This window comes from Planococcus sp. TJ-307 (assembly GCF_058268435.1).
In genome coordinates this window covers 285220-400562 of the sequence record NZ_JBZDOJ010000002.1, presented here as the reverse complement: position 1 = coordinate 400562, position 115343 = coordinate 285220, and the positions used below count along the sequence as shown (strand labels likewise).

The window sequence follows — 115343 nt, the reverse complement described above, 5'->3', positions numbered from 1 at the left end:
CACAGAAACGGCAATATCGTCTTCGACTTTGATGTCTGAAAAAAGATGAACAAACTTCGCGCCTACCAGCTCTTCCATACCTTCCGGAGCTGCTGTTGCATAAACACTTTGAATCATCCGCGTACGGGCAGCGTGGACCATCTCTCTGCCTTCTGGTGTTCTGGCTATAAACTGCTCAGACGGACTCAGGTTCCCATACAAAGTCGCAATGGCCATGTCATTGACAAAGACCGTCTGGATTCGTTCCGGGCCCTTACCGAAAAGATTCTTCCGCAATTTGCGGATGATGTCATTAAACTCATGAATTTGTCTGGACATGTGACTCTTCGCCTCTTTCGGACTGTTTATTTTTTGCTTCCAACGAGACAGGTTCATCCTACAGTTTGGTATTCAAAATGGAATTCCCTTGATTTGACTTATTTTTTAAAATTCTGTTGTATATCACATTTTTACTGTTTATAATAATAGCATATGTTGGTCTTGCCGTACGTTGTTGCGGCAACGCTTTCACTCTTCCCATAATAAATGGATTGGTCCTTTAACAAGTCCTGTTAAGACACTATTCCACTATGAAACAGATGCACTTGTCAAGGTGTGTTTTTCATAGTGGATTTTTTTATCCCGTTTTAACGGATACTAAAAACCTGTATTCCCCTATTGGCACAAGTTCCAACAAGCAAATTTTTCTCACCCTAAAAGGAGGTTTTGGCATGTCCATTAAAATCAACGGTTCACCCATCGAATTCGAACAGGGAAAAACCATACTGCAAGTCATCAACCAAGAAAAGATTTTGCATCCGCAAATTTGTTATATGCCCGAAGTGGATCCGATCGAAACCTGTGACACGTGCATCGTCGAAGTTGATGGCAAGTTAGTCCGTGCCTGTTCAACTCCTGCAGCTGCTGGCATGGATGTTCAGCTTGCATCGCCCCGTGCAAAAGAAGCACAAACGGAAGCAATGGACCGGATCCTCGAAAACCACTTGCTTTACTGTACTGTTTGCGACAACAACAACGGCAACTGCAAAATCCACAACACCGTCGATTTGATGGAAGTGGAACACCAAAAATATCCGTTCGAGCCGAAATGCTCAGTTGACGAAGTTGATTTAACCAATCCTTTTTACCGCTATGACCCAAACCAATGCATTGCTTGCGGCCAATGCGTAGAAGTTTGCCAGAACTTGCAAGTCAATGAAACCTTAACCATGGACTGGGCACGCGATCGTCCGATTGTCCTTTGGGACGGCGGCGCTAAAATTAACGATTCTTCCTGTGTCAGCTGCGGCCAGTGCGTCACCGCTTGCCCATGCAACGCCTTGATGGAAACGTCGATGCTTGGCGAAGCTGGCTTTATGACCGCGATTCCAGAAAAAATTCTTTCTCCAATGATCGATTTGGTAAAAGACGTGGAACCGGGTTACAGCGGCATCATGGCTGTATCGGATGCAGAAGCGAAAATGCGTGAAACACGCACAGAAAAAACCAAAACGGTCTGCACATTCTGCGGCGTCGGCTGCTCGTTTGAAATTTGGACAAAAGATCGTGAAATCCTTAAAATTCAGCCAGTCTCAGAAGCTCCTGCCAATGCGATTTCCACATGCGTTAAGGGTAAATTCGGCTGGGATTTCGTCAACAGCGAAGAACGCATCACCACTCCCCTTATCCGTAAAAATGGCGAGTTTGTCGAAGCCAGCTGGGAAGAAGCACTTGATCTTGTGGCTTCGAAATTCAAAGCAATCAAAGAAGAAAACGGCAAAGATTCCATCGGTGTTATTTCTTCTTCAAAAATCACCAATGAAGACAATTACGTCATCCAGAAACTGAGCCGCCAAGTATTTGAAACGAACAACGTTGACAACTGCTCACGCTACTGTCAATCCCCTGCAACTGACGGCCTTTTCCGTACAGTCGGCATGGGTGGAGATGCCGGAACGATTAAAGACATTGCCAGTGCTGGACTTGTTATTATCGTTGGCGCCAATCCTGCAGAAGGCCATCCGGTTTTGGCGACACGTGTCAAACGTGCGCATAAGCTGCACGGCCAGAAATTGATTGTTGCAGACATGCGCAAAAACGAAATGGCCGAGCGCTCAGATATCTTTATTACGCCGAAGCAAGGAACTGACCAAGTATGGCTCATGGCGGTTACCAAATACATGATCGATCAAGGCTGGCACGATCAACAGTTTATCGATGACAATGTAAACTATTTTAACGACTTTAAAGAAGTGTTGGATCAGTACACATTGGAATACGCAGAACAGCAAAGCGGCGTGTCTAAAGAAACCATCATCCAGACGGCTGAAATGATCCGCGACGCGGATGGTACGTGCATCCTTTGGGGCATGGGCGTTACACAAAACACTGGCGGTTCAGATACCTCTGCTGCGATTTCCAACCTGCTATTGGCAACAGGCAACTACCGCCGTCCAGGCGCTGGCGCTTATCCGCTTCGCGGCCACAACAACGTTCAAGGCGCATGCGATATGGGCTCATTGCCAGGTTGGCTTCCGGGCTACCAGCACGTAACTGATGACGCTGCACGCCAAAAATTCGAACGGGCTTACGGTGTGAAAATTGATGACAAGCCGGGCATGGACAATATCCATATGCTGCAGGCTGTTGATGAAGGCATCATGAAAGCCATGTATGTTGTCGGCGAAGATATGGCATTGGTTGATTCAAATGCCAATCACGTAGATGACGTACTATCAAAACTCGAGTTTTTCGTAGTCCAGGACATTTTCTTCTCACGCACTGCACAATACGCGGATGTAATTTTACCGGCAGCCCCGTCGCTTGAAAAAGACGGAACGTTCACCAATACGGAACGCCGCGTTCAGCGTTTGTACAAAGCCCTTCCAGAGCTTGGCCAGTCAAAAGCAGACTGGTGGATCGTTCAGGAAATCGCCAACCGCCTTGGCGCAGGCTGGAACTACAGCCACCCAAGCGAAATATTCGCTGAAATGGCGAGTTTGTCTCCATTGTTTGCTCAAGCAGACTACGCTTCTATGGAAGGCTGGAACAGCTTCCTGTGGGGCAGCTTGGACGGTGAAAGCACACCGTTGCTTTATGTAGATGGCTTTAACTTCCCGGATAAAAAAGCACGTTTTGCCTTATCTGACTGGGTAGAGCCGGTTGTATTCCCTGCTGAATACGATCTTCATATAAACAACGGCCGCCTGTTGGAGCATTTCCACGAAGGCAATATGACCGATAAATCTAAAGGCATCATCTCTAAACTGCCAGAGACCTTTGTCGAAGTATCTCCACAGCTGGCACAGGAACGCGGACTGGAAGACGGCTCGACCGTCCGCCTTGTCTCTCCTTATGGCGCATTGAAATTACCGGTAATTGTAACAAACCGAGTTAAAGGCAATGAATTGTTTTTGCCGATGAACTCGACGAAAAAAGAAACGGCCATCAATTTCCTGACCGGCCCAGCTGGAGACCAGCGCACCAATACACCTGCCTACAAACAGACGAAGGTTCGGATGGAAGTCTTGAAAGACCATGTCAAGAGCCCGCTGCCAAAATCAAATCCGCGCGATAAGAAACGCAATCCGGTATCCGGTATTCAAGTAGAACGCAAATGGGCACGTGAAGGCTATGTGCATTTGACCGATCAACGATAGAAAGGTGATGTGATGTCCTATGGCAAGTCCTATAACGCAAATCAAGAAAAAAGAATGGACGGCAGAAGAAATACGCCAGCAAAAGCTCTATGAGTTGGAAACCCTAATTGCCGAACAAAATGAGGCATTAAATAAACTATTGGCCATCACTGGTGATCTGGACGATGCGGGAGTTTTGGACGCCGTTCTAGCAATGGTCAAAGCCAAAGAAGGAATCGCTGAAGTGGTCATGGGGCAAGCAACCCGTGAGCCGGTAACCAATCTTATCAATAACATGTTGAGTGCAGCAGGTGCATTAACAGCAATTAACCCGGAATCAACGGGCAAGCTGGCATCGAGTGTCGTGAATGGATTGAAAGAAGCCGAAGCACAAAACCAAAACGGCAAGAAAATTGGAATCTTCCAGATGCTCAAAGCAATCAGAGACCCTGACATCAACCGCTCCATCAAGTTCGGACTTAATTTCCTAAAAGGGATGGGCAAAGGACTGGATCGTTAAACAATAGTTGCATTTTAAACAGTCACGGCTTATTGATAGCCGTGGCTGTTTTTTTGCGTGATTTATTTAGTTGGCGGCTCTCCTCAAGTCATTCTCTCTGTGGTTTTCGTCCAGTTACAGAATGGGACTTGTAAAAAGTACTTATTATATAGAAGGAACTGCATTTAACTTGGTTTCATTTTAGTCTGCAGCAATTCCAAAACAGTTTTAAAATATACTCCCTACAGGTTTATTTATTTCTTTCATTATCAAGCCCCTCTACTAATAAGTTAGTTAGATTTTAGAGTAGCTTGTACTGTTACAGAATGGATGATAGGAAAAGCTTGCCGCCCCGTTGTTGGCTTGAGAGGTTTAAGGTTTTGAATTTCATCCTTTCCACAACACTCTCCTCTTTTTCACTTAACAATTCACCATCAAAACGGCAGTCCGGAATTGAACGCTGCTTTTATCGCCGGTTATCTGCTCTTATCCAGAAATAATCGGTTTTATCGGTTTTTTAAGACATGCCCCCATTTCTGTTATATATTAATAAACAAGAAAACAAACTGTATTAATACAGTTTGTTCAAGAAATTCTTTATATCAGAAAGGGATGGATAGCATGGTCACAAACAAACTTCAACAAATCGAGGAACTGAAAAAGAGCTGGGAGCAGGACGAACGCTGGAATGGCATTGAACGCATGTATTCAGCTGAAGAAGTGGTAAAACTTCGCGGCTCAGTACAAATCGAACATACACTGGCGAGAAAAGGTGCTGAACGTTTATTCCGGTCGATTCATGAAGAGGATTTTGTAAACGCTTTAGGTGCGTTAACTGGCAACCAGGCCGTTCAACAAGTGAAAGCAGGCTTAAAGGCAATTTACTTAAGCGGTTGGCAAGTAGCTGCAGATGCCAACTCTGCAGGCCAGATGTACCCAGACCAAAGTTTGTACCCGGTCAACTCGGTCCCTGACGTTGTGAAGAAAATTAACCAAGCATTGATGCGGGCCGATCAGATTGACGGGGTTGAAGGTACGGAAGGTTTTGACTGGTTCGCCCCAATTGTAGCCGATGCCGAAGCCGGCTTTGGCGGACCACTGAATGTTTTTGAACTGATGAAAGCAATGATCGAAGCTGGAGCTTCTGGCGTCCACTTTGAAGACCAGCTCGCTTCGGAGAAAAAATGTGGACACTTAGGCGGCAAAGTACTGCTTCCTACTCAAAACGCAGTGCGCAATCTAGTTTCTGCCCGATTGGCAGCAGATGTGCTTGGCGTTCCAACCATCATTATCGCCCGTACAGATGCAGATGCCGCTGATTTGATCACAAGCGACATTGACCCGCGTGACCATGCTTTTATCACTGGCGAACGCACACCGGAAGGATTTTACCGTACCAACGCAGGCATTGATCAAGCCATTGCACGCGGCTTGGCATACGCACCTTATGCGGATCTTGTCTGGTGTGAAACATCTCACCCGAACTTAGAAGAAGCTCAGCAATTTGCGGATGCCATCCATGCGGAGTTCCCAGGCAAGCTACTCGCTTACAACTGCTCGCCTTCATTTAACTGGAAAGCAAAGCTAGATGAAGAAACAATCGCAAAATACCAGGTTGAACTTGGCAAAATGGGCTACAAATTCCAGTTCGTTACATTGGCTGGTTTCCACTCATTGAACCACAGCATGTTCGAACTTGCTCACGATTACAAAGACAACGGCATGGCGGCATACTCGAAGCTGCAGCAGGCTGAGTTCGCCAACGAATCAAAAGGCTATACAGCTACACGCCACCAACGTGAAGTCGGTACCGGTTACTTTGATGAAATTTCACAAATCGTTTCAGGCGGAACCAGCTCCACTACCGCTATGAAAGGCTCGACGGAAACCGCTCAATTCACAACAACCAAGTAAGCCCTTGCCAAGTTTTGACTAGTATCTATTCCATCGCCACGGCATTCAAAAATAAACTCTTGGAGGAGATCCTTATGAAAACGACTAAAAACTACGAGACACGCACCAAGAAAGAATGCCGCGAGTGCGGATGCGAAATCAAAGAACGTCAGCAGTCCATCATTTACGAATGTGAGCGCTGCATGTGCAATAAAGAAGAATAAAGAGAATCCACTCGAAAATTGTGGCCATTGAAAAACCTGCCCTCGGAATCAGCAGAGACTAAAAAAGAGTCAGAAAACAGGAAATCCTGTCTTCTGACTCTTTTTTCCCTTTAGTGTTCCCCAGTTTGCCTGCACTCATCCAGTGTGGTGTTATAGCCAAAAAACGAAGTGTCTATGCCTTCGATAAATGAGGGCAATTTTTCTGATCTGCCTCACCATTTATCGGTATTCACGTAAACCCAAACTAGGGTATACTTAACAATTAGGTGTTTGATTATTCAAACGCATTTGAAAATACTGACTACACACCTGGAGGCTAATCATGATTAAATTTCCAAAACCAACAGTCGAACAGTTTTTCCGTACATACTCCATTACGAATTTCACCGTCAGCAAAGATGAGCAGAAGCTGGTTTTCAGTTCCAATTTGAACGGCAAAATGAACTTATGGGCAATGGATTTGCCGGACACCTACCCTTATCTATTTGCACACCAAGAAGATTCGAGCAGCTTCATTAAATTTGATCCGGAAAATCGCTTTGTGTTAGCCGGTTTTGACAGTGACGGAGATGAAAATCATCACATTTATTCCTTGCCATTTGAAGGCGGTCTCCCGCAGCCATTAATCCAAGGAGCGGCTGATGAAAAATATTTCTTCGCCCATTTGAGTGAGGATGGCAAACGCCTTTACTATATGACTTCTGAAGGCAATCCATCCTTTCTGAACACCAAAGTGCGCAATTTAGAAGATGGAACGGATCGTTTGCTGAATGAAGGTCAAACTGCGCCGACATACTTGAAGGCTGTTTCAGACAACGAAAAGGCATTTGTGTTTTCTCAATCCTTTGCCAACACATTTGTAACCAATTTTGTTCGCATCGGCGAAGAAACGCATTGCCTAACACCGGATCCGGATAAAGTTCATGTTGTATCAGAAGCAGTATTTACAGATGAGAAAACGATTTATTTTGCCACTGACTTCGACAATGAACACAACTATTTGGCAAAATTTGATTTAACCAGCAAACGATTCAGCAAAGTGCTGGAAATTGAAAATGAAAGCATCGAAGCTGTCAAATGGGATAAAGAAAACGGCCAATTTTATTTGATCACAGAAAAAGGAGTAATGGACAAATTGTACCGCTACGATTTGCAAAATGGAGACTTGGCTGAATTGAGAACGCCAGTTGATGTGTTGGAAAAACTCCATGTCGGACAATCGGGCAACTTATATTTGATGGGCAGAAGCGCCACTGTTCCGCATAATTTATTTCATTCCGAAAATGGAATCAGTTGGAGACAGTTGACCAACAACCGAGTGTTGGGACTCAGTTCAGACAATATGGTCGAACCGGATGTGGTCAGCTACACATCATTCGATGGCATGGAAATCGAAGCGCTGCTGTTTAAGGCGAAACCCGAGAACGACAACGGACACACTATATTTTGGCCGCACGGTGGACCACAGGCATCGGAACGAAAGTTTTTCAGGTCCATGTTCCAGTGTTTCCTGAACCGCGGCTATACGATTTTCGCACCGAATTTCCGAGGCAGCACAGGCTATGGCTCTTCATTTGTCAAACTTGTCGAGCAGGATTGGGGCGAAGGGCCGAGACTTGATTGCATCGCTGGGATCGAGTGGCTTTTTGAGCAAGGCATTACGGACCGGGAGAAACTGTTCCTGGTGGGAGGCAGTTACGGTGGCTACATGGCATTGCTGCTGCATGGTCGCCATTCGGAATACTTCAAAGCAGTGGTCGATATTTTCGGCGTCTCCAACCTGTTTACGTTCGTCAACTCGGTGCCCGAACATTGGAAACCGATCATGGAACGCTGGCTTGGTGACCCAGAACGGGACAAAGAACGCTTTATACGAGATACCCCAGTCACCTATCTGGATGGCATGACCAAACCCATGCTCGTCATTCAAGGCGCCAAAGATCCACGGGTTGTCAAAGAAGAATCCGATCAGATTGTCGCGAAATTGAAAGAACTGGGACGCGATGTAGAATATCTGGTGCTTGACGATGAAGGCCATGGTTTCTCGAAAAAAGAAAACGAAATTGCCGTTTACAGTTCGATGCTTCAATTCCTTGAAAAGCATCAGGCATAACAAGCAATAAACGAAAAAGCTGCAAAAAACCGGCAACCCGATCCAAATGGGTGTTGCCGGTTTTCGGATGTCTAGGCATGTTCCTTTTCTTCAATCAGCTCCGCCAGATTCTTCCGTCTGTTGTTGAGACCATGCACCCCATTCAACTGCAAAGCAGCAATTTCCGGAACTTTGTACAGCGGAAAATCGGGTAGATTTTTAAACGGATTAATTTTTCTGCACTTTTAAGATCAGGAAGTTTGGACTCTTCATTAATCGATCGTATTGATCTGGCGCCAACTCCTTGAATAAAGCAGTCGGTTGGGGTTCAGTGACGCTTTCAATTGTAAAGTGAGCCAATAAGGAAGTGAAGACTTCGCTTAAGGAACGGCGATAAAATGGAACTTCGTAAGTCTTTCCTGCTTTTTCCCACTTGTCGATAATCAGCTCCGTAGAAAAATACTGGGCTCCATTCAACAGCTTCAGATCTGTCAACGGATGATGAATCGACAATAAGAAACTGCCGCCGGGTTTTAAAATCCGGTTAAATTCTGCAAAAACTGACGGCCAGTCCTTCAAATAATGCAGCGTTAATGAACTGACAATCAAATCATACTGTTCATCTTTAAATGGCAGCGGCTGTTCCAGGTCCAAACGCAAAACTTCCACTCTTTCACCAAGTCGCTTTTGGGTGGCACCTACCATTTTCGGGCTCATATCTACCGCTGTCACTCGTGCTCCTTTGTCAGCTAGTTGCTTTGTATACCAACCAGCCGCACATCCAGCATCCAGCACTTGCAAGCCAGCCAGTTCAGTCGGGACTAGCTGCATCATAGCTGGCCTTTCGTATTGAGTATTATAGAGATTATTATTATTTTCCATCTGTTCATACACGCCTGCCAGTTTATTGAATGTCTCCAACACTTGTTTTTTCATCTTCCACCTCCTAGCTTATTCGTTTTCCCCATGCTCCCTGCCAATTTTATAAAGTACATGTTTTTTCAAAGGACTGTCCACATCCAGTTTTGGGTGATCAAAGTCTTCCACCTTGTGCATACCGATTCTTTTCATAACGGTTTGAGAAGGTTTATTGATGGCCGCTGTAAATGAATAAATTTCTGTCATGTTCAATGGTCCGAATGCATAAGCAAGACAAGCCCGTGCACCTTCGACCGCGTAGCCTTTTTTCCAAAACTGCTTGTCCAGGCGCCAACCAATTTCTGCATGCCCTTTCCCAAGAATCGGCATAGTAATTTCCAACATCCCAATAAAGCCAATAAATGTCGCATCATCTTTCTTTTCTACCGCCCACATCGTATAAGCTTTATCGGTCATATGCGTTTCAAAGCGATCAATTAACTGACCTGCTTCATCTTCGTTCAATAGCTTCGGAAAATACTCCATCACGTCTACATCTATTGACATAGCTGCAAACAGACTGCGGTCCCGTTGCTCCCAGCGACGGAAGCCAAGGCGTTCCGATTCGAACAAGTAAGTCGTCCCCATCTTCTTCATCCTTCCCTAGGCGTCAAATTTCCTCTTTGAGATTAGTTTACCAAAGAATGTTATTTTAAACAGCTGTACACTTAATGGTCACTTTCAGAGCGATTCCTTATCGAAAATTTCATTAATAGCAAAATACTGAAAATAAAGATTGCAAAATACGTATTTTTTTTGCATTATTATAGATAGGGATAATTATTAATGCAAAAATATTTTGCGCTATAATTTTATTTCATAGCAGAATTGGCTCGTTCCATTTTTTTACAACTTGTCCAGTATAAAATTCAGAGAAGATTGGGGCAATAAAAATGATCGTTAAAAATTTTTTCATGCATCTTTCAGAAAACCAACTTTTAAATAAAGCAGCTCAAAGTTACGGATTTAAACTTGGTGCGCACAGTGTCGTAGCAGGAACCAACATCGAAGAAGCCATCGGAAGCATCAAAGAATTGAATGCGCAAGGCATCAGCTGCACCATCGACAACCTCGGTGAATTTGTCCATGACAAAGCAGAAGCGTTGGAAGCGAAAAACCAAATTTTAGGGGTAGTGGACGCTATCCACACCCACCAAGTGGACGCTCATATTTCATTAAAGCCTTCACAACTGGGCTTGGACATTGATTACGATTTTTGCCTGGAAAACATTAAGGAAATTGTCGCTAAGGCTTCTGAGCATAATATTTTCATCAATTTTGATATGGAAAATTATGCACGTTTGCAGCCTTCCTTTGATTTGATGGATGAGCTGTCAAAAGACTATGATAATATTGGCACCGTTATTCAATCGTATTTCATTCGAGCAGAAGATGACATTAAAAAATACAGCGATTACCGCCTCCGTATCGTAAAAGGTGCCTACAAAGAGCCGGAAACTGTCGCCTACCAAAGCAAAGAAAAAATCGATGCCAACTTTATTGAATTGATTGAGTATCATTTAGTAAATGGCAAGTTCACATCTATCGCAACACATGACCACAATGTCATTGCACATGTAAAACAATTTGTCGTTGACCACAACATTCCAAAGGAAAAGTTTGAATTTCAGATGCTGTACGGCTTCCGCAAAGAAATGCAAGTAGACCTTGCAGAACAAGGCTATAACTTCTGTACGTACATCCCATTCGGCACCGATTGGTACGGGTACTTTATGCGCAGACTGGCTGAACGCCCGCAAAACCTGAACTTGGTTGTGAAACAAGTATTCACTAAAAAAACCAACACAGCAATCGGCGCCATTGCTGGAGCATTTCTACTCGGACGCCTGACAAGCAAAAAATCATAAATTAAAAATCAGTGAAGGTCAAATACTGACGGACACCGCAAATAAAACCTGGAGCCTTTTAAGGGCTGCCAGGTTTTATTTACATGATATAAAATATGCTATGCCTTCGTTTCGCATTGCTCTTTGCTTATTTTTTATTGCGGTACAGATACATTGTCAACGGGGCAAAAATTGCGGTCATAATGGCAGATACCAGTAGCACATTGGCCACTTGCTGCCATGTACCCATGCCATGCATAAATCCTCGGACCGCAGTCGCCAGTGTAGAAATAGGATTAACATTAACAAAGCCTTGCAGCCAGGTTGGCAGCGTTGCTGGATCTACAAAGACATTGCTAATAAAAGTCAGTGGCATCATTACCAAGAAACTCATCATCATCAACGACTTTTCAGAACGCACAACTAATCCAAGAGTTGTCCAAATCCACGATAAGCTAAACGAAAACACCAACACTAAGGCTATGGCCAGCAATACCCCGACTAAGCCGCCTTCCGGCCGAAAACCAAGCATCAAGCCGAGCAGCACCATTACTCCGGAAGCCATCGTATAGCGAACCACATCAACCAGCAAAGCTCCAATCAATGCTGATGGCAACCAAATTGGCAAAGTTCGAAAACGGTCAAAAATGCCTTTTCGTATGTCGTTGTTCAAATCAATGCCTGTATACATCGTAATTTGTGCAACTGTCATAACCAGAATACCCGGCAACAGAAATTGAAGATAGTCACTGGTTGAACCCGCTATAGCTCCACCAAATAAGTAAGTGAACATCAAAAGGAAAATGATCGGAAACAAGGTAACATCAAACATCTGTTCAGGAACATGTTTAATCCGCAATAGGGCACGTGAAGCAAATGCCATTGACGAAGACCAGCCACTTGGCGGCTCCGGTCGATTGCCTGAAGCAATGGCTTGCAGCAGACGTTCATCGGTACTTTCATCTATGCTGCCCGTTGCAATCGTCGTTTCTCTTGTTCGCTGTTGTACAGTCATAAGATCTCCTCCTCGGAATCTTGTTGCTGTTCGGCTGCGTGTCCGGTCAAGGTCAGGAATACTTCGTCAAGGCTTGGGCGCCCCAGGGCAAAATCACTGACTTTGATATCACGTCGTGCAAATTCTCTCAAAGCTTCCGCCACACGCGCAGAATCGTCTGCCTGTGCGGTCAGCGATGTGGAATCAGACCCAAGGTGAACTGTTCCATCCAAATAATCTTCAAGTATATCAATGGCTCGTTGTTGGTCTTCCGCATGCACGAGCTGGACACTTAAGGTACCGCGTCCAACCGATGCTTTCAATTCACTGCTAGTACCTTCTGCAATAATTTTGCCGCGCTGGATAACCCCTATACGGTCCGCCAGCTGATCTGCTTCTTCCAAGTATTGGGTAGTCAGCAATACTGTCGTCCCGGTCCGAACCAATGCACGAATAATGTCCCAAACCTGGTTGCGGCTGCGCGGATCAAGACCGCTTGTCGGCTCATCCAAAAACAACAGGTCTGGCGTGACCACGATGCTTGCAGCAATATCGATGCGACGGCGCATGCCGCCTGAATATTTTTTAACTTGCCGTTTAGCTGCATGATCAAGCCCAAATGCCACAAGTAATTCTTCTGCTCTCGCCTTTGCCTGCTTGCGTGTATATCCCATCAATCTCGCAATCAACATCAAGTTTTCGATGCCAGTCAGATCTTCATCAATCGACGCATATTGCCCCGTAAGGCTGATGCGCTTCCTGATCGCAGCGCCGTCGGAAGCCAAGTCATGGCCAAAAATTTGGGCACTGCCCGCATCCGCTGGAAGAAGTGTCGCAAGAATTCGGATCGTTGTCGTTTTCCCTGCTCCATTGGGACCTAAAAAGCCATAGACTGTGCCTTTTGGAATGGCCAGATCGACGCCATCCACTGCATGTTCTTTTCCGAAAACCTTTACCAATCCCTTCGCTTCAATCGCCAATCCTTCACTTGTAGAGAACTGTTTGTCTTGTCTCAATATCCTCACCTTTTTCTATGGGTTTATGGATAAATAAAAACAGATTTTCCCCGCATCGATTAAACAAACCCGTTTTGACAGCAGTAACTTAAAGACATTTTTCAACTAGCAGGACTTTTTCACCCTGACCCAGGATCGAAAAGATAAAAGCATTGCCGCAGACGACAAGTTACAAAACAATTTTGCATCAACAACTAATTTTACTTGTCTGTCGAGTCACCGACACATTCCTGCGCTTCTGATTTTTCATATGACCTATTATACCAAACATTTGTTCTAATTAAAAGAAAGAATATTCAGTTTTTTTAAAATTGTATTGTTTAATCCGAAATGCAATTGCCTTTTTCTGCAATCAGCTCAAAGCACTGTTTGTTATACCTTTCGTTTAATTGCAAAAAAAAAAAAAGCATCCCTCCCCACACTTTGGCGGAAAAAGATGCTCTATCATCTTCTCAAATCATGACTTGAACTTAGTTGACTGCTTCTTTTTTTTCATTTAATTGGGCAGACAGTTCTTGGAACCATTCTTTGTCATCTGTCGCAAGCGCCAGATCAATCAAAAAGCCTAATTGAGCTGCATCTTTTGTATGTGATTCTGGAATGCTTTCTACTTGGTTCACTAGCATCGGAATAGTCATGCCGATCATTTCTTCGTTATCGCTTTCCACCACAGTCACATTCACAGCTTCCTTAAGGACATTCATGGAATCAATGAAACCGATGATCAGTTCGTCGTGGCGGGATTTGCCTTTAACCCAATCACTTGTTTTCAAAATCGCTTTATTTGTAACCATATCTATGCACCTTCTTTGTATTATTTATCGTTCATTCATGTGAAATAAAATCAGCTTTTAACTTCATAACTCACTTTTCCCTAAAAAGCCGTTGACAAACGTCATCTCCCAAAATATAAGTGAATTTTTACAACAAGATCCTCCCTTTTAATCAGGGCATATTGCTGAGCTTAAGCGTCGAGAACTTGTTGATGAGTCTAATTCTACGGCTGTCTGGCCCCAAATACAAACTATTTGCCTCAGCTTCGAGATATCTAAAAATCGGGTAAATTGAGAAAATGAATCTGTTTGCTTGTTTCCGTCCAGTTTGTAAATGGAACTGAAAACACCTCTACTTCATGCGGCTAACAGAGCCGCCAGTAGAGGTGTTATGTGGTCTAATTTAATAGTTCAAAATCTCAATGAAAATTAAATCGACCAGTTGATGAGCATTCCTGCGTGCGTTAGGCCCCCGCCGAAACCGTATAACAGCAGCTTGTCATCCGGTTTGATTTTGCCCTCTCTTACTCCTTGGTCCAAGGATAAAGGAATAGAGGCCGCAGATGTATTTCCGTAATACTCTAAGCTGTAGATCGTCCGTTCAAGCGGAAGTTCGTTTCTGTTGCAAATTGATTCAATGATGCGCAGATTGGCACTATGTGGAACAAACCAATCTACATCATCTTTTTCGAATCCTGCTTTTTTCATGAGAGCTTTCATTCCTTTGGGAACGGTATTGACTGCCCATTTGTACACCTCGCGCCCATTTTGAGTAACGAATCCGTTAACGGCCAATTCGTTGCCAAACAGTTGAGTGGAAAGATCGGTACAGTAGAGATTGTGCGCCAGTTCTCCATTTGTTCCCATGTGCGATTCAATAAAACTAGGCTTTTCTTCGTCGTATTCTACCAAAACTGCTCCTCCACCGTCACCAAACAGAATGCAAGTTGAACGGTCGCTATAGTCAAGAATTTTGGAAAATGTTTCTGCGCCGATGACCAGTATTTTCTTGTTTAAACCGGAAGTGATCAAGCCATTTGCCATGTGCAGACCATACGCAAATCCAGAACACGCTGCGTTTAAATCAATCGCACCGGTATTAGTTATCCCCAACTTTGCTTGAACCAGAGCCGAGACACTTGGCGTTTTAAAATCAGGTGTCATCGTACAAACAATAATCATGTCAACGTCATCTAATGACTTCTCGTAGCGATCTCTCAAATTTTTAACAGCTTTTATGCTGATATCGCTTGTAAATTCAGTGTCTGAAGCTATCCGCCGTTCTTTTATTCCAGTCCGTTGAATAATCCATTCATCATTTGTATCGACTAATTCTTCTAAATGGTGATTTGTCAGCTTCTTTTCAGGTACATAGGAACCGATAGCTGTGATTCTGGCTTTTGAAGTAGTTATGCGAATCGCCTCCTTTTAAAGTCTACACCTAATTCTAACATCAACTATTAGTATTAGGTACTAATTTATAATTTCAATTGAATTTTCAATTTTACTAAATGCTTTGTTCGTGAAATATGTATTTCTGCAGGATATAAGGATATAATTGATCTGCTCCAATTATTTTGTGAGGTGAGAAAATGAGAAGTGGAAATCCAAGTTTAAAAGCTGAAGCGTTTCAAAATTTCAAAGAGTCTGATGCTGGCCGAAAGATGACCATTCAAGGGACAGTAAACAAAACATTCATTTTACTGTTGCTGCTGTTGGTGACTTTTGTCTATTCCTGGAACCAGTTTGTGACTAGCCCCAATAGCGTATTGCCGCTAATTTTAGTAGGAGCTATCGGCGGTCTTGTAATTGGTCTTGTTACCGTCTTTGTACCCAAAGTTTCACCTTTTACAGCACCTGTTTATGCATTGCTTCAAGGACTGTTTCTCGGGGCTGTATCCGCCCAGTACGAAGCTCAATATGGCGGCATTGTTTTTCAGGCTGTACTGATTACGATCGGCGTTTTGCTGAGTTTGTTGCTGGTTTATAAGTCGGGACTGATCAAAGTAACACAGAATTTCAGAATCGGCATTGCTGCGGCGACAGGCGCTATTTTCCTTGTATACCTAATATCTTTTGTCGGCGGATTTTTCGGCTTTGAAATCCCCCATCTGCATGAATCAACACCTTTGGGTATCGGCATCAGCGTTGTAATCGTCATTATAGCTGCATTGAATTTGGTTTTGGATTTTGACTTTATCGAGAACGCAGCGGCGAAACAAGTCCCTAAATACTTTGAATGGTATGGCGCTTTTGGACTGCTTGTGACATTGGTCTGGCTTTACCTCGAAATTCTTCGCCTGTTGTCTAAAATACGCAGCAGATAAACAGAAACGTCCTGCGGGGCGTTTTTACGTTAATACAAACTGAAAAGCGCCGCATCCTTAAACCATCGTGGTTTTGGGATGCGGCGCTTTTCAGTACCATATCGCTGTTATTTCTTCGTACTTGTATTTTTTTGCATGGTGCGTGGAACTGCTTTAGTGGCTTTGTATTGCTTGTAACCACCCAGATATTCTTGGTACCTTTCCAAATATGTTTTTACAGGGGCGATTCTTTTTTCTTCCTTTATTACTGCAGCCATCTAAATCATCCTCCTTAGTATTGTTCCTTCTAAAACATGCGTTTACTGGAGTTAAAATTCTTTGGTGCTCGAGTACAAGGGAATTGGTGATTTAATCGTTTCATGTGTTGATTTTTGGTGATACGGGATGATATAAAAAAGTTCGCTTGGGCAGCTACCAGACACCTGGCATAGGCTATGGAAAACATCCTCTGTAAGTTCATACCGTTCCACGCAGTTTGGCAATGCCCTCGCCTTATCAGATGTATGTTCAAGCATCTTTTCATCTATATCCACCCATACCGTCTGCACTTTGGTGTAAAGTTTCCCTTTTTCCATGAAAGATATTTCTCTGGTCAGTCGCGCAAAAAATGTGATGAAAACAAATTCATTTTCATGGTGAACATTTTTGGATCTGAGAAAAAAGTAGCTAACCAATTCTGAACGCAATTGCTCTATCTGTTCGATGTTATCTCTCCCTTTTTAGACCCATCATTCGTATGAGTCTTGTTGTTGTTTATTCGAGCACACCAATCGCCTTTGAAAGACGTTCAGCAAAGTTTTCCGGAGATTCTTTTGAAGTCAATTGAAGGCAATACATCCCACGTTCCATAGATAGCTGCTGAGAATAACTTATAGGGAGAAGTATGGGATGTCGGACAAGCGCGTTAGTAAAAACTGAAAGTTCCTCAGGAAGCAGATAAACTACTGCATTATTCACTGTTTTACGCTCATCGTCAATTATTTCAAAAGATACGTTCAGGTTCATGGTCATGCTAACTTGAATATCAGGCCTCCTTCGCACGATGACCGATCGTTTTTTTTGAAGCCGCAAAGCATCTGGAAAAATAGCAACTTCAGCATCAAAGAACTTTCCTATGGCCACTGCCTTATGCGCCAACGAATCTAATGCAATCACTCCAACCACTCCTTTGAGTTTTAAAACTAAAACATGGAACGCAGTTTTGGAAATAGATATTTAAAATTATCTAATATTTCAGAAATAAAAATCAAATTTAACTAGTATAAGAAATTCTAAAAATAATTAATTCTAATTACCCAAATAAGTATTTATACCATTAATAATAATCGCTGATTTAATAATTTAAGACTATAATATCGACCTTAATATGTAAATAGTTTTAAAATATTCTTTTTATTCAGAAAAAAATAAGCTTTTCTTATATACTTAATTTATTTAACACCTTGTCCGTCTGAAACAGTTTGAGATGTTACTACAACAATAACTACTTCATATAATAAGGTTATATAAACTGCAATATTTTTTTAAAATAAAGAAAAGTATAAATTTTTTTACTTATAACTTCTTTTTATAATTACTTGAATAAATTTCGGAATAATCAGACAAAAAATAACTCTAGTTTATTGAATTAAACATTACTGAAGAGTATACTATTTATTAACCACTACTGTTTATAAAATAATAGCAATAAAAGGAGTTGTTCTTTTTGAATATCCAATTTAAAAAAGGTGCACTTAATTTATGCGTTCTTGTACTATTGGATAAACAAGATCGCTATGGGTATGAACTTGTCCAGAAAATTTCCAGCCGTATTAAAATATCAGAAGGTGCAGTCTACCCGCTTCTCCGCCGGTTAACCAAGGATGGCTATTTCACAACTTATTTACAAGAATCGAAGGAAGGGCCGCCTAGAAAGTATTACTCGCTTACAGCTCAAGGCAGAATCTACCTTGAGCTGCAACTTGAAGAATGGACCAGTTTTGTAGAAGGAGTCAATCTACTAATTGAAGAGGGTGTGCAAAATGACTGAAAAGCAATTTTTGCTAGAACTTGAGTCTGCCTTGTCGTCACTGCCACAAGCAGAGCGAATGGATATTTTGCAGGACATTCAGGAGTATTTTGCAAATGGTCAAATTGACGGGAAAACGGATAGTGAAATCGCCGCTGAACTTGGTACTCCAGAAGCGATTGCCAGAGAGCTGAACGAGTCTTTTAATTATCAACAAACAAATGTTGCTCCCACCTCCTTCGAACTGACAGAAGATCAGTTTGATACGATCGATATCCAAATAGAAAATGGCATCTTGCACCTCTCTCCTTCCAAAGATGGAAAAATGCATGCTGATGTCATAAATAGAAGTTATCGCCAGCAGTGGGTTGTGGATATTACGAACCGGACACTGGTCATCTTATTAAAAGAAGAAAGAAAATGGGGCCTCTTCAGCTTCACGGGCAGTTTGAAGTCTCCAACACTCAATGTCGAGCTACCAACAAAACGTTACGACAAGATTTTAATTTCTTCCGATCATGGCCGTATTACAGGCAGTGCCCTCCAATGCGCTGAACTTCAGGTGATGACCGATAATGGCCGTATCGATTTTTCTCAGATAAATGCAGATGATGCAGAATTTCAGTCAGGCAACGGAGAAATTTCGCTAAAGTCGATTTTAGCAAATGAATTAAGAGCCGAGACAGATAACGGACAAGTAAAAATACAAAATGTTCAAACTCAAAAATTAGATGTCCGATCAGACAATGGTGCCATTATCATGAGAAAAGTCGAAGGGAATATCCGTGCAAAAACCGATAACGGCCGTATTCACTTGTTGACAAACACTCTTGATCGAAACATCAAACTGGAAACTGGCAGCGGATCTATTGTGCTCGATGCACAGAATAAACCGAAAAACACGACTATCCAAGCAGAAGTTGATTGGGGAACAATTTCGGTATTTGGCTCTCAAAACACTAATAATGTTTTTGGAAATGGCCGTCACTCGGTTGATTTGAGGTCAGATTATGGGGACATTACGGTTCAACTTATTGAGTAAATAAAAGCGGTCCGAAAGCCCTTTAATCAGGACTTTCGGACCTTTTTTGTCCACTCCATTTTCAGCTATCAACCACTAGTTAACCTGATGCCCTACTTAGTTTAGACATCTCCCTAATTTCTCATTGAAACTTTAGTTCTGGAAGTACGTATATAATACTACCTTACAGAAATGGTGGTGTTCACCAAGTGACTGCTCATGATGCCGCTCCAAGGCACTCTCTCTCACCCAATGCCGTGAAATATTGGCGTATGGATGAACTAATTTCCAATTTAATTGCGTTTGTTGTGCTGGCAGTGTTGTTTTATCTGGATTTGCGCTTCGACTGGTACAGTTGGATTGGCTGGATTCTGATCGGTTTGACAATTTTCTTTCTCATCGGTTTAATTTGGTCAGTACTTAGCCCCCCACTCACATTTAAAAACTGGCGCTATGATTTGGATGAAGAGTTTTTGCATCTGCAATTTGGCATCTGGAGCCGAACAGAACAATTGATTCCGATGACAAAAATCCAGGCAGTTTCATTAACGCAAGGCCCATTGATGCGAAAGTATAACTTAGCTTCCCTGTCAGTGGAAACCATGGGTTCAAGCCATGCAATCCCGGCTTTGCCAAAAGAAAAAGCGACCGAACTCCGGGAGCGCATCGCTCAATTTGCCAAAATCAAGGAAGTGGAACAATGAGTGCTGCCCAACGCCATCACCCAGCGCTCATCCTTTTTAAAATCGGCAGGTTGATCCGAAATTCAATTTTTATTTTTCTGGTGTTGTTCGTTTTTCAAGCTGGCAACCCCTCTTCACTTTTTGTTTACGGCCGTTATGCTTTCATGCTGTATATTCTATGGTCTGTCGTATCTGCTGTTTTGACTTGGTTGACTACCACATATGCGCTAGATGAAGAGCGTTTTTATCTGCGGCGTGGTATTTTCAGCAAAACTGACCAATCGATTCCATTTTCGAAAGTACAAAACATCAACCGGCATACTTCCTTTCCACATCGCCTACTCGGTTTGACATCCATCCGTTTTGAAACCGGAATTGCCGGAGAAGATGCGTCAGTCAAATTCGAAGTGGCATCAAAAAATGAAGCGCTGCGGCTGGAAACGGCTGTGCAGATACAAAAAAGATCTGAGCCAGCAGAAGAACACAACCATACCGATGTGGTCGATGCAGCAGCCGAACCGGCACAAGCCAGATACAGTAATGTCGAAGAACGGACTGTCCATTTTCAACCGACACGCCGAGATTTAGTTAAAGCATCCTTAACATCCTTTAGCTTCTTGCTGCTCATTCCACTGCTTGCTTCACTTTATTACAATATCTCTGAATTCATTGGACTTGAAGAGCGGCTAAGCGGCATCGCGGCTTCTTTAATGGGATCACCTTGGATCATTGCCTCGGCAATTGGACTGATGCTCCTTGCCTCTTTTATTTTTGGTCTGCTCCACTCGTTTATCAAGTACGGGAAATACGAAATCTCTTCCGATCGCCAGCGAATTTATATTAAGAAAGGTGTATTATCGGAAGCGTCTTTTTCAATCGCTAAAGAACGTGTTCAAGCGATTGAAATCAAACAATCGTTTACCAAACGGATTCTTGGGTTGGCTGAAGTGAAACTGATCAGTGCCGGAAGCCTGTCCATGAATTCGGAAGACTTGAATATCAGCTCTCTTTATCCTTTTTTACCAAAGAATAAAGCCTATGCACTGGTCTCTGAACTGCTGCCGGGTTACCGCATCCAAGAACATATGCAGCGGCTGCCACGCCGGGCGCTGTGGGTCCGCCTGCTTAAGCCGAGCTGGGCATGGTTGATTCTTACTGCCATTCTGGCATACTTCAGACCCGATTTTTTAGGAATCGCAGGCACTTGGTGGATCGCCTCCAGTTTCCTGTTAGCATTCATTTTAGCATCTCGCGTACTGGATTTTTTGCACACTCGCTATTGTCTGAACGATGAACTGATTCAGCTGAAAGATGGTGGTTTTACCTCTACGCTATTCGTTACAAAACGCGAGAAAATTGTCGAAGTCGAAATCACGCAAACGCGGCTGCAACGCAGGCTTGGCTTGAATTCTCTCCAAACCGTCACGCGCGCACGACCGGTCCACATGTCTTACCTAAAAGATGTGCCGACTGACTTAGCCGGGACTTTCCGCCATTGGTACCGCGGCCGGACCAAAGAAGTGGAACTGGATTCCCGCAACTAAAATAACTCTTTGCCTACGTCCAGGCAAAGAGTTATTTTCTCTTGCTAAGTTCGATCTGACTGGTGGTGTAAAAATAAAATCAATTTTGTTCCATTGGGCTCACATCAATTAAAGAATTGTGTAAAGAACAGTATTTGCTAACGTAATCAGCGTCATCAAAATCGTGTTCAAAAATGCTCCTACGTAGACATTCCCCGTTTTTCTGAAGAAATAGCGATTGTAAATCGCTGCTACCAAAAGAATTGGAACCAGTCCGATAACAATAATCGATGACAAGGACTCCGCAGGATAGCCGCCTGTTCCTGTCAAGAAAAGCAATCCGTAATGGTAAGTCAGATACAGAACAAGTCCGCCAATAAAGTGAAGAATTGAAATTCCATACCCTTTCCATCCATCGTATGCATTGCTTGCTGTGTTAACATTCACCGAAAGACCAACGATGAAATAGTAGATAAAGAACAATGGTGCATAACGCAGAAGAGCCCAGACGTGCTGATCTTCAAACGTTTTCACTGCCAGCGTCCAAAGGCGGAAATCGACTTTAAATACGGCATCAATTGCATAAAGCAAGCCGTATCCAATGACGACTGCGACTACCGCTGTAGCAAAAGCAGAAACAATGGTTTTCACATTTGCTTTCAATCCGTAATTCGCAAACCTTGCGCCTTCTTCTTTTTTCGCAACAAAGTGGTAGCCAATCAAAATCATCAATGTGACAATCGACACATTAATTGCCCAGAAGACAATCGGGTTAACTGTCGCTGCACCAAACCATTCGGTGGTAGCAAAAACGCGTTCTTGTTCGCGAAGGTAAATGTATTGCACAATGCTCAATCCGAGAATTAGCCCAGATCCCGTTTTCACGGATTTGCTGGAATTTTTCACCAATCCGAAGATGAAGATCAATGCAGACAACCCAATTGTGATCATGCTGATTTGGCGAAGCAATGTCATGCCGGTTGCATCACCGCTGTAAAGTGCTGTAAAGAATAGGGCTGGGTACAGTGCGCCCACAATCAGTAAAATATACCCTGCCAGTTTGGCTCCCTGGGTTTTTGGTGCAGACAAGGCTGCTGGCCGTTCTGTGTATACCCAGTTGAAAAATGGCAATTTTGTCAGTAGGTTGATAACCGGAATGAACAGCAAGAAAAAGCCGATCAATGCTAAGAATGAGAACCATTCTTTCCATACCCATGTTTGGCCATCTTCTCCGATAGCAACCAAATCTCCATAATCTGCAAAAGCAGCATCATAAAAATCGATCGCATACTCAGTTGATTGTTCTGAGAAATGGTTCCATGGATGCGTTTCATTCGGCTGGTAAATTATGCGCTGCGCACCCTCCACTTCGTAAAACTCACCCGCTTGTGCCGATTCCAATCCCCCAAGAAACCCAAGGCCCTCTGGCGTGCTGACATAATCTTTTTTCACGACCGATTGGCCGATCGCTGATGCTTCTGCATCAAAGAAAAACTCGTCATAGACGCCTGCAATTTTTCCGGACATCCGCGGTCCATATGAAGCATTAATATCTTCATCGGCGTAACCCAATGTTTTCAGCCATTGGTAATCGGACCCCATCGTCAATGAACTGTGAATTTTGCGAATGCCTGCACTTTGGAAATCGATTTCATCCAGCATTACTGCATGCGTGGAGGAGAATCCACCCATCGAATGGCCCGACACCGCAATTATTCCGTTGCCTTCTGCATCTTTCAACACGTAATCCTGGTCATACATGTATTCCACCGCATCGTAAATGGCTTGCGGCCAGAACGAGAAGAAAGGAACTGGCTTTTCCATCGTTCCTGTTGAATGCCCGTGGTCGTATTGGTCAAGCGCCAACACCACATAGCCCCGTTTGGACATTTCAATTGCTTGCGCATCCTGCATTTCCGCAGAATTTAAATAGCCGTGTGTTGCAACGATCGTTGGTCTCGCATCAGAGTCTGCACCTTCTGGTTTATAAAGCAGCCCTGACAGTTCGCCACGCTCTGTGTCAAAGTAAATTCTTGTCACATCGACGTCTCCGCCTGCACTATTAAAATGAGCAGCAACTGCACTGCCAACTAACACCAATACCAATGATACAATCAACAACACAAGTATCTTCTTCATATTCTTCATAGTAATCCCCTTTTTCTATAAGTTAAAAGCCTTGGCATTGCTCATTATCCAATCTCCAATTATTTAATTTCTCCTCTCTGTTCAATTCCTTGCAACGAAAAAAGACACACCAAATACCTTTGGAGCAATCCCAAAGTACTTAATGTGTCTCTAAATCTCCCCACAAGTTATTAACTTATGCCTAGTATATTCATATGTGAAAGCGTTGTCAATTAAATATTACCAATTTTTCTAATTACTATAAACAGTTTGAGCAGAAGAAAAGCATGTATGAGTTGAAATCCACAACTCCTCAATCCTCGTCTTCAAACCATCAACTCAAACTAGTTTTATTTCCGGTAATTCATTTGTTTGGAAACAACACGCATGAATTCATCAAACGAAGAAGAATAACGGTTCCAATGATGGTACCACTTGCGGATTGTATCGAGCAGCCAAAAAGGCACTGGCTTTCCGTCGATCAGTGAATAGTATTCCTCATACGCTTTCTTTAAATGCTCCCAACGAAAATCATTGCCTGGCTTGATGTATTCTGACACATCCAATAGTTTTGCGCGTCCACTTTGCAAAATGATGTTTTTTAAATGAATGTCTCTCGGGTTCAAACCAATTTCCCGAATGTAATCCCGCGCGTTTTCAACATCTGCTATCGCTTGCTCTGGCACATCGATCCCTTGCAGCAAGCAATCAAACAAGGTCGGGCCTTCTTCAAACTTTAACACGAGCATCCGCTCATCTTTGCCGAAACAACTTGAAAAATAAGGCGACGATCCAATTTGAGCGTAGACTTCAGCTTCAGCTTCCAACTTGTCCTGCTTGCCATCCGCATACACTTTAAATGCATACTGCGGTGCTGCTTCAGACTGAAATACGGCTGCATCCGTGCCCACCCCAATACAACGAAACCCTTCTGCTGCACCGCGTATGGCCACCGGCTCATTATTAGGGCTTGCTGTTACAGAAACTTGTGCAAGCGCATCTGCTGCTTCTTGCCAATTGTATTGATTCATGCCGATCTCCCCTTTAATCTATGGTCAGCTTTCAACTTTTTTCTATACAAAAACCGCTCTTTTCGAATCAGAGCGGTTTTTGGTACACTGCAACTTATGCTTTTATTATGATACCACAGCTTTTTTGAACTTTGTTCTGCTGAGACTTCAGCTATCCATAAAAAGTGTTAATGAGATATGGTTATGCACCCGGTCGCATATCTTGGCGATTCAGCCATTCACGTACCATCTCTACATATGCTTCGGGCTCTTCTACCCCTGGCATGTGGGAACTGTTTTCAAACACATGAAATTCGGCACCTGAAACCAATCCTGCATAATACTCTGTAGCTTCGGGAGTCGCTTCGTCAAAGCGTCCGCATGAAAAAAGAGCTGGAATTTCAATTTCATGCAAGCGTCCGGTCGCATCGAAGTTTTTTAATGTACCGGTAACGGTAAATTCGGAAGCACCCCACATAAAATTATAAATTTGCGAGTTCATGCCTTCCAAGTCTTCTTCCATTTCTTTAGTCCATGGATTAACACGACACATATGCTTTTTATAATAAGCCATCATTGCTTGTTGATATTCTGCAGAATCCGTCGTTTCTTCTCGCTCGCTTCTTTCAATCGTATTCTGGATTTCCTCGGGGAATTGCTTCAAATAATTCCGCTGGTCCTGCTCCCATCTTTGCGCATCTAAAGCCGGTCCTGAGAAAACAATACTGCGAACACCTTTAGGTTTTTTAAACAAGAACGAAGCAGCCAGCATCGTGCCCCACGAATGCCCGAGAATGTGAACATCTTCCAATCCCAGCGCCTGGATAACTTGTTCCAGTTCTTCCACATAGCGATCTACTGTCCAAAGTTCCGTATTTGTCGGCCGATCCGATTTGCCGCATCCAAGCTGGTCATAGTGGATCACCGGACGTTCCAGTCCCAATTGGCGGAGCGGATCATTGGCGCTGCTTTTTGCTCCTGGCCCCCCGTGCAAAATCAATAGCGGAATGCCGGGGCCGTCACCGCTAATTTGATACCATATGTTTCCCCCTCTTACAGGGATAAATCCTTCTTTCTTGTAATCCATACATATGTACCTCCATCCATTGTTCGTTCTACTCTAGATTAATTCTAGTTAAAATGAAAAATACCTTTTTTCAGAAACAAATACAAAACCACTTTAGTGGAACTATCTCACCTGCTATACGTATACACTAGTATTCACCTAAAGGAGGAATTGGTAATGTCAAAATACTCGATCCATCAATTTGTACAAAAAACAAAACAAGATGAAAGTGCACGTGAATTCTTCGAGCTCGAGACGGATCGATTGTTGGAAGTGAACTTGAATGGCCTTGTTTGGGCAAAAGCCGGCTCAATGATTTCTTATGAAGGAAGCATCAAGTTTGAACGAGAAGGCATGCTTGAGCACGGTTTGGGTAAATTCGTCAAAAAAGCTTTTAGTGGAGAAGGCGCACAATTGATGAAAGCCGATGGCAATGGAAAGCTGTATGTAGCAGACAAAGGCAAGAAAATTACCATTCTGGATTTGGAAGGCGAGAGCATTTTTATTAACGGCAATGACTTGCTCGCTTTTCAGGACGGTCTCGATTGGGACATTAAACTTATGCGCCGTGTCGCTGGGATGATGGCTGGCGGTTTGTTCAATGTCCGCTTGGAAGGACAAGGCCTTGTCGCTTTCACCTCACATTATGAACCGCTTACCTTGCTCGTCACTCCTGAGCGCCCTGTATACACGGACCCAAACGCAACTGTAGCATGGTCCGGCAATTTAGAACCGGATTTCGTGACGGATATTCAACTGAAAAGCTTGTTTGGCAGAGGAAGCGGCGAATCGGTGCAAATGAAGTTTTCAGGCAGCGGTTTTGTCGTTGTGCAGCCTTTTGAAGAAATGTATCATACGCAGCAAGGATAAGTTAACTCTATTTGTCCCGCTAGTTTTCATATGAAAACTAGCGGGGCTTTTGTATTATGTATGGTTGATCTAAAGAGATTTTTGCTTAGTCAAGCATATATACTGAAGTAATCATTCGGATTGCAAGTTGCCATTCGCCAAACGAATCTTTATAGGTGATGGTCCACTGCCGATGGTCCAGTTTGCTAATCGTGCAATGGTGATAGTGAAAATGCCGGTCTTGCCAAGATTGGATAAATACCGGGCACTTGCGCTCGCAGGCTACGATGAGCATATCAATCACTGCACCTTGTTCATTGGCCGTTAGCATTGGTTGGGGATCATGATGGAAATCCCATGCATGCTCAGATACAAACAGACCATCCCATCGCGTTCGCTTTCTACCAGTCTTTCTGACCGTATTGCTTTTTTGTTCCATTCCCTTCACTCCTCTTTATAAGAACACCTGTTCTTATTATACATATTAAACGTTAGGAATGTTCTTTTTTTGAAATCTTTTTTTGGAGAACCACGAGAAAAAAGAGAAAAAGCTTTTTCAGCCCTCTCTCTCTTTTAATATTGCTTGTAAAGATCTCAATTGTTTTTAACCCAGTTTGCAGTTTTTAAAAACTGGTCACATTTCAGCATTGAAGAAAAATAAGAGAGAACGGTTATTTTTTCTCTTTGATCGGCTTTCCTTTTTGAAGAGCCCGTATGTTCTTCTGCAACGAAAAAATTTTGACAAGGGCCACCGCTCCGCTTAACATCACCCCCAGTAGAGCAGACACAAGAATCACCAGGACGAGGGGCCATTCTGCTTCACCAAAAATAAAATTGACTGGTACATCATCCACATTGACAACTGCGAAAATGGTGATCATCACGGCAAACAAAAATGCGAGCAACACGAGCCACTGAAATTTCATATGCGTAATCTCCTTTTCAGAATAGTTTATAAAAACCACCAAATTATAAAGGCTATACCCAATTCCCTTCAACTTATAACCTATGACACCCCATTCACTTTAGCTTTAGTTGCTCATTCTTATTACATTCTGCAATTCAAACATTGTAAAAAACATATGAAAGTTAAATATAATTTAATGATCAACGAGTTACTTTCAGGCTCTTTATTTTATGACTGGGAGATTCGAGTTATTTACCCAGTCTAAAATAAATCTGTCTTGATGAGAATTTAAATGTGGCAAGTTGTCACGCGAGAAGAATTGATGTTCCAGACTTTCCAGTGCATCTTGAATTAGTTTTCCCGCAAAACTTGTTGTGTGAAAAATGACTTGAACACTAAAAACCTTATCGCCGTTTTGGTATTCTGCGTATCCTTCACTTCCGGAGTAGAGCCCAAATAAACTTAGGTTTTCTGCCTTTAATCCAGTCTCTTCCCAAGTTTCACGTAAAGCTGCTTCCATGAAAGTTTCGCCGGGCTCCATAACGCCTCCCGGGATCCCCCATACATCATTATCTTTACGATGTTGAAGTAAAATTTGTCCATCTTTTTCGAGAATAATTCCACAGCCAATGGTCATCAATGTATTTGAACCGATTAATTGCCGCATTTCTTGAATATAATTCATCTTGTCCTCCTAATATTTGGTTTCTTTCCATTAATTTATTTTATGTCTTTTATGATTTTTTCGATTTTTTGATCCCATGACTTAAATGTGACGGTCCAATTATCTTGTTTTGCATTGTAAGAGACTGATCGAATAGCAGGAACGTCGAATTCCTCTTGATTAATTTTTTCCAGCGCCTCTTTCACCACTTCAGCTTCCGTCAAATCAGCTGAATCGGGCTGATATGTAGGCAGAACTTCTACGAGTATGGCCCGCCCTTGTCCGGGATAAGATTCCAAAATTTCCCCAGATGCCTCTACGTTTACTCGCTGCCCGATTCCCAACAGCTGCTTATCATCCTCAAAAGCAAAATCGATGGCTGAATAGAATTCATCTTGCCCTCCAGTTTCACCGAAGTCTTGTGACGCAGCTTCAACTGCAAGGAAGCGGTCATCCTCAAGGCTGACAATATAGTAACCTTCATCGGAAGGCTCAGCCGTGACTATAGATTCAGGGTATTTAACTGTCGGCTCGCTTGGTAAGGGGACCATTGTACCTTCCTGTTCGATAATAACTTCGCGATCTGAAAACGCATTTTTTAGGTCCTTAATTTGACTTTCTGTTAGAAAGTTATGCCCAATTTCGATTGCTCCCGTTATGGTATCTGCTGAAATAGAATAGGAAACAGAATTTGGATTTGGGTGTGCTTCCGCCAACGGCTTTACTTTCTTTGATGCTTGATACATTAAGTTATCCAAATCGGCACGGGTATGGGCAATCTTGTAAATATAAATTGGTTCCGCTAAAATTTCGCCGGCGTCAACTTGCTTTTGCAAGGTTTCTGCGAACTTGTCGATCCGCTCATCGGGATTTTTGATGCCAACCCAGATACCCGAGTGACTTGCACCGAAGGTCTGATTTTCATAAAAAATTTCACCTATTTTCTCAAATTCAGTATGCCCTCCGTATATTTCCTCAACAGCTCGATAGACCGCTTCCGCCTCAATCTGCTGAACAGCCATGTCCTCTGCCAGTTCTTCTGTCGGATCCCCTAAATAACCTTCCTTGAAATCAGGTGTTTCCTTTACTGCTGCAGCTGCTTCTTCCCGCTTTACCGGTTCTGAAGTTTGTTCAAGTGCCACAAGAATTTCACGACCGCTTACCATCGTTCCCTGCTCTTCTCTGCTTGGTGCTGACTTCTCCTGATCACCGGAGGCAGGCTCTTCGAGCGGTTCTTTGGCATTAATCGGTTCTTCTTCTCTTCCACATGCAGCCAATAAAAGCATCATGCAAGCCAATACAAAAGCTTTTTTCATTCTTATTGCCTCCTTGTATACGATAGACGGAATGTTGAAAAAATGGATTTGCATCAATCAAAAAGCGTCAAGGGACTTGAGACAGAAAGTTCATATTCAACTTCCTCTGCTATATCTTTACCAACTCCAAATGCCGCTATCGCTTCTATTTCAAATCTGTCGGGTTCAAGTTCTACTAAGTTACTTTCATCAAAATCTAATACTAATGGTTGGTTTCGTATAAGAGTGGTCTTGCTTCTCATGTCGGATCTTGCCCCTGTGTTCAATATTTCACCGTCTTTGTAATATTTGAAGTAGATGACATGATTTCCTCCATGATAAACATCGATTTCTTTATTCTCTCCAGTGTAAGTAATTGAAGCATTAACATTTTCAACATCATTTTCCGTATTAAAAATTTCGAGACGAAAGTTTTCTTTTTGATTGACTGGTTCGTTGTTTTTCGGCCCTACCACTTCAGAAGATCCAGAACCACATCCACTTACACCAAAAATCAACAAAGAAATAAACAGCAACTTTTTAAAAGAAGCTATCTCCATTACTACTCGCTCCCTCCCGTATTGCAATAATGTACAAGTATTTTTTCGAAGGAACAATCTTTACTTATAACATGTCATGGAAAGAATAAGTGATGACATTGAAGATGTTCAGGAACATAACCTCAACCTTGATTACAGTTCTATAACAAAAGAAGAAGTACAATCGGCGCTTCTTACTTTACTGTTATCTCTATAGGTTTTAGACTTAACTTGCTTCAAAACTATTTTTTACTCTTTGCTCAGGCGCTTTTAAATTTTCATATCCTGCCCTTTGATATATTCGTCATTCACTCTCAGTGTAGTAGTTTCAGTATTTAACGAATAAGTTTCTGGATCAGGTAACGTTAAAGATGCTTCAATTGTAATTACATCTCCCTGTACCATTGGCATTGTTATCGCAGTGTCTTTCGTTCAGCCATCTTGCCTTGCTACTGATAAGAGAATAGGAGGCATAGCGTTTACTAGTTCTATAGATTCGTCTTCCAAGTAAGGAAGGGTTCCGGAAACTTTCAGCGTGTCTCCTTTTTCTAATAAGGCAGAGGGAATTATCACTTTGAGCATAAACAGTTCTGATTCTATGGATTCTACTAGTGGTACAGGAATTTTTTCCTGTTGCGCACAGCCAGCTTAAAAAAGCAAAAGCACGATCAAACAAAACTTCTTCATGCTAGTCCGCCTTAACAATTGAGTAGACGGTTTTTTACCTGATCGGTTACATCCTTAGCTCTAGAGTTCGATTCAGCTGTTTTTGCGAGAAAGGCGTCTTTTTTTGTTCATTTCAATTCGATGAAGTGCAAAGTCGTGTAATGTAATTTTATACTATTCATCTATTGCACCAAGACCAACAAAACTAAAAATATGCCCCCAGCTCCGAACACGATGCCTGAAATTTTGTTTTTCTGTTGGAATTGCTCACCGCCAAGAAGTATAAAAACCATTCCTACCCACGCAAATATAAAACCATTAAAAGGCTCAAAACTAGGGGAAACCAGTTTGAACACTACTAAAAAAATCGTAATTATGCCCATTAAAACTATAATTTTATGCATCAAAAAATCATCTCCTCAAAACAAATTTTAAAATTATTCTATGTACTTTTCGTTTCGTAGAAGTATCGACTTGCTGTTTTATATAAATAAATCAGGGTGCAAATCCATAATAGAAAATGAAATGCGCATAATATCCTAAGACAAAAACCACCAAACAAAGGACGATAAACAAAACCAGCATACCGATTTTAGCGTTTCTCGTAACTTCTAGTGTCTAAATACCCATATAGACATGAATGCACAAAGCAACAATAAAGGGAACGATCAGCAAAAAATAAAAAGTAACTAGATCCATTGCCAATACATCGTAGTAATCTCGATTAAGACTTTCCGTGGTTCTAAAATAATTCATCATCCAAGCGAATGAAATCAAGAAAGCTGAGTGCATAATGACACCATAGATAACTAAAGAAATTCTGTACTTCCCTAAATGGTACAGCTTCCACAAAACGAAACAATAAACTACAGCAACTAGTATTCCTACGTATAGGCTGTATGGATAAAAAATATGAACACCTCTTTTGAAAAGATTTTAATGCAGCTATTTATTCCCACATTATTACCATACCAAAAATATCCAATTTTATATATCGAAAATTAGATACTTAGACATTATTCATACAAGAAGTAACCATAAATTAATTTTTAATAAGTTATAGTCGTATCGGAAAATATTCATCAATTTACTTTGCATTGTCTAATAGATAAGGAAATACAATTTAAGAAAACTCCAATATTTTCTCTCATTCATCAAAATTGCCGGAATTAAAATTAGAAAAAAAAAGAACTTACTTTTGATTGTAAGTCCTCTTATTTCTTTGTATTTGAACGTATGGTTTAAGCAAGGTTTGCCGACAAGAACCAATAAAGTTTTCTGGCCATGCCGTTATAGCAAACACACTTGACCACCATTAAACGTATTCAAGTTTACGCGATTTTCTATAATTGAGAACCCGTACTCGATAGTCCAGATTTAATTATTTTCAAGATCATTTTTTGGACAAGCACCATTTACTTGATTTGCAGTACCGGTAAAGTATAGGTCGGTATCCGGGTTATACCATGCAAAAGAACCTGTTTGTCCCCAAAATCCTAAAACCTCTGTTATAGGTTTGAAAGGAGAAATTATTCTTGGAATAAATAGTTTCTCCAAACCTAAACCGTAGAAAAAAATACTGGGTGGCGGCAATATCAAATTCCACTTTTTTAAGCTTTCTATATTCTCCTTCGGAAAAAGCTGCCCATGAAAAAATGCTTTTAAAAAAATCATTGCCTCTTGAGCTGTAGAAACAATGCCGCCTTCAGGTGTGATTGACGCCATGTACTTCGGAAGCCATAGTTTTTCAGATTTGTAATAGAAAGGAACTGGCCGAATATCAGTTTCGTCTTTAAACACATAAGTATTTGTTAAATCGAGCTTATCAAAAATATACTCACGGAACACTTCCTCAATGTCTTTGCCCGCAACAATTTCAATAATTTTGCCCAGCAGTTGATAGTTGGTATCGGAGTATTTTGCTTTCCCTTTTTTTCCCGGCACAAAATTAGGAGTAAGCTCTTTTACTAGTTTTATTGTTTTTTCCAAATGCCAGGATCCATCTTTTCCTTCCAGAAGTTCAGAGACAGAGGTCTTTCCATCCCTTTGTTTATAAAAAAAATAATCCGGTAATCCTGACGTATTGGATATAAGATGCTTAATAGTGATTTCATTGGAATAGTCGATGCCTTTAAAAATATGCAGCCCTTCCATGAGTTCTGGGGGCAAATATGTTGATATTTTGTCATCCAATTCAATTTCCTCTTTTTCTATCATGCATATGACGAGCGTCGTCACATACAGTTTTGTCACACTGGCAATAAAATATCGGCTATCCCTTTGCATATCGCCAACGGTCCCAGTCCATGAAAATCTGCCATCGCCGCTTTCGACACAAAGCACTGCACTAAAAACACCTTTTTTTTTGCCAATTTCTTCAATTGTTTTATTGAGCAGTTCTTCTTTTACTCCGGCCACCATTGCTGCTCCTCCAATCCCAACTCCGAGTTTTTAAACTACCGAATAAGTTTTATTTCTTTTAAATACATTTGCTTTCCTCTGAAATTACGGTAGCTGCCTCTTAACGTTGTAGTTCCAATTGCCGGAGACAGATTGCCTTCATGATGTCGTCAATATTATCTGAAATTGGTCAGTAATTTTCACTATTCTTTCAAAACACCGCTTTTTCGAAGCCATTCCTGAATCGGTTCCTGAACTTCCTCAAGTGCAATAGGAATATTCGTTTTTGGATCCCATTTGGTCGTGATAGAAATACTATCCACTACCATTCCTCCTTTTTTCTTGATTCTTTTGGTTATTGAATCTATAACCTGTCGAGGAACTTTCTCATCACTCTTTGTGATAAATAACCATACTTTCTTATTTTTAAAAGAAGCTTTTTTTAAATACTTATTAACGGCGGGTGTTGTCTTTCCTGCCCAGACTTGAGCACCAAGATATACATTTTCATATTCTTTTAATGCAAAATCCATTGGTTCTATACTGCTTTTAACACCTAGGACTGCTGCCATTGCTGCACCTGCAACATTACCAAGCTTTCGATTCTTTTTTTCTACAATTCTTTGAATATCAAATTGTGTAAGTCGTTGAATTTCTTTCGCAACTACTTCCGTACTGCCAATCCATGAGTAGTATACAATCAAGCTTTTCTTCTTCATTTTATCATTCCTCTCCAATTAATTAGTATCGTCATCACTCCATGCTTTCTGCCAATACACTTAAAGTCTTTTCCTGCGATTGCTATTGAACATAACCTAGCCTTCGGAACAGTTGCTTTAATAATAAACTGCAGAAACCAAACTTAAAAGATTAATTATCTGAAAAATAGGAATACTTTTAATGATGCAAAGAAAAGTGGATTGGAGTGGATGAGTAGCATGGAAAGTGTCATTATTAGTTATTTTAAAGTGGAAAGTGATGCTTATCAGGTTTTTTCAAATTTAAAAGAACCCAATACTTTCGTTGACCAGTTTACCCTTTCACAAGTCGCTTTATTCAAAAAATCAAAACGTCGTATTATTATTGAGGATGGATTTGATACAGGAAAACGTTCCTTGGATTATACATTAGAAGGCGGTCTTGTTGGGGGTCTTGTCGGGATTTTAAGTGGCCACTTGGCATACTGCTTGGATTTGGAAGCGGTTCAGTGACGAGAGATACAGACCAGGCTTCAAACGAAGTAAACCTTATTTTTTCGATGACTTCGCGTATGAAAGAAGGAGACGTGGCAATTGTTGCAGTCGTCCATGAGTTACCCGAAAAATCTTATGACATTGTTTTGGACCAATTTGACGCAGAGATTGTGCGATACGGCGCCAGTGCTATTCTAGAAGAGATAGAACATGGACGGAATGTGGAAATCAAACTTCAGGAGCTGGCAAGAAAAGAAATGCGGAAGGAACGTTCTGAGCACCGCAAAAGCAAAGTTGAGGAATACCGGACCAAATTTAAAGGCGAATTTATCGAGCTCAAAAAGCGTTTTTCTGCCAAAAACTAGTTTGGTAAGAGCAGCAACCGACTGCCTGATCTGCTCAACCCTCAAAAAACCGCTTCAGTAAAAAATAGTAGGACAAACCCCGGTACTGGTTTGTCCTACTATTTTTAGTAGAGAGCCCACAACGCTCGAATAAATTTTTAAAATAGAAGAAGTAATTACAGCTGCTTACTTTAAAGTTTAAACTGGATGTATTTTTGCCACCTGTCGATTCATTTTTGGAGATAACCTGTTGTAACAAGTCTGGGTGAACAACAGGGTAGCTCATGGAACCACTTAGTTATATGCGCCATTCTCATCCAAATCTCCCTCTTGACAGGATTTTTCCAACTCTTGCCAAGAAAGATAGCTCTCACAACTCATCTTTAAATAATACGGTGTAATACTATAAAGTTCGTGCGGACATTTTTGGGACAACAGCAGCAAATGCTGAAAAACTTTTTCAGACACTTCATACTTCTGCATGCAATTCGGCATATTTATAACTTTTTGACTTGCATGCTCTATCTGTACCTCATCAATTTTTGCCCAAAATGTTTCAACTTGAATTTGTGTCTTTCCAGCTTTGAAAATAGTAGCTTCACGTGCCAACCTAGCAAATAAAGTCACCAGAGCCAATTCGTTTTCCATATGCACATCTTTGGATTTAAGAAAGAAATAAGCAATTGATTTCTGAGAAACCGACTGTTTTTTCGCCATTTTATAACGTCTCCTTTTCCTCTCCGGTGAACCCTCTATGAATACAAATCGACCGGAATAGACAGCTTTTTCGAATAAAGACACACAACTTTAGTTGACATCACTTGTTTTTATCGTTCGAGGCTCACCCTACCATTAGAACTAGAGTGAATCAATAAGTATAGATTATTCTCTCATTTTTATCCTATAACAGTCTTTGATTTGAAACTGTGACATACCTCACATCCAACACTTTATTTAAATAGATAAATGGCAGACGAAATATGAGCTAATTTTTGAAGCGAAGCAATTTTCGGTAACAGCATATGAAACATAGTTTAAAACTTAAGGGGCACGATATCCAGTCTTAGCCGGTGGAACAATTCGTCACTATATTAAGTTGTTGATATTATCTGATAATTGTGACAATATATAGATAATGCCGTTCGGATATTTCTCTCTATCAAAAATACATTCAACATACGGCGATTTGATTCCAAAGGAGGAATAAGAATTATGTCCATGTAACGACTGCTTTCAAATCGAAGCCTACGACAAAATGATGCTGAAAAATCTATGGAATTCATTTTACCAACAATTATGAATTGGAGGAGTTTGAATGAAAATAACAGCTGCGGTCGTAAATGGAGTGAACGAAGATTATCAAATTGAAGAATTGACGCTTGGTGAAATTTACCCCGATGAAGTAGTTGTGAAAATAGTGGCAACCGGTATTTGCCATTCAGATGAAGCATTACGTATTGGGGATGCCGCGTTTCCAATGCCTGGCGTGTTAGGCCATGAAGGAGCCGGCATTATTGAACAGGTTGGAAACGCTGTCAAAAACTTTGAAGTTGGAGATCAAGTTGTCATGGCTTACAATTATTGTGGCACGTGCGCGAGTTGCCGTACAGGGCATCCCTCATCCTGCAATCAATGGATAAACTTAAATTTTGCGGGTACCCGTCAAGATGGCAGCCATACTTTTACTAAAGAAGATGGAACTCCGGTGTCAAATTTCTTCACTCAGAGCTCTTTCGCTACGTATACCATTACAAACGCCAATAACTTAATTAAAGTTGGTGCCGACGAGGATTTGCGATTATTTGGTCCACTGGGCTGTGGGTTATTGACCGGCTTTGGTACTGTAGTCAATGGATTAAAACCAAAGACCTCCTCAGCGATTGCCGTGTTTGGTACAGGTGCGGTGGGACTTGGTGCACTTATGTCTGCAAAAATCGAAGGATGCTCAACCATCATCGCAATTGACATTCATGATTCGCGTTTGGAAATCGCACGAGAGCTAGGGGCAACCCATACAATAAATAGCAAGATGGAAAATCTGGCAGATCGTATTGCCGAAATTAGAGGCGATCTAGGCGTCGACTATTCTGTTGATACAACAGGCATTTCAGCCGTCATGAAAGCATCCATTGAGGTTCTGGGAATCGGGGGTATTGCAGCTCCTGTAGCTGTAACACCGAACTCAATCGAATTTAATACCTTTACAGATTTAGTCATGGCGAACCGTAAGCTTATCGGTGTTTTAATGGGAGATGCTGTTCCACAACTGGCGGTTCCGCAACTTATACAATACCACAAAGAAGGCAAATTCCCATTTGAGAAACTGGTTAAATTTTATAAACTGAGTGAAATCAATCAAGCAGCTGCAGATTCGAATAGCGGCAAAACCATCAAACCCATTTTAATTATTGATGAAAATTATCGTAAAGATGAACCTTTGCTATCTAACAAATAAGAGCATTCATATTACAGACAAAAAAGATTCCAGTAGTTATCTGGAATCTTTTTTTCATGTAAATAAAGTTCATATACTTCACCAACAAAGTGGCTTTAGAAGAAGCAAACCACTTCTCAATTCCGCCCTTCCCAAAACAGCTCGAATTTTGCCTGCAAATTTTTCCAGATGCAATCAGCCTTGTCCAACCGATCACTATTGACTTTTAAGAATGATGGGCGAACGCATCATTTGGTTTTAAGTAAAAGGAAAAAACTTTTAATACAAGCCAGTCATCCGCAATTGCAACAAGGTAGTGACGATGTACTTTTTAGCAAGCTTCTCATCCTCAAAGTTTTTTTCATCAAAGACCTGTCCTCGCTCTTTAAGTAAGGTATGCCATTTGCCTTCTTCTTCATAATAATAGAAGCCTGGATCTCTGTTCATCGGCCCACTTTCCGGAATGCCATGAATGGAGGTATATTCGTAGACTTCTTCTTTGCTAACCGTAAAAACCTCCGAGTACTCATGATGCATCATGTTGTTAACACCCAAAGTCTCACAAGCAAACTTTAATGGATTTCCATAAAGCAATACTTTAATCTGTGTTTCTTTATCAATCAAAAGTCTCAACTCCTTTTATCATCCTTCATTATCTTTAAAGTGTTGAATATTACTGAAATGAAACTGGTTTCGCAACTGCCCAAAACCGGTGACAAGAAGCCAAAGAACGGGAACAGTAATCGGCAGTAACACAAAGGTATACACTGTACCAGCAAGGAAAGTCAGTCCTGCATCAATTGTTTCCATGCCTCCTCATAATGATTATGGCCAGACTAAGTATTCTCCCTTTTTCCTGGCCTTTGAATGTAACTTCTTTCACAATAAGTTACATTCAATCTTCATCAAAATCTTCAAACTCCTCTTGAATTGTAGTGGTGATAAAATCTTTTAACGTTGGAGCCAGTTCTTCCGTCTCGTCTAATTCATGAAGCCATAAAAAAATGGGATCTCCTGCTTTTCCATCTTCTACCTTCAAGCATAAGTAATCTCCAGTACCATCTTCGGCAATCGCCATCAGATTTTTAGGAATCCTCCCATCCACAACTTCCTCGTTTTGTCTAACCACGTCGTCCCACGTTTTTTTCATACTGCTAGGATCTTTGATAGGAAATAAAGTCCATTCTCCAACTTCAGGACCATTGGCCATTTTAAACAATTGAACATACTGATTCGGGAAACGAACAGTCAACCTTTGCTCCGTATCTCTTATCGCAGATTCCTCTAAGCCTTTTTTATTTGTTTCCAATAACTTAATAATCTCATGCATAATCTAACCTCCATTTATAAAACTAGCTGCTCATTTGAAAGGAACATAATTATCAATAAGTTACTTTCAACCGCTATCATTTCTGTTCTTGAAACCCTTTTCCTACTACTCTCTTTTTATCCAAATCTATAAATACAATTAGGTTTCCCGTTGTAGTTGTAGCTGTGTCATTGAATACAACCGAATAAACCTCTTCTTCATCGTAATTAGAGTCAATTTTAGGTTGAATTTCAGTAGTGATTGCTTGTTTAGTTACAAGAGAGTCTTTTGGACTTAATGGAATAAGTTCTTGCTCTGTATCAGAAAGACTATTAAAAGCAATCATTTCAATCGGCAGCTCTTTTTCAGCAGCCATCGAGGAGCATCCTATTAACAGGACCGACAAAAAAGTTAAAACAAAAGTTTTTTTCATAGAAATCCTCCTCATTATTTTATCTATTTCTTGAAGTATTCCATACAGAGCGATCTATCTCCTTTTAACTTACTTAAATAAATCATCAGAACCTTGCTACGCAACAATAGTTTTACTTGTTACAGCTCCTGGTTAAAGCTTGGGTTTTTTTACTGTCTCAGTTGGGCTTTCTTCCTGCTGTGAAGAGATTTGCAATTACCTTTTGTCCTCCCTTTATCTTTGATGTAAAAACGCTTCAATCAAATGGATCGGATTTTTGTATATTAATTCGAAGTTGGTTTAAAAACAGATTAGCTGCACTAGAAAAGACCTGATGCTTTTTCCAAATTACGTTTAAGCTCGCTTCTAATTTGGGCCGCAATGGGAGAAAACAGAGCTTGCTATCCCCTGTAGTATTAACTAACTTATCCAGACATAATGCATAACCGATGTTTTCTTCCACCATCAAGGCCGCGTTGTAAATCAGGTTATAGGTTCCGATGACATGAAGATCTTCAATATCTTTTCCAAACCAGCCAGTCATTTCGTTGCTGACTGCTGTTTGCCGGGAGATCAACAAAGGTTTATCCATTAAATCCTCAGGCTGAATAAATGATTTTTGCGCGAGTGGACTGTCTTTTCGCATCAAGACGCCCCATGAATCTGTCGCTGGCAGCTTTAAGTAATCGTATTTCTGTTTGTCCATCGGTTCGATGACAATGCCGAAATCCAATAGTCCATTATCCAATTTGTCGGTAATATCATCCGAATTGCCGCTGTAAAGGTGAAAACGCATGCCTGAGTGGCTCAAGAGCATTTCTTTAAAAGTTTTCGCAATGAATTGCATGGCTTCGGTTTCTCCGCCGCCAATATACACTTCCCCACCAATTTCTTCTTTTGCTCCCTTCAAATTGGCTTCGGTTTTTTCGGTTAGCTCCACAATTTCCTTTGCTTTGTTGAAAAGGAACAACCCTTCCTCTGTTAAGGTAATTTTTCGATTTCCCCGTTCAAATAAAGTGGTTCCCAGTTCCAATTCCAAGTCTTTCAATTGCCTTGATAAAGTCGGTTGAGACAGGTGCAGCTGTTTCGCGGCTGCTGAAATATTTTGTTCATTTGCTACTGCAATAAAATAGCGCAAAACACGAATTTCCATAATAGCCTCCTTTTATCTATACGCTAAAAGCATAGTAGATTATTTGATATAGGTATTGGATATCTGAATACTATCACTTTATGATAAAAAGGAATAGATAAACCCATTGAAGGAGGAAATAAAGATGGCAATCGAAGGAAAAGTAATCGTTATTATGGGAGCATCCAGTGGAAACTGAATTGTATAAAACAATCAATGATAAAAAAGCATCTGCGGCCCTTTAAGCCCAGTCCGAATGGGGACTAGTTGCAGAAGATAATGCCCGAGCCGTGGCGTATGTCACTGATACACCGGATCGCGTTTCGGTCAGCGAGCTGATCATTCGCCCGATAGCTCAAGAAGTATAAATACATTTTGCAAATGATAGGTGGTTTTTCTAATGGAGATGCAGAAATTTATCGATTTTTGCAAAGCAGGCAATCCCATTTCAAGCACAGATAAAGAATTGCACAGACTACTCGTGCAAAGTAGTTTTCAAGCGCAGAAGATAATGATGGAGCTGAATGCAAATTTTCACACACAAGAAGAAATCGTTGCGCTGTTCTCTGAACTGACAGGCACACAAGTCGACGCTTCGTTTTTATGTTTGCCACCTTTTTATACCGACTTTGGCAAAAATATAAGCATCGGCAAAGATGTTTTCATTAACACCGGCTGTTCATTTCAGGATCGGGGCGGCATTAGCATCGGAAATGGGGCTTTGGTCGGTATGAATGTCGTCATCGCTACTTTGAATCACGGCTTGCCCTTGGAAAAAAGAGGCATCACTACTCCCTCTCCCGTAGTCATAGGCGAAAATGTATGGATTGGATCAAACGCCACCATTTTGCCTGGTGTGACAATTGGGGACAGCGCAGTTATTGCGGCAGGCGCAGTTGTTGTGAAAGATGTTCCAGCAAAATCGGTGGTGGCAGGAGTTCCGGCAAAGATCCTAAAGAAAATTACGGAATAGCTGTGCATAATTTTTATGATTGGCTAGATTATATATAAAAGAACGCATCGAGCCTAAGACTTGATGCGTTCTTTTTATGAAGAAGTGGTGTTTGGATATATGCAATGTCTAAACGTATACCGTCTTTTATTCATAGTTACTTATCGTTTCTAGCTAAATCAAGCGTGACAGTTATATCTCCATTCCCAATAACTTGAGCAAATCTTTCCATGTCTTCAATATGTCCGAGACGAGTATAATTATGGGAAGTAGAGAGGTTTTTGTAAAAAATGACCAGGCAATTATCTCCATAAAGCATGATATCTCCTGCACGAATCTCGCCTGGGCTCTCAGAATTTGTTGGAAGTCGATCTGAAAGATAATAGAACTTTTCGTTTCTATGAAGGTCCTCCATGTCTACGTTCAAAGGAAGTAATTCAACCAATGCTTGGGTGGTTTGATTATCATAAAGTTTTGCTGAGAATACTTCATCGTCTATTTTTAACTCTATAGCTAATGGAGTTGACATATCGGCTTCACCCCTTTCTTGGATTGTCTCATTGCTTAGCTCTACTCCATCCGGATTTTCTCTTTCGATTGTTTCGCTTTTGCCAGGAGAACAAGCAGTCAGGATGAAAAAAATTACCAATATACATAACTTCATGGAGAATTTTTTCAATTTTATTACCTCCCTTCTACTTACTCTTGTGGATATTTTCAGTTCAGATAGTTAAGCATTAATAATTTGTACCTTAACTGAAACTTGCAGTTATTTTTATTACTATCATAAAGCGATAGAAATGAAATGACCAATACCTATAATAAATATCCAACTATACATTTTAGGCATACGGATACCATCAATACTTATGTGTTAATAAGTAAATTCTTTTCTCGCATGTATATTCATTTAGCTTGTTTGAACATCTCAGCCAGTTCAAATTCTTCTCTAAATTTTTCCGCTAAAAAACACCCCGAAAGTTAGATTTCAAATCTAACTTTCGGGGTGTACCACCTTCACCCTGAATAGCAATTTGTTTTATTTGATTAACGCCAAGACTTGTTCTTTCGTAGGAAGAGATGAGATGGCCCCTTTTCGGGTAGTAGTCAGCGCTCCAGCGGCATTTGCAAAAGCTAGTATTTCCTGTGGATGCTCACTTACTAAAGCCTCCAGATTGTCTTGCCCTGTATTCATCTTCAACAGCTGATACAGGAAACCGCCAACGAACGCGTCTCCTGCCCCCGTCGTATCCTCCACTTTTACCGAATATCCCGCGGATGAATATTTTTTGTTCTGCAAGTAAAGGTCCGCACCTTTTGCACCTTTTGTTAACACCACTACCTTTACATCTCCTGTGAAAAAAGACGCAATTGCTTTTTGTTCATCTGCTATGTCTGTAATAAACTCCAGTTCATCATCAGAGATTTTGACAATATGGGCCATCGGAATAAAATCCAGAACGGTCTTCCGGCAGTCCTGTGGATCGTCCCACAGAGGCAGACGCACATTGGGATCAAAACTAATAATCCCACCACGTGCCTTGGCAGCTCCAATCGCTTTGAGATGAGCTCCTTTCATCGGACTCTCGACCAAATCCACAGAACAAAAGTGCAAAATATCCCTTTGATGAAACCAGTCAGCAATTACTTCAGAGTCTTTCAGCAAGAGATCTGCAGAAGGGTTTCTGTAAAATGAAAAGTCGCGTTCTCCGTTTTCGCGCAATGATACAAAGGCAAGTCCGGTATTCGCCTCTTTTGTTCTTACAATCTTATCGGTTTTCACACCGGCCAGTGCCATTTGTTCCAAAAGAAATTCACCAAAGGCATCTTCCCCTACTTTGGTAATCAGTGAAGCAGTTCCGCCAAGCTTTGCAACAGCAGCCGCTACATTTGCCGGAGCACCACCAGGCTCTCGTGTAAAAGAAACGACATCTTTTAAGGCGATTCCTTTTTGGTGGGGGATAAAATCTATTAATATTTCGCCAATAGAAAATAAATTTCCCATTCAGCACATCTCCTTCTTCGGAAATTCGGCTATTAATAATCCCACTGGACTGCTTTAAACGCTACTGAACCACCTGTTGCATAAAACCGGATTTCCTTGCTTCTTATATCCGGAAAAATCCGCGACGTAAACACTTCTTCTCCATCGTTCACAAAAATTTCTACGGATGAAGAATCGACGAACAGATGAAATTTGCGAACATCTCCAACAATCTGGCATTTTCTTTCGGTTCCAAACTTGCTTCCAATCACTTTGCCCGATAAAGTGCGGTCGAGTATCACTTTCCCCTGGACTGCATCATATTTGATCACCGTTTTTTCTTCTTCACCAGCTCGGAATTCTATACCGTACTCTAAGGCGTCCCCACGTTCAAACTCACAAATCAGTTCATAAGTGGTTCCTGAGAATCCCTCAACCATTTTCTTCTCATCCAAAATTGTATCTTCTGCCTCGACTTTGTTCTTACGGAGTGCCTGGAGCTCCGGAACAGGTTTTTGAATAAGTTTTCCATCGCGAAGCGATAATTCTCTCAGGATGGTCAAGCAGTTTGCCCATCCATTTATATCGCTGGGGTATTCAATTTCAGGCAAACCCATCCAGGCGACCATAAGACGCCTGCCACTCGGGGTCTTCATTGTATGCGGGGCATAAAAATCAAAACCACGGTCAAGTTCGATAAAACTTCCGTGAATCAATTCCTTTTGCTGCAGATTGATCTTCTCGCCCAGCACATAACCCGCCTGGTAAATATTTTGATAAAGATCCCCCACTGGTTCCAGTCCTTGTGGAGAAAAAATCAGGATACCTTGATTTTCCATTTCAAAGTAATCTGGGCATTCCCACATAAATCCGAAGTCATCCAAGTTTGTGGCCAACTCTCCTTCAAATTTCCATTCCAACAAATCAGCTGAACTCAACAAACAGACACACCCTGTTTCATTGGTTCTTTGGGCGCCGATTACCGCATAAAACTTGTCTTCCTCTTTCCATAATTTCGGATCGCGAAAATGCTCTGTATACCCCGCTGGAACTTTGTCGAGAACTGACTTTTTCGATTTGATGATATTTCCTTCCTCATCCATCATGGCTATACATAGATATGGATGTCGCACGAGATTTTCATCCCGTGTATTGCCCGTGTACAACAAATATAAGTTTCCGTTATACTCAACGGCACTTCCCGAATATGCACCGTGGCTGTCAAAATATTCGTCCGGCTTAATGGCAATCCCGACATTCGTCCAGTTTACGAGGTCTGCAGATTTGGTATGGTACCAATACTTCAAGCCATGAAAAGGACCCAGTGGATGCCATTGATAGTACAAATGATATTCACCGTTGTAAAAACAGAAGCCGTTCGGATCATTGAGAAGCCCAGAAACCGGTTGGATATGAAACGTTTGCCGCCAGGTACAGCTATTAACCCTTAAAATCAAGTTGTCTATATCTTCTTGGCTGACCTGATCGAGTCGGATGTAACTTTTCCCCCGTGGTAGTTCCATTTTCTTTCTGCTCCTTTTAGTAAAATAGAATCTTCCCTTGAAACATTTTGCAAAAGTTATATTTCCAAAGAGCCCTTCCCCCTTGCCAAAAACCATTTAAGGAAGGGGTTCCCTAAATGGCTTTAAAATTTCACTTTTATTCCTGTCGTGAGTGATTGTTACATGAAGTTAATTTTGATGATTTTGTATTCTATGTGGTGTTAGGGTGGAGATGCCAGGGATTGCAACAATGATGGCTATGATGTTTGTGGGGTTAAAAAATTGCAAACTAATTTTCAAGGTTTGTAATAGAAGGATGATCTTGGCTCGGGTCATTTCCAGGAAATGTTGTCTTCTGCATTTTGCGGAACCCGTACCATTTCACTCCAAATGTAACCGCTTTCTTACCTAAATTATATTATTTCCAAGATTTATTATCAACGCTGGCTCTTTAACAATCTGATATTCAAACAACTTTATGAGCACAATGTGTCCGCCGTATAATAAAGTTTTCGATCCTTCCTGCCTCTTCATATAGAAATAGAAAAGCATAAAAAAAGTTCCAGTAATTAAACCAGAACCTTTTGGTATGTGTGCATGTATCTTTCCTAAAATTTTACTTTTCCGACAAAATCGCTCTCGTAGAAAAAAGCACCTGTCAATCAGATCTTGTCCAACCAGCTATGATTGCTTTGGTGCAGGGAAAATGCCACCAAGATTTTTGTGAAGTTACTGCGGCTTCCCTTTATATGATTATTTGGATGATTTATTCAGTTATTCTTCAATACTTTTACTGACAACTTTAGTTTCTTTAATCCCTTTTTTAATAATAATTTTCCCATGGATATAAGATAGTACATCGATAGACTGATTCTCAATATCCATACTTTCTTTCGTTAAGTTTACTCCTCTAATAAAAGTATCTATGCCATCAATTAATTGACTATGTTCCGTTGTTATAATTTTTGATACCGAAAGTTCCTCTAGCTCTCTTACGATACCCTCAGCTCTTTCAGCAGCAATCGTTAATTGTTCTTTATAAATCGCTAACTCTTTTTTAGAATACAAGTTTCCTGTTTCTAATTGTGGATTCAGATTAGAAACTTTGGATATCGAATCTACAATTAGATTAAAACATTCAATATAGTAATTATCTTTTTGATTCATCCTCATTCACCTTTAAAATATTCAATCGCTCAATTTTAATTGGAATCAAAAATCAAAATTAACTGTAAAATAATCTAATTCATTTGTTTTAACCATCATAAACTACTCTCTGTAAAACTACAATTGCACAAGCAAAAAAGATGGGAAGCTAGATCCTAACACGGCTTTTCTTCTCATAAATAATCATATGCAAACTGATCATAGACTTAGATTTCTTCACACTTTATGTACATCTCTAATGCGAATCCAGGACCTTTTCTTCGACAGTTGTTTTCTACTGTTTACTGCTGATATTGTATAGAAAGAAAATTTTTCTTCCTAAACTAATTCACTTTGTTAGTCCGTCAACTCACCATATTTCCCGTCTCTTATAGCTTTTCTATATTTCCCATCGTCCTCCTCGATCGCAATTGCTTCACTCGTATTAATTCCTTCAATTGAGAAATACTTAGTTCCTTTTTTGTATTCATTTGAAAAGTTTCCACTGTACGTTTCTTCTTCACCGGAATACCTAGTTACCTCACCAATTTCGTTATCTACATTATCGGGGTACTCATCGCTTATTTCGTAAATATAGCCGTCCCAGACAACAAATAATGAATATAATTTAATTACCATTAAGTTACATTTAAATCCCATCTTTTTTTGAGCTAAAAAACAGGAAATCGATAGGAATAGACGTACTTAATTGATTCTGAAACATTTAAATAGCCTTAACGTACTAATACAAAAGACTGTTTATCTATTTCAGTAAAGTCTGAACAAGTTATGTTTTAGAGCAGATTTAAATCGAACTCACTTTCTTTGTGAGTACCATTAAACATCTCCAGATATTCTAAGGTAGGAGGATTCAAATGAAAAGAATCAGAGTAATTTCTTATATGCTTGTTTCCTTGTTCTTACTTGTCTTGTTTTTACACGTGATGAATCGGGCGCCTAACCAGGAGCTTCCTCGTACTTTGGATGGTATGGAGCTCACAATGGAACAGGAAGTATACATAACTTCTGCTGAAAAGATTGGCATTGTGATACATAATAACAGAGAAACAGAATACACGGGAGCCGGCGGCGGAAAATTCCCGATCGACAGATTTTTTGCCGGTAGCTGGTACAATGTTCCTTTTAAGAATGATACGTTTACAGCTGATGCTCTTGGTATTTCTCCTGGAGAAACAGCATTAATGTACACCACTGTCAGCGAACTGGATGCTGAACTGACGCCTGGCAAATACCGAGCGCTCTATGGTGGCATGGCGATTCCTTTTGAAGTGATTGAATAATTTATTTAAGACTTTTGCTTCGATTAATCCTAAGTATTTACAGAGAAGATCTTTTTGTAATTACTGGCTGATTGTAACTTAACTGCACTTAAGTTACATTCATTTCCTTCCAATAACTCAATATTATGTCATCCTTGTTGTAAAAGTAGAACGTTGAGATCGTAAATAAAAAATAAAGCTTAAAACATTGCAAACTATCCATGGGAATTACAAACTACCGGAAGTAGAATTTAGGATTCAGTGATAAGCAGGAGAAAATGGGATTTCAATTTCAAAGGATGGTAAAAATCAGTAACTTTACATACAGGCTCGTAGCTTGGTAACTTTTCTACTTTAAGGAATGACTGTTATAAGAAACATAATATAAATAGCAGTCTTTCAGAGATGAAGGAATTGAATACAAATAAAGAAGTTGTTCCCATTAAAGTTCACAAGGTACTTACAAATTTCAACCTTATATTTTCTTTATTATTTGAATTTGAAAGTAATATAATTTAGATTACATTCAAACAGGAAGATAATACTAATATTTAACAGAAATATAAGGGAGGCAACCAATGAAGAAACCACCAAAGGGAATTTCCGCTATTCTACTGCTTTTTTTTCTTGGGTTCATCATCTGGTTTATAAGTCTGCGATCAACAACAGGTTATGTCTATCAAGAAATGGAATTGAATCCGTATGGAAATTTACACACAAAAAATATCTGGGTAGTAGAACTCGAACCAGATGAAACCGAAGGAAAGACAAAAATCGAAATCATTGAGGCAGTGCAAGAGCAAGTTGACATTTCTCGCTTTCTGGATGAAGGGAGTACGGATAATGGAAGTCCAGGAACGATTTACCGAATCCCGCTAATAAATAGGCAGATCGGCACCGAGTTCCAGATTGGTGATAAAGTGAAGATTTACTGGAGAGGCGCCGTAATGGAGTCACTGCCAGGACAGATTGATGGAACAGTCCTAGTAATTAAAACCGGAAAATAATTTAATAGACTCACAATCAAAACAAAAACTTAAAAAAGCGATTTGCAACTATTTTTCTTTTGTTTTATTTGAGTGCCGAATGTAACTTAATTCACAATAAGTTACATTTAAGCTGAATAGAAATTTTACAAAAAGGTTGTTTTCACTATCTTTCTAAAGAAAATGGATAAAGTAATAAGAGTCTGGCTTCTCCGTTCTTCCTAATACCGATTAGCTGTAGCCCCTAATACAGCTGCACGAATCATCGATTCATCATTGAACTTCTTCAGTTCCTCTGCGGTTCCCGTGACGACCGCTCCCGTTATTTTTAAATTTTCCGGTGATAATTCTGTTTTTCCAGAGTCGCTTAGCACATCGTAAAGGCGTTGAGCTTCCTGTTGTTGACCTCCCTCTTTCTGCAGCCATTCAATCTGCTGAATGAAGCGTTCCGCAGCATCTTCATTTATTTCTTCAATTTTGGAAATAAAACCATAGGCATCATTTCCGTTAATGGGTTTTTTCGCCTCCACCTTCTCGCTTGTAGAAGTCGCATCAACCCAGTACCAGGCCAATTGGTCCGAGAATTTTTTTCGCACTTCATTTATGGAATAGGACTGGTCAAATGAAAACGCCATTTCTACAACTTGATGCTCTGGAATCTCATCCAATATGTAGCGATCATCAGGTAGTGATGAGTAGGTTCCGATTGGGTAAAAAAATTCAACAACACGCTCACCTTGGAAATAAAGCGTGTTTCTGCCGTCCCTCGTATTTGTTGAACTTGAAAGAGTTGAAGCCTGTGCCGCAGGAGAAGTGCCAAAGATCGACAAGGTTCTCACCTTCTGTCCCCAAGGAATTACCACCCCTGCGATTTCTTTATTTTGTTCCGTTGTGACGGTTTTTGAGAAAGGTGTATTCGTAATCATAGAACCATTACTCTCCGCATTTGCCCCTTTAATAAATTGCCAACTGCCATCGTTCGCAATTGTTTCTGCAACTTGCTGATCCATTCTGTAGGTGCCAAACCAAAGCAGCACCCCAAAGAACAAAACAGTCACGCTAATAGAGATGACAATGCTTCGTAAAAGCGATTTCCTTCTGGCTTTCTTCACTAACTTCGAAAACTCGTTATCCGGTTTAAAAAGCTCATTTTTTTCACTCATGACCTTGCCTCCTGTATTCTCGAATAAAATCTTTACGCGCCCGGTACAAATTGGTTTTCACCGATTGCTCTTTCATCTCTATAAGTGCCCCGATTTCTCGAATAGCCATCCCCATACTATATTTCATCAATAATAGCTGCTGTTGCTTCGGTTTTAACTTTTTCAAGACATTCTCCACATTTTTTTTCATTTCGTTTTGCATTAACACTACTTCCGGAGTATCTTCTTCACTTAGCTTGTGAAAATTAAACTTCAGCAGAATCTCTTGTCGTCTGCAGCCTTTCCGATACAGATCGTAATAGCCATTGACTGCGACCCGGTAGAGCCAACTTTCCGCATAATGCGGACCAATCGAGTCCATATAGAGAATAAATTTGTAGGCAGTTTCCTGAACGATATCTTCTGCATCTTCATTAGAAGCTCCTATCTTCATTAAGTAAATTTTTACTTTTTGTAAACATTCATATAGTTTTTGGTCGATTATGGAATCGCTCATTCACCGTCCTCCTTACCTCTATAACGTTTGTATGAAAAAAAAGTGAACAAAAAATAACAACTGCCTCCAGTTGCTATCTCATCTGCTTAATAATTTTGGATATATAGACTATTTCTATCTTTTGAAGTCTGAAATAAACTTCGAAAATTAAAGCATTGAATGTAACTTATTGACCAATAAATTACATTCAGATTCTGAACAAAAGCTAATATGAACTACATATTTTCTTTTCCCTCTTTTTTTGGCAATGTTGTACAGACTGACAATTCCGATTATACCTAGAGTTAGCATACCGATCCCATGGAATATTGATTTAGCCGTTTGACTAATTGAATCACTGCCACTAACCGCAGCTGATCCTAGGACAAAAAATAAAATAACTGCGAACAAAATTCTATTTTCCATATAAATTCACCTTCTTTTTTATACTTAGCAACTTGCTGAATGCAACATAACTGCAAGTAAGCAGCGTTCAAATGAAGAATACTAGAAAAAATCAGCTAAAAGCAATGTTAAATATACAAGCGGCAACTTTTGCCTGTACAGTTCCTATCCGGCTAATTTGCCAGCCGTCATTTTTCTTTATTATTTTAACCCATCAATATATTCGTTTTTTTATGAACGAGAGTTTTTATTTGAGTGCGGGTTTCATTTCATTTTAGTTTTCTCTTATTGTGTATATGAACCAAATACTTCTATGAAATTTTAATATGTAAACTATATTTCCACCCAACTCTATATTTCAAATACTTTAATTAGGAAATTGAATACAACTTATTTTTTTAGACTTCTAGCACTTTTTAAAAAATTTATAAATTTAATAGTTAGTTTGACTCTCTACCCTATATCTGAAAAGTATATTTTACCTTTAAATAACAGAAAAGAATAAGTATATTATTAATGGTATAAATGATATAAATTGGTAATAATTATAATAACTGATATACTGAAGGACACAGATTGCTGTTTTAAAAGTTTAGTTTTTGAATTTTACAATCTAAAATTTTCGTTATCCAAATAAATCATAAAAAAGGAAGCTGATCGATTTTGACTACAACCCCTAATTTTTTGCCAGTTCTTCTCGGTTCGGATATGAATGCATACGGTATGGCACGCGCATTCCATGAAGCATACGACATTAAGTCCCTTGTTTTAGGACGCGCCAATCTCACGGCAACACAGAATAGCTCAATCTTAACATTCGAAGAGATTCCCAGATTGAATGAGGATGATGTGTTTCTCTCTGCTTTATTAAAAGTCGCTGAAAAGCAAAAAGGGAAAAAGCTTTTACTGCTCGCATGTGGCGATGACTATGCAAAATTGATTATCAAAAATAAAGAGAATCTGGAACCTTATTTTTCCATTCCCTATATCAATGAACAACTAATGGATCGAATTGTCTTAAAAGAGAACTTTTATACACTTTGTGACCAATATAATTTCAGCTACCCTAAAACAGAGCTTTGTACTTTTGCGAATTACAAAACATTTAAAGCTGATTTTGACTTTCCAATTATTATCAAGCCGTCCAATTCTGTAGCATATTGGAACGTATCATTTCCAGGTAAGAAAAAAGTGTTTGTGGCTCATGATGAGAAGGAAAAGAATGCAATTCTTGAAGCCATATACAGTTCTCCTTACAAAGATAACCTTACAATCCAAGAATTTATTCCCGGCGATGATTCCTTTATGCGTGTTTTGAATGCATATGTCGGAAAAGATGGAAAAGTTAAATTAATGGCACTCGGCAACCCCATCTTGGAAGAGCACTCACCAGAAGGCATTGGTAGTTATGCAGCGATAATCAATGCTTACGATGAAAAATTGCTTGATAAAGTACGTTTCTTCCTGGAAGATATTGGCTACAGTGGTTTCGCGAACTTCGATATGAAATATGATGCACGAGATGATTCCTACAAATTCTTTGAAATTAACTTAAGAAATGGCAGAAGTAGTTTCTATGTGACGGCGGGTGGCCATAATTTGATGAAATATGTCGCAGACGACCATGTTTTCAATAAGCCAATGGAGCTGACTTATGCACAAGATAAACATCTTTGGATGATCATTCCCAAGAGTGTCCTTTTCAAGTATGCACAAAACAAGGGATTGAAGAACGAAGCTCAGCGCTTAATCAAAGAGGGAAAAATGACCAACTCACTTTTTTACAAAGAGGATTTTAACCCGAAGCGCTGGATTAAACTAGTGTTAAATAATTTAAATTACCATCGTAAATATAAAAAACATTTTAACAACAAAGGTTTGTCTTAATCTATGAATAAGAAAAAACTTGGCATTGTAGGAGGCGTAGGGCCGCTTGCAACCATGTCTATAGGCGAAATGATAGTCCGCCGTACACATGCTACTTCGGACCAAGAGCATGTTCATTCCTTAATTATAAATAATACTGGAATTCCGGACCGGACTGCTTATCTTTTGGATCGTTCTAAAGAAAATCCCATTCCTCTCATAATCTCAGATATACATAAGCTTGTTTCTTTAGGAGCAGAAGTAATTATTGTTCCATGCAATACCGCTCATGCTTTTTACTCAGAGTTGTTAAAAGAATTCCCTCTGCTACCCATCATTCACATGGTTGATGAAACGATGAAAAGAGCGGCTGCAGAAGGGGCAGAAAATGTAGGCATTCTTGCAACTTCCGGGACAGTGATTTCAATGATCTATCAACATGCTGCTAAAGAACATGGACTGCAGGCTGTTTTGCCCGATGATAAAACTCAAGCTAAAGTCATGTCGATAATCTATGACAATGTAAAAGCCGGTAAACCTGGAGACACAGCAGTTTGGGCAGAAATTGAAACATTTATGAAACTGAAATTATGCGACCGTGTTATTTTAGGCTGTACAGAGCTTTCCATTATTAAGAAAGAAATGGACTTACCGGACTTCTACTTGGATTCCTTAATGATTTTGGCAGAAACTGCAGTTATCGCTTGCGGCTATCCCTTGGCTGCGCAATATGAAACCAAAGCTGCTTCTGTAATGAGCTAAACCCCAAATGAAGTCACTTTTAAAAGTGACTTCATTTGGGGTTTTTTTTATTTTTAGACCTCGTTATAGCAAATTCGCGAACTTACAATGCATAGATCACCTTCTACATAGCTCAGTAATGAAGCTTGAAGGCAGATCTGAATGTTGCTTCGGTAAAGGGGAAGTTGATTTAAACAGGTGACCAGCCTCAAAATTGAAAGAGCTATTAAAGCATTGCACTAGAATGCGTAAGCAATGGCATTTTAAAAATGATTTTGGCAAAATACTGAAGTCATCTGATAGCAGTCTAACTGTGGCAATTTCTTTTACATATTGTCCATTAAATATAACTTAGTTCAGATATATAGTAATTTATTACCACTCTAATCGTGTCGATTTTATTTTAATGTAGTTTGCTTAGAAAACCTAAATCCTATAGTTCGATAGTTCAATTTGTTGAATCCAGAAAGCTGCTCCCCTATCCTCACCTATAATCTGCACTAAAAGCGATCTCCATCGCTCCCTGTAATTCATCTTGATCAAACCACTCTGCCACAAATACAATGTTACTGAAATCAGTATTAGAGGTTGAAGGAAGAACAAACTTATTCGCTCCTTTTTCAAGTGTAACGGTATGACCTCTTCTTACTGAAGTGTCTTCTGACGACATAGTGTCCGCCCGATAGCCCAATCGATCTGGCTGCCTTCCATCTAGCTTAAATTCAACCAAAGCTTCTGGCGGTAATTCATTGACCTTAAAGTTTAGAGACTGACTTGATCCGATATCAATCGGGCGGTCTTTCTCTTTAGACAGCTCTTGGCAGTTGCCCCAACAAATAACGGCGAGTCCCTGGTTAAGTGCCTCGCCGTTATGCGTCAACACTAATTCAGGAGGCTCACTTGCCAGTTCTGGGCTACTGTATAATTGGAAACTGACAATTAAAAGCAGCATGATTAACCCAATAATCAGTAATGCAGTCACCTTTCTCATTTTATCTCTATCCTTCCTTATTAGTAATTACAGGAACCTTTCAAAATCAGACTTCCAGCCGGAGTTACTTTTCAAATTTTACAGCTCGTTAATGAAATAAGAAGCCAAACTTACATTTAATTATTTTTTCTTTTTAGTCTACCTTCGTAATTAACTATTGTAAGAGTTATGTCGAATATCTCTTTTTGTTTTTATTAACACAAAGCGACATCTTTAAAATTAGTTATCTCCTAAGTAATTTGATGTTCATGAATGTACAATTTATCGAACAAAAAAAAGAAGGTAATAGGGCATCTACCCTTCTAGTAATCAAATCATATGTAAACCTATAACTTTCAAAAAGCTAGCTTTATGTCCTATCAAGTTGTCCTTTAAATGCATGATTTCTTCTAGTAAACTCAGTTGTGACAAGAATTTCGCAGAAGCTAATGGAAGCAGGTTATGAATGTAACTTACTAAATAAGTTACATTCAAATTTTCACAAAGTTACTTAATAAGAGAAGGATGTACTTATAACAAAAAGAAGGGTTGCAATACAGAAATATAAAAGAAATTTTTCACGCTTTTTTACTTTCTTTTCAATAAGTATATAAAGCATAAACGCTATCCAAATACTACAAAATGCAGCTATAAATACTTCCATTTGACCTTCACTCTTTTCCGGTTATATTTGTTCCAGATCGTAAAGTAGAAAGTTGGCTATTTAATTTGTCACTTACTTCACTCAGAGTCATCATCAAGCAGTCACCACTTCTTTTTGTTTCATGTTATAAGAGTTCGATTGCTCTATAAGGAATGATATCTGCAAAGAAAAGGATAAACGAAAGTACAGTAATGCTTATTCCTATCCAAAAATATTTCATCCAACATTGTATGACTACACCCAGAAGGAACACTGCGCCAGGGATAAGCCAGAGTGGAAAGATAAAAATAGGTGCTTCAGGTCCATATTCAGAGATAAAGCCAGCTGCAAACCAAAAAGACACAGGGATAATGAAAAGACCTGCTAAAGGAAGATATACAAAACGCAGAAGCAGTATTGTTAATTTCATAAAGAAACCACCTTTTCACAAAACAGATTAAGTATAAATAAAGTTATTAGTGGAAGGTGCATTCGCAGTTCATCATTTTATAAACTTTTTATTGATTTGGTTAATTATACCATGACTGGAGAGTGCCTAAAACACACTAACTAAACAACAGTATAAAGTAATAATCAACCAGAAAAATAGACATATCACAAGTTATTGGAGTTTAGATACTAGAAAACTAAGAAAAGGGGATTTTTTTGAATTTCAATCAATTAAATTCTGGTATATTAATTCTACTCATGGGAGTTGGTTGTCTATTCCTCGGAGTAGTTTCTATAAGAAAAAAAAGATTTCTTGAATACAGATGATTTTAAAGGATTTACACATACATTGTTCCTTCCACCAATCGTAAATTTTTGGTTGCTAAAGTTATTTTTGATTATAAGCGGTTCGCTTTTTGTATTCATCAGTATCTATTTAATAGCAGTTAGTTTATTTTGAATAAAATTTCTGAGGTAGACTATCAGAAACAGCAGTAATTCTAACTACAAACTAGGAGGAATCTCATGAAGCTAAACGAATTTCTAAACAAACTCGAAGAGAAAAATATCTTTTACAAATTGGGTAAAGTGAGAGAAGAAGCCTTGATGGTGGAAGTTTCTGTGCCAGGTCAAAGATGGGAAATTGAATTTTTAGATGATGGAACAATCGACATTGAGAAGTTCCTCAGCGATGGTGAAATTTATGATGAAGCAGAACTAGATACCTTAATCAGGGATTTTTCTGATTGAGCTATAAAGAAAAGGCCATAGACCCAAATTAATTTCCATATTCGTTATTCGAACTTTTTTTACAAATCATAAATTATAAGAGGTCATTAAAAGAGAAAGACGATACTGAGTTACTAGCATCGTCTTTCTCTTTTTCTTATGGAACTGCCGATAATTTCGGGATATGTAAACTAGTTTTCATTAGGTTACTATTAGACATATAAATAAAGCATAAATATCAATTTACAGTGTAGTGGAGACTATAGAATTGGGATCTGGTTTGAATTCCCCTACTTTCGTGCAAATTTTGAAGAGATTTTATTGTCTCTGAGTCCTGGAGAAGAGCATTTTCTTACCATCGAAGTAAATACATTAGAGAACAATCTGACTCCTGGCCATTACCGCGCAGTGCATCGAGGACTGGCAGCACCATTTGAAATTGTCAAATAAGGATTTCATATGGAGCGCTTTAAAAAAGCGTTCTTAAAAGTACACCTTTACGAACACTCTAAAAATTACTAAAACCGGAAAATAACCGTTCGTAAGCCTATCAGAATAATTAACGAACATTCGCCGTTTCACATGAACTTTTACGAACAACTATGACAGGGAAAGTGAGCCACAAAAAATGGTGAGGTGAAGTATAAACAGCAAAAAAGGTTCCAGTAATTAAACTGGAACCTTTTCTTATGCTTTTGTCTTTGATGAAATTTTATATACCAGGCAAAATAGCTTTCGAAGAAACAAGCCTCTTGTCAATCAGTTCTTCCCAAAAAGCAGCTGGGATGGTTGCCTGCAATGCCTGCAAGTCTTCCTTGATGCGATCAGGTCTTGTCGAACCGGTCACCACTGCTTTTACTGCAGGATGGGCTGTCGAAAACTGAAGTGCCGCGTCTTTTAAACTCACGTTGTGATTGCGTGCCACATCGTTAAAGCGTTCGACTCTCTTTTGGATGTCCGGCGTGATTTCCTTGTAGTCAAAATGGTCTCCGCCTAACAATGCGCCCGAGTTAAATGCAGATCCAATTACGAGTCCGCCGCCTTTTTCCTGTGCCAGTGGCATCATGCGTTCAAGGGCACGCTCATGCTGCAATAAGGTGTATTGGGTAGCTGACAAGCTTAAATCCGGATGTGCTTCTTCCAACTCAAGCGCCACTTCTATCGGCGTGGTCGTGTTGACGCCAAGTCCCCAAGCTTTGATGACTCCCTCATCTCTGAGTCGGTCCAGCACTTTAAAGGCACCTTTGCGTGCTTCATCGAACTTTGTCACCCATTCATCACCTAAAAAGTCTGGTGAGATGTCGTGTACATAGACCATATCCAAACGATCTGTTTTCAGACGCTTTAAGCTGTCTTCAATCGATCGGAGTGTTCCGTCCTCTGTGTAATCCGTTAAAATCTTGTTTTTGCGTCCAAACTCAAACAGCCCTTCTTTTTCTTCCTGTTCGTCCAGCACAATACGGCCGACTTTTGAGCTCAACAAATACTCGTCACGATTATAAGAAGGCAAAATTTCACCAAGTCTCAGTTCAGCCAATCCTGCCCCGTAAAATGGCGCTGTGTCAAAATAGCGAATGCCTTCATCCCATGCGGACTGAATTGTCTGCATCGCCTCGTCTTGTGGAACTTCTCTGAACATATTGCCAAGCGGCGCTGTGCCGAGGCCCAGTTTGTTTTTTATGGTTAGTTCGTTTTTCATCTGTGCTCACCTCTTCATCAAGATTGGATCATGCGGTAACAACTCTCGAAAGAGTCCTGCCAATATCTACCCTTTTTTAGAAGTAGACAAACAGAAAAGTTGGAAAAACTCTTCCAAAAACAGCGTGTTAGCGGCTAAAATCGAAAAGCCAAACGAAACGAAATGGCATGCTTGCTACTTTTAAGATAGTCCCTTTCATTGTACTCTCTCCTCTATCGCTAAAAAGATTAAGTATTATATTGACCTTTTCTTAACAATTCTCTTTATCGTTCTCTATTTAACACAAGAGTTGAATGTAACTTAACTGCACTTATTATAAAGTCAAACCCTAGTATTTCTAACAAAAAATCTACGTGGATTTTGTCGAAAAATTTTCAAAATCGTCCAGTTCAATTTGCAGCTCGTTGATTTTTTGACTATGACTCATGCTCAACTCGATAATCTTGTTAAAAGATAGTGGTAAAAACGAAAAATTAGTAACCATACGTCTAGGAGTTTGCAAACCTTGAATGTTATTGCTTTTCCTCAAGTTGTTTTATCCTTTTTTCTAGCTTTTCAACTTTGGAAGTGTTAAGTATTGCTATAGCTAAGATCATCATTATTAAAGAAAATAAAAATATCGTCTCCATAAGTTCTCCTCCTTGTATTTCATTATTTTTAATTAGATATAAATTGAAAAAAAAGAATAATTTGTTAATTTAATTATAACAATAGTTCTTCAGTATAAATACCTGAAACTAAAATCAAAGCTATACAAATAAAAACCGTTTGTAAAAGTACACTTTTAAGAACAAAATGAATTTCAGTACTCAAAAAGACCAATCATAATGATTGGTCTTAATTTCTTTACCCTATGAAAGTAATGGCATCGATAATAGCCTTGCATTCTTCAATCAACTCTTGATCGGCCTCGTCTGTTAATCTTGCAGCTCTGGCCAATGGATCAATTGCCTTTATCTTTTCACACAATACATATCCTGTTGTCTGATTGGTTGCTACGCTGTTCTTGTGATTCTTGGTTCTCCCATTTACCGGTACATGAGTTGGGTAACCTTTATTCGTATTGGTGATTGGCAAGACCCAAATTAAGTCGGTCTCTTTATGTACATTTTCTTCTGAAACTACGATGGCTGGACGATAACCTTGCTGTTCGTGCCCTTTTGCCGGGGACATATCGACTTTTATAATATCCCCACCCTTAAAAAATCTTGTCATCACTACTCCTCCAATTAAATAGTGCCTGTACTTTTCCATTGAGGATTAAGTACAGGCAAAGGATTTTTGAGCCTATTAATTGCTTACCAATCTTCTTTTCCGACTGGTTCTACTTCATCCCAAAGTGCTTCAGGCTCAGGTTTTCCACCATTATAATCAGCAAATAACTTTTGAAACGGAGTTAACTTGCTTTTTCGAACTAACGAAATCCGATTTGGTTCAACCTCTACATCAAATACAGCATCATCAGTTGCATTGAACCCGGCTTCCTCAAGGATATCTCTTGTAAGCCGAACGGCTTTGCTGTTACCCCAATTCTGTAGTTTAGCCTCTCGGTGACCGACTTTCTGCTTGATTTGCGGCATGTGAATCAACTCCTCAGAGTGCTATTTATACACTTAGTATATACAACGTATCTACATTCATCAAGTAGTAATTCTTTAAGACTCTTTCTATAATGGAACTCGATAAAAAATAGTCATGCTTCGCAATAGACTCTTCTTAAAATCCAATTGTTTATTTTACTTTTAATAAGCCCTCATATGTTAACTAAGCATTGACGGCTGTTCTTCTCCAGCTATACATGTTTCTTAGTGTTTCAGCCTCCACATATACCCCCCTAATATATGGTAGTATTATATTTAATAAATCATTTATGAGAAAAGTTATTGCCAATTTATCTAAAAGTGAAATAGGAGGATGCGTATGATCTTAATTTTGGCTGCTTATATCGCTTTGTTAAGCTTTACTGTCTATAAAATCGCTGGAAATGATAAAGAGAGATGGATTAATGCTGGCTACCTTACTGCTTTTGTACTTCCCTTGGTAATTCATTTTCTTATTCTTAATATTGTAGGTTCTATCACTGGTGCTGGAATGGGTGCAAGTGCTACGGGATTATTATTCGCAGTGGCAACATCAATTACCGGATTTGTCTTTTTGTATATCGGTTATGTTTCCAAATCTGCACGTAACCATTGATATTATTAATAGCGTCTTTTTTAAAAAGGACTTTTTGATTAACTAGAATTAACTTTACAAAATGAGCTTTTTGACAGCTCTATTTATTAGTAATGAACCTAATAACTAAAAATCGTTCATAAAAGGACACTCTCCCACAGCAAAAGAGAAAAAATAAGCTTTAATTAGCCTATTTTCTCTCTTTTATTTATGCAGCTTCCGATAACTTGAGCCCTGGCGATTAATTCTCTTGAGTAAATTTACTCAAGAGAATTTTTTCACAGGTCCATTCTATCTTGATTCCGGTTAAATGAAGATCCGATTAAGTGAAATCATATTTCATCACAAGAATTTTATCTCTATTTTAATTGATTTAAAATCAAGTTACATCAGGGGGCAAACAACTTCCATCGCCCTTCGGAAATAATTTCGACCGCTCCGTCGATCACTTTAATAGCGGTTTGATCATCAATCGCATAAGCTGGCCCCTCTATTCCGACAGCCCATTTCTCTGCGTTAGCCATGGTGTTTTCCGGCAGCATCTCATTCTCCAGATGCGGAAAGATGGCGAAATCGACAAGCTTTATCGCTTCATCACTTCCGTCAGGTGGAGTCCAGCCAATAAAGTCTTCCCCGATGCGAGGTGCCATCACCATACTTCCTGCACTCATTCCTACATAAACTGCATCCAGCGATGGCAAGAGCTCAGCCAGCCCAGATTGCTGCATCCAGTGTGCCAAGTAGAGGGCATCGCCGCCCGCCACCAACAGGACGTCCGTCTCCCGGATCAGCGGAACCCATCGGTCTTGGTCAATGCTCGGCAGCGCTGTAAGCTCAAGCACGCCGACCGACTTCCAACCTAGGCCAACCATGGGGTTCTCGGAATTTCCGCTGATAAACTCCCAAGTTTTGATGCCGGGGCCAACCCAAGGGTGTCCATACATCGCAGTAGGGATGCACAAAGCCCTGGAGTCAGCGATTGGCTTACCCAACATTTGAACCAGCGCATTTTGTATGCTTTTGTTAGTGACACCTGCGGATGTGAGCAAAAATTTCATAACTTCAACTCCGTTTCCTAGTGCAAAATTGTTAAAGTTTCTCCTGTATCTAAAAGAACGATCTTAGCTTTTTAGACATGACGAGAGCCAATTAATTTGGATCGTTGTCTCCCTCTTCTAAGTATATTTGCTTTTCAAATAATTTGCGAAAATCAATCTCACCTTCCTGTCTGTCATTCGCACGCTACACTATAAGCCTCTTTTCTCAACTTCACTTCAATTAGAAATCGACCCGACAATCAATTCTTTGAGTTGCTCCGCCACATTTTCAACTGTCACGCTCAACTGGAACCCACCTGCTATCTGTTATTTCGTATCTGCTTATTCATACGTCTGGATGCTCAATTATAAGCATCCGGTCCTTCAGAGTAATTTCGATAATCCCTCATATGTAAAGCTAGATCCTATTGAAATATGAGTTTTAAAACCTACTAGTGCAGACTTTTGGATTCCTCTTTTTTCAAAAAGTGAAACTTCGCTGGAAATAAATCGGTATAGTAACCAAAGACAATTTCCCTTACGGAGGTGCTTATCATGACAACGATGGAAATACTGATTCAATTAAGTGGAATATTACTCCTTCTCATCACGAGCCTTTTTTTACTGCAAGGAAAAGGCGCTATGCTGATTGCAGGTTATAACACACTGTCAGCGGAAGAAAAGGCGAAATACGACAAAGTGGCTTTATGTAAAGCTGTTGGTAAGCTAGTATTATGTTTCACATTTTCAATTATCTTAATCTTTATGGGGGAATTTTTTCAACTGAATTGGTTATTAACTGTCGGCACTAGCTTAATGATAACCCTCCTAGTAGCTGGGCTGATCTATTTAAATACCGGTAATCGTTACCGAATCCGCAACGAAGAAAAGTAAGTGAATAAAGAGATAGGCCAGCAGCAGAAATAAGGAAGTGCCTGATGTTGGGCTGTTTCATTTTAGATGCAACTTAAATAATATCAAGTTACATTCGAAATTCCGTTATTTGGTAAAAAAATTGTGTATGTTATCGTTAATGTGAACCTACATTGTGAAATTAGTATAAGTTTCCTTTCAAAGGAGTTTTGATCATGAAAATTAATCGCCCCTATTTTTATTTAGTTTTGTTTATTGGAATACTGGCTGTTTTAGTTGGTTTCGATTAGAACAAATCAGGGTCATTTGAGTGGTTAGACAATGTTATGCAATCTGCATTTGTTACTGTGTTCTATATCATCTTTACAGATAAATCTTACAAAAAAGCCTCCCAACCATAAGTGGATTGGGAGATTTTTAGTGAGCCAATTATCTGAAGGCACCAAATATGAATAGAAGCATTAGCAGGAAACTGAATGTAACTCAATTTACAGTAAGTTACATTCATATCCCTGATATCTTTTTAAAGTAAAGTTTATTTCCATTCTATTTTTCCTATTGTTGAAAGGATTCGGTTCCATAGCCTGTACAAAAACCACTTATCTGTGAGCACTCGTTTACTTCTTCTACCCATTGATTGAATTGCTGTTTATAGGCGGACAAGTTTTCTGCTAATACCTCTATTTCACTATCATTTCCAGTTCGTTGGAATTCTGAAATAGCAATCATACTGTTCGTACGGTAATCGGCAAATTTAGTTCGCTCTGTTTCTGTCATCCCTACATCTACAAAGGGGCTGCCCTTTCCCCATCCATCTATATTTTTCTGCATAGCTCGTAAATCTTCATTTCCTGTTGCTACTACTTTTTCTAGTGCTAAAATTTGCTCCATTAGCTGAATATCAGCAGTTACACCTGCATAAAAGTCATAGTAATTCTGACTATTCTCTATCTGATAATCTTCTTTTAAGTTGGTATAAGCAATCCATAAAAAGCTGAAGGCCAAAATAAAAACAATTGCGATTGTCCAGCCTATTCCATTTTTTCTCATGGATTTCCCTCCTGATTTTCTCTTTCAATTTTAAGTGAATGTAACTTAATATAGAATAAGTTACATTGAGCTTCAAATAGACTCCTAACTAATTTAGTTAGCTGAGTTATACGAAACTGCAATGGTTATTCTAACAGGTTGGCTTTACAATTTTAAATCGGGAAAGCTTTTATTACGCCTATGACTTAATACTATAGGCATATTGTTGATTCAATTCCCTTATTTGATGGGTACAGTCGTTTCCGTTCCCAGTTCATAAATCGACGCATGTTTGAAAGGAGCTACTTCTTTGGTTACTTCAAAGACAAATGTTCTAGGTGTCGCATCTGTGGTACATGCCTCTTCACTGTTGGCAAGAGAAACTTCAAATTCCAACGTTTTTGTAGTCGGATTTAGTTGTATATCTTCTCCCTTTAATTCAAACGGACAAGTACCCGATTCCTGAAGACTAAAGAACATCACACTTTTTACGTCCAGATCGACTTCTGGCGCTTCCTCCTGAAGACGGAAATATGTCCATAGTTCCTCGTATTGCTTTTGCTCAGTCGCCTCTTTAACTAGATAGATATAGCTGGGAGGTTCCTCTCGGTGAAATCCTGTTTCATGAAAATCAGCGGGAACCGTCTTTTCAGTAGCAATTCCCTTTGTTATGTTTTTTACTGTTTGTTCATTGTCCTGCATTCCTGCATTCGGCTCTGGGCTACACCCTGCCAATATGGCAAGAAGTCCTATTAAACATACGATTTTTTTCATTCAAACCTCTCCTCTATTTGAATAAATGTTTTTATGAGGGTCAGTTACAGCAATTAGGTATGTGATTTTAAATACGGTAATTTGAAGGAGAGAAATGAATCTAACTTATCTGCACTTGAGTTAGATTCAAATCCTAGGCTTTTCAACCAGATTTCCATTCGGATGTTACCGAACTCGAGAATTGCGTTGATTTTTGTCGTTCTCAGATACAGGAACCATTTTAAAGAACCAGTTCAGTAAACCGAAAAGGAAATCCGATACAAAAAAGAAGCTATGAAACAATAGGGCCTCCGCTGCAAATGGGTTACCTCCACCCCAGGCCATCATGATGAGAACGGTTGGGAGGAAGAATAGAAGCATACACGATAAGGGATATAACAAAACTTTAAATCGTTCAACCCGTTTGTCTATTGAGCTTATAATCATAAAGTACAGTGGCATGGCCAAAGCAACAAAGGCCACACCTCCATTAACTAATACAGCAATGGCTCCATTACCGATATCTTGGTTCCATAATTGCTTCAATACCCAAACGTAAGCGAAAAAGCCTCCAAGAAATGAAATAATGGGTGTTAGCACATACAATCCCAGTTTTTTCATTTTTCTCTCCCTTTCTTGAACTTCCCTTTACTGCTTTTCATTAATATACCAGATTAAACCAATCAATTGCTTTCTGTATATTCATTCTACAATCCTCTGCTACTCTAATCTTTTGAATACCGGCTACTGATTGAAAGCATTCCCAAAAGTATACTTTTACAGACAAAAAGGGAGAGTAGATGCTAATCAAAATGCACCTTCTCGCCCTCTCCATCTACGCAGTTACTGATATTCCCTCATATGTTAACTGTGTAATCATCCTTAATGACTCAGCAATACAAACGTTTAATCTCGCTTATTTGTAACTACCTCTTGCTTTTAAACTGGTATTTAATCATTTTCTTAAAAGTACTTGAACAAGGGAACCATCACGGATGAACTGAGCCTCTACTCTTTCTTTTTAGATAAATAAAATCTTATTAGTGGTGGTATCCAAAACATCTATTTCATTAATCTTTTGAAATCCTGATTCCAATATGAATAGTAGAGAATAGCTTTATCATTTTTTATAGAGATTTTCATGAATTTCCTGCCGTGTTCGACTTGGAGTGATAATACGACAAAAAGATTCGTCCAGTTAAATATTATTGAGAATTACTATTTCTTTTGCTGTTCCATCTTCGTTTAAGTAAATGCCGATCTGTTGATGTTCATGCAACTCATCCAAAGAGGTTCTGTCCCCGTACTCGAAAGAAAACCACGTTTCTTCACTATAAATTAAGTTATAACTAGCGCCTGGTTCTGCCACTTCTGGCAGTAATCCGCTTTTCGATGCCCATGTCGTAGTATTTACATCAATTGTATTCTGTTCTTCGAAAATATTAATAACTACACCATACATATCATACTTTTCGAAACGTTCATCATGTCTATCATTTGAAGTACAAGCACCTAAAACAAGAGCCAAGGCTAGCCACAGCAGTGTGTGCTTCATAAGGTGTCTCCCTTCTTTTCAGCTGCTATTTTGAAAAATCAAGAATGACTTAACTAATCGAGATCAAGATTATGAGTTTTTGCTAAGTTTTCACTCAACTACATCAAAAGATGCAGCCATATTTTGAAGTCTAGCTCGGTATTCACCTGGAGTAAAATCATGAAACAAATCGCTAATGGATATTTCAAGAGAGCCTGCTTTACCGGGGGACACAGCTAATTCATCGGCGTAAACGGCTTCAACATCATCCGGAAATTCGTACCAAATGCCGTCAACATTTTTTTCCAAGAAGAAATGGGTACCCGAACTGAACTCTTCCTCCCCTTCATTGTGTATAATGAGTACAATTTTCTCAGATGACGTCGTATATTTCTCCTTTTCCATTTCATAAAAAATGCCATTAGCTGCAGCGGAATAATTCAAGATATGCAGACTTCTGTCTACTCGAACATTCGGTTTCAAAACCATAGAGAACAACTTATTGAATGCAACATTTTTTTCTGGGAACTTTCCTTTCTTTTTTTCTCTTCAAAGCTAAGTGGAGTGAAGGTTGTGTTATTGGTATATTATTCCTAAAATGCCTATGAAAGAGCAATAAGAAATGCTATAGTCAAAAGACCCGGAAATTTTATTAAACGGGCCATAGCTAGTTGAGGAGGCGTTCATTATGACAAACAAAATCACCGTTACCATCAATGAGTACAAGGGGATAACGCCTAATTAACGTTTCTATTTCGCGTTCCCCGAAAATCGAAAGGGGAAAATTATGAATACAGAAAATGTGAAAATCGTCGAATTAAACACAGGAAACTGGTATGACTGCTGTGAACTAGAGGTATCAGAAGAACAGACGCAATACATGGAACCAAATGCCGTATCGATCGCTCAGTCAAAGTTTGAAACCAGCTTAAAACCTTATGCCATCTATACAGGCGATAAAGCGGTTGGCTTTTTGATGTATAACTCTGTTTCGGAGGAACTTGACGGCTATTGGATATATCGAATAATGGTAGACAAAGCTTTCCAAGGTCAAGGAATCGGGAAAGCTGCAACCAAATTGATGATTGCTGAGATGACCAGATCACTGAATGCCACAAAAATTGTGGTCGGCTATCACCCAGACAACTTGAATGCCCATAATTTATATGCGAGTTTGGGATTTGAGGACCATGGAGATCGGTTTGGCAAAGAAATGGCCGTTGTAAAACAGCTAATCGACTAATAAATTAAAACTGTGTTTTATTTTAGTGAGAGGACCTTTTTAAAGGTCCTTTTTCTTTTATAAGAAATCAGTATTTCCTTTGTTCTGAATGTGACTTAGTTAGTGTTAAGTTACATTCAGTTTCAATCATTTGAGCTTCCAAAACCTTTCCCTAATACGGTTTTTTTATCTAAATCAACAAACACGATAAGATTTCCAGAACCATTGGTAGCCGTATCATTGAATATTACCGAATAAACTTTTTCTCCATCGTAATCAGTATTGATTTTGGATTTAATTTCAGTAGATACTGTTTCTTTGGTTACAGTCGAGTCTTTAGGACTTGTTGGAATAAGTTCTTGTTCATTGTCAGATAAACTGTTGTAAGCATTCATTTCAATTGGTAACTCTTCAGCAGCTAAGGAAGAACATGCCCCCAATGTGATAGATAGAAGAATTAGAACAATGAATTTCACCATAGAAATCCTCCTCTTTAATTTTAGATGAAGTTCAAATAGTAGCCTCTTAAAAAATTCAATATTTTAGAAAGAAAAATCTTCTAACTTTATCGAATGCCAATCTACTGCTTTCAGTAAAATATCAGCAGTGTCAAACTAGATTCATTTGAAATTGAAACGAAAAGATATTTATTGTTCATTTTTATCCTGTCTGATTGCAATAAAATTAAGATAAATAGTGTATCCAACAGCCACGAACAAAAGTACAATTCCGTAACCGATTTCTAAATTCAACCAATACACAGATACAAGTAAGGTTATTGCAACAATGAGGATTAGTTGCAGGCTTGATCGATGATACTTATTCACTGTATTTCCACCTCAATTCTCATTCGATTATTTATATGCCGAAGTACCAATAAACCTCAGAAAAGAATATAACCTAATTACTATTATATTGTATTCGGAATACAGAAATTATTGCTTAGTAGCATCGAGTATGAGTGATGGGAATAGTAATTTATCCCGCTGATTTCTAAGATCAAATTTCCTCGAGCGAAAGATAACTCCGTCTTCTTCCTGCCATTCATTGAACTGAAAATGACCTGCTTCATCATGATACTCAAGGAAATTTACTTCATAACCAGCAAGCTCAAATACAGATGATAACGTTTTGTAGTTATGAACGATTTTATGGCTAGCAGCTGGATGATCTTTGGGACCAGGGCCACCGATTCTAACTATATTTTGATACGCTTCATTAGGAAAGTATCCGTCTGGAACGGCGCAACGAATATAACCTTTAGGTTTTAAATATTGATGGCAAAGCTTCGCAGCCTCAATCCCTTCTTGATATGTAAGGTGCTCCCATACATGTTCAGCCAAAATAGCAGTTATAGAACCCTTTCTAAATTGATTTCTCCAAGTAGTTTTATCTAATAAATTTAATTCCTTTTCTTGAGTATGGATCCATCCGGGATTGTTGTTGTAATTATCAGCACCAATGACCACTTTAATTCCCTTTTGTTCATCCATCATTAAGATCACCTCAACTTTTTGATTATTTTTTTGAAAATTTACTTTCAGAGAGAATTAATGAGTTGAATTTAACTTATCTTCATTTAAGTTATATTTAATTCAACAATCCTTGACTACAATTAGATTAACATTAATTTCCAAAAAATAAATAGAATTCGAATATCTTTTTCGTAGAAAAAACCACCTGAAAACACACTTATACAATAAAAAGGGATAGAATATGCGTAGTATTCTCCACTTCTCTCCTTCTGTCTTCAATCATCTTCTGATAATCCCTCATCTATTAACATTTTTATGAAGTAAATTATTAAAGTACTCGAAAAAAGAATAGCGATAGACACACTTTCACTGATCGTTCCATTAACCATATTGCTATTTGAAACCCCCTACTGATTACCTAATTTCCACCTTAAAAGCCTCTTCTTCCAATAGATTATGAAGGTCGGTCTTTTCCCCTCCTTCTTTTCCGCAAATAACAAAAGGCGTGAATTTCAACGTTGAAACTTCTTTTGTTGGAACGTCAAAACGGAAATAAGCCTCCTAAGTTAATGTGTTTTCTGCTGTGGGTTCATAAATTTTCCCGTTCTCATCTTCTACCTGGAAACGGACATCCAATTCATAATCCAAACCGCTGAGACTGTAAATGTGATACCTCAAAGTCCTGGAAACTGGTGATACAATTAGTTCCGCTACTTCAACACGTTGACCCTTCTCCAATGTAAATTCACGGTCGATGGGGATGGTTTTACTTTCTGCAAGCAGCGCTTCTCCAGAAGCCATAAATTCAAATGTCCAGTCCTCTTTTATCAGAGAGTTTCTCCCACTATCAACGTAAGTGATTTTTATTTCCATGGCTTGGCTCAGATCCACCCCTTGAATATCCATGGAGCTAAATAAGGCAAAAGTGGGTCCTTCTGTACCACATCTCCCCAGCCATTTGCTGCCACCTCTTGTCCGTTGATCCAAACGGTCGGAAATGGTTTCAGTTCGTCTAGCTGCTGGTTATCCGACTGAGATTGAAAGGAACTGTTGATAAACAATCGGTCTTCATCAATCATCACTTCATTTAATGTTAGATTGCCTTGATTGTTTTTTACTGTGTGTCCCACAACTGTTTTATAATTTTCGAATGTGTTGTCTTCATCAGTGCCGAGATAGTGTTCCAGCAAAGGACCAAGAATCGGCATGTTCGCCCATGCATTGGACTGTGTGCCGAAACTAACTGAAAACAGGATGAACGCTGCGACTGTGATTGCCACGAAGGTAAAACGGCTGGTTATGGGGCGTCTGTGTAGCTTTTTTTTCATTCATTTTTTCAGTTTCTTTTTTTCAAAGCCAGTCAATTCCGGAATGTCGTACTCTTCCAAGTCCACATCAACTTCGTTCAATAATTGATAAACGTCTTTCATTTTGTCACCTCCCTTTCCTTTCACTTTACTGCTCTCCAAAAATCCGTCTCAAGCTTTTCAGCTTTTTCCGGCCTCTCGATAATCCGTTGTGGATGGCTGATCTTTCCACTTTCAGTTCGTTTGCAAGAATGGCAGTATCTTTCCCGTCTATGTAGTAGCCAATAAAATTTCTTCGGTCTTCTGGTGTCAGCTGATCTAATAAAGCATCCGTTTCCAAGCTCAATTCTTTCTTCAGAACTTGCCCTTCATCCGCTTGAAGGCTCTTTAAGTGATAATCCGCTGGCTGTTGTTTTTCGGCCAGCTTCAGATATTTCCTTTTATAATCGATGGCTTTGTACTTCGATACGGCCGCCAGCCAGTTCTTCAAAGAGTTTGTTTTTTCATTAAAAGAATCGTTGTGATTCCAGGCAGCGAGCAGAACATCATCTATGCATTCGTCCTGGACATGTCGAAACTGGGATAAGTGCTGCGTCACAATACTTTTAATGAGTCCGCCATACTGGTCAACCACAAAATGCAATGCATCTTCATTTTGGCATTTCAGTTCCTGAACAACGTTTTCATGGGTAATTTTCATTCAATCTGATGACTCCTTTCCGAAAGCCCTTACCTATTAATTCGTTTTCCAGATCCCAAAGCTATCAGAAAATGGAAAAATGAATGAAACTTCCTATAGTTTTTTCTGTATGAATACACAAAAACTCTACTTCAGATCGAAGTAGAGTTTACGGGACCACTTATGTGAGTCTATTTACACGATAACCATAATATTTCGCGACCATTTGCTTAATCTGATTTCCTCCTAAAAATCATAAAATGCTAACTAAAAGTTCTTTAGAATATCTTTCCCACCTGTGCAGTAACTTACTACAAAGTGCGTGTTTTCTCATTGTCAGTTAGTATAAAATGAATATCAGATGATTCTCCTGCATCGATATGTTTCGGAACACCTGATAAATCGAGTATTTCGTTTAGATGAATAGCTTTTTTTTGGTTAGCTTCTATCGTTATCCGATACGGACCTGCTAAATTCATAAGAGATTCCATTTGTACTTTGTCTTCCATGAAAAATGAATCTATAAATTCTAATTCAAATGACACTGCCTCATTACTTCGATTATGTAATACCAGATTGCATTCGCCAATCATTTTTTGGTCTATTGACTCAAAATTGCATTGACCATTACTATCGTACGATATGGCTGTGATGCCACTTGCTAAGGTTTCTTGATAGGTAGTGATGAAAAGATTCGGTAAAAATGTATATATCAGGACAACGATAAGCAGTGCTCTAAAGTGGTATTTGTTCATGCCGACGAACAGTAAAATTAGGGCAATTATAAACAGAACGGACCCCATGATCCCAAGTAAAACGTATCCGTCTTGATTCCGGATTGGAAATGACATAAACGTGGTTTGTGCCTCCACCATCACATTATTTGGAAACGGAAAAAACAAATACATACATATGGATAAAATAATGAATGAACTAACGAGTGCAAATTTATTTTTTACCATTCCATCGCTGTTCTCCATTTTTCTCCTCCTTTATAACGTAAAGATATGTAGATTTTTTCTAAACCTAATCGAGTATTTACATTTTCTTTCTTCTTTTCTGCCAATCATTTTATACACGGCAATAACTCCTTCTTAATCCAATATCTTGTTGATGCGCCTAAATATCAAAGTCTATACTTTATTCTAAATTTTGTAATATCTGTTAATTCAATTATACCTGTAATATTCCTCCGCACAATAGAGAAAATTGAATCTGTCCTTTCTTCAGAGCGTTCGTAGAACTGCAATTTATCAAACGAAAAAGGAGAAGCTCAAGTAGGGCTTGTTCTCTTCCAATAGCCAAATTCTATGTAAACCTATATCCTCGGACTCACAGCTTTAAAGCATGATGAAGCTGTCATTTGAATGGGTGATTTCGTTTAGTAAACTCAATTGGGTAGATAATTTCGGCGAGATAATGGAATGCAGATTTTGAACGTAACTTACTTGGACTTATATTCCATTCACTTTCAACAAAAACTTTTTTTAATACCTCTTTTTTGAAAAAATGAAACTTTATTGGAAATTGATTGGTATAGTAATCATAGCTGCTTGTATAACAAGGGAGGACATCTCATGTATGGAGTTGGAACATCATTCTGGTTAAATTTGTTTCTTTTATTGTCCGTTTTTTTCGTATCACTTACTGTATTTAATGCCCTCTTGCGAAAGAGGTTAGGGGTCGAGAAACCAAAAGCATTCTCTTATAACCATGTAAATGATCGACACAAGAAAATTGATTGGGGAATGAGGATTTTTTTTGTTGCCTTGATTGTAATAGGTAGCTTTATCAACGCAGTAAGATTACCTAATGAACCTTATTTATTGCTGCAGCCGTGGTTTTTTTATTTGCACTTATATCTATGACTGAAATTGTAAGAGCGATTATGGAGCGTAAATATGCGAAGAATCCCAATGCCTATATTTATACGCTTGGTCAATTGGCTTTTATAGTTGTATTTCTTATGTTGCTCTTTGTAACTGACTTTTTCGGTATTTTCTAACCTGGCCGTTCACCTGTTTTTCCATCCATCAATAAGTTTCACGATAAAGTAACAGGAAAAACTTTTTGGAAGGAGGGCTCTATTGATAAACTTACTTATCATTACACTCGCTCTTATAATTTTTTTGATTGGGTGTGCTACAAATAATTCGAGTGACTATGAAGGATTTATTGAAGAAATTAAAGAAAATAGCATTGTCATAGTACCTCCCATGACAGAGCACGAAGGAGATTACCCTGTTTGTGAAATTTTATTATCTGAAGACACGGAGATAGATGGCGCTAAAGATAAGCTAAGTGATCTGGAACGTGGGGATGAGGTGGAGATCTGGATTGAAAAAGAAGGTATAAATAAAGAAGGTGCAAAAAGAATTCTGGTAGAAAACTAATCTACTGAACAACTAAAAATAGAGAATAGCATTGAAGTTACTTCAACTATGGAACTTTAACTGAGTAGAGATAACAAAGAGAGCTGAATGTACCTTGCTTGCTATTAGGTTACATTCAAAATCAATAAAAAATAATTTTTAAAGTTAAATCGATAACTGAAAATAAAGAAGTAACTTTAATTGCTTTAGATCTGTCTTATCAATCATAAGGGGGGGTTCGTTGAAAAAATGGTCTCTATTATTTATATGTGTGATTTTTACTTTGTCTTTTGTTGGTGGGTGTTCTCCAGAAAACATCGAGAAAGTAGATGTTTACGAAATGGAAAGCTTTTCGGTTATCAAAAAGGAGTCATTAACTTCATACACAGACTCTAAAGCGGTTAGCCAGTTAGTAAAAGCGTTCAAAAAAGCCGAAAAAGAGCCAGGAATAGTTGATATGGCTGATCCTAATTATAAAGTTGAATTCGGTGAAGAATCATATTATCTTTGGATCCAAAAAGAACAGGGAACGATAATGAATCTAAATGATACTAATTTCATCTACACCCTTTCACAAAGTTCGTCAAAAAAAATTTACGAGCTGTTATATTAACAAATGTTTCAGTACAGTGAAATCAAAGAAATTATAAAACTAAAGTTGAACTGAGATTACTTTGCAGCATCGTTTTTGTTGTATAAATCTTTATAGCTAACGACCAGAAAAGTGAAAACAAATACCAGGAGCATAAAACTTCTAGCATTGAATCCATCAGTCGCTGAAATTTCATCAAGTTTAATGCATACCGCTATAGCTAACATGCTAATGACACCAAAGAGAATAAATAATGGCTTGCGTGTTGAAAAATACTCTTGCTTTACTTCAATTACTAAATAAATGATTGCGAAGATAAGTGAAGCAATACGAGTTAGAAATAAAAATTCATACTGAAGAAAAAACGTTGCAACTAAAAAGCCGATCAATGCCAAAATCACGATTATGGTACTTATATTTTTATTCATCCTAAACTCCTTATATTTCATTCTTGTCTAAACAATATTTTTTAATACTTTAACTAAGTTTGAATGTAACTTAACTGCACTTAAGTTACATTCAGAATCAACTAGACCAACCTCATTACAATCGCCAAAGTACCCCATTTATTTTCTAAATCTGAAGAATAAGTCTTATGTATGGTCTCCACTCTTTCTTCAATCTCTCTACCCACAGCATCAAATTGTTCATCTGGAATATCTTCATACATTTTTCTGAATGAGGAATACCTTTTTAGCGCCTGTATCTCTACACGAACTTTTTCGTTTTCCTCTGGCAACTTTGTAAACTCAATGGTATCGCCTTTTATTAAATTTCTTCTCTTTTGATCATTTAACCGAACTTCTACCGTTTTCCTTCCCGACTTGATTGAATTAAAAGGTCCCTCGTAAAGCCCCATCTTATATTCCATGTCCCATCCTCCAAGGTTATTATTATTTTGCAGCCATACAAAGTAAGATAGTATTGGCATCATATACACACGACTCTAACTGATGAAGGATATATTACCTTCAACTTCCATTATATAGATATTAACATTACTTCCCATTAGTTCATAAAAGGAGTGAGTAAGTTTTCTTAAAGTAAAAGCGTTCGTAAAAGTACACTTATCTACCCAAAAGAAGAGCAAAGCTCAACTAGCTTCTTCCCTTCCGTTAGGCATTATCTGTAAACTGGTTAGTGAGCCGTTTTTAGACCTATAATCAAAAAAAGAGGACAGAAAGCAGATATTCCTGCCCTCCGTCTTCTTTTGTGTCTCCTACCAACTTCTAAGAAAAGCTTTATGAAATCATAAGCAGCGATTTCAAAATGGGTAAAATCTTTCATTTAAACAACTGTTTACCAGATCAATTCCGCCCATTCTGGATGGTCAATGAACGGATTGCGGTTGCCTTGAATGTCCTCGATCTTTTCGTTGCGCTGTTGTTCCCAGCTACTGACAGGATCTTGCTCATGCCACTCGATCAACACGGAGATTTTTCCGTGGAAAGGCGTCGATCCATTATTCACCTGGTCGTTAAGTTCTAAGTCCACTGCGTCATCTGACTCGTAGCGGACCGCCATGTAAAGCAGCATACGGGCTACATCGCCTTTCACTTTATCTGGCGGCTCCCAGGAAGTCGCTGTTCGCAAGCAACCATCGCAGCCGCGTACTGCAGTGCCGCCGTTATCAAAGTCCAAGTTGCCGCGCAGTCCATTCACTTGGACATCTGTCGGGCGCAAATGGTGGATATCTGTCCCTGCCCCCATTGCCGTTCCAAAGCTGCCATGAGACTTCGCCCATGTGTGCTCACGGTTCCAGTCGCCAACATTGCCGCCATTCAAAGATTTTGAGCGTGACTCCCCCGTATACAATAAGAGGACGTTGTTTGAATTGTTCGGATCTTCGTCCGTTGTTTTTAATGCGTCCCATACTTGGGAATAGCTGAGTTGACGGTGATCATCAATAATTTCATGGAGTTCTGCTTTTAACGCCTCGCCTTGCAAGCCATCTGCTGTGTCATAATATTCTTCCGGCGCAGGAGCTTCTGCAGACACCGTTACTGAAAATGACTGGGTGATGCTTTGGTTGCCGTCGCTTGCTGTCACGCCGATAATGTGTAAGCCTTCCGGCAAGTCGAGCGTCAAGTTTGAGCCAGTGACTATCCCTTTAGTTGATGAATAGGAAAGGCTTTCCCCTTCAGGATCAGAGAAATATTCCGTCAGGTCATACTGTAAGCGATCCCCTGCCCATACTTGTTCCCCGACAAACACTTTCGTTGCTACAGGTACTTTATTTTCCTTTGGCAAATGTGGAGAAGGAATCTGCTCATCGTCCGAATTATAGAAGCGAATCTCTTCATAATCAGCGCCATTGATAAAATTGATCTCCTGGATGTTTTCAGCTCCTTTAATTTCAGAAACGTTCTTGCCATCCACCACTACTTTCTTTACATCAATTCCCGTAAAATCAAAAATTGAATTTGCACGAGCGGGACTTAATACCACTTTGACATTCGCAAACCCTGAACCATGGAATTCGCCGTATTTCCCTTTCACATAGACGCCATCCGTGATGGATGCTTTTCCACTCAATGTCACTGACACACTTGGTTGGCCAATCGTCAATTTTTTCTTTTTCAGGTTCTCGTAATGCAAACTTTTTTGAGGTTCCATTGGCTGCAGTTCTGGAGTAGGTACTGGTGTTTCACCGACACTATTCATTGTATGGATGCCCAGATGTTCAAATGTATCAGCTGGATACGCAGTCCATTCAGTCGAAGGATCGAATGCATCATCCACTACGCTGTTGCCAGTTTGGACATCCGGATTGCGCACCAGCGTAACATCTTTCGTGTTTTCAACTCGCGTGCCCACTTGGCCAATCGAATCGATTGCAACTCCGTCTTTTTCCAAGACCAGTGCATCATCGCCATTAAAATTGATCACACTGTTATTTTGAAGATCTCCTTGTTCCTGAATTGCCGGACCTGCGCCGCTATTGTAAAGAACTACCGTATCTCCGCTTGCCACAGTACCCGAAAGCGTCATTTCACTTTGCACGGATGTGTTGCCATTTGCATACAAGGCTACGGAATAAGGGCTCAATTCGATTGATGCGCCAGTTCCGTTGTAAATTTCAATCGCTTTGTTTAAGCTGCTGCCTTCAATGTATTCCGAAATAAAAAGATCGCTTTCTGGTGCAGCCGCTTCAACTGCTAGTTGTGAACCAGGTACCCAAAAGCTCGCAGCTAATCCTACCGATAATAGCGCTTTAGCTGATTTATTCCATATTTTTTTGTCCATCGTACTGTCGTCCTCCTCTTTTCTGTAAAAATGTTTCCATTGGAAATGCTCGTTTATCTGACTTTTTCCAATAGACTTTTATAAATTTTTTAATATTATACTAATTTAATTTACAATTTCTTCTATTATCTTCTAAACATTACCGAACACTTTCCACTTCGTCAATGTTATTTAGCAAAACTTACATAAAGTTAACAAAATACTAAAGGTTACATAAAATTTGTTCAGTCATACCATCAGCTGCCTATATTCATTGCTTTCCATATCAAAGGCAATCTAATTTAACTCTTCTTACGTTTTATTAAAAAGGATAAAAAGGAGGATAAAATAACAATTAACAAAAAGTACGGGTTGATACTTACTGCAGGCATTCTGTCATTGGCAGCCTAAGAAGAAGAGCATGCGACACCCAAGAGAAAAAAGTAAGAAGCACTGTTGAAGAAGAAACAACTATGTTCGGAAACAGAAGAGAAATCTATGGAGTAGGAGGTTTTCCAATGAAGTACAACGATTTTAAAAATGCAATTGAGAGTAAGTATGAGAAATCTTTAAAAATGATCATGTACGAAATTTGCATAGTAAAAAAGTTGAACACAGTAGAAGGCTCAAAAAAACTGGGAATAGCCAAAGAAATATTCGTTTACTGGCGGCATCACTATCGGTTTGAAGAGAGGCAGCGACTATTTGACCAAGTGATAGAAGATCTATAGGATAAACGGTCTTTATGTACTGACGAGAAAATAAAATGATGCTCTTCAGCGGAAGGGATGTTAATGACCCTGATACTTCCTTATTACACAGCTAGCAGGTACCTTCTAATAATTTTTTGTCGTTCTCAGATATCAGAACCATTTCAAAGAGCCGGTTCTGTAAACAGAAAAGTAAACCCGATCTAAAAAGAAGTTGGTAAAAAATAGGGCTACTGCTGCAAAAGAATTTCCCCCGCCCTGGGCCATCGTGATGAGAACGGCCGGGAGAAAAAAGGTGCATACAAGATAAGGGAAATAACCTAAAATTGTTCAACTCTTTTGTCTGTAAAGCTAATAATTAAAAAGTATAGTGGCATGGCTAAATATTCTTAAAAAAACACTTCTCTGAACACTAACATTAAAGAAACTTAAGTAAACCTTTTCTCTTTTAGGTTCAAAACTAGGTTTATAAAAAGAAAATCCTTGCAGGTTACCTTACGTCACCCGATATTCTGGTGATAGGAAGTTAGAAACTTGGAGGGAAAATAATGTTAGAAGGATTTTTTGAACGAAATGAAATGTGGAGATGGCAGGAGTTAATTTATATGCTGTTTCTTGTATTGGTACTCGTTCCGATTTTCATTGAAACTATCTTATTTAATTATCTAGTGAACATTTTTCAAAATGAATTATATGCCGGTACATTGAATGGCTTTATCATGGCCATCATTTTTACAACGGCGCTTTACATTATCGTGTTGAAACCCAAGAAACAATCTTGGAAAGCTGTCGGACTAAAACCGGTTCCTCTAAAAGAATGGAGGTTGGTAGCCATTTGGACAATTATCCTGATCATCGTGAGCATCGGTTTAGTTGTTGGGATGTCTTTTATAGGAGTTGGAATCGAAAATAGTAAAACAGAAAGTCTCCAGTCACAGATGACATTGTTGAACTTTACAATTGGGTTTGTATCGGCTGCTATCATCTCCCCCATTTACGAAGAAATTTTTTATCGCGGCTTCCTTTACCGTTTTTTCAGCAGCCGCTATGGCGTTTTGAGCGGCATGCTGATCAGTTCTCTTATTTTTACGATCGTCCATATCCCTACATTTAACACCTTGCCAGTGAATTTTGTATCGGGTCTTGTTTTTTCATGGGTCTATCAAAAAACTGGCTCAATCATTCCAAGTATTTTAATTCATGGAATATTTAATGGAATTGCCGTGATCTTGACTGCCATAGCTTGACCCTTTCCTCTCCAGACTGACGTGTTCCAGCTGTCAGTTAGGAGGGATTTCTTTTTTAGCGCCCATCTCCAGAAAGCTGATAATAGCTGGTGAAATTGGATAGAGACCCAGCTCAGCGGAAGCTTCGGGAGATCTGCGCACTTCCCAAAAAGCTTTGACCAGTTCCGGATCGTCGCCAAACGTTTCTTCTGATAGAATGTCGACATCTTCAAGAATAAGTCGACCTTCCAAAGAGATAGGGGAAACCCCATTTTCCAGACAAAGCTCAATTCTTTTGATGATATTGATCCACTTTTTAGTGATCCTGTCTCCGCTTTCAAGTTTAGGCAACTGACTTTTAAGGTGTGCTTGCTGTTCTACAGAGAAATATTGATTCCAATCTTTCTCTTTCTCTTCATTCGCGACCAAGTAAATTAAGTCTTCCCAGTGAAGAGTTGCTTTTAAGTCCAGCAAATTCAATAGCGATTGTGTATGCTTTAATGAATTCGTCAGGTGTTCCATCTCTTCACTCAACAAAGACTGATGGGCAAGCAAGATAGCGGACATTGACTGTTCTGCCAGGATACTCCGACTGTCTTCGAGCGACAGATTCAACGATTTGAGCAGGATAACTTTTTGCAACTTCAGGATATCCTCTTTGGAATAGTACCGCTTCCCACCGGCTTCCTTCCTTGAAGGCTGCACCAACCCGATTTGATCGTAGTATCGAATCGTCCGCACCGAGATATTCAAGATTTTTGATAATTCGCCAGTTGATAAGTAACTTGCACTTTCTTCGTTTCCCACTTCTTATATTCACTCCCAAAATTTCAACTTTTGATATGTTGTGATGTGTAAACTAATATTAGAATTTTAGTTTCCTTTCTCTCTATTCCTATCTTAATTAATCCAGTACAGAAGAAACTTACCCGTTTGAAAAATGAAAAGCAAGATTATGGGTATCAAATTTAGTTTGTTGTATGTAGTGTTTGACTGAACTTTTTGGATTTCCGGCTCTGGATTGGCCACCACATCAAATGGAACAGCATATGCACAAGTATAGCTGCTAATAGCCCTCCTTGAATAAAAGCTACTCCAGCAAATAAACCAACCCAACTGTTGCCGATAACCGTATAGACGTACATAGCCGGTTTTGGCTGTGAAGTAATCAACTTAATGGCTGGCAAATGGACCAGGGCAAATAGAATGCTGGAAACGAAAATTGCAGCGATAACGCTGATAACCTTCCCTATGCTCAGCAATTGGAATAACCAAATAAATAAACTAAGTAACCCCCATCGGAATATTACTTCTTCTAAAACCCCCCCATAAAACACCCGGCTCAGAATGCCGGTATTCACATAATGGGTTTCAATCTCTATATAGTCTGATTTTGTTATTTTCGGCACCAAATATATATAGTACAAAGCTAAGTGGCCAATCGAACAAATGACACCAAGACCGACACCAAACAAGAGAATTTGGCTGATATCTAGCTGATTTCCTATAGAAATTCTTGGAACAACATATGCCCCAATCAGCGAGAAAAGAGTGGCGGTTAAAAAATGGGCTGTTAATCGTTGGCCATCGGTTACATCATTTTCATTTATGTGAATTTTTTCTGAGCGATACATAAATAGTATCCCGGGAAGGCAAATAAAAAAGACTACGATGAAATAACTCCAGTTCATCAAGTTACTCTCCCTTCACTTTTGCTTGTTCCGCTAAGATCACTTCATAAATCTTGTTCACTGCCTGATCCAGTTGATCTATTACGTTTTCATCTAGTTTAGCGTAGTAGGTCGACGCAATTTCTTCGTCTACTTTGGTATATAACTCATATAACCTGTTGCCATTGTCACCAAGTGTTACAATGATTTCCCTCCTTGAATCCGGATTAATCGTTCGCTTAATATAGTTTTCCTTCTCAAGTTTTGTTAACAATTGGCTGATGGCACCTGCTGTGACATTCATCTTTTGAGCCAATTCATTCACAGTCAATTTGCTATGCTTCTGCACATGCTCAATGACTAAAGATTGCTTTGGTGTTAGTTTGTGTTCCAGAACTTCCTCATAGTGATGCAGCAATGCATAATTGATCTGATCAAGAGTTTGGAAGATGCCATTCATTCGTTTTATTATCATATGAATACCTCAATTCATTTAGTTAGATAAATAGTTTAGCTACCTAAAATATTTATTAAATGTATTGTAACCCAATATATAAATTGAAGAAAGCAATATAGATGGAATTTTTACAAAAATCCATTCTTTAAAAAAAGAGATCTTTTATGTTAACTCTATTTGCGGTAACCGTTCGTAAAAGTACACGTTTACGGACGGTCTGAAAACAGCTAAAAACGACCGAAAAGAGCGTTCGTTAATATGTCAAAATACTTTACGAACATTCAAGGATTCTTTTTAACTTTTTAGAACATTAAATAGATACTTTTCCTTTCCTTCAAAAAACACTTCCGATCAAGAATCGGAGGTGTTTTGATTTTTGCTATGATTTTGATTCGACTCTTTTGATATTTTCTCGAATACATTACGCTTTAACCAGCAAAGTTTATCCGGAACCATGTTAGCATCACATCGTTTTAAAAACACAATATCCTGATAGCCTCTAATATCGTAATCTAAATCATTAATGCTAGAATAATTTTCGATGTCACTTGTAACTTTAGGGAAAATTCTAGCTAATGATTCGTATCGCTGTTTGTGGCTATTAATTATCTCGATTAAATGTAGGATTAATGGTAAAGATGGCACTAAAAAAGAAATGATCATGGTTTCAGTAGGTAAATTTAATAAGAAACCAATTGCAATAACAAATACAGTATAAATAATTAATACCCATTGCAAAATATTCTTGTAAACTTTTCTTTGTTCTATGTCCCAGTGTAAATTTGTCTTTTGAGCTAATAAAACATTAAAAACATGATGAGTAATAGTTAGTCCAGGATACCAATCTATGAGCTTCTCCTCTCTTTCTTGAGATTTCCCATTCAAATCCAATATTCTTTCCAATGAAATTTTTTCTCCCACTAAAAGAGTATTCCATGGAATTTGAAAACATCCATATCAAAATTCTCTTGAATTGTTGCTGCCTCTTTTACCAGTCTCTTTTCTTTTTCGACGAGAAAAATCTTGTTTACAATTAGTCAAATTCCAGCTATAAACGCTAACTCTTCTTTAAACCCAGGAAAATATTTTAAACATAACAAACTTATGATAGGAAGCATTACAGTTACCATTACTCTCATAGATCGTAAGAACTTAGCTTCACTATAAAGGACTCGCACCGCAGCCAACAAACGCAACGATTCTGGTTTATTCTGTTTTATATTGATGTAAATTTCATCCGTATTCAGGGAAGTCGCCCCCAAATACTGTCTGCCATTCGGTGTGTGCTGCTTCATGGTCGCCAGCAGCTACTAAATCAATAGCATTTTGTGCGCATAAGTACGCTTTCGAGGCTGCCTCAGCAAATCTGAATTTTGTTTCATAAGAGAGCGAGTTTAAATAGCCTTGTATCTCCTTTGGATCTTGACAACTCCAATAAATACTTTGACTCAAACTGTGAAAGACATTGGCTAAAGTCGATTGATCAGTGGTTGCTGACCAATTTGATTCAAAATAATTCAAGATCAAATTTTCTATTAGATACGAACCTATATCTGGCACTACTATACGAGTATGCCAAGCTTTAACTAGCCTTATAATCCTTAAAACTCCGCCATCATGCTGTTGATTTATTGATGTGGCTCTTTTAGCGTCTATTCTTGGATCAGTTCTTTTCCACTTACCATTATCATCTGGAATTAAATAATATGCTCGTTGAAAGTTATCCGGCGCAGTTGTAAATGCCGGAACAATATCAAAATTCCAGTCATAGCTATTTAACTTAAGTGTTATTGCTTCTTGATTCCTTTTGATGTCTGCTCCAGAATATTGAGGGATATTACTTAAGGAGCTTTTCAACTTATATAGTAACTTGATAGAATTCAGAGTTGAGTCGTCATTCGTCAAACGTCTTAGCCTACTTGCCTTTTCAGGAATAGAAATAGTGATTTCACCATTATAAGTATTATTATAGTGACCGCCGTCTCCTGTAAAAACTACAAGAAAGTCAATATCGCCTAACGGACGGACTTTTGTACGCCTTGCAAATGAACCCATCTGCACATTATTTTCATCCTTATAAATATGAGGAAAGAAAACATCGTTATTTTCAAATTTTTCGATTTTGGCAACTAACCAATCCCGACTACTTCTTGCTGTTTCTAATCTGCTAGGGTCTAAATCTACTTTGTTTTTCGAAAACTCTCTTAGAGAGGTATAAATATTTTTTGCCACATAATTATCATCTTTCTTTTTAAGTTGCACCAACAATTATACAAACAAATGTTCCATTATGCTATTTTTATTAAAATTAAAAATAATAACTAACTTAGAATTTATTGTTTTTATTGGAAATGTAATATTGTAATTACATAATAAAAACTTTTGAGCGGAATGAGTTTCTTCTATTACTTTGTGATGCAACTGGGGCTGGTGCATTCTTGTACCAATTGAATCGAGTTTTTAACATTGTTCCTTCTTGAAAATTCGATTCAGCTGTTCTAAATGGCCGTCTAACAGCCTGTATCTATTGATCTTTATAGATAATTACTTGTTTTGTTTCATCATTTTTTAACCTAACGTGGTTCCGATCGCATCTTTTATTATCCTAAATTTTATTTTACTGGATTACGATGCGATCAGAATAATGATTGACTTTAATTTGCCCAGTCTTTTATGATATTTGGCTAGTATTAACCATAGAAAAAAGCTACCCATTAGATGGACAGCTAATTACTTTATTAATTAAATTTCGTAGCGCTGGCGTGTTCAGGGGCTAAACAAAGTGACCACAACGAGGTATAAATAATAATTCCCAAATACACTTGACGATATACTAATTATTCAACTCAAGCTTTCCTAGCCTTTACTTCAGAAGCCCGTTCCAACTCAGTCTCTCTATTCGGTACCGCCGGCTTTTTCGACCAAATTGTCGCAAGAATCGGTCCTGAGATGTTATGCCAAATCGCGCCCCATACGCTCGGCAATGCCGCAAGCGGACTGAAATGGGCGGTGGCGAGTGCGACGCCCAATCCGGAATTCTGCATGCCCACTTCAAGCGAAATGGCACGGCGGTCGGTTTCATTGAGTCCCATTAGCATGGCGGTTAAATAGCCAAGCACGAGGCCAAAACCGTTATGCAAAAATACGGCGAAGAAGACGATGAATCCTGAACTGATGACGTTTTGCGCGTTGGCAGCCGTGACTGCTGAAACGATGATTAAAATGGCCGCAACGGAAATGAGCGGTACGATGGAAATGCTTTTGGCGACCGCTTTCGGAAAGAACTGCTGCACCAGAATGCCGAGTGTAATCGGAATGATGATCACTTGAATGATCGACAGGAACATCGACAGCGGATTTACCGGAAGCCATTGGCCTGCAAGCAGCAATAACAACAGCGGCGTCATGATGGGCGCCATCAATGTCGATAGCGAAGTCATCGCAACAGACAGCGCTAGATTTCCTTTTGCAAGATAAACCATGACATTTGATGCGGTTCCACCAGGCACACAGCCAAGAAGCACGAGTCCCGCTGCCAATTCAGGCGGCAAGTTGAGTAAATAGGCGATGCCAAATGCGGCAAGCGGCATGATCAAAAATTGCGCCGCAACGCCGATGACTACAGGCAGTGAATTTTTAAAGATGATTTTGAAATCGACCGGCTTTAGCGTCAGCCCCATTCCGAACATGACGACACCGAGAAGAATCGTAATATATGCACCAAACCCGATGAATGCTTCAGGCAAGAAAAACGCAAGTAATGCTGCGAGAATAACCCATACGGCAAAATATTTTCCAGCGACGGCACTTACGGACTGCAGTATTTTCATTGGATCGTCTCCTTTTTTTCTACTTTGATGTTTTTGCCAGGGTTCAATAGATTATCTGGATCCAATGCAGCTTTGATTTTTTCCATCACAGCTAAAGCTGCACCGTGTTCCTGCTGCTGATATTTTTGCTTGCCGATGCCGACACCGTGTTCTCCTGTACATGTACCGCCCCGCTCGAGCGCATACACCACAATGCGTTCATTAAACTCCTGCGCTCTTGCAATTTCTTCTGGGTTTTCCATGTCCATCATAATGAGCGCATGGAAGTTGCCATCTCCGACATGTCCAACGATTCCACCAGGTAAATCGAGCGCTATCAGGTTTTCCCGTGCATGTCCAACTGCACCCGCCAGTTCAGAGATCGGCAGACATACATCGGTAACCATCATTTTTTTGCCGGGATGTCCGTGAATGTAAGCGTAAGCTAGTGTGTGGCGTGCTTCCCATAGCCGGTTGCGCGCTGCGGTATCGGTTTCAAATGCGACTTCTTCGCACGCATGCCCCGCAACGATTTCCTGCATAAAGGCCACATCCTGCTGCAATCCGGCTTCATTGCCATGAAACTCCAAAAACAATGTAGGCATTTCTTTGTAAGCGGTATCATTGTATTTGTTGACTTGTTTCATCGATTGCTCATCCACCAGTTCAACACGGGCGATTGGAATGCCTGCCTGCAAAATAGAAACCACTGCTTCCACCGCGTCTTTCACTGTCGCAAACGAGGCGCGTGCCGCTGTAATAAATTCAGGAATGCCATAGACACGAAGCGTCATTTCGGTAAAGCAGCCAAGCGTCCCTTCTGAACCGACAAACAACCCATTTAAATGAAGTCCGGACGAAGATTTGGCGGCCTTGTTTCCAGTATGGATGACGGTTCCGTCAGCCGTTACCACTTCCAAGTCGCGCACCTGGTCCCGCATGACGCCGTATTTTACAGAAGTGGTCCCACTCGCATTAGTCGCAGCCATTCCGCCAAGTGTCGCATCCGCTCCAGGGTCTACGGTGAAAAACAATCCGTATTTTTTTAGTTCTTTATTGAGCTGCGTCCGAGTTACACCCGGCTGCACCGTGACGAGAAAATCTTCTTCAAAAACTGCCAATACTTTGTTCATCAATGAAAAATCGACTGTAATGCCGCCTCTTTGGGGAATGACATGCCCCTCTAAACTGGAACCGAGTCCAAATGGCACAACCGGAATCTGGTATGTGGTAGCCGATTTCATGATGGCCGATACTTGCTCGGTCGTCTCGGGAAAAACGACAATGTCCGGCAATTCCATTTGATGATAAGATTCGTCCTGGCCATGCAACTCTTTTACGGTTTCGTTGATGCTAATTTGTTCTTCTCTCAAGTGTTTTCTCAAGCTTTCCAAAATGGTTTTTTGTTTGCCAACTGCCATGCTTGATCGCTCCCTCTTAATTTTTCACAACTTATTCAGAATTGGTCCTACCAATTAACCCAATTATACATAATAATCTGAAAAATACAATGTGTATTTTCAGACATTTCCCAATCCTTTCGGTATGATGAAGGAAAGATCTAAAATAGCTGGACAGGGAGAGCGATTACCATTGTTGAATCCAAAAAAACGAACCTATGAATTAATAGTGGAACAAATAAATATGCTGTGCTTGGAAAAAGGATTGATGCCTGGCGACAGGCTTCCTTCCGAACGCGATCTGGCTAGTTTGTTTGGGGTCAGCCGCAACTCGGTGCGAGAAGCGTTAAAAGGTCTGGAAAGCAAAGGCAAGTTAGAAATCCGTCAAGGCGGAGGAAGTTTTCTTGCTGCCTCCAAAAGGGCTTCGCTCGGCAATGAACTCCGCACGCACATGGATGAAACAAAAGCACTGTTGATCGATGAAATGTTGGAATTGCGGAGAGCATTTGAGGTAGAAGCAGCCTCTCTAGCCGCACAAAGAGCCACTGCTGAAAATCTTGAAGCCATCAGGCATGTGCTGTCGCAAATGGCCAAAGCCATAGATGACCCGGAATTGGGCGTACAGGCAGACTTGGATTTTCACCTGCAGGTCGCGTACGCAACAAAAAATCAGTTATTGATCGATTTAATGGAAACACTGGCAAGCCGGATGGAAGAAAATATTCGGGCTACCCGCAGACATCGCTTTACCGATAGCAGCCGTCATGCAGACACACTTAAAGAACACGAAGAAATTTACTTGGCAATCGCCGATGGCAATAGTGATTTGGCCAGGCAGTTGATGGACAAGCACATTTCCAGGATTCGATTGGAGCTGTTCAGAGCTACTTAAAACTGAGATTCAAGTGATTAAGTAACGCATTGGATAAAGTTCTTTGCCTTTTATAACGTTAACGCCCCCTTTGAAATCACTCGATTTCGAAGGGGGCGTTTTAGCTGCGTAAGATATTCCTATGAAAAGCAAAGTTATTAACTACCACGCTAAAAAAACTTATTTATCTGATAATTGGATAAACTTATGATAAAATTAGCATTATAGAATACACGAAGATACGTCTATCTTTTCCTACTCTTTCTTTCCTTCTTTTCCTTCTTGTTTCGGCTCCGCAATTTCAATATGGTAAATGCGGTGATCGAACCGCCGATCAATCCCATAATCATGTCGATCATCGTGTCGTCTGGATCGCGGCCTTGTGCGGTGAAACTGAATAATTTGTCACCTGCAAACTCCAACAACTCCCATGACGCCGCAGCGGCCAAGGAAAAGCAAATCATATACAGTGCGATAAACGAATTGGGAAGGTCAGACCCCCCTCCGTTGCGAAGCAAATGCCGGAGGATGATCCAGCTGGCATAGCCGATCCAGATACCTGAAAATACGTGGAGAAAATCATCAAAGTGATTTATTTGGTAACCTCCGACGAATGTACCAATGACTACTGAAAAGAAAATAAAGATATAGATGATGGTTGTAAAAATTGAAGGCAGCGGATAATGATAATGCCGTTGGACAAGAGAGATCGCCACCATGACTGCAATCGTAAGAAAGCCCATAAACACTTTCGTTCCATTATTTTCTGCATACATATAATAGATGCCTACCAACAAAGATATTTGCACCAACCACCAGACAAGCCGTTCAACCGCAATCGCTCGCCTGTTTTGCACGGTTTCCATAACTACCCCTCCTTTGGCCAGTTGCGTCTTCAGTTGCTCTAGATGTAAGTATTCCACAAAATGTTGGAAAAGCCTGTTGCCCTATCCAATGCTGTGCATGTTTTATCAAAGAAAGGAAAATCCGGCTATGAAAACATTAGTAAGGATTTTGATTACTGTCATCGTGCTATTCCTTATTGTAGTCATTGCGCTTTTGTATGCCATCTACAGTTCTGATCCGGCACAACAAGACGTGCTAGAAGAAAAAACGTTCAACGAAAAAATCGAATCTATGGACATCCAAGTAGAAAACTCTCGCGTGGATATTGTGCCAAGCACTGACAACACTGTACGTGTCGTGCTGACGGGCAGTGAGGATGATGTGAGGTTGCAGACAGACGTTTCAGGCAATCAGTTGACCATTGAGGTAGAGGATCGATTTCGGTTTTTTATATTTGGCTTTAGTCGCTCTCACTCGTTGCAAGTCTATGTCCCTTCTGATGGGTTGGAATTGCTCACTGTTGAAAGCGATAATGGCACTATCCTGGCTAAAGACATCGATGCCAATGAAGTTTCAATCGAATCAGATAATGGGCGCATTGCACTGGATGCATTAAAAAGCGAGATAGTTGAAGCTGAAACAGACAATGGCGCAATTGAAGTGGCCAATATGGATGCCAATATGACCATCCACTCGTCAAATGGCCGCATTGTGTTTACCGATGCAGCAGGCAACTTGAAAGCAAACGCCAATAACGGCCGCATCGAATTAACTACCGATTTGCTTAACTTCCCAATAGACTTTGAAACTGACAATGGCCGCATTGAAATTCATTCTGACAGCGAGCCCACTAATGCGCGGATCGAATCACGCACCGATAATGGGGTCATTGATGTGTTTGGGCGCAATTCCGAAGAAGTCAGTTTTGGCAACGGGGATGTGCTGATCCGCCTCGTTACCAACAATGGCCACATTATCGTGAAATAAAAGCGAAAACGCCACCAACGAAATCAAATGATTTCGTTGGTGGCGTTTATTGCTATAGAACTGCATTTCCCAATCGTTGACTATTACAGTCCCTCTTCCAACATCTCCAAAAACTCTGCTTCGCTTTCTGCTCCTGCATGGTCCATTGCATTCAAGCCATCGGGTCCCTGCAATTCCGGATCGGCTCCATTTTCGACCAATACCAAAGCCATTTCAGACTCCGCGAACATTACAGCCGATCCCAAAACAGTTGAATAATCATCGGTTGTATTGGGATCGGCTCCCGCATCAATCAAAACTTGAATAACGTCGGCGTTATCAGAATAAACCGCATACATCAAAGCATCTGCACCTTCAGAATCCTTTTCATTCACATCTTCTCCGTTTGCAAGGGCTTCTTCAACTCCTGCCAAATCGCCCATGGAAGCAGCGGACATCAATGCCGTTTCTCCTTCGATACCATAGCCGTAATCCTCTTCGAAAACCGGTTCATTCATATCCGGCAGAAACTGAGAAAAAGCAAATGCGCCTCCTGCAAAAAGAGCGATGGTTGAAAAGTAAACAGCTCCTACTACGCCTACCATCAAGGTAGCCCCAAGAACAATTTTCCCATGATCCGGCTCGTAGAATTTCGCTTCACTGTTATCGAACTGCTGAATGGCCTGAACGCGTTTTGGCAAGCGCGGATGCGTCGATAACACTTCGCTCAGCCAGACAACCGCATTGGATTCGGTGGCAATCTGTTCGCAATATGCATCCTCATTGACTTCCAAATAGGTTTTCTTGCCGATTCCAAGAAGCGTTAAAGCCCGTTTCGCAGCTGCCGCATTTTGAATCGTAAACGCAGCGTGGCGGTCGCATGTATACTCACATGACCGGCTATACGCTTGACTTAGAAATGGAATAAACCCAGCTGGCAGAATCAAGAGGTTTTTCCACACATGGCGCCGTTTTACATGGGCCAGTTCGTGGGCAATCACAAAGTCCAGCTCGTCTTGTCCTTGTTCACGTGCCAGCTCAAACACTTCGGAATAGAGCACGACCATGTCGCGTCCAAAAAATCGAGTGGCGAAGGCATTAAGCGCCCCTTCAGACTGGATCACAAAAACATCCGGTACTTTTTTAAGTTCCATTTGCTTAGCCAAAACTTGCACACGTTCATAGACGTCTGGAAATTGCCGTTCATGGATCCGCACGCCGTTTCCACGGATCGAACCCAGCATGATAATATGAGCAAATAACGTAAACACGACAACCGTTAGGGCAATCGCAGCGCCGATGACGGAGACAATGACCGCGGCGTAAATAAAAATGCTGAAAAATAGGCTAATGAAAAAATAAACGGTTTCTCTGTTTGATTGAATCGACGTCTTGTCCACAATATACTTCCTCTCAATTTGGAATATCTTACATATAATAGCACATAGTACCTATTATAAAAACAAGTATTTCAAATTATTTGATATTTTTTATTTCTGAACTTATACTCAGTTTTAAATGAAAAAAATAATCAAGTATTGGACTTTTTAAAAATCAAAACTGTTGATTGTGCTGAATTCATTTGATTATCGACTTGCAGATTTTCTTTATTTGTAGTAGGATTTCTAAAGTAATTATCCCGCTATAAGCATCTGTATAACCTTAAGAATATGGCTTAAGGGTCTCTACCAGGAACCGCAAAATCCTGATTACAGAAAACGATCCGTTCGTTTTTTGTAATCAGGATTTTTTTGTGTTTTCTGACGGGGATCTTTGGGCCATTTTTTATTATCTCCATTTTGAAAGGAAGCGTAGAATCTCATGAACTTGAAAGTTTACATTTTAGCCTTATCCACCGTCGCAGTCGGACTTGTGGAACTGATTGTTGGCGGCATACTGCCAACAATTGCTGAAGAGTTTGGCGTTTCGCTGAGCTCAGCCGGCCAACTGATTACCTTATTTGCTTTAATTTATGCCATTGCAGGCCCCCTTTTGCTGGTCGCAACCAGTAGGTTTGAACGGAAAAAAGTCTATTTAATTTCGCTTGCGGTCTTTTTCATTGGGAATATTATGACGTTCTTCAGTCCGGACTTTACCTGGATGATGATAGCGCGCGTCATTACCGCAGCGAGCACCGCACTTATTGTCGTTTTGTCTCTGACCATTGCGGCCAAAATGGTTGAACCGCCTTACCGTGCGAAAGCGATCGGCCTTATTTTCATGGGGATCAGTTCCTCACTCGTTCTCGGGGTGCCGCTCGGCATTCTCATTTCCGATGCCTTCGGATGGCGCGTCATTTTCCTTGGAATTGCTGCTTTGTCCCTCGTTTCCATGGCGCTGATAGCACGCTTTATCCAGCCGATAGCTGGAGGTACAGCGGTACCGTTAAAACAGCAGCTGAAAGCGGTAGCTAGTGCAAAAATCGGTACAGCCCACCTCGCCACCATGTTCATGCTTGCCGGCCATTACACGGTCTATGCTTATTTCACCCCGTTTTTGGAAAGCAACCTGCAGCTAAGTTCATTCTGGATCAGTGTTTGTTACTTGGTATTTGGGATTGCGGCAGTTAGTGGAGGTGCCATCGGCGGAATCATGTCCGATTCAATCGGCTCGAAAAAAAGCATCATCATTGTCATTTCAACGTTTGCTGTTGCTTTGTTTCTGCTTCCGCTCACGACATTCTCTCTCGTTGCCTTCCTGCCGGTAATGGTCATTTGGGCAGCACTGAGCTGGAGCCTCGCTCCTCCTCAACAAAGCTACTTGATTGAAACTGACCCAGACACATCGGACATCCAGCAAAGCTTTAACAATTCCGCTCTACAGGTTGGCATCGCACTTGGTTCGGCCATCGGCGGCATCACCTTGACACAAACCGGCTCGGTATCTAGTACGGCATGGGTAGGTGCTGCGATTGTACTGATTGCTCTTGGCTGTGCTGTATTTTCTTTGACTCGTCCGACAAAAAAGCCCGTTACTGGACAGACAAACAGTCAGACATTCAATACCGGCTATGAACAATAATTACATTACTAAATAAAGCTCTGATAGAATCGATTGATTCTATCAGAGCTTTTATCTGTTTTTAAATAGAAAATCCAATGGCGATTTTCGTTTTTTTTGGAAGATCCCTTTTTCTTTCGCCTCTTTCAGCCATTGGGGAAACTCATTCAGCATTTGATTGTACAGTTTTTCATCGGTCACTGCGTTAATATCGGGAACATGGAAAAAGTTAGCGTTGTCGACGACGCGCCCGCTCATCTTATCAAGCTTTTTGAGCACATCAAAGTTGGAATCGCCTATACCGATAAACTGCCAGAAAATCGGCTTATCAGAGGATTCTACGATGAATTTCTTGATGCCTGACTTGCATCCGCCATCATTGATAAAAACCAAAAAGACTGGGTCTTCACTCGGTTCTTCTTTAATATACTTCTGAATAACGTCTTCCATCACTTTCGGTTCATCGTTCCGACCGAATTTGTGGACACTGTCGTTGGACAAAATATTCTTTTCCACATAGCCCATAAAAGTGGCTTCGGTAGCCGCCGGCAAACGGGAAAACTCATGGTCATAAACCCAAACATCAAGTGCACCGTCATCATCAAACTGGCTCGCTACCGCAAGCACACGTTCAACCACTTCTTGCACCACACCATCACGATAAAGCTTCCGCATCGACCCTGTAATATCTAGCACAATGCCAACCTTTGCCACAACCCCTGTTAACTTCTTTTTTTCCAATACAATACTTGCCGTTTCTTTCTTAAGGGAAATCGTACTCATTGAATAGCCTCCTCTTATCATCTTGTTTTTAGTATAGCGAAGATCCCCAAACTTAAAAAGGAAATATTGGAAATATTTAAATTTGTAAACACTAGTTCTTCCCTCCTTATGCAGAAGCCATACCCAGAGCGTCCGGAGTGATTTCAAACATCCTTTCAAACTGCCACCTTTACTTTTTTCCAATCTCTTCTTTACATCTTCAACCTCTTCCTCTACACTAAACCCATCGGGAACAACCCGAACACAAAAACCGCATACCGTTTTCTGCACTAGGGGTGCCCATTATGGCTGAGATGCAAGCGCAAGCTTCGATCCCTCATAACTCGATCAGGATAATACCTGCGTGAGGAAGTGCGGCGCATTTCTGAAATAATTCCTTTTGTAATTATTTGTAGATTATGGCTGCATCTTCACGGATGCGGTCTTTTTTGTGCAAATTTTTAGGAGGAATATTGTTATGGAACCATTGCAATGCGGAACTAGCCCAATTGTCGGATTTCGTTTTTCGCTGCATCCGATGACCGGCGATTTTATTCAAGTAATTAAAGGAGCGTTAAACGAGACCGACACTTCAAATGTCTGGATGCATACCGATGATGTGTCGACAGTCATCCGCGGAAAGCAGAACCACGTCTTCAATGTTGCCAAGGCACTGGCGCTGCATACTGCGAAAACTGGAGCACATGTGGCGCTGTCTGGTACGTTCTCAATCGGCTGTCCAGGCGATTCATCAGGCGACGTCTATCTCGAAAAAGACGATGTGCTGTTAAACACTGATAGTACTCAGCAATACGTGTCTTCCCAGTTTGCTTTATACCCAATGAACAACCCGGATTACATGACCGTTATTTATCGGGAAGTTGAGCGTGCCAAGCAAAAGGGTGTTTTCAATGACTCCATGCATTATGCCAGTGGCATTCACGGAGACATTCATGATGTGTTCGCCTTTTACGAAGAATCTTTTACACATGCCTGCTCCGAAGAACATCGCCATTTGGTCATGACCGTATCGATGAGCATCAACAGCCCCTCTCATGGAGGTGCTTGATTTGTTGAAATCGTAGAAATTAAAAGAAGTCGTGTTGATGTCGCTATTTGCAGTGGTTTTTGGCATCGTGTACTTGCTGTTTTTGCACGTTGCAAATATTTGGGCAGCATTGATTGGTCCGCTCGCCTATGAATGGATTTTTGGCATTTGGTTTATTGTATCGATCATCTGCATGTACATCATTCGTAAGCCCGGAGCTGCCTTCCTGTCCGAAACCATGGCGGCGACAATTGAAGTATTGATTGGCAATGCGGTCGGTCCCCGTTTGATCTTGTCAGGAGTTATCCAAGGGCTTGGTGCTGAAGCAGTATTCACATTAACCGGCTACAAGCATTTCAATATTCTCATACTGATGCTTGCCGGCATTGGCTCAGCTGTTTTCAGCTTTATTTACGGCTATTTTGTCTCAGGCTACGCAGCGCTCGATCCATCGTTTGTTGCATTAATGTTCACGATTCGTGTTTTAAGCGGTGCAATTATCGCAGGCATTGGCGGAAAGTATATTGGTGATGCACTGCTTGCGACTGGTTCGCTTCGCGGGTACGCCATTGCACGTGCGAAAAAAGGTGATGTGAATGCCTGAAAAAGTTTTCACTTTGGAAAAGCTGTCTTTTCGCTTTCCTGAAAACGAGAGAAAGACTTTGAGTGCCCTCTCATTTTCAGTTTCCCCTGGTGAACGGCTCGTTCTAACCGGTCCAAGCGGCTGCGGCAAAAGTACATTGCTTTATTTGCTGAATCGATTGTATCCGGACAATTGCGATGGCTTAGTCGATGGCAAAATGGAGTTGTTCGGAAAATCGGCTGCCAGTTACACTGCTGGTGAAATCAATCATCGCGTTGCCACTGTTTTTCAGGATCCTGACTCACAATTTTGTATGCCAACGGTTGAGGACGAACTTGCCTTTACCCTTGAAAACTTGCAGACGTCATTTGCCCAAATGGAGCCGCGCATCACAGCAGTTTTGGAAACTACGGGACTGGCACATATGCGGAATGCCGTTATTCAATCCTTGTCCGGTGGAATGAAACAGCGTGTAGCGACTGCATGTGCACTGATCATGGAACCGGAAGTCTTATTGCTGGATGAGCCTTTGTCTCATCTGGATCCGTATACCGCAAAGCAATTTGTCCAGTGGCTGGCGAAATTGCAGCAAGCATCCAACCTGACCATTATCGCAGTCGAACACCGTTTGGACAGTTGGGGTTCTTTTTTTGAGCGTGAAATTCAATTAAGCTGTGATGGCCGCATAGTGAGCGATCAAAAGTTCAGCTCCAGCCAGCCAGTGTCATTTCCAATACGTCATTCTGTTAAACAACCAGCGATTGCTTTGCGCGCCGACGGGCTGTCAGTCACCATGAAAGACAGGCAATTGCTCGAACCGCTCACGTTTTCTGTCAGCAGAGGTGAATTGGTTGTGGTTGCTGGCCCAAACGGCAGCGGCAAATCAACGCTTATAAAAGCCTTGTGCGGAATCTACAAAAAATCGGCAGGAACGGTCGAATCAGATGGAATTGGTTATGTGCCACAATCCCCAGAATACTTGTTCATGACGCCAAGCATTCAGCAAGAAGTCGCTTTTTCAGGGGCCACTAGTCAGACTGACTTAGACCTCTTAATGTTGCGCCTCGGCCTTGAAGAAATTAAAGACGCGAATCCATTCGCTGTCAGCCACGGGCAAAAACGGCGTGTGGCAATTGCCGCTATGCTTGCCGACAAACGGCCAATGCTGCTGATGGACGAACCGACTTCCGGCCAGGATACGGCTGCTTTGCTTGAGCTTTTTGAGTTAATTGATCAAGGTTCGAAAGAGGGGACAAGTTTTTTGATCATCACGCATGATATGGAATTTGCAGCAAGTTTAGCTGACTCGGTGCTGCTGGTTAAAGACGGCCAAATGACTGGGAAATTTCCGGCAAATGAAGTTTGGTGCAACGACGGGCTGTTGCTGATGCACCATTTGTTGCCTCCGAAAGGAGTGGGACCTGCTGCGAGATCTTTTGCATAACATGAATCCATCCATCAAATTTATTGTAGTCACTTTATCCATGCTGGTTATCGCGTTTTTCTTCAATCCATGGACTCCATTTTTGTTTTGGATATGCCTCATTTTGCTCCAACTAACGATGAGCCGTACAAAATGGAAGCTTTGGCTATTGTTCATGCTGCCATTTACCATAGGAGCAATCGGTTACCTATGGACAACGCTCGTCTTTGGTGAGTCAAACGATGGGATCGTCATTTGGTCATTTGCCGGAATTGATATAACCGAAGAGCGATGGTCACAGGCTTTGTCGTTAGCATTTCGCGTTATGGCATTTTCTACCTTGTCTCTCCTCTTTGCCTTCACCACTGATCCCGTTAAGTTTATTTTAAGCCTGATGCAACAGCTCAAACTGTCACCTAAGCTTGCATACGGGGTTATGGTCGGCTATCAGTTCCTGCCCATTATGAAAGAGGAATTTTTTCAAATCCAGCAGGCTCAGAGACTTCGCGGAGCTAAAATTGAAAAATACAGCTGGCAGCGATTAATAGCCATGCGCCATATCTTATTACCGATGCTTGCGGGAGCTGTACGCAAAGCCGAGCGGTCTGCATTTGCTATGGAAGCGCGCGGCTTTACAGGCGAACCAAGAATCGCTTTCTACCACCAGGTTCAAATCGGTCGCATTGATTTTCTCATGACCGGTGTTTTTCTACTCATTCTCTCCTCCAGTTGCCTTATAGGAACTTGGTTGAATTAAGGGTTTGGCGGTAAACTTAAGGGAAAAATCCTAATTTGAGGGTTTTTCTCTTTTTTTGTTTATTACTTGTATTGAACTTTGAAAATATTCCTTATGTAGTAATTTACATAGTAAGTAAAATACAAGATTTGTTTAGAATCTTTTAATCGCTTATAATGAAAGCAGTTACATGATCCTATTGGATGGGAGGAATTACTGTGAATGAATTTCAGCTGCTTGACGAACAAGACAATCGTATTTACTTTGTCTTCGCACCAAATCACCCTCAGTCACTCTCCTTGTTCGAACAGCATCTGGAAACTATTTTATCCAGAGTCTCATCTATCGATTCTAATGGAGAACCGTATTTATGGATTTTAAAAAGAATTGCCATAATTGGTGAAGATAAAATCAGCTATTTTCCTGACAATGAATTATTGATCGAACCTGACGTGTTTATGGAGACATCCATTCATTTGGATTACATAATATTATTATTTATTAAACACTCTCCTGCTTCTCCATTTGAAATCCAGCCAATTCCAACGATTGAAGGCCATACCAATTTCGAAGATGCACAGAAAGAAGCATTGGAAAAAATAACTTCCTTAAAATCGTTGTCTCCTCATATCGAAATAAAGGCATTGGGTGCCAAAATGATTTACAACATTCCTTTAAAGTAAAGCTTTTGAAAAAGCAAAAACCTTTCACGTAAGTTATGGCATACAAATAAACCAATGTTGAAACTTGCGCCTTTGAGGGCTTGCTTCGACATTGGTTTTTGAATTGAACTGAATGAATCCTAAACTATGTATGCTTACACGGCTCCAACATGTCCGTATGACCTTACTCAATATCTTGTTTTTTGCTTTTATTGATCAAATAAACAAAAATAGCCACAAGAAATACAATCATAGCTGTTCCCCAATTCACACGTCCTGCTTCTGCATCCAGGCCGGCTTTGACGACTTCATTTTTTGCTCCCACAGTGGACACTCCAGCTACTTTTGCATCAATGTCCCTAAGTTGAAATATCGGATAAATAGAATCTTGCAGCAACAAATCTGGTATTTTAATCGTTGACCAGATGACAACAGGCACTTGACCGGTCGAAAGGTCAGGACCCTCCACTTTTAGATTGTTCGGATGGAATTCAACTCCAATTGATAAAAATAAAGTACATACCAGTATCATCATCGTTTTATTCATCTGCTTCCGCTCCCATTTGGATGATGTACGACGTATTCTTCTCTAAATAAACCAACTATTTCGGGTTTTCTTTCTGTTTGAAGATACTGAGCAGCGCATCTTCAAACAGCAGCCCCGATCGTCTTTATTTGCATATGGGATTTTCTAATGTCTCTAGTATTTTCTTGAGACATTCCAAATGCAAAACGAAATGACACTAACACTCGATAACAGCAACCTGTCCTCCAACAAATTCAGGGTCACGGCCTGTCTCTGCTGATGGCTGGCTATTTTAGGGAAATCCAGCAATCAAACAAAAGTCCACCTTGTTCTTTGTGATTGCTAATTGCTGTTATCATTTACTTTAACATAAATGAGAATGATTATCAATATCATCTTTCGATATATACGTAAACTCAGTACATGTGTACAAAGCTTTCCCGCAACGTTAAAGTAAAAAAGAAAGTTACAAGTGGGGTCGAAAAGCATCCACTCGACAGCCGTCGTCCTGTTAAAACACATAAAAAAAAGAGCTGAAATTTCAGCTCTCTAAAGTTCCGTATGTGATATCATCTTCATCATTTGCATTGACTCCGTTTTTCACATGAACAATTGTCCGCAAAATTAACTTTGCGTTTGTACTTTCCAAAATCCAACGTTCATCTGGTACAATTTCAAATTGCTGCATGACTGTATCCTTTGACTTGACTGAACCTGCAAATTCCATCGATTGTTTCGCGACAACAGTTTCATAAAAATCAAAATCGCTGTCGTCTCTTGTATCTTCTACAAGCTTAACTACATTTAACTCGATAAAATCAATGGTCTGTTCGCCATCGCCGCCATCAAGATAAATGGTACCATTTAACGTTTCGCCTTCTTCTAAATGCGGCCTTTCCACAACGGTGTTCACTTTTAACGAGCCTATGCCGATAGATGATAAAAAATTTTTGAACTTCATAACGCAGAACCCTCCAACTTTTGTTAGTACTTATATACCACAATAATACTTTTTTAAAACAATACTACAATTCGGTGTAGTCATATTGATTTTCCAAATTGATCTCATGTTTATTGTAGCGGCGTTTAAAGAGTTTATAAAAATGAGAAACCAGAACACGCAGCAAGGCATACATAGGTATCCCTAATATAACCCCCACGATTCCAAACAAGGAACCTGCTGTCAACAGCACAAATATAATTGTTACTGGATGAATAAACAATGTTTTCCCCATAACTTGCGGAGAAATCAAGTTGCCTTCTACCAACTGCACAACCGTCCAGACGATTGCAAGTTTAACGAGCATAAAAGGTGAAGTGACCAACGCAATAATCGCTGCTGGCGCAATAGCAATGGCAGGGCCGATATAAGGAACCACGCTTGTCACCATCGCCAAAACACCCAAAAGAAGCGCGTAGTCCATGCCGATAATAAGGAAACCGATGTAAACCATAACTCCAATACAAAACGCAACAATCAATTGGCCTTGTATGTAGGCACCCAATTGCCGGTCTGCTTCCGTAAACACTTCGCGTGTATCTTCACGGAATCTGGGAGGCAGCAGCTTCAAGAAATACTCTGGCAGCTTATCTCCATCTTTTAATAGATAAAACAAAATAAAGGGCACGATGACCACTGACAAAATAACACCAGTAATCGTCGAAATCAAACCTGTAACCCCCGTAATGATTGTAGTCACTGTATTTTGCAATGTGTCAGCAATGTCGCCTGGCAATGTTGACAGCAAGGTATCCACGGTAAAGTTGGACTCGCTATAATAGTCACCAATAAAAGATGTTCTTAAAAATGCATCCACATCTGTCAGCAACTGCATAAAATACTCAGGAAACTCTTCAATCAATGTTTGAAATTGGGACCGCAAAAAAGGAAATACTAGCACGATCAACAACGTTATTAGACCGACCACACCAAGAAAGATAATAATGATCCCCCAAATGCGTGGTATTTTAAAATTCTCCAGCATACGCAATATTGGCCGAAGCAAGTAAAAGAGAATCAATGCCAGGACAATTGGCAAAACAACCGTTTTCATAAAAACACTTAGCGGATGAAAAAGAAATGAAACTTCTCTAAAAATGAAAACCACCAATCCAAGCAGGACTAAAGAAATCAACGTAAATAATGTATTTCTTCCGCCTAAAAATCGAATATAGCTGGTTGCAAAAAATGATGGTTTATCATCAGGTTGAACAAGCTTGTCCTCTGGCTGCATAAACTTCCCCTTTTCTGAATAGACTTTATACCTTTATATTATCATAATCTCTGATGATTTAGTCTAGGGGTTGAGACAAATATTCACTTAAAGCTTGTCTGTTGAGTTCAAGGTTAATATCAAGAACTGAGCCAGCATGAGAATAATTCCCATAGCTATAACTGTTTTCCACAGGCAAAGTCAAACGCTGTACTTCTCCACCTCCACCGGTGGCCAATTGTGTAGCTAATTTCACTTGATCAGTCAATGGCATATCGGTTTGGACATACCCTTGCAGAGCACCTGCTAATTTCGGGTATTTGGGAATCGCCGTTACGCTAATCAATTCGTCTTTCATGGCTGCGATGACTTGCTGCTGACGGCGGACCCGTCCAAAATCGCCTTCACTATCCGCTCGGAAACGGGCATAGCCGAGAAGCTCTTTGCCGTTCAGGTTTTGTACGCCCGGAGTTAAAGAAACTCCGATTTTTTCAGACATGGCTTTTTCAACATCAATTTCGACGCCGTTTGGTGCGGCTACATCCACTAAGCTTTCAAAACTCGAAAAATCAATTACTGCATAGTGATGAATTTCTACGCCAAACATATTTCGAAGAGTTTCAGCTAGCAGGTCCGCTCCTCCCAAATAATAGGCTGTATTTAGTTTATACGACTGATACCCCGGAATATCGGCATAAATGTCTCGCATAAAAGACGTTAGCTTGATTTCGCCATTCACTTTGTCATGTGTTGCAAGCATCATTGTGTCTGTACGAGACTGCTCTTCTCCGCGTGAATCCACGCCAAGAACCAGAATGTTTTCATAATTTCCGTTTGCTGTATCTCCATTAAATATAATAGGTTCTTGCACTGAATTGTCTGCTAAACTAATACCACTCCGGAATTGTATGAATGCATAAGCGCCAATAGCGATCAAAACGATGAGGAGCAGGAAGATGATGCCGCGCAGCCGAAATCTTTTTTTTCTGCGTCTTACTCTTTTGATGGGTTGTAGTTCTTCTTCCATAGTAAATGCACTCCTTTCTAAACTTTTACGTCAATAAGACGCATTTCCATATATTAAGTTTCAAAAATTCATTAGATCGGTAATGTTCGTCTAAATAAACAGGCTATATGTCCCGGTTTCGATGGCCATTCAACTACACTCGCAGTATTGCTAAGTTTATTCAGAACTTTTTGATTGTCTAGCATACCTTGGAGTGGTAAGATTTTTCTTATCTACTGCAAGATATCGTCAAAAACCAACTTTTGACAGATCAAGTAAGTAAACTTATCCGAGAGGAGAAATTAACATGACAGAAAAAGCAACATTTGCAGGCGGCTGCTTTTGGTGCATGGTCAAACCGTTCGATCAGTTTGATGGCATTGAACAAGTCGTTTCTGGCTATAGTGGTGGACATGTAGAAAACCCTACATACGAACAAGTAAAATCCGGGACAACGGGCCATTTGGAAGTCGTTGAAATTACCTTCCAGCCAGAGATTTTTTCATACGAAAAATTGCTGGATATTTTTTGGCAGCAGATTGACCCCACTGATGATGAAGGTCAGTTTCAGGACCGTGGTCCTTCTTACCGAGCATCTATATTTGTGCACAACGACAACCAGCGCACGATTGCCGAAAAATCTAAGCAAGAACTCGACAACAGTGGACGATTCAACAAACCCGTTGTTACCGAAATACGGGATGCTGCTCCTTTTTACCGCGCCGAAGAATATCACCAAGATTTTTATAAGAAAAATGCAGAGCATTATCAAAAAGATCGGGCAGAATCCGGTCGTGATATCTTTCTTTCCGAAGCTTGGGATAAAGTTGACGCTTAAGGCGTCGACTTTTTTTACTCTTTTATCATTTAGGCATGATTCAGTCCATACTTCATTTTATATTCGATTTAGGGAGGAACTCGATTGAAGCTTATAGAATCCATAGATCCTATCGTGATGCAATTGGGTATTGTTCCAGCTATTGTCATTGGAATCGGCGTGCTGATCGCCATTCTTACAAAACGAGTCTATGCCGGACCAATAACGACGATGTTTTTGACCTTGAACTATAATTATTGGTATTTCACTTCATTCTTTCCCAATTCTGAGCTTTCTTTCACGATGGTATCTTCCTGGTGCATTATTTTCCCGCTAATTTCTCTGTATCTGTCTTGGTTATTCGTTTTGCAGCCTCATGCTATCAAAGAGTTTTTTTTACCAGAACCCAAAGAATAATATCAGTTTTTTTCATTTAGCAATACCGCAAAAATTGCCATCAGGACAATAAAAACCAAAAACATGGTCAGCGTAATGCTATGATTGCCTGTTTGGTCGTAGACAATTCCCATGGTTAATGGCATAAATGCTGAGATGATGTACCCGCCTGATTGCGTCATCGCCGTCCAACTATTGGCTTCGTCTGCAGAAGTAGTTTCATCGAGCGGCATCAGCAAAGCAATTGGGAACAAGCCGCCAAGTGCAACCCCAATAAACGCAGCTGCTGTCCAGATTGTACCGACAGCGCCGAACATCAGCAGCAAAATGCCTACTGCTCCAAAAGACAATACTGCCAAGATCCATACTAACCGATTCGGAAACTTATTGAAAAATAGCGGAATCGTAATATTCCCTGCAATTTGCACAGCCGACATTAAGGTCAATACCCCTCCAGCAGCCAAAACAGACATCCCTTTTTCGATGGCAATCGGCGCAAGCCAAGTCAGCATGGAAAAAAACAAAGCCGATTGGCATCCAAAAAACAGCAGCATATACCAAGCCCGTTTGTTCTTCCAAGGCGATACCGCGACAATTTGTTCAAGTCCGTCTCTCACCGCCCCAACTTCAGCTGGTTGTTCCACTCGCAGCCAAATCACCACTGCGACAATAGACAGCAAACCCCAACTTGCGATCGCCAGCGGCCAATCGGCTATGGTATAAATGACGCCCGTCAACCCTGCAGATAAAGTGGCTCCTAACCCCATTCCAAACGAAAAAACTCCAATCAATGCGGCAGTCCGCAACGGAAAATCTCGCTTGATCATTGCTGACAATAGCGGGCTGATGATGGCAATCGCTAAACCAATGAAAAAGGCACTGGCGAGCAACACCGGATACGTCGGCATAAACCCTCTGACCAAAGTAAACAATCCTATAGCCATCAGCAATAGGGCAATGGACTGCTTCAAACCAAATTTACGGCCAAACAAAATAGCCAGAGGCGCAAAAATTCCCATACAAAATACAGGTATTGCCGTCAGCAAGCTAACTTCGCTATTGCTCAAATTTAAATCGCCCCGAATCGGCTCAAGCATCGGCCCAATGGACGAAATCGCCGGCCGCAAATTTAAGGCGACAAATAATATAGCTAAAACCATTAAACCCATAGCAGATATTTTTTGTTGTTCAGACACGATTTTCCCTCCCACTCATTAAGGTGAATCCGTAAAGCAATATTTCAGCTGGACATATGGTACAAACTTGTGTTCTCCCCTGCCAATCATTTAAACTAAAAGGGTGAAAGGCGGGTTGTCGATGAAGCTCGTAAATTGGAGTTACGCGAAACGCTATAATATAAAAGCGATTTTTGATGAGTTTCCACACGTAGTGGTCCTGTTTCGCCAAATCGGCGGTTATTATTTTATCTATTCAATGAAAGGCCTGACACCGGAACATGTTCCCGGACGGCGTGATTATGTACAGATGGAGTATTTGCTGAACAAGGAACTCGGAATGCTTGATGCCTATATAAAACGCAAAACCAGATAAACCAACAGGATATTTTTAGTTTATCCGAGACCACGGGCGATTGCTATCGATTTCCGTGGATTTCGTGGTATACTCTTCTTATTGTGAAATTTAGGAGGTACGTATAAATGATAGCTGTAAATGATGTAAGTCTTCGCTTTGGCGACCGTAAACTTTTCGAAGATGTAAATATTCAATTTAACCCTGGCAATTGCTACGGATTGATTGGTGCCAATGGTGCTGGCAAATCGACATTCATCAAAATCCTTTCGGGTGACCTTGATGCGCAATCTGGAAATGTCTATATGGGATCTGGCGAACGATTGGCTGTACTCAAGCAAAATCACTTTGAATACGAAGAGCACCCCGTTCTAGAAACGGTTATTATGGGCCATAAAAAGCTTTATGAAGTCATGTCTGAGAAAAATGCCATTTACATGAAAGAAGATTTTTCTGATGAAGATGGCATGCGCGCTGCTGAACTTGAAGGCGAATTCGCAGAACTGAACGGGTGGGAAGCTGAGTCTGAAGCGGCTATTTTGCTGCAAGGCCTTGGCATTTCTGAAGAGCTTCATGACAAGAAAATGGCTGAACTATCAGGATCTGATAAGGTGAAAGTGCTGTTGGCACAAGCTTTATTCGGCAAACCTGATGTTCTTTTACTGGATGAGCCTACTAACCATCTGGACTTGAAAGCTATCCAGTGGCTGGAAGAATTCCTGATCAATTTTGACAACACCGTCATCGTTGTATCGCATGACCGCCACTTCCTCAACAAAGTATGCACGCACATTGCTGACTTGGACTTTGGTAAAATCCAACTTTATGTTGGGAACTACGATTTCTGGTATGAATCAAGCCAATTGGCAACCCGTTTGGCATCAGATCAGAACTCGAAAAAAGAAGAGAAAATCAAAGAGCTACAGGCCTTTATTGCCCGCTTTTCTGCCAATGCTTCAAAATCGAAGCAAGCCACATCACGGAAGAAAATGCTCGATAAAATTGAGCTCGATGATATCCGTCCTTCTTCCCGTAAATACCCGTTCGTCAACTTTACCATCGGACGCGAAATCGGCAACGATGTATTAACAGTAAAAGACGTCAGCCAGACAGTGGATGGCAAGCAATTGCTCAATAACGTCAGCTTTAACTTGAACAAAGATGACAAGATCGTTTTAATTGGAGATCCATTGGCAAAATCGGCTCTTCTCCGCATTTTAGCTGAAGAAGATCAACCCGCAGATGGTTCAACCCGTTGGGGTGTAACCACTTCACGCGCGTACTTGCCGATTGACAACACGATTTACTTTGAAGGCAGTGAATTGTCATTGGTAGATTGGCTTCGCCAGTATTCGCCAGAAGACGAGAGCGAAACCTTCCTTCGCGGTTTCCTCGGCAGAATGCTATTCTCCGGTGAAGAAGTGAAAAAGAAACCTTCAGTACTATCCGGTGGCGAAAAAGTACGCTGCATGCTTTCAAAAATGATGCTGTCGCACGCAAACGTTCTTCTATTGGACGAGCCTACTAACCACTTGGACCTTGAATCGATCCAAGCATTGAACAACGGCATGATCGCTTTTAAAGGCGCTATGGTCTTCACTTCTCATGACCATCAGTTTATCCAGACAGTTGCAAACCGCGTGATTGAAATCCGTGAAGACGGTTCAATCCTTGATAAGCAGTTGACTTACGATGAATTTTTGGAGTGGAAAGATACGCAAGGGATCGCGAAATAAATCAAATTCTTGCAGCAGTCACGTTCGACGAACGTGCCTGCTGTTTTTTTACATAAAGAAACCGCAGATCTGAATTTGATCTGCGGCTTTTTTAGATTTATTTTGTAAAACGCTTAACCAAACGACCAGCTGGCAATTTGGAAACGTATTTATTTCCAGAGTTGGATACCTTTTTCACAAGGGCCAATAAGTCTTCATCGCCAGCCCAGTGCTCTGCAATGACTTCTCTAGGGAATTTGTTAAGCAGTGTATTAATGACAAAGACAGCAACTACCACGTCATCCAAAAATCCTCCGGGACCCATTAATATTTCTGGCAGAAAATCGATTGGTGCGATGAAATACATAATCCCTGCTCCAACTGCTGCCTTGCTTTTCTTATCAATGCGGCTGTCCAGCATCAATCGGGTCAGCAAATGGAAAAGATCTGGCGCGAACAACACATACCCGCTGACAGTTCCAACTACTTTTGGTTTTGAATCTGCCCAATTCTGTACTTTATCTCGGAGCTTATGATAAAAATCTTCCTGCTTTTCTTTGCTTGGCATATCTTTCTTTAAATATTCGTTAGTCATTTTAACTTCCCCCTTGATCTTTCAGTTGCTCAACCACTGTGTTCAATCCTAATTAAAATACCAACGTTACATTTGTTGCTACGCGTTCTTTATCGGCTACGCCTTCATATACTGTAAATTTTACCGGTTGTCCTGGCATCAGCTTACGGAAGCCATCGACGTTGATATTGATTTCCTCGAAAAAGAAATCTTCGCCATTGTCGCCTACGATCATGCCTATGCCTTTAACCTCATCAAACGATTTCACTTTGCCTTCCATTTTAAAACCTCCTATAGTTGCTTTCACTAATCCTTTATTTATACCCTCAGGGCTCATAATAAAAACCTTTACAGGCGTCACGGAAAAGACTCATCTATTTTAAATTTACTTTTTGTAGTTCATAACCGGCTGTCCTGGCATTCAAGACAAGCTGGCAGAAACCTCAAAAAAGAACCACTCCCGAAAGAGTGGCTCTTGGTTATTAGACTTTAGTTACGTTAGTTGCTTGTGGTCCACGGTTGCCTTCTTCTACTTCAAACTCAACACGTTGGCCTTCGTCAAGCGTTTTAAAGCCTTCACCTTGGATTGCTGAGAAATGTACAAACACATCGTCTCCGCCTTCAACTTCGATAAATCCGAAGCCTTTTTCTGAGTTAAACCATTTTACTGTTCCTTCTTGCATGTAAATTACCTCCTGTGGTAAGAAAAATTTTCAATATGGAATCTTCTCAAATAAAAAAATTCACATATTCCCTAAAGTACCATCACGTGCTGATCACTTTTGGGAATATGTGAATAGCTGTAATTGGTTGAGATTTCATATTGTTACAGTTATTATATCAAATTGACTACAAAAGTCAAATAAATCTAAAAACTTATCTTTGGTTTCCCATTATGGAGCCAAATAAGACCATGAAAGATTTGTAAATCTTCCTCGCAAATTTCGCAATATTCTACTTCTTCATCATTCCAAAACGCTGTAAAAGCATGATCCCTTTTTTCAGATTGTGAAAATCGTCGGCTGAACTCTTGTTCTTGCTCATTCAGATAGCTTTGTGCTTTATCCGCTGACTCAAACCTTCCACGTGACACGATGTTTTCTTCCCAGCCATCAAACATCCACCAAGGTTCATAATTTGCTCGAATATAGATGATGTCATGCATCCTAATCTGCCTCATTTCTTCCTAGTTAGCATTTTGCCAAATCTCGCTCAGCTTGTAAAGTATTTTGCAAAATTCTTTATTAGGATTCGAAAGTTTGTATTGACTTCTTGTTTCACGTAAAATACAAGATAGAGAAAGCATTGAAACGAAACTTTTCAATGTTCGAAACGTATAGATATAGTAGCAGTGAAGGAGGTTCTTTGCATGAAGCCCCTAAAGCCGATTGAAAATTTCATTAAACGACAATCTGTCAGTCTGCCCCTTATGACAGTGATGTTCCCTGTCCTGTATTTAGGTGCAGAAATTGGCCTGATTGCTTCTGGAGCCGTCGCTGCCGGAACATATATTGCCAGCAATAGTACCATTAAACAAGTTCAAATCTCGTCTGATTCCAAAAACCTTGGAATGACTCGAAGTGAATTTAAAAATGTGCGTACCCAGATAAAAGAAGGCAAAGAAAAAATAAAGCAGCTGCAAGGCAATTATTACAAAGTCCGTTCTATTTCTTCTTTTAAACAATTAATGGACATGACAAAAATCGCCAATAAAATTATTATTGTCGTTCAGCAAAACCCACGAAAATTCTATTTAGCTGAACCTTTCTTCTATTCACATTTGGATTCAGCCATTGAGTTGACAGAGAAATACACCTTACTGGTCGGACAGCCGATTAAAGATCAAGAAATGCGCGTAGCATTGCAAGACACAAGAGAAATGCTGCTTGCGCTAAACAAAGTGATGGAGCAGGATTTAAAGCGTGTTCTTTCCAGCGACGTTGAAAAATTGCGTATGGAACTGGATTATGCACAGTTGGCTGTTGACCAACACAATAATCAGAAATTACTCGTTCAGCCAGAACCTGAACATGAGGGAGACGTAAAAGATGACAGAGAAACCATCGACTCGAAGTGAATTGGATGATTTATTGGAATCGCCTTTTGGCGTACAATTGGAAAAGCAGAACCACGCAGTTTCCGAGCAGGCAGAAGGCCGTCCTGTCTCCTTAATGGATCGCTTGTCAGAAGAAGAACAAGCCAAAGCACGCGAATTGGCCAAACAAATTCCGATTGGCAATAATGAAGCGATTTTGACCTATGGGGCTAACGCCCAAAACCAGCTGAGCCAGTTTTCGCACAAAATGCTGGACCATGTCCAGCGAAAAGACATCGGCCCTGTTGGAGATGTACTCCATGACTTGATGAAAAAGCTGGAAGAATTGAATCCAGAAGAGCTGACACAAGGAAAAAAATCGGGAATCCGTAAAATTTTTTCTAAAGCTAAATATTCGGTTCAGGAAATGATGAGCAAATACCAGAAACTCAGCAGCCAAGTAGACCGCATCAGCATCCAGCTTGACCATTCCAAACGTGGATTGTTAGATGATGTGCAAATGCTCGAACAGCTTTATGACCAAAATAAAACTTATTTTCAGGCATTGAATGTCTACATCGCCGCAGCAGAAATCAAACGCGATGAAATCATGAACGAAACGATTCCCGCACTTCGAAGAAAAGCGGAAAGCTCACAAGATCAAATGGTGTATCAGGAAGTCAACGATATGGTTCAATACGTAGATCGTTTGGAAAAACGGCTGTACGATTTGCAATTATCGCGCCAAATCACCATACAAAGCGCACCGCAGATCCGCATGATCCAACAAACCAACCAAACGTTGGCGGAAAAGATTCAGTCGTCCATCATGACGTCGATTCCACTATGGAAAAATCAGATTGCCATCGCACTGACGCTGAATAAGCAGTTAAAAGCCGTTGAAGCACAAAAACAAGTTACAGCAACGACCAATGACCTGCTTTTGAAAAACTCGGAAATGCTGAAAATGAATTCGATTGAAACTGCCCGCGAAAACGAACGCGGGATTGTGGAGATCGATACCTTGAAGAAAACGCAGGAAAACCTGCTTGAAACCATCGAAGAAACACTGAAAATCCAAGCAGAAGGCCGCAGAAACCGCAAAGCTGCCGAGCTTGAAATCGGCCGCATGGAAGAAGACCTGAAACAGCGCCTTCTTACTATTCATGACAACAATGAAAAGAACAATATGTAAATTTTAAACCCCGGAAGCTCGTGAGCTCCCGGGGTTTTTGGCTGTTTTATTTCTATGGAAAGTATTTCAGCTCGGCTGGAAAGTATTTTAGAAGTTCTGGAAAGTATTTTGTCCTTATTGGAAAGTATTCTTTGCCTTTTGGAAAGTAAGCTCTATTACTGGAAATAATCAATTGCCCAAAGAAAATATTTACCAAAAAAAAACTTAAAAATTAACCCGCCTGAATCACCAAATGCAAACTTCTTTTCAGCAGGCGCAGCGTTTGTTCGACAAACTGCTCCAAAGAATCGGCACTAACGGATTTATTGCCGTACATCATTCGGTAAAATGCGGCCTGCTCTTCTGTAATCGAATCGCTGCTCAAAAACAGATGCAGTACTTCGATGCCTTGTTTTTTTGCTTCAGCAACAGCGTTTGCCGTGTCCACTACACCGTTTTCAGCGTAATTATAGGCAGATGGCTCTCCGTCGGAAAATACCAGCAAAAAGCGATGTTTTTCAGTCCTTCTTTTCAAGCGACTGTTCATCCAGCGAATGGCAAAGCCATCCCGGTTGTCTTCGTGTGCATCCAAAGAAGCAATTTCTTGTGCATGATCTTTGCCACGATCCTCAAACTTATGCATCCACTCAAAATAGTTTGGCTGCTCGGCATCACTCGCCTCGTAAGCATCCTCGTAAAACAGGACGATTTCATGCGGCACGTTCAAACCACGCAGCACATCATGAAACAACAGGACGGCTTGCTTCGTTTCATCCAGTTTATCAAGCATTGAAGCGGATCCATCAATCAATAGGCAAAAAACCGCATCCAACTCCTTAGAAGGTGCCGTTTTTCGGTAAAACGGCTTAGGGCGCTCTTCAATTGCCAGCGGCACCAGTTTTTTTGATAACCTTCCGGCGTTCAAGTTATTGCGAATTCCTTCTTGTCGCTGAGTCATCCGCTTTTTCAGCTCTTTCAGCAAAGCACGCACGTATGGTGCCTGTTTTTTTCGCCAAGCCTCAATGTCCAGTCGATGATCACCTTGTGCCCGCAGCCTTGATTCGTGAAAAACCACTTGGTCATTGGCAGACCCGAATTTGCCTTCTGCTCTTTTCGGTTGGCTTTCCATTTGTCTGTCTTCCGCATCGCTGTCTTCCAGGTGTTCGCCGCTGGAATCACCTTTAGCGGTTTGTTGCACGTCTCCTGCCCCTTCTTCTTCCCTGCCGCCTTCTGCAAGCTGGGAGTCCCCACGTTCCAGCTCAAACTCCATCGCTGGTGATTCGCTCATTTCAGTTTCCCGGTGCCAGGACTGAAACCACTCTTCAATGGTCTCTATTTCTTCCGGCTCGTCCGCTTCGTCCGCTTCTTCCGCCTCTATCCCGGCATGATAATGGAAAGGCGGCGCTTTTTCAACCGATTCGCCAAAAGTGTAATACGTGTGCAGTGCATCTCCCTCGAGCAGAAACTCTGCCCGGTCCATTATACGCTCTACTACCTTTACGGAATCCATCGTTGACTTTGCCTCAAACAAATCTGTCCAAATGAAAAATAGCGACTGAAAGCGCTCATCCATATCCACGTCTATTCCGCGCAAGCGCAAATAAGCAGCATTGATCAACACATCGCTTTTAAAGCCCTTTTTATTGTTTTGTTTAAACTGATCTTCGTGATATTCGGCATAAACCGCTTCCCGCGTTTCAAAAGCCGCCACTGTTCCGGGACGAGCCGCTTTAATTTGTTCGGATAACCGGAACTCTTCAGCGCATAACAACAATTGCTCGCGCAGACTCGGTAAGGCAGTACTGTCCCTTTTGAATTTTCTCCATGCGGTCAAGTTGAAATCACGCCAATAGCCCGCAGCCATTAAATAGATATCCGATAGATAACCATTACGTTCAATCCGTTTCGTGCGATGCCGCCAAAAAACACTGATGGACAGGGCGGATTCAGATGGCCGAAGCTCGACCAGTTTACGCGTTGTCACTTTCAAGTATGGGGCATCCGCCAATGCGCCAGCGAGCAACTCCATTTGGTGAAGCATCTTTGTATCGATAGTTTCATTATTAAATTGGATAAATCGATTAACTGACGCCATTACATTCACCTACTTTTTCCAAGTATGAGCCAGATCCATAAACAAATCGCGTTCACTTTCATCATCCAGTTTTTCAGCAATCGCATACTGCACCGCACGCAGCGGATCCATATAGGCTGCTAAAGCCGTTGCATCCAGCAGACTCCGAATTGAAGCAGCTTCTTCGGATAATAAACCGTTCTCTACCTGCTTCATCAAGTCTTCTGCTAAATTCAGCATAAACGCTTTTAAATTCCCGTCCGCTTTTGGAAATTCGCGATCCCATAGCTCCGCCAATTGCTGGCCAGTCAAATATGGGATTGGATAAGCAATGAAACGGTTTTTCAGCGCTTCATTCATAGGCGCGGTCCCAATATAGCCTTCATTGATGGCAGATATCACACCAAAATCAGGATGGGCTTCGATTACTTCTCCAGTAAACGGATTGGTCATCATACGGCGATGGTCCAATGCGCTGTGAAGAATTGGCAAAGTTTCTGCTTTGGCCATATTGATTTCATCGATGTACAGGAAGTGGCCTTTTTTCATTGCTGTTACAACGGGTCCTTCGACGAATTCGATGACGCTTTGACCATCCTGCTGAACCAAAGTTTTAAAGCCCAGTAGCGCTTCTGCGTCCAAATCTACCGAGCAGTTAATGCTTTGCATCGGTTGGCCGAACAATGCAGAAATGCTCTCTGCTAATTTGGTCTTTCCTGCTCCCGTCGGCCCTTTCAGCAATACAGGCTTGCGGAGAACGATTGCCGATAAAATATCCTGCCATAAGTGTTCATCTGGTGCGATGTAACCCGCTTTTCCGATCAATTTATCATAGTTCTCGTGCGTACGTTCATTGCGTTTGGCTATATCCTGTTCAATCAATGACATTTTCTTTCCTCTTTTCCACAGAAAAAGCCGATGCAAATCCATCGGCTTTTTGGTATTCGTTGAGGCTTTAACAGCCAACTATTGTTTCTTATTCAAAATACGTTTTATAAAATCCACCGATTTTTCCGGTATTGTCTACTACGAAAATAAACTCTTCAGTTTCATTTTTCACTTCATATTCTTTACCTGCAGTCAGCACATTGGAAACTAAAAACTTTGCTGCTTCTGTATGCTTGCAAGTTACAGTTCTGATGGTATCTTTCTCAAGCCATTCATTGTGAATCATTGTCCTCATCCTTTTCTATCTGTCTATGTCTTCAGTATAAGGAAAACGCCGGGTAATTTCAAACCTGCTTTGTTTCGACACTCCACAACTATAAATAATTTTTTCAATAGGGAAAAGCGTCTGTACAATTTTTGAGTTGCTCTTACTTTTTTGCAAACTTCGTGCTATACAAATATCGCAGCAGCAACCCGACAATTACAAGAACCGATAACAAAATCAAAAATCCCTGCAAATGGCCAAGTATTGACTCATAGGCATATGGAAATGCTCTCCCCACATTAAAATAAATGAACATCCAGACAAATCCCGCTGTATAGGCAAACAACACATAGCGCAGGAATGGAAAACGGTTTGCACCCACAACATAAGGCATGGCCCAGCGAATTCCAGGAAGGAAAAAGCTGAAGGCAATCGCCCATTCCCCATGCTTTTCTAAAAAAGCACTAAATCGGCTGATTGGACCTTTTAAACGTGTTCGATTCAAGCGGTTCAGCAGCCGATGACCTAAACTGCGACCGATAAAATAAGCAAACGTGTTGCTGGAAATTAAACCTAAGTACGCAGCCAAAAATGCATAAACCGGTTTGAAATAGCTGATTTCCGTCATGACGCCTGAAAATGCAGCAGCTACTTCATTTGGTATCGGCAACCCAAACAACAGCAGCCAATTAAAGACAAACATGCTGAAATAGCCATATTCCTTCACCAATTCAATAAAAAATGAGATATCCATGAACTTCTACCGCCTTTAGGCCTGTTTCCTCTATGATGACAAAAAAAAGATAGTCCTGCAACGCAGGACTATCAGGTTGATCGTTTATATTAAGATTCCAGCAGTAGGTCCTCTGGGTTCTCGATCATGTCTTTGACCATTTTCAAGAAACCAACAGAATCGCTTCCATCGATTACACGGTGATCGTACGAAAGAGCTACATACATCATTGGACGAATTTGAACTTCATCGCCGATTGCGACAGGACGTTTTTGGATGGTGTGCATTCCAAGAATACCAACCTGAGTACCGTTCAAAATCGGTGTAGACATCAATGAACCGAATACTCCACCATTTGTGATGGTGAACGAACCGCCTGACATATCTGCAATCGAAAGTTTTTTATCGCGTGCTTTAGTAGCAAGCTCGCCAATTGTTGCTTCGATTTCAGCAAAGTTCTTTTTGTCCGTATCGCGAACGATCGGTACAACAAGTCCTTCTTCTGTTGAAACGGCAATTCCCACATCATAAAACTGCTTTAGGAGGACATCTGTTCCATCTAATTCAGCATTGACATATGGGTATTTTTTCAAAGCAGCGGTAACTGCTTTTGTAAAGAATGACATGAAGCCAAGTTTTACATCATTATTTTTAAGGAATTGGTCTTTTTTGCGGCTGCGAAGTGCCATCACGTTTGTCATATCGATTTCGTTGAATGTAGTCAACATCGCCGTTGATTGTCTTACTTCAAGAAGACGTTTAGCAATCGTTTGACGGCGTCTTGTCATTTTTTCACGGACGATGCGGCCATTTTCTTCATCCGAAGAAGGCGCAGCTGCTTTTGGTGCCTCCGCTTTTGCAGCTGGTGCACTTGCTGCAGGTTTCGATCCATGAGCTTCGACGTCTTGTACGCGCACACGGCCCATTGGGTCTACTGGTGTAATAGCTGCCAGGTCGATTCCTTTTTCGCGTGCCAATTTGCGTGCTGCCGGGCTTGCGATTGTGCGGTCAGTTGATGACTGCTCTTCAGCTGCCGGGTCTTTTTCAACAGGCTCTGGAGTTGCAGAAGCATCTGTTTTCGCAGGCTCTTCAGATTTTTGTGGAGCTTCTTCCGTTTTAGGTGCAGCAGCTTCGCCAGAACCTTCGCCAACGATTGCGATGACTTGTCCAACTTCAACTGTATCGCCTTCTTGTGCTAAGTGTTCCTGAACTACTCCAGCTTCTTCAGAAATAACTTCAACGTTTACTTTATCTGTTTCCAGTTCAACGATGAATTCACCTTTTTCAACTGTTTCGCCCGGCTGTTTAAGCCACTGAGCGATTGTTCCTTCTGTAATCGATTCTGCTAGTTCTGGTACTTTAATCTCTGCCACAAAAAATTCCTCCTTAGATTATCCTTACAATTTAGCTAATACTTCATCTATGATACGAGCTTGTTCCACTTTATGCGCTTCTCCATCGCCTTCTGCAGGGCTTTGGCGCGGGATGCGTCCAAAGTACTTCACTTCTTTTCCATCTGCCAATTCACGCAGGTATGGATCTGCAAAAGTCCATGAACCCATGTTTTGCGGCTCTTCTTGTACCCATGCCAATTCTTTGGCATTCGGATAGCGGTCGACAATCGCTTTGATTTTCTCAGCCGGGAATGGATACAGCTGCTCTACACGGACAATGTGTGCCCACTCGTAGCCTTTTCCATCTTTCACCCGCTCTGCCAAGTCGATAGCCATTTTGCCGCTTGCGAAAAGAACACGTTTTACTTTCTTCACATCTTTGCCCATATTCGGCTGTTCAATGACCGTCTGGAAATGCCCATCTGTTAGATCAGCTACATCAGCCCCCACTAATGGGTGGCGAAGCAGAGATTTCGGTGAAACGATGATTAATGGGCGAATGGACTCTTCTCCAAGCATTTTGGCCTGGCGGCGCAAAATGTGGAAATAGTTTGCTGCACTGGAGAGGTTAGCGACTGTCCAGTTGTTTTCAGCAGCCATCTGCAAATGTCTTTCCAATCGTGCACTTGAATGCTCAGGTCCCTGGCCTTCATAGCCATGAGGCAAGAGCATAACCAGTCCTGATTTCTGGCCCCATTTTGCACGACCTGCAGAAATAAACTGGTCAAACATCATTTGTGCCATATTGGCGAAATCGCCGTACTGTGCTTCCCAAATCACAAGTGCTTTATCGTTTTCAACATTGTAGCCATATTCAAAGCCCAATACCGACGCTTCACTCAGTGGGCTGTTGTACACAACAAATGACGCTTTAGCGTCTGATATATGATGCAACGGCACAAGTTCATTGCCGTTTTTGTCATCATGCAAAACAAGATGGCGGTGTGCAAATGTACCGCGCTGTGCGTCCTGTCCAGTCAAGCGGATCGGGTTGCCGTCTTGCAAGATCGAACCGAAGGCCAATGTTTCAGCATGAGCCCAATCGATTTTGCCTTTTTCGTTGAACGGATCTTCCCGGCGCTTTAGAATTCTCGCCAACTTGCCGAAAGCTGAGAAATCACTTGGCCAAGACAATAGTTCTTCATTCATCTTCGTCAGAACGTCCTTATCAACGCCAGTTGGCACCTCAGGGTAACCGTTTAGAACAGCTTCTGGAATTTCAAGTTTTGGAAATTCCGCTGACTTATTTTCTTTAACTTTATCGTAAGCTTCCTGCATTTCTTTCTGTGTATCTGCATCAAGCTTTTGTACATCATCTTCTGACAGCACATTTTCCGCCGCCAATTGTTTTCCGTAAAGTTCGCGGACCGTATCATGCTGATGGATGCCATGGTACATCGTCGGATTCGTCACTAGTGGCTCATCCATTTCATTGTGTCCATATCTGCGGTAGCCGATCAAATCAATCAAAACATCTTTTCCGAACTTCTCACGGTATTCAAATGCCAAACGCGCAACAGCCACTACTGCTTCTGGCTCATCGGCATTCACATGAATAACCGGCACTTCAAATCCTTTTGCGGGATCCGAAGAATAATGCGTCGATCTGGAATCAAATTGCTCCGTAGTAAAGCCGATTAAGTTATTGGCGATAATGTGGATGGATCCACCAGTCTGATAGCCTTTAACACGGCTGAAATTTAAGGTTTCCGTTACAATTCCTTGGCCTGGGAAAGCGGCATCACCATGCACAAGAATGGCATAGGATTTTTTCGCATCCACTTTTGCCAGTCCTTTTTGGTCGGTAATTTCCTGGGCTGCACGTGCTTGTCCTGCAACAATCGGGCTGACAATTTCTAAGTGGGAAGGGTTATAAGCAAGTTTTACGCTTGTTCCTTTTGCAGATTTGTAAGCTGCGCCCATATGATATTTCACATCGCCGAACCACCCTTTAGTGATTTGGAGTGAGCCGTCTTCCGGAAGAAACGCGTTGTCTCCAACATGCGCAAAACCGGCGAACATCATTTCATATGGCTTGTTTAAAATATGTGTAAGCACATTTAAACGACCGCGATGCGCCATCCCGATCATGATGTCTTGTGTGCCGGCGGATTCAGATAGACGCACCAATTCATCCATTAGGACAACCAGTGAATCAACGCCTTCGATTGAAAATCGTTTTTGTCCGACAAACGTTCGGTGCACAAACTTCTCAAAGCCTTCAACACGCGTCAACAAATCAAGAACTTGTTTCTTCTTATCGGCATCCAATGTAGGTTTAACTGCACCTGCTTCAATTTTATCCTGCAGCCAGCTGCGTTCCTGCGGCTGAATCACATGTGAAAATTCAAAAGCAACTTTATCTGTATAAAGCGACTTTAAATAATCAATGGCTTGCAATCCATTTGTTACATGGCTCGGTGCATTGTTCAAAAGCAACGAAACGGAAACATCTTTTAAATCCTGATCGCTAAGGCCATATGTTGATGCTTCTACGCGGGAAGTATCTTTTGGCTGATCTTTCAACGGATAAATATCCGATGCCAGATGGCCATGTGCGCGAATTGCTTCAGCCAAATTAACAGCAGCCAAAACTTTTTCAAAATTAGTAGGGTCTAAAGTTTTTGTAACTGAAGGCTGTTCGCTTGTAGAAATTTCTACTTCAGTAGGTGGTCCATATTGCTTAAAAAGTTCGACGTATTCTGGATCAAGCAATTCCGGCGACTCTTGATACAGATCATACATCTCCATTATGTATCCCAAGTTAGGGCCTGTAATGGAACTCCAT

Annotated in this window: 125 protein-coding genes, 1 pseudogene and 2 riboswitches (2 of these 128 only partly in view); of the genes and pseudogenes, 45 read left to right on the top strand and 81 right to left on the bottom strand. The window is 40.5% G+C overall.

Annotated elements, in window-relative coordinates:
- Positions 1–318, bottom strand: the 5' portion of a protein-coding gene (locus AC4EHK_RS08300; protein WP_490978326.1) for a Na-translocating system protein MpsC family protein. Its footprint begins 66 nt before the window's first position; only the first 318 of its 384 coding nucleotides appear in the window; it begins with the start codon at positions 316–318; the stop codon falls past the left edge of the window.
- A gap of 392 nt (positions 319–710) precedes the next feature.
- Here AC4EHK_RS08300 and fdhF point away from each other — a divergent pair, with 392 nt between their 5' ends.
- The 5 genes from fdhF (at position 711) to AC4EHK_RS08275 (ending at position 8346) form a co-directional block, all read left to right on the top strand.
- The gene (gene fdhF, locus AC4EHK_RS08295) at positions 711–3638 is read left to right on the top strand and encodes a formate dehydrogenase subunit alpha (RefSeq protein WP_490978325.1); all 2928 of its coding nucleotides are present in this window, start codon (positions 711–713) and stop codon (positions 3636–3638) included.
- Between the two features lie 19 nt (positions 3639–3657).
- Entirely contained in the window at positions 3658–4137 is a 480-nt protein-coding gene (locus AC4EHK_RS08290) for a helical membrane plugin domain-containing protein (protein ID WP_490978324.1), read from the top strand.
- A gap of 600 nt (positions 4138–4737) precedes the next feature.
- On the top strand, positions 4738–6030 hold the full coding sequence (gene aceA / locus AC4EHK_RS08285; RefSeq protein WP_490978323.1) for an isocitrate lyase: 1293 nt from the start codon (positions 4738–4740) through the stop codon (positions 6028–6030).
- 74 nt (positions 6031–6104) lie between these two features.
- Positions 6105–6233 carry a protein YhfH gene (locus tag AC4EHK_RS08280; protein ID WP_490978322.1) on the top strand — a complete coding sequence of 43 codons (129 nt, stop codon included), beginning with the start codon at positions 6105–6107 and terminating at the stop codon, positions 6231–6233.
- Between the two features lie 322 nt (positions 6234–6555).
- A complete protein-coding gene (locus tag AC4EHK_RS08275; protein WP_490978321.1) occupies positions 6556–8346 on the top strand; it encodes a S9 family peptidase in 1791 nt (596 codons plus the stop codon).
- A gap of 207 nt (positions 8347–8553) precedes the next feature.
- On the opposite strand, the gene AC4EHK_RS08270 is transcribed toward AC4EHK_RS08275, so the two are convergent.
- Positions 8554–9261, bottom strand: coding sequence for a class I SAM-dependent methyltransferase (locus AC4EHK_RS08270; RefSeq protein WP_490978320.1), 708 nt, complete (start codon positions 9259–9261; stop codon positions 8554–8556).
- Between the two features lie 15 nt (positions 9262–9276).
- Positions 9277–9831: a GNAT family N-acetyltransferase gene (locus tag AC4EHK_RS08265; protein ID WP_490978319.1), complete on the bottom strand. Its 555-nt coding sequence runs from the start codon at positions 9829–9831 to the stop codon at positions 9277–9279.
- A gap of 305 nt (positions 9832–10136) precedes the next feature.
- Between AC4EHK_RS08265 and AC4EHK_RS08260 the strand changes: the two genes are divergently transcribed.
- Complete coding sequence (locus AC4EHK_RS08260; protein ID WP_490978318.1) at positions 10137–11111, top strand: proline dehydrogenase family protein; 975 nt, start codon at positions 10137–10139, stop codon at positions 11109–11111.
- Positions 11112–11238: 127 nt separating this feature from the next.
- Here AC4EHK_RS08260 and AC4EHK_RS08255 read toward each other — a convergent pair whose 3' ends face one another.
- From AC4EHK_RS08255 to AC4EHK_RS08240, 4 genes are all read right to left on the bottom strand, one after another.
- Positions 11239–12105 (bottom strand): ABC transporter permease, encoded by an 867-nt coding sequence (locus AC4EHK_RS08255; protein WP_490978317.1) that lies wholly within the window; start codon positions 12103–12105, stop codon positions 11239–11241.
- Positions 12102–13100 (bottom strand): ATP-binding cassette domain-containing protein, encoded by a 999-nt coding sequence (locus AC4EHK_RS08250; RefSeq protein WP_490978316.1) that lies wholly within the window; start codon positions 13098–13100, stop codon positions 12102–12104. The genes AC4EHK_RS08255 and AC4EHK_RS08250 overlap by 4 nt, the downstream gene beginning before the upstream one ends.
- A gap of 470 nt (positions 13101–13570) precedes the next feature.
- Positions 13571–13894, bottom strand: a complete 324-nt coding sequence (locus AC4EHK_RS08245; RefSeq protein WP_490978315.1) for an IDEAL domain-containing protein — start codon at positions 13892–13894, stop codon at positions 13571–13573.
- A gap of 408 nt (positions 13895–14302) precedes the next feature.
- Positions 14303–15286, bottom strand: a complete 984-nt coding sequence (locus AC4EHK_RS08240; protein ID WP_490978945.1) for a ketoacyl-ACP synthase III — start codon at positions 15284–15286, stop codon at positions 14303–14305.
- A gap of 179 nt (positions 15287–15465) precedes the next feature.
- Here AC4EHK_RS08240 and AC4EHK_RS08235 point away from each other — a divergent pair, with 179 nt between their 5' ends.
- Positions 15466–16200, top strand: a complete 735-nt coding sequence (locus AC4EHK_RS08235; RefSeq protein ID WP_490978314.1) for a Bax inhibitor-1/YccA family protein — start codon at positions 15466–15468, stop codon at positions 16198–16200.
- Between the two features lie 107 nt (positions 16201–16307).
- On the opposite strand, the gene AC4EHK_RS08230 is transcribed toward AC4EHK_RS08235, so the two are convergent.
- Together AC4EHK_RS08230 and AC4EHK_RS08225 are read right to left on the bottom strand one after the other, a co-directional pair.
- Complete coding sequence (locus AC4EHK_RS08230) at positions 16308–16457, bottom strand: hypothetical protein (RefSeq protein ID WP_490978313.1); 150 nt, start codon at positions 16455–16457, stop codon at positions 16308–16310.
- Between the two features lie 496 nt (positions 16458–16953).
- Positions 16954–17355 carry a hypothetical protein gene (locus tag AC4EHK_RS08225; protein WP_490978312.1) on the bottom strand — a complete coding sequence of 134 codons (402 nt, stop codon included), beginning with the start codon at positions 17353–17355 and terminating at the stop codon, positions 16954–16956.
- Between the two features lie 550 nt (positions 17356–17905).
- Between AC4EHK_RS08225 and AC4EHK_RS08220 the strand changes: the two genes are divergently transcribed.
- The 4 genes from AC4EHK_RS08220 to AC4EHK_RS08205 all read left to right on the top strand — a co-directional run bounded on the left by AC4EHK_RS08220 (position 17906) and on the right by AC4EHK_RS08205 (position 21456).
- On the top strand, positions 17906–18229 hold the full coding sequence (locus tag AC4EHK_RS08220; protein WP_490978311.1) for a PadR family transcriptional regulator: 324 nt from the start codon (positions 17906–17908) through the stop codon (positions 18227–18229).
- On the top strand, positions 18222–19250 hold the full coding sequence (locus AC4EHK_RS08215) for a DUF4097 family beta strand repeat-containing protein (protein WP_490978310.1): 1029 nt from the start codon (positions 18222–18224) through the stop codon (positions 19248–19250). Before AC4EHK_RS08220 ends, AC4EHK_RS08215 begins: the two co-directional genes overlap by 8 nt.
- A 251-nt stretch (positions 19251–19501) precedes the next feature.
- The gene (locus AC4EHK_RS08210; RefSeq protein ID WP_490978944.1) at positions 19502–19933 is read left to right on the top strand and encodes a PH domain-containing protein; all 432 of its coding nucleotides are present in this window, start codon (positions 19502–19504) and stop codon (positions 19931–19933) included.
- Positions 19930–21456 (top strand): PH domain-containing protein, encoded by a 1527-nt coding sequence (locus tag AC4EHK_RS08205; RefSeq protein WP_490978309.1) that lies wholly within the window; start codon positions 19930–19932, stop codon positions 21454–21456. The genes AC4EHK_RS08210 and AC4EHK_RS08205 overlap by 4 nt, the downstream gene beginning before the upstream one ends.
- Before the next feature lie 108 nt (positions 21457–21564).
- Here AC4EHK_RS08205 and AC4EHK_RS08200 read toward each other — a convergent pair whose 3' ends face one another.
- From AC4EHK_RS08200 to AC4EHK_RS08190, 3 genes are all read right to left on the bottom strand, one after another.
- Positions 21565–23574, bottom strand: coding sequence for an alpha/beta fold hydrolase (locus AC4EHK_RS08200; protein ID WP_490978308.1), 2010 nt, complete (start codon positions 23572–23574; stop codon positions 21565–21567).
- Between the two features lie 338 nt (positions 23575–23912).
- Complete coding sequence (locus AC4EHK_RS08195) at positions 23913–24593, bottom strand: protein kinase family protein (protein ID WP_490978307.1); 681 nt, start codon at positions 24591–24593, stop codon at positions 23913–23915.
- Between the two features lie 181 nt (positions 24594–24774).
- A complete protein-coding gene (locus AC4EHK_RS08190) occupies positions 24775–25659 on the bottom strand; it encodes a proline iminopeptidase-family hydrolase (RefSeq protein ID WP_490978306.1) in 885 nt (294 codons plus the stop codon).
- A 156-nt stretch (positions 25660–25815) separates the two neighbouring features.
- Between AC4EHK_RS08190 and AC4EHK_RS08185 the strand changes: the two genes are divergently transcribed.
- Positions 25816–26508, top strand: a complete 693-nt coding sequence (locus tag AC4EHK_RS08185; protein WP_490978305.1) for an AIM24 family protein — start codon at positions 25816–25818, stop codon at positions 26506–26508.
- An 85-nt stretch (positions 26509–26593) separates the two neighbouring features.
- Here the strand turns inward: AC4EHK_RS08185 and AC4EHK_RS08180 are convergent, their stop codons facing one another.
- The 8 genes from AC4EHK_RS08180 to AC4EHK_RS08145 form a co-directional block, all read right to left on the bottom strand.
- Positions 26594–26926, bottom strand: coding sequence for a hypothetical protein (locus tag AC4EHK_RS08180; RefSeq protein ID WP_490978304.1), 333 nt, complete (start codon positions 26924–26926; stop codon positions 26594–26596).
- A 232-nt stretch (positions 26927–27158) separates the two neighbouring features.
- The gene (locus tag AC4EHK_RS08175; protein WP_490978303.1) at positions 27159–27413 is read right to left on the bottom strand and encodes a lipopolysaccharide assembly protein LapA domain-containing protein; all 255 of its coding nucleotides are present in this window, start codon (positions 27411–27413) and stop codon (positions 27159–27161) included.
- A 204-nt stretch (positions 27414–27617) separates the two neighbouring features.
- Positions 27618–28079, bottom strand: coding sequence for an NUDIX hydrolase (locus tag AC4EHK_RS08170; RefSeq protein WP_490978302.1), 462 nt, complete (start codon positions 28077–28079; stop codon positions 27618–27620).
- A gap of 35 nt (positions 28080–28114) precedes the next feature.
- On the bottom strand, positions 28115–29374 hold the full coding sequence (locus tag AC4EHK_RS08165) for a DUF3221 domain-containing protein (RefSeq protein WP_490978301.1): 1260 nt from the start codon (positions 29372–29374) through the stop codon (positions 28115–28117).
- 53 nt (positions 29375–29427) lie between these two features.
- The gene (locus AC4EHK_RS08160; protein WP_490978300.1) at positions 29428–29913 is read right to left on the bottom strand and encodes a hypothetical protein; all 486 of its coding nucleotides are present in this window, start codon (positions 29911–29913) and stop codon (positions 29428–29430) included.
- An 827-nt stretch (positions 29914–30740) separates the two neighbouring features.
- Entirely contained in the window at positions 30741–30965 is a 225-nt protein-coding gene (locus tag AC4EHK_RS08155; RefSeq protein WP_490978299.1) for a hypothetical protein, read from the bottom strand.
- Between the two features lie 970 nt (positions 30966–31935).
- Positions 31936–32979: a serine hydrolase domain-containing protein gene (locus tag AC4EHK_RS08150; protein WP_490978298.1), complete on the bottom strand. Its 1044-nt coding sequence runs from the start codon at positions 32977–32979 to the stop codon at positions 31936–31938.
- Between the two features lie 182 nt (positions 32980–33161).
- Positions 33162–33677: a flavodoxin family protein gene (locus tag AC4EHK_RS08145; protein WP_490978297.1), complete on the bottom strand. Its 516-nt coding sequence runs from the start codon at positions 33675–33677 to the stop codon at positions 33162–33164.
- A gap of 219 nt (positions 33678–33896) precedes the next feature.
- Here AC4EHK_RS08145 and AC4EHK_RS08140 point away from each other — a divergent pair, with 219 nt between their 5' ends.
- Complete coding sequence (locus AC4EHK_RS08140; protein ID WP_490978296.1) at positions 33897–34169, top strand: hypothetical protein; 273 nt, start codon at positions 33897–33899, stop codon at positions 34167–34169.
- Positions 34166–34516 carry a hypothetical protein gene (locus tag AC4EHK_RS08135; protein WP_490978295.1) on the top strand — a complete coding sequence of 117 codons (351 nt, stop codon included), beginning with the start codon at positions 34166–34168 and terminating at the stop codon, positions 34514–34516. The genes AC4EHK_RS08140 and AC4EHK_RS08135 overlap by 4 nt, the downstream gene beginning before the upstream one ends.
- 273 nt (positions 34517–34789) lie before the next feature.
- On the opposite strand, the gene AC4EHK_RS08130 is transcribed toward AC4EHK_RS08135, so the two are convergent.
- The gene (locus tag AC4EHK_RS08130; protein ID WP_490978294.1) at positions 34790–35212 is read right to left on the bottom strand and encodes a hypothetical protein; all 423 of its coding nucleotides are present in this window, start codon (positions 35210–35212) and stop codon (positions 34790–34792) included.
- Positions 35213–35810: 598 nt separating this feature from the next.
- Between AC4EHK_RS08130 and AC4EHK_RS08125 the strand changes: the two genes are divergently transcribed.
- Positions 35811–36950 carry an NAD(P)-dependent alcohol dehydrogenase gene (locus AC4EHK_RS08125; protein WP_490978293.1) on the top strand — a complete coding sequence of 380 codons (1140 nt, stop codon included), beginning with the start codon at positions 35811–35813 and terminating at the stop codon, positions 36948–36950.
- Between the two features lie 258 nt (positions 36951–37208).
- Here AC4EHK_RS08125 and AC4EHK_RS08120 read toward each other — a convergent pair whose 3' ends face one another.
- The 5 genes from AC4EHK_RS08120 to AC4EHK_RS08100 form a co-directional block, all read right to left on the bottom strand.
- A complete protein-coding gene (locus tag AC4EHK_RS08120; RefSeq protein ID WP_490978292.1) occupies positions 37209–37553 on the bottom strand; it encodes a hypothetical protein in 345 nt (114 codons plus the stop codon).
- Between the two features lie 18 nt (positions 37554–37571).
- Positions 37572–37739 (bottom strand): hypothetical protein, encoded by a 168-nt coding sequence (locus AC4EHK_RS08115; protein WP_490978291.1) that lies wholly within the window; start codon positions 37737–37739, stop codon positions 37572–37574.
- 85 nt (positions 37740–37824) lie between these two features.
- Positions 37825–38259, bottom strand: a complete 435-nt coding sequence (locus tag AC4EHK_RS08110) for an SMI1/KNR4 family protein (RefSeq protein WP_490978290.1) — start codon at positions 38257–38259, stop codon at positions 37825–37827.
- Between the two features lie 76 nt (positions 38260–38335).
- Complete coding sequence (locus AC4EHK_RS08105; protein ID WP_490978289.1) at positions 38336–38614, bottom strand: hypothetical protein; 279 nt, start codon at positions 38612–38614, stop codon at positions 38336–38338.
- Between the two features lie 292 nt (positions 38615–38906).
- Complete coding sequence (locus AC4EHK_RS08100; protein WP_490978288.1) at positions 38907–39803, bottom strand: LysR family transcriptional regulator; 897 nt, start codon at positions 39801–39803, stop codon at positions 38907–38909.
- 379 nt (positions 39804–40182) lie between these two features.
- Between AC4EHK_RS08100 and AC4EHK_RS08095 the strand changes: the two genes are divergently transcribed.
- Complete coding sequence (locus AC4EHK_RS08095) at positions 40183–40755, top strand: DapH/DapD/GlmU-related protein (protein WP_490978287.1); 573 nt, start codon at positions 40183–40185, stop codon at positions 40753–40755.
- A 136-nt stretch (positions 40756–40891) separates the two neighbouring features.
- On the opposite strand, the gene AC4EHK_RS08090 is transcribed toward AC4EHK_RS08095, so the two are convergent.
- The 5 genes from AC4EHK_RS08090 to AC4EHK_RS08070 all read right to left on the bottom strand — a co-directional run bounded on the left by AC4EHK_RS08090 (position 40892) and on the right by AC4EHK_RS08070 (position 46005).
- Positions 40892–41413 (bottom strand): cyclophilin-like fold protein, encoded by a 522-nt coding sequence (locus tag AC4EHK_RS08090; protein WP_490978286.1) that lies wholly within the window; start codon positions 41411–41413, stop codon positions 40892–40894.
- A gap of 360 nt (positions 41414–41773) precedes the next feature.
- A complete protein-coding gene (locus AC4EHK_RS08085; RefSeq protein WP_490978285.1) occupies positions 41774–42739 on the bottom strand; it encodes a carbohydrate kinase family protein in 966 nt (321 codons plus the stop codon).
- 32 nt (positions 42740–42771) lie between these two features.
- Positions 42772–44241, bottom strand: coding sequence for a sucrose-6-phosphate hydrolase (locus AC4EHK_RS08080; protein WP_490978284.1), 1470 nt, complete (start codon positions 44239–44241; stop codon positions 42772–42774).
- Between the two features lie 753 nt (positions 44242–44994).
- Positions 44995–45387, bottom strand: coding sequence for a hypothetical protein (locus tag AC4EHK_RS08075; RefSeq protein ID WP_490978283.1), 393 nt, complete (start codon positions 45385–45387; stop codon positions 44995–44997).
- Between the two features lie 336 nt (positions 45388–45723).
- Positions 45724–46005 (bottom strand): hypothetical protein, encoded by a 282-nt coding sequence (locus AC4EHK_RS08070; protein WP_490978282.1) that lies wholly within the window; start codon positions 46003–46005, stop codon positions 45724–45726.
- Between the two features lie 236 nt (positions 46006–46241).
- Here AC4EHK_RS08070 and AC4EHK_RS08065 point away from each other — a divergent pair, with 236 nt between their 5' ends.
- Complete coding sequence (locus AC4EHK_RS08065; protein WP_490978281.1) at positions 46242–46667, top strand: immunoglobulin-like domain-containing protein; 426 nt, start codon at positions 46242–46244, stop codon at positions 46665–46667.
- 557 nt (positions 46668–47224) lie between these two features.
- Entirely contained in the window at positions 47225–47653 is a 429-nt protein-coding gene (locus tag AC4EHK_RS08060) for a hypothetical protein (protein WP_490978280.1), read from the top strand.
- A 200-nt stretch (positions 47654–47853) separates the two neighbouring features.
- Here AC4EHK_RS08060 and AC4EHK_RS08055 read toward each other — a convergent pair whose 3' ends face one another.
- From AC4EHK_RS08055 to AC4EHK_RS08045, 3 genes are all read right to left on the bottom strand, one after another.
- Positions 47854–48795 carry an anti sigma factor C-terminal domain-containing protein gene (locus AC4EHK_RS08055; RefSeq protein WP_490978279.1) on the bottom strand — a complete coding sequence of 314 codons (942 nt, stop codon included), beginning with the start codon at positions 48793–48795 and terminating at the stop codon, positions 47854–47856.
- On the bottom strand, positions 48788–49291 hold the full coding sequence (locus AC4EHK_RS08050; RefSeq protein ID WP_490978278.1) for an RNA polymerase sigma factor: 504 nt from the start codon (positions 49289–49291) through the stop codon (positions 48788–48790). Before AC4EHK_RS08050 ends, AC4EHK_RS08055 begins: the two co-directional genes overlap by 8 nt.
- Before the next feature lie 147 nt (positions 49292–49438).
- Positions 49439–49696, bottom strand: a complete 258-nt coding sequence (locus tag AC4EHK_RS08045) for a hypothetical protein (protein ID WP_490978277.1) — start codon at positions 49694–49696, stop codon at positions 49439–49441.
- A 687-nt stretch (positions 49697–50383) separates the two neighbouring features.
- Between AC4EHK_RS08045 and AC4EHK_RS08040 the strand changes: the two genes are divergently transcribed.
- A complete protein-coding gene (locus AC4EHK_RS08040) occupies positions 50384–51562 on the top strand; it encodes a carboxylate--amine ligase (protein WP_490978943.1) in 1179 nt (392 codons plus the stop codon).
- 3 nt (positions 51563–51565) lie between these two features.
- Entirely contained in the window at positions 51566–52303 is a 738-nt protein-coding gene (cuyB, locus tag AC4EHK_RS08035) for a cysteate racemase (protein ID WP_490978276.1), read from the top strand.
- 463 nt (positions 52304–52766) lie between these two features.
- Here the strand turns inward: cuyB and AC4EHK_RS08030 are convergent, their stop codons facing one another.
- Positions 52767–53273, bottom strand: a complete 507-nt coding sequence (locus AC4EHK_RS08030) for a hypothetical protein (protein WP_490978275.1) — start codon at positions 53271–53273, stop codon at positions 52767–52769.
- 767 nt (positions 53274–54040) lie between these two features.
- Positions 54041–54325, bottom strand: a complete 285-nt coding sequence (locus AC4EHK_RS08025; RefSeq protein WP_490978274.1) for a hypothetical protein — start codon at positions 54323–54325, stop codon at positions 54041–54043.
- Between the two features lie 545 nt (positions 54326–54870).
- On the opposite strand from AC4EHK_RS08025, the gene AC4EHK_RS08020 reads away from it, so the two are divergent.
- Positions 54871–55095, top strand: a complete 225-nt coding sequence (locus tag AC4EHK_RS08020) for a hypothetical protein (RefSeq protein WP_490978273.1) — start codon at positions 54871–54873, stop codon at positions 55093–55095.
- Between the two features lie 210 nt (positions 55096–55305).
- Positions 55306–55524 (top strand): immunoglobulin-like domain-containing protein, encoded by a 219-nt coding sequence (locus tag AC4EHK_RS08015; protein ID WP_490978942.1) that lies wholly within the window; start codon positions 55306–55308, stop codon positions 55522–55524.
- Positions 55525–55786: 262 nt separating this feature from the next.
- Here AC4EHK_RS08015 and AC4EHK_RS08010 read toward each other — a convergent pair whose 3' ends face one another.
- The 3 genes from AC4EHK_RS08010 to AC4EHK_RS08000 all read right to left on the bottom strand — a co-directional run bounded on the left by AC4EHK_RS08010 (position 55787) and on the right by AC4EHK_RS08000 (position 58353).
- Positions 55787–56773, bottom strand: a complete 987-nt coding sequence (locus AC4EHK_RS08010; RefSeq protein ID WP_490978272.1) for an aldo/keto reductase — start codon at positions 56771–56773, stop codon at positions 55787–55789.
- Positions 56774–57619: 846 nt separating this feature from the next.
- Complete coding sequence (locus AC4EHK_RS08005) at positions 57620–57988, bottom strand: type II toxin-antitoxin system PemK/MazF family toxin (RefSeq protein ID WP_490978271.1); 369 nt, start codon at positions 57986–57988, stop codon at positions 57620–57622.
- A gap of 83 nt (positions 57989–58071) precedes the next feature.
- A complete protein-coding gene (locus AC4EHK_RS08000; RefSeq protein ID WP_490978270.1) occupies positions 58072–58353 on the bottom strand; it encodes an AbrB/MazE/SpoVT family DNA-binding domain-containing protein in 282 nt (93 codons plus the stop codon).
- A 340-nt stretch (positions 58354–58693) separates the two neighbouring features.
- On the opposite strand from AC4EHK_RS08000, the gene AC4EHK_RS07995 reads away from it, so the two are divergent.
- Positions 58694–58969: a hypothetical protein gene (locus tag AC4EHK_RS07995; RefSeq protein WP_490978269.1), complete on the top strand. Its 276-nt coding sequence runs from the start codon at positions 58694–58696 to the stop codon at positions 58967–58969.
- Positions 58970–59337: 368 nt separating this feature from the next.
- On the opposite strand, the gene AC4EHK_RS07990 is transcribed toward AC4EHK_RS07995, so the two are convergent.
- Positions 59338–60006 (bottom strand): Type 1 glutamine amidotransferase-like domain-containing protein, encoded by a 669-nt coding sequence (locus tag AC4EHK_RS07990; protein WP_490978268.1) that lies wholly within the window; start codon positions 60004–60006, stop codon positions 59338–59340.
- Between the two features lie 534 nt (positions 60007–60540).
- Between AC4EHK_RS07990 and AC4EHK_RS07985 the strand changes: the two genes are divergently transcribed.
- Positions 60541–60879 (top strand): DUF3784 domain-containing protein, encoded by a 339-nt coding sequence (locus AC4EHK_RS07985; protein ID WP_490978267.1) that lies wholly within the window; start codon positions 60541–60543, stop codon positions 60877–60879.
- 534 nt (positions 60880–61413) lie between these two features.
- Here the strand turns inward: AC4EHK_RS07985 and AC4EHK_RS07980 are convergent.
- From AC4EHK_RS07980 to AC4EHK_RS07960, 5 genes are all read right to left on the bottom strand, one after another.
- Entirely contained in the window at positions 61414–61908 is a 495-nt protein-coding gene (locus AC4EHK_RS07980; protein WP_490978266.1) for a hypothetical protein, read from the bottom strand.
- Between the two features lie 219 nt (positions 61909–62127).
- A complete protein-coding gene (locus AC4EHK_RS07975; protein ID WP_490978265.1) occupies positions 62128–62661 on the bottom strand; it encodes a membrane lipoprotein lipid attachment site-containing protein in 534 nt (177 codons plus the stop codon).
- Positions 62662–62826: 165 nt separating this feature from the next.
- Positions 62827–63261 (bottom strand): hypothetical protein, encoded by a 435-nt coding sequence (locus AC4EHK_RS07970; protein ID WP_490978264.1) that lies wholly within the window; start codon positions 63259–63261, stop codon positions 62827–62829.
- Between the two features lie 577 nt (positions 63262–63838).
- Positions 63839–64195 carry a hypothetical protein gene (locus AC4EHK_RS07965; protein WP_490978263.1) on the bottom strand — a complete coding sequence of 119 codons (357 nt, stop codon included), beginning with the start codon at positions 64193–64195 and terminating at the stop codon, positions 63839–63841.
- Between the two features lie 90 nt (positions 64196–64285).
- Entirely contained in the window at positions 64286–64618 is a 333-nt protein-coding gene (locus AC4EHK_RS07960) for an immunoglobulin-like domain-containing protein (protein ID WP_490978262.1), read from the bottom strand.
- Between the two features lie 343 nt (positions 64619–64961).
- On the opposite strand from AC4EHK_RS07960, the gene AC4EHK_RS07955 reads away from it, so the two are divergent.
- The gene (locus AC4EHK_RS07955; RefSeq protein WP_490978261.1) at positions 64962–65417 is read left to right on the top strand and encodes a GNAT family N-acetyltransferase; all 456 of its coding nucleotides are present in this window, start codon (positions 64962–64964) and stop codon (positions 65415–65417) included.
- Between the two features lie 122 nt (positions 65418–65539).
- Here AC4EHK_RS07955 and AC4EHK_RS07950 read toward each other — a convergent pair whose 3' ends face one another.
- From AC4EHK_RS07950 to AC4EHK_RS07925, 6 genes are all read right to left on the bottom strand, one after another.
- Complete coding sequence (locus tag AC4EHK_RS07950) at positions 65540–65875, bottom strand: hypothetical protein (RefSeq protein WP_490978260.1); 336 nt, start codon at positions 65873–65875, stop codon at positions 65540–65542.
- A gap of 456 nt (positions 65876–66331) precedes the next feature.
- Positions 66332–66892, bottom strand: coding sequence for a class I SAM-dependent methyltransferase (locus AC4EHK_RS07945; protein WP_490978259.1), 561 nt, complete (start codon positions 66890–66892; stop codon positions 66332–66334).
- 540 nt (positions 66893–67432) lie between these two features.
- Positions 67433–67744: a hypothetical protein gene (locus AC4EHK_RS07940; RefSeq protein WP_490978258.1), complete on the bottom strand. Its 312-nt coding sequence runs from the start codon at positions 67742–67744 to the stop codon at positions 67433–67435.
- 8 nt (positions 67745–67752) lie between these two features.
- A complete protein-coding gene (locus AC4EHK_RS07935) occupies positions 67753–68151 on the bottom strand; it encodes a DUF4179 domain-containing protein (protein ID WP_490978257.1) in 399 nt (132 codons plus the stop codon).
- A gap of 175 nt (positions 68152–68326) precedes the next feature.
- Positions 68327–68878, bottom strand: coding sequence for a sigma-70 family RNA polymerase sigma factor (locus AC4EHK_RS07930; protein WP_490978256.1), 552 nt, complete (start codon positions 68876–68878; stop codon positions 68327–68329).
- Between the two features lie 290 nt (positions 68879–69168).
- Entirely contained in the window at positions 69169–69837 is a 669-nt protein-coding gene (locus AC4EHK_RS07925) for a hypothetical protein (protein WP_490978255.1), read from the bottom strand.
- A gap of 597 nt (positions 69838–70434) precedes the next feature.
- On the opposite strand from AC4EHK_RS07925, the gene AC4EHK_RS07920 reads away from it, so the two are divergent.
- From AC4EHK_RS07920 to AC4EHK_RS07905, 4 genes are all read left to right on the top strand, one after another.
- Entirely contained in the window at positions 70435–70725 is a 291-nt protein-coding gene (locus AC4EHK_RS07920) for a DUF4181 domain-containing protein (protein WP_490978254.1), read from the top strand.
- Complete coding sequence (locus AC4EHK_RS07915; protein WP_490978253.1) at positions 70722–70862, top strand: DUF4181 domain-containing protein; 141 nt, start codon at positions 70722–70724, stop codon at positions 70860–70862. Before AC4EHK_RS07920 ends, AC4EHK_RS07915 begins: the two co-directional genes overlap by 4 nt.
- Before the next feature lie 82 nt (positions 70863–70944).
- Positions 70945–71250, top strand: coding sequence for a hypothetical protein (locus AC4EHK_RS07910; protein WP_490978252.1), 306 nt, complete (start codon positions 70945–70947; stop codon positions 71248–71250).
- A 220-nt stretch (positions 71251–71470) separates the two neighbouring features.
- Positions 71471–71842 (top strand): YhfM domain-containing protein, encoded by a 372-nt coding sequence (locus tag AC4EHK_RS07905; RefSeq protein ID WP_490978251.1) that lies wholly within the window; start codon positions 71471–71473, stop codon positions 71840–71842.
- 56 nt (positions 71843–71898) lie between these two features.
- Here the strand turns inward: AC4EHK_RS07905 and AC4EHK_RS07900 are convergent, their stop codons facing one another.
- The 4 genes and pseudogenes from AC4EHK_RS07900 to AC4EHK_RS07885 form a co-directional block, all read right to left on the bottom strand.
- Complete coding sequence (locus AC4EHK_RS07900; RefSeq protein ID WP_490978250.1) at positions 71899–72249, bottom strand: hypothetical protein; 351 nt, start codon at positions 72247–72249, stop codon at positions 71899–71901.
- Positions 72250–72350: 101 nt separating this feature from the next.
- On the bottom strand, positions 72351–72692 hold the full coding sequence (locus tag AC4EHK_RS07895; protein WP_490978249.1) for an ASCH domain-containing protein: 342 nt from the start codon (positions 72690–72692) through the stop codon (positions 72351–72353).
- A gap of 428 nt (positions 72693–73120) precedes the next feature.
- Entirely contained in the window at positions 73121–73927 is an 807-nt protein-coding gene (locus AC4EHK_RS07890) for an endonuclease I family protein (RefSeq protein ID WP_490978941.1), read from the bottom strand.
- A gap of 720 nt (positions 73928–74647) precedes the next feature.
- Positions 74648–75067, bottom strand: a pseudogene (locus AC4EHK_RS07885) (lamin tail domain-containing protein); the annotation flags it as partial.
- Between the two features lie 497 nt (positions 75068–75564).
- On the opposite strand from AC4EHK_RS07885, the gene AC4EHK_RS07880 reads away from it, so the two are divergent.
- Entirely contained in the window at positions 75565–75777 is a 213-nt protein-coding gene (locus AC4EHK_RS07880) for a hypothetical protein (RefSeq protein ID WP_490978248.1), read from the top strand.
- Between the two features lie 527 nt (positions 75778–76304).
- Positions 76305–77003 carry a CPBP family intramembrane glutamic endopeptidase gene (locus AC4EHK_RS07875; protein WP_490978247.1) on the top strand — a complete coding sequence of 233 codons (699 nt, stop codon included), beginning with the start codon at positions 76305–76307 and terminating at the stop codon, positions 77001–77003.
- 33 nt (positions 77004–77036) lie between these two features.
- Here AC4EHK_RS07875 and AC4EHK_RS07870 read toward each other — a convergent pair whose 3' ends face one another.
- The 8 genes from AC4EHK_RS07870 to AC4EHK_RS07835 all read right to left on the bottom strand — a co-directional run bounded on the left by AC4EHK_RS07870 (position 77037) and on the right by AC4EHK_RS07835 (position 84339).
- Positions 77037–77789: a MerR family transcriptional regulator gene (locus tag AC4EHK_RS07870; RefSeq protein WP_490978246.1), complete on the bottom strand. Its 753-nt coding sequence runs from the start codon at positions 77787–77789 to the stop codon at positions 77037–77039.
- A 161-nt stretch (positions 77790–77950) separates the two neighbouring features.
- Positions 77951–78673 (bottom strand): CPBP family intramembrane glutamic endopeptidase, encoded by a 723-nt coding sequence (locus tag AC4EHK_RS07865; protein WP_490978245.1) that lies wholly within the window; start codon positions 78671–78673, stop codon positions 77951–77953.
- Between the two features lie 4 nt (positions 78674–78677).
- Positions 78678–79127 carry a MarR family winged helix-turn-helix transcriptional regulator gene (locus AC4EHK_RS07860; protein ID WP_490978244.1) on the bottom strand — a complete coding sequence of 150 codons (450 nt, stop codon included), beginning with the start codon at positions 79125–79127 and terminating at the stop codon, positions 78678–78680.
- A 333-nt stretch (positions 79128–79460) separates the two neighbouring features.
- Positions 79461–80012: an S-4TM family putative pore-forming effector gene (locus tag AC4EHK_RS07855; RefSeq protein WP_490978243.1), complete on the bottom strand. Its 552-nt coding sequence runs from the start codon at positions 80010–80012 to the stop codon at positions 79461–79463.
- Between the two features lie 134 nt (positions 80013–80146).
- The gene (locus AC4EHK_RS07850) at positions 80147–80404 is read right to left on the bottom strand and encodes an S-4TM family putative pore-forming effector (protein WP_490978242.1); all 258 of its coding nucleotides are present in this window, start codon (positions 80402–80404) and stop codon (positions 80147–80149) included.
- Positions 80343–81341, bottom strand: coding sequence for a hypothetical protein (locus tag AC4EHK_RS07845; RefSeq protein WP_490978241.1), 999 nt, complete (start codon positions 81339–81341; stop codon positions 80343–80345). Before AC4EHK_RS07845 ends, AC4EHK_RS07850 begins: the two co-directional genes overlap by 62 nt.
- 614 nt (positions 81342–81955) lie before the next feature.
- Complete coding sequence (locus tag AC4EHK_RS07840) at positions 81956–82939, bottom strand: bile acid:sodium symporter family protein (protein WP_490978240.1); 984 nt, start codon at positions 82937–82939, stop codon at positions 81956–81958.
- Positions 82936–84339 carry an FAD-binding oxidoreductase gene (locus AC4EHK_RS07835; protein WP_490978239.1) on the bottom strand — a complete coding sequence of 468 codons (1404 nt, stop codon included), beginning with the start codon at positions 84337–84339 and terminating at the stop codon, positions 82936–82938. Before AC4EHK_RS07835 ends, AC4EHK_RS07840 begins: the two co-directional genes overlap by 4 nt.
- A gap of 172 nt (positions 84340–84511) precedes the next feature.
- Here AC4EHK_RS07835 and AC4EHK_RS07830 point away from each other — a divergent pair, with 172 nt between their 5' ends.
- The gene (locus AC4EHK_RS07830; RefSeq protein WP_490978238.1) at positions 84512–85210 is read left to right on the top strand and encodes a FadR/GntR family transcriptional regulator; all 699 of its coding nucleotides are present in this window, start codon (positions 84512–84514) and stop codon (positions 85208–85210) included.
- Positions 85211–85434: 224 nt separating this feature from the next.
- Here AC4EHK_RS07830 and AC4EHK_RS07825 read toward each other — a convergent pair whose 3' ends face one another.
- A complete protein-coding gene (locus AC4EHK_RS07825; RefSeq protein ID WP_490978237.1) occupies positions 85435–86055 on the bottom strand; it encodes a DUF2238 domain-containing protein in 621 nt (206 codons plus the stop codon).
- 127 nt (positions 86056–86182) lie between these two features.
- Between AC4EHK_RS07825 and AC4EHK_RS07820 the strand changes: the two genes are divergently transcribed.
- Positions 86183–87022 (top strand): DUF4097 family beta strand repeat-containing protein, encoded by an 840-nt coding sequence (locus tag AC4EHK_RS07820; protein ID WP_490978236.1) that lies wholly within the window; start codon positions 86183–86185, stop codon positions 87020–87022.
- Between the two features lie 83 nt (positions 87023–87105).
- Here AC4EHK_RS07820 and AC4EHK_RS07815 read toward each other — a convergent pair whose 3' ends face one another.
- Positions 87106–88401 (bottom strand): M48 family metallopeptidase, encoded by a 1296-nt coding sequence (locus tag AC4EHK_RS07815; RefSeq protein WP_490978235.1) that lies wholly within the window; start codon positions 88399–88401, stop codon positions 87106–87108.
- 232 nt (positions 88402–88633) lie between these two features.
- Positions 88634–88733: riboswitch (purine riboswitch) on the top strand.
- Between the two features lie 89 nt (positions 88734–88822).
- Here AC4EHK_RS07815 and AC4EHK_RS07810 point away from each other — a divergent pair.
- The gene (locus AC4EHK_RS07810) at positions 88823–90022 is read left to right on the top strand and encodes an MFS transporter (RefSeq protein ID WP_490978234.1); all 1200 of its coding nucleotides are present in this window, start codon (positions 88823–88825) and stop codon (positions 90020–90022) included.
- A gap of 51 nt (positions 90023–90073) precedes the next feature.
- On the opposite strand, the gene AC4EHK_RS07805 is transcribed toward AC4EHK_RS07810, so the two are convergent.
- On the bottom strand, positions 90074–90784 hold the full coding sequence (locus AC4EHK_RS07805) for a vWA domain-containing protein (protein WP_490978233.1): 711 nt from the start codon (positions 90782–90784) through the stop codon (positions 90074–90076).
- Positions 90785–91045: 261 nt separating this feature from the next.
- Positions 91046–91151: riboswitch (TPP riboswitch) on the top strand.
- 90 nt (positions 91152–91241) lie between these two features.
- Between AC4EHK_RS07805 and AC4EHK_RS07800 the strand changes: the two genes are divergently transcribed.
- The 5 genes from AC4EHK_RS07800 to AC4EHK_RS07780 all read left to right on the top strand — a co-directional run bounded on the left by AC4EHK_RS07800 (position 91242) and on the right by AC4EHK_RS07780 (position 95236).
- Positions 91242–91832 (top strand): YkoF family thiamine/hydroxymethylpyrimidine-binding protein, encoded by a 591-nt coding sequence (locus tag AC4EHK_RS07800; protein ID WP_490978232.1) that lies wholly within the window; start codon positions 91242–91244, stop codon positions 91830–91832.
- 34 nt (positions 91833–91866) lie between these two features.
- The gene (locus AC4EHK_RS07795) at positions 91867–92415 is read left to right on the top strand and encodes an ECF transporter S component (RefSeq protein ID WP_490978231.1); all 549 of its coding nucleotides are present in this window, start codon (positions 91867–91869) and stop codon (positions 92413–92415) included.
- Positions 92408–93838: an ABC transporter ATP-binding protein gene (locus AC4EHK_RS07790; protein WP_490978230.1), complete on the top strand. Its 1431-nt coding sequence runs from the start codon at positions 92408–92410 to the stop codon at positions 93836–93838. The genes AC4EHK_RS07795 and AC4EHK_RS07790 overlap by 8 nt, the downstream gene beginning before the upstream one ends.
- 1 nt (position 93839) lies before the next feature.
- Positions 93840–94574 (top strand): energy-coupling factor transporter transmembrane component T family protein, encoded by a 735-nt coding sequence (locus tag AC4EHK_RS07785; RefSeq protein ID WP_490978229.1) that lies wholly within the window; start codon positions 93840–93842, stop codon positions 94572–94574.
- A gap of 197 nt (positions 94575–94771) precedes the next feature.
- Positions 94772–95236, top strand: coding sequence for a hypothetical protein (locus AC4EHK_RS07780; protein ID WP_490978228.1), 465 nt, complete (start codon positions 94772–94774; stop codon positions 95234–95236).
- A 163-nt stretch (positions 95237–95399) separates the two neighbouring features.
- Here the strand turns inward: AC4EHK_RS07780 and AC4EHK_RS07775 are convergent, their stop codons facing one another.
- The 4 genes from AC4EHK_RS07775 to AC4EHK_RS07760 all read right to left on the bottom strand — a co-directional run bounded on the left by AC4EHK_RS07775 (position 95400) and on the right by AC4EHK_RS07760 (position 98981).
- A complete protein-coding gene (locus AC4EHK_RS07775) occupies positions 95400–95762 on the bottom strand; it encodes a hypothetical protein (protein WP_490978227.1) in 363 nt (120 codons plus the stop codon).
- A 520-nt stretch (positions 95763–96282) separates the two neighbouring features.
- Positions 96283–96702, bottom strand: a complete 420-nt coding sequence (locus AC4EHK_RS07770) for a sporulation protein (protein ID WP_490978226.1) — start codon at positions 96700–96702, stop codon at positions 96283–96285.
- Positions 96703–96766: 64 nt separating this feature from the next.
- On the bottom strand, positions 96767–97975 hold the full coding sequence (locus AC4EHK_RS07765) for an AI-2E family transporter (RefSeq protein ID WP_490978225.1): 1209 nt from the start codon (positions 97973–97975) through the stop codon (positions 96767–96769).
- A 58-nt stretch (positions 97976–98033) separates the two neighbouring features.
- Positions 98034–98981, bottom strand: coding sequence for an LCP family protein (locus AC4EHK_RS07760; RefSeq protein ID WP_490978224.1), 948 nt, complete (start codon positions 98979–98981; stop codon positions 98034–98036).
- Between the two features lie 286 nt (positions 98982–99267).
- On the opposite strand from AC4EHK_RS07760, the gene msrA reads away from it, so the two are divergent.
- Entirely contained in the window at positions 99268–99798 is a 531-nt protein-coding gene (gene msrA, locus AC4EHK_RS07755) for a peptide-methionine (S)-S-oxide reductase MsrA (protein ID WP_490978223.1), read from the top strand.
- Positions 99799–99882: 84 nt separating this feature from the next.
- Positions 99883–100194: a DUF2651 family protein gene (locus tag AC4EHK_RS07750; RefSeq protein WP_490978222.1), complete on the top strand. Its 312-nt coding sequence runs from the start codon at positions 99883–99885 to the stop codon at positions 100192–100194.
- A gap of 2 nt (positions 100195–100196) precedes the next feature.
- Here AC4EHK_RS07750 and AC4EHK_RS07745 read toward each other — a convergent pair whose 3' ends face one another.
- Entirely contained in the window at positions 100197–101369 is a 1173-nt protein-coding gene (locus AC4EHK_RS07745) for an MFS transporter (protein ID WP_490978221.1), read from the bottom strand.
- Positions 101370–101490: 121 nt separating this feature from the next.
- On the opposite strand from AC4EHK_RS07745, the gene AC4EHK_RS07740 reads away from it, so the two are divergent.
- The gene (locus tag AC4EHK_RS07740; RefSeq protein ID WP_490978220.1) at positions 101491–101724 is read left to right on the top strand and encodes a hypothetical protein; all 234 of its coding nucleotides are present in this window, start codon (positions 101491–101493) and stop codon (positions 101722–101724) included.
- Positions 101725–101831: 107 nt separating this feature from the next.
- Entirely contained in the window at positions 101832–103439 is a 1608-nt protein-coding gene (locus tag AC4EHK_RS07735; RefSeq protein WP_490978219.1) for an ABC-F family ATP-binding cassette domain-containing protein, read from the top strand.
- Between the two features lie 97 nt (positions 103440–103536).
- Here AC4EHK_RS07735 and AC4EHK_RS07730 read toward each other — a convergent pair whose 3' ends face one another.
- From AC4EHK_RS07730 to AC4EHK_RS07715, 4 genes are all read right to left on the bottom strand, one after another.
- Positions 103537–104013, bottom strand: a complete 477-nt coding sequence (locus tag AC4EHK_RS07730; RefSeq protein WP_490978218.1) for a YkvA family protein — start codon at positions 104011–104013, stop codon at positions 103537–103539.
- Between the two features lie 52 nt (positions 104014–104065).
- Positions 104066–104272 carry a cold-shock protein gene (locus tag AC4EHK_RS07725; RefSeq protein WP_490978217.1) on the bottom strand — a complete coding sequence of 69 codons (207 nt, stop codon included), beginning with the start codon at positions 104270–104272 and terminating at the stop codon, positions 104066–104068.
- A gap of 202 nt (positions 104273–104474) precedes the next feature.
- Positions 104475–104675: a cold-shock protein gene (locus tag AC4EHK_RS07720; RefSeq protein WP_008428384.1), complete on the bottom strand. Its 201-nt coding sequence runs from the start codon at positions 104673–104675 to the stop codon at positions 104475–104477.
- Between the two features lie 185 nt (positions 104676–104860).
- Complete coding sequence (locus AC4EHK_RS07715; RefSeq protein ID WP_490978216.1) at positions 104861–105157, bottom strand: DUF1033 family protein; 297 nt, start codon at positions 105155–105157, stop codon at positions 104861–104863.
- Positions 105158–105361: 204 nt separating this feature from the next.
- On the opposite strand from AC4EHK_RS07715, the gene AC4EHK_RS07710 reads away from it, so the two are divergent.
- Both AC4EHK_RS07710 and AC4EHK_RS07705 read left to right on the top strand, forming a co-directional pair.
- Entirely contained in the window at positions 105362–106069 is a 708-nt protein-coding gene (locus AC4EHK_RS07710) for a 5-bromo-4-chloroindolyl phosphate hydrolysis family protein (RefSeq protein ID WP_490978215.1), read from the top strand.
- Positions 106041–107222 (top strand): toxic anion resistance protein, encoded by a 1182-nt coding sequence (locus AC4EHK_RS07705; protein ID WP_490978214.1) that lies wholly within the window; start codon positions 106041–106043, stop codon positions 107220–107222. Before AC4EHK_RS07710 ends, AC4EHK_RS07705 begins: the two co-directional genes overlap by 29 nt.
- Positions 107223–107433: 211 nt before the next feature.
- Here the strand turns inward: AC4EHK_RS07705 and AC4EHK_RS07700 are convergent, their stop codons facing one another.
- The 6 genes from AC4EHK_RS07700 to AC4EHK_RS07675 all read right to left on the bottom strand — a co-directional run.
- Positions 107434–109296: a vWA domain-containing protein gene (locus AC4EHK_RS07700; protein ID WP_490978213.1), complete on the bottom strand. Its 1863-nt coding sequence runs from the start codon at positions 109294–109296 to the stop codon at positions 107434–107436.
- A 9-nt stretch (positions 109297–109305) separates the two neighbouring features.
- Positions 109306–110163: an AAA family ATPase gene (locus AC4EHK_RS07695; RefSeq protein WP_490978212.1), complete on the bottom strand. Its 858-nt coding sequence runs from the start codon at positions 110161–110163 to the stop codon at positions 109306–109308.
- An 88-nt stretch (positions 110164–110251) separates the two neighbouring features.
- Entirely contained in the window at positions 110252–110449 is a 198-nt protein-coding gene (locus AC4EHK_RS07690; RefSeq protein ID WP_490978211.1) for a DUF6501 family protein, read from the bottom strand.
- Between the two features lie 142 nt (positions 110450–110591).
- The gene (locus tag AC4EHK_RS07685) at positions 110592–111182 is read right to left on the bottom strand and encodes a DedA family protein (RefSeq protein ID WP_490978210.1); all 591 of its coding nucleotides are present in this window, start codon (positions 111180–111182) and stop codon (positions 110592–110594) included.
- A gap of 89 nt (positions 111183–111271) precedes the next feature.
- Positions 111272–112534, bottom strand: a complete 1263-nt coding sequence (gene odhB / locus AC4EHK_RS07680) for a 2-oxoglutarate dehydrogenase complex dihydrolipoyllysine-residue succinyltransferase (protein WP_490978209.1) — start codon at positions 112532–112534, stop codon at positions 111272–111274.
- Positions 112535–112558: 24 nt separating this feature from the next.
- Positions 112559–115343: the 3' portion of a 2-oxoglutarate dehydrogenase E1 component gene (locus AC4EHK_RS07675; RefSeq protein WP_490978208.1), read on the bottom strand. 32 nt of this gene lie beyond the right edge of the window; the window shows 2785 of its 2817 coding nt (coding positions 33–2817); its start codon lies off the right edge, out of view; its stop codon occupies positions 112559–112561.

Bases quoted from the DNA above. Each gene is read 5' to 3' on its own strand.
- fdhF (WP_490978325.1), top strand. From the start codon at position 711: ATGTCCATTAAAATCAACGGTTCACCCATCGAATTCGAACAGGGAAAA.
- AC4EHK_RS08290 (WP_490978324.1), top strand. From the start codon at position 3,658: ATGGCAAGTCCTATAACGCAAATCAAGAAAAAAGAATGGACGGCAGAA.
- aceA (WP_490978323.1), top strand. From the start codon at position 4,738: ATGGTCACAAACAAACTTCAACAAATCGAGGAACTGAAAAAGAGCTGG.
- AC4EHK_RS08280 (WP_490978322.1), top strand. From the start codon at position 6,105: ATGAAAACGACTAAAAACTACGAGACACGCACCAAGAAAGAATGCCGC.
- AC4EHK_RS08275 (WP_490978321.1), top strand. From the start codon at position 6,556: ATGATTAAATTTCCAAAACCAACAGTCGAACAGTTTTTCCGTACATAC.
- AC4EHK_RS08270 (WP_490978320.1), bottom strand. From the start codon at position 9,261: ATGAAAAAACAAGTGTTGGAGACATTCAATAAACTGGCAGGCGTGTAT.
- AC4EHK_RS08265 (WP_490978319.1), bottom strand. From the start codon at position 9,831: ATGGGGACGACTTACTTGTTCGAATCGGAACGCCTTGGCTTCCGTCGC.
- AC4EHK_RS08260 (WP_490978318.1), top strand. From the start codon at position 10,137: ATGATCGTTAAAAATTTTTTCATGCATCTTTCAGAAAACCAACTTTTA.
- AC4EHK_RS08255 (WP_490978317.1), bottom strand. From the start codon at position 12,105: ATGACTGTACAACAGCGAACAAGAGAAACGACGATTGCAACGGGCAGC.
- AC4EHK_RS08245 (WP_490978315.1), bottom strand. From the start codon at position 13,894: ATGGTTACAAATAAAGCGATTTTGAAAACAAGTGATTGGGTTAAAGGC.
- AC4EHK_RS08235 (WP_490978314.1), top strand. From the start codon at position 15,466: ATGAGAAGTGGAAATCCAAGTTTAAAAGCTGAAGCGTTTCAAAATTTC.
- AC4EHK_RS08230 (WP_490978313.1), bottom strand. From the start codon at position 16,457: ATGGCTGCAGTAATAAAGGAAGAAAAAAGAATCGCCCCTGTAAAAACA.
- AC4EHK_RS08215 (WP_490978310.1), top strand. From the start codon at position 18,222: ATGACTGAAAAGCAATTTTTGCTAGAACTTGAGTCTGCCTTGTCGTCA.
- AC4EHK_RS08210 (WP_490978944.1), top strand. From the start codon at position 19,502: ATGGATGAACTAATTTCCAATTTAATTGCGTTTGTTGTGCTGGCAGTG.
- AC4EHK_RS08205 (WP_490978309.1), top strand. From the start codon at position 19,930: ATGAGTGCTGCCCAACGCCATCACCCAGCGCTCATCCTTTTTAAAATC.
- AC4EHK_RS08200 (WP_490978308.1), bottom strand. From the start codon at position 23,574: ATGAAGAAGATACTTGTGTTGTTGATTGTATCATTGGTATTGGTGTTA.
- AC4EHK_RS08195 (WP_490978307.1), bottom strand. From the start codon at position 24,593: ATGAATCAATACAATTGGCAAGAAGCAGCAGATGCGCTTGCACAAGTT.
- AC4EHK_RS08190 (WP_490978306.1), bottom strand. From the start codon at position 25,659: ATGGATTACAAGAAAGAAGGATTTATCCCTGTAAGAGGGGGAAACATA.
- AC4EHK_RS08185 (WP_490978305.1), top strand. From the start codon at position 25,816: ATGTCAAAATACTCGATCCATCAATTTGTACAAAAAACAAAACAAGAT.
- AC4EHK_RS08180 (WP_490978304.1), bottom strand. From the start codon at position 26,926: ATGGAACAAAAAAGCAATACGGTCAGAAAGACTGGTAGAAAGCGAACG.
- AC4EHK_RS08175 (WP_490978303.1), bottom strand. From the start codon at position 27,413: ATGAAATTTCAGTGGCTCGTGTTGCTCGCATTTTTGTTTGCCGTGATG.
- AC4EHK_RS08170 (WP_490978302.1), bottom strand. From the start codon at position 28,079: ATGAATTATATTCAAGAAATGCGGCAATTAATCGGTTCAAATACATTG.
- AC4EHK_RS08165 (WP_490978301.1), bottom strand. From the start codon at position 29,374: ATGAAAAAAGCTTTTGTATTGGCTTGCATGATGCTTTTATTGGCTGCA.
- AC4EHK_RS08160 (WP_490978300.1), bottom strand. From the start codon at position 29,913: ATGGAGATAGCTTCTTTTAAAAAGTTGCTGTTTATTTCTTTGTTGATT.
- AC4EHK_RS08150 (WP_490978298.1), bottom strand. From the start codon at position 32,979: ATGGTGGCCGGAGTAAAAGAAGAACTGCTCAATAAAACAATTGAAGAA.
- AC4EHK_RS08145 (WP_490978297.1), bottom strand. From the start codon at position 33,677: ATGAAGAAGAAAAGCTTGATTGTATACTACTCATGGATTGGCAGTACG.
- AC4EHK_RS08140 (WP_490978296.1), top strand. From the start codon at position 33,897: ATGGAAAGTGTCATTATTAGTTATTTTAAAGTGGAAAGTGATGCTTAT.
- AC4EHK_RS08130 (WP_490978294.1), bottom strand. From the start codon at position 35,212: ATGGCGAAAAAACAGTCGGTTTCTCAGAAATCAATTGCTTATTTCTTT.
- AC4EHK_RS08125 (WP_490978293.1), top strand. From the start codon at position 35,811: ATGAAAATAACAGCTGCGGTCGTAAATGGAGTGAACGAAGATTATCAA.
- AC4EHK_RS08115 (WP_490978291.1), bottom strand. From the start codon at position 37,739: ATGGAAACAATTGATGCAGGACTGACTTTCCTTGCTGGTACAGTGTAT.
- AC4EHK_RS08110 (WP_490978290.1), bottom strand. From the start codon at position 38,259: ATGCATGAGATTATTAAGTTATTGGAAACAAATAAAAAAGGCTTAGAG.
- AC4EHK_RS08105 (WP_490978289.1), bottom strand. From the start codon at position 38,614: ATGGCTGCTGAAAAAGAGCTGCCGATTGAAATGATTGCTTTTAATAGT.
- AC4EHK_RS08100 (WP_490978288.1), bottom strand. From the start codon at position 39,803: ATGGAAATTCGTGTTTTGCGCTATTTTATTGCAGTAGCAAATGAACAA.
- AC4EHK_RS08095 (WP_490978287.1), top strand. From the start codon at position 40,183: ATGGAGATGCAGAAATTTATCGATTTTTGCAAAGCAGGCAATCCCATT.
- AC4EHK_RS08085 (WP_490978285.1), bottom strand. From the start codon at position 42,739: ATGGGAAATTTATTTTCTATTGGCGAAATATTAATAGATTTTATCCCC.
- AC4EHK_RS08080 (WP_490978284.1), bottom strand. From the start codon at position 44,241: ATGGAACTACCACGGGGGAAAAGTTACATCCGACTCGATCAGGTCAGC.
- AC4EHK_RS08075 (WP_490978283.1), bottom strand. From the start codon at position 45,387: ATGAATCAAAAAGATAATTACTATATTGAATGTTTTAATCTAATTGTA.
- AC4EHK_RS08070 (WP_490978282.1), bottom strand. From the start codon at position 46,005: ATGGTAATTAAATTATATTCATTATTTGTTGTCTGGGACGGCTATATT.
- AC4EHK_RS08065 (WP_490978281.1), top strand. From the start codon at position 46,242: ATGAAAAGAATCAGAGTAATTTCTTATATGCTTGTTTCCTTGTTCTTA.
- AC4EHK_RS08060 (WP_490978280.1), top strand. From the start codon at position 47,225: ATGAAGAAACCACCAAAGGGAATTTCCGCTATTCTACTGCTTTTTTTT.
- AC4EHK_RS08055 (WP_490978279.1), bottom strand. From the start codon at position 48,795: ATGAGTGAAAAAAATGAGCTTTTTAAACCGGATAACGAGTTTTCGAAG.
- AC4EHK_RS08050 (WP_490978278.1), bottom strand. From the start codon at position 49,291: ATGAGCGATTCCATAATCGACCAAAAACTATATGAATGTTTACAAAAA.
- AC4EHK_RS08045 (WP_490978277.1), bottom strand. From the start codon at position 49,696: ATGGAAAATAGAATTTTGTTCGCAGTTATTTTATTTTTTGTCCTAGGA.
- AC4EHK_RS08040 (WP_490978943.1), top strand. From the start codon at position 50,384: ATGAATGCATACGGTATGGCACGCGCATTCCATGAAGCATACGACATT.
- cuyB (WP_490978276.1), top strand. From the start codon at position 51,566: ATGAATAAGAAAAAACTTGGCATTGTAGGAGGCGTAGGGCCGCTTGCA.
- AC4EHK_RS08030 (WP_490978275.1), bottom strand. From the start codon at position 53,273: ATGAGAAAGGTGACTGCATTACTGATTATTGGGTTAATCATGCTGCTT.
- AC4EHK_RS08025 (WP_490978274.1), bottom strand. From the start codon at position 54,325: ATGAAATTAACAATACTGCTTCTGCGTTTTGTATATCTTCCTTTAGCA.
- AC4EHK_RS08020 (WP_490978273.1), top strand. From the start codon at position 54,871: ATGAAGCTAAACGAATTTCTAAACAAACTCGAAGAGAAAAATATCTTT.
- AC4EHK_RS08010 (WP_490978272.1), bottom strand. From the start codon at position 56,773: ATGAAAAACGAACTAACCATAAAAAACAAACTGGGCCTCGGCACAGCG.
- AC4EHK_RS08005 (WP_490978271.1), bottom strand. From the start codon at position 57,988: ATGACAAGATTTTTTAAGGGTGGGGATATTATAAAAGTCGATATGTCC.
- AC4EHK_RS08000 (WP_490978270.1), bottom strand. From the start codon at position 58,353: ATGCCGCAAATCAAGCAGAAAGTCGGTCACCGAGAGGCTAAACTACAG.
- AC4EHK_RS07995 (WP_490978269.1), top strand. From the start codon at position 58,694: ATGATCTTAATTTTGGCTGCTTATATCGCTTTGTTAAGCTTTACTGTC.
- AC4EHK_RS07990 (WP_490978268.1), bottom strand. From the start codon at position 60,006: ATGAAATTTTTGCTCACATCCGCAGGTGTCACTAACAAAAGCATACAA.
- AC4EHK_RS07985 (WP_490978267.1), top strand. From the start codon at position 60,541: ATGACAACGATGGAAATACTGATTCAATTAAGTGGAATATTACTCCTT.
- AC4EHK_RS07980 (WP_490978266.1), bottom strand. From the start codon at position 61,908: ATGAGAAAAAATGGAATAGGCTGGACAATCGCAATTGTTTTTATTTTG.
- AC4EHK_RS07975 (WP_490978265.1), bottom strand. From the start codon at position 62,661: ATGAAAAAAATCGTATGTTTAATAGGACTTCTTGCCATATTGGCAGGG.
- AC4EHK_RS07970 (WP_490978264.1), bottom strand. From the start codon at position 63,261: ATGAAAAAACTGGGATTGTATGTGCTAACACCCATTATTTCATTTCTT.
- AC4EHK_RS07965 (WP_490978263.1), bottom strand. From the start codon at position 64,195: ATGAAGCACACACTGCTGTGGCTAGCCTTGGCTCTTGTTTTAGGTGCT.
- AC4EHK_RS07955 (WP_490978261.1), top strand. From the start codon at position 64,962: ATGAATACAGAAAATGTGAAAATCGTCGAATTAAACACAGGAAACTGG.
- AC4EHK_RS07950 (WP_490978260.1), bottom strand. From the start codon at position 65,875: ATGGTGAAATTCATTGTTCTAATTCTTCTATCTATCACATTGGGGGCA.
- AC4EHK_RS07945 (WP_490978259.1), bottom strand. From the start codon at position 66,892: ATGATGGATGAACAAAAGGGAATTAAAGTGGTCATTGGTGCTGATAAT.
- AC4EHK_RS07940 (WP_490978258.1), bottom strand. From the start codon at position 67,744: ATGGAAATAAAAATCACTTACGTTGATAGTGGGAGAAACTCTCTGATA.
- AC4EHK_RS07930 (WP_490978256.1), bottom strand. From the start codon at position 68,878: ATGAAAATTACCCATGAAAACGTTGTTCAGGAACTGAAATGCCAAAAT.
- AC4EHK_RS07925 (WP_490978255.1), bottom strand. From the start codon at position 69,837: ATGGAGAACAGCGATGGAATGGTAAAAAATAAATTTGCACTCGTTAGT.
- AC4EHK_RS07920 (WP_490978254.1), top strand. From the start codon at position 70,435: ATGTATGGAGTTGGAACATCATTCTGGTTAAATTTGTTTCTTTTATTG.
- AC4EHK_RS07915 (WP_490978253.1), top strand. From the start codon at position 70,722: ATGACTGAAATTGTAAGAGCGATTATGGAGCGTAAATATGCGAAGAAT.
- AC4EHK_RS07900 (WP_490978250.1), bottom strand. From the start codon at position 72,249: ATGAATAAAAATATAAGTACCATAATCGTGATTTTGGCATTGATCGGC.
- AC4EHK_RS07895 (WP_490978249.1), bottom strand. From the start codon at position 72,692: ATGGAATATAAGATGGGGCTTTACGAGGGACCTTTTAATTCAATCAAG.
- AC4EHK_RS07880 (WP_490978248.1), top strand. From the start codon at position 75,565: ATGAAGTACAACGATTTTAAAAATGCAATTGAGAGTAAGTATGAGAAA.
- AC4EHK_RS07875 (WP_490978247.1), top strand. From the start codon at position 76,305: ATGTTAGAAGGATTTTTTGAACGAAATGAAATGTGGAGATGGCAGGAG.
- AC4EHK_RS07865 (WP_490978245.1), bottom strand. From the start codon at position 78,673: ATGAACTGGAGTTATTTCATCGTAGTCTTTTTTATTTGCCTTCCCGGG.
- AC4EHK_RS07860 (WP_490978244.1), bottom strand. From the start codon at position 79,127: ATGATAATAAAACGAATGAATGGCATCTTCCAAACTCTTGATCAGATC.
- AC4EHK_RS07850 (WP_490978242.1), bottom strand. From the start codon at position 80,404: ATGAAGCAGCACACACCGAATGGCAGACAGTATTTGGGGGCGACTTCC.
- AC4EHK_RS07840 (WP_490978240.1), bottom strand. From the start codon at position 82,939: ATGAAAATACTGCAGTCCGTAAGTGCCGTCGCTGGAAAATATTTTGCC.
- AC4EHK_RS07835 (WP_490978239.1), bottom strand. From the start codon at position 84,339: ATGGCAGTTGGCAAACAAAAAACCATTTTGGAAAGCTTGAGAAAACAC.
- AC4EHK_RS07825 (WP_490978237.1), bottom strand. From the start codon at position 86,055: ATGGAAACCGTGCAAAACAGGCGAGCGATTGCGGTTGAACGGCTTGTC.
- AC4EHK_RS07820 (WP_490978236.1), top strand. From the start codon at position 86,183: ATGAAAACATTAGTAAGGATTTTGATTACTGTCATCGTGCTATTCCTT.
- AC4EHK_RS07810 (WP_490978234.1), top strand. From the start codon at position 88,823: ATGAACTTGAAAGTTTACATTTTAGCCTTATCCACCGTCGCAGTCGGA.
- AC4EHK_RS07805 (WP_490978233.1), bottom strand. From the start codon at position 90,784: ATGAGTACGATTTCCCTTAAGAAAGAAACGGCAAGTATTGTATTGGAA.
- AC4EHK_RS07800 (WP_490978232.1), top strand. From the start codon at position 91,242: ATGGAACCATTGCAATGCGGAACTAGCCCAATTGTCGGATTTCGTTTT.
- AC4EHK_RS07790 (WP_490978230.1), top strand. From the start codon at position 92,408: ATGCCTGAAAAAGTTTTCACTTTGGAAAAGCTGTCTTTTCGCTTTCCT.
- AC4EHK_RS07785 (WP_490978229.1), top strand. From the start codon at position 93,840: ATGAATCCATCCATCAAATTTATTGTAGTCACTTTATCCATGCTGGTT.
- AC4EHK_RS07775 (WP_490978227.1), bottom strand. From the start codon at position 95,762: ATGAATAAAACGATGATGATACTGGTATGTACTTTATTTTTATCAATT.
- AC4EHK_RS07770 (WP_490978226.1), bottom strand. From the start codon at position 96,702: ATGAAGTTCAAAAATTTTTTATCATCTATCGGCATAGGCTCGTTAAAA.
- AC4EHK_RS07765 (WP_490978225.1), bottom strand. From the start codon at position 97,975: ATGCAGCCAGAGGACAAGCTTGTTCAACCTGATGATAAACCATCATTT.
- AC4EHK_RS07760 (WP_490978224.1), bottom strand. From the start codon at position 98,981: ATGGAAGAAGAACTACAACCCATCAAAAGAGTAAGACGCAGAAAAAAA.
- msrA (WP_490978223.1), top strand. From the start codon at position 99,268: ATGACAGAAAAAGCAACATTTGCAGGCGGCTGCTTTTGGTGCATGGTC.
- AC4EHK_RS07740 (WP_490978220.1), top strand. From the start codon at position 101,491: ATGAAGCTCGTAAATTGGAGTTACGCGAAACGCTATAATATAAAAGCG.
- AC4EHK_RS07735 (WP_490978219.1), top strand. From the start codon at position 101,832: ATGATAGCTGTAAATGATGTAAGTCTTCGCTTTGGCGACCGTAAACTT.
- AC4EHK_RS07730 (WP_490978218.1), bottom strand. From the start codon at position 104,013: ATGACTAACGAATATTTAAAGAAAGATATGCCAAGCAAAGAAAAGCAG.
- AC4EHK_RS07725 (WP_490978217.1), bottom strand. From the start codon at position 104,272: ATGGAAGGCAAAGTGAAATCGTTTGATGAGGTTAAAGGCATAGGCATG.
- AC4EHK_RS07720 (WP_008428384.1), bottom strand. From the start codon at position 104,675: ATGCAAGAAGGAACAGTAAAATGGTTTAACTCAGAAAAAGGCTTCGGA.
- AC4EHK_RS07715 (WP_490978216.1), bottom strand. From the start codon at position 105,157: ATGCATGACATCATCTATATTCGAGCAAATTATGAACCTTGGTGGATG.
- AC4EHK_RS07710 (WP_490978215.1), top strand. From the start codon at position 105,362: ATGAAGCCCCTAAAGCCGATTGAAAATTTCATTAAACGACAATCTGTC.
- AC4EHK_RS07705 (WP_490978214.1), top strand. From the start codon at position 106,041: ATGACAGAGAAACCATCGACTCGAAGTGAATTGGATGATTTATTGGAA.
- AC4EHK_RS07700 (WP_490978213.1), bottom strand. From the start codon at position 109,296: ATGGCGTCAGTTAATCGATTTATCCAATTTAATAATGAAACTATCGAT.
- AC4EHK_RS07695 (WP_490978212.1), bottom strand. From the start codon at position 110,163: ATGTCATTGATTGAACAGGATATAGCCAAACGCAATGAACGTACGCAC.
- AC4EHK_RS07690 (WP_490978211.1), bottom strand. From the start codon at position 110,449: ATGATTCACAATGAATGGCTTGAGAAAGATACCATCAGAACTGTAACT.
- AC4EHK_RS07685 (WP_490978210.1), bottom strand. From the start codon at position 111,182: ATGGATATCTCATTTTTTATTGAATTGGTGAAGGAATATGGCTATTTC.